We start from the raw sequence: 113,551 nt of genomic DNA on the forward strand, positions 1-113,551 counted from the left end.
CACGACGATGCGGCCGTGCTGGGCGACCAGATCGAGGACGCCGCGCACGCGCAGGCGCTCGCGGTCGAGCGGCTCGAGCGCGAGCTGCGTGGCGAGATCGTCGAGAACGCACGAGGCTCGCGCACCGAGCTTGCTGGCAGTTTCTCGCAGCTTCAGCAGACGCTCGCGACGCAGCTCACGAGCATCGCGACCGTGCAGAACAATCAGATCGAGGGCTTCGCGCAACAGCTGGGCAAGCTCGTCGCGGGCAACGCGCAGCAGTTCGACGCGATGCGCGAGAGCGTGCAGCGCCAGGCGCAGCAGGCGCGTGAAGAGCAGACGGTCGCGCTGCGGCTGTTCGGTGACACGCTGAACCGGCAGCTCACGCAACTGACCGAGGCCAACGATCGCCGGATCGGCGAAGTGCGTGCGACGCTCGAACAGCGGCTGAAGGAAATCGAGACGAACAATGCGGCGAAGCTCGAGGAGATGCGCCGCACCGTCGACGAGAAGCTGCATGCGACGCTCGAACAGCGGCTCGGCGAATCGTTCAAGCTCGTGTCGGACCGGCTCGAGCAGGTACACCGCGGGCTCGGCGAGATGCAGACCCTCGCGGCTGGCGTTGGGGATCTGAAGAAGGTGCTGACCAACGTGAAGACGCGCGGCACCTGGGGCGAGGTGCAGCTCGAGGCCTTGCTCGAGCAGATGCTCACGCCCGACCAGTACGCGAAGAACGTCGCGACGGTGCCGAAGAGCAGCGAACGCGTCGAGTTCGCGATCCGGCTGCCGGGGCGCGACGCCGGCACGCGCGACGCGCCGCCGGTGTGGCTGCCGATCGACGCGAAATTCCCGCGCGAGGACTACGAACGGCTGATCGACGCGCAGGAGCGTGCCGATTCGGCGGCGGTCGAGGACGCGGCCCGTGCGCTCGAGGCGCGCGTGCGGTTGGAAGCGCGCACGATCGCCGAGAAGTACGTCGCACCGCCGCATACGACCGATTTCGCGCTGCTGTTCCTGCCGACCGAGGGGCTCTATGCGGAGATCCTGCGCCGCCCGGGGCTGACCGACCTGCTGCAGCGCGACTATCGCGTGACGGTGGCCGGGCCGACGACGCTGACTGCGCTGCTGAACAGTCTGCAGATGGGCTTCCGCACGCTCGCGATCGAGCAGCGCTCGAGCGAAGTGTGGCAGGTGCTCGGTGCAGTGAAGACCGAATTCGGCAAGTTCGGCGATGTGCTCGCGCGCACGAAGGCGCAGCTTGAAACGGTCACGCGCTCGATCGAGTCCGCCGAGCAGCGCACCCGCGTGATGAACCGCAAGCTGAAGCAGGTCGAGGCGTTGCCAGGTGAGACGGCCGCCGGGCTGCTCGGCACGGAAGGCGCCGATGGAGCCGATGCGGACGATGCATGACGCATCACGCGTACAGCCGAAGCCGGCTGGAAAGAAAAACGGGCGCCGCGGCGCCCGTTTTCTTTTGCAGCACCGACCGGCGTGGCCGGCCCGCGTTCAACGTGCGGCGAGCGTGTTCAGTGCATCCCCGGCGACGCGCACGATGCGCCACTCGGGCAGCACGGTCGCGCCCATCTTCTGGTAGAAGTCGATCGCCGGCTGGTTCCAGTCGAGCACCGACCATTCGAAACGAGCACAGCGGCGCTCGACTGCGAGTGCTGCGAGGTGCTGCAGCATCGCGGTGCCGAGGCCCGTGCCGCGCTGCGACGGCTGCACGTACAGATCCTCGAGATAGAGGCCGCGACGGCCGAGGAACGTCGAATAGTTGTGAAAGAACAGCGCATACGCGACGATCGCGCCGTCGCCCTCGGCCACCAGCGCTTCGGCGGCGGGGCGCTCGCCGAACAGCGCGTCGGCCAGATCGGCGTCGCTCGCGACGAACAGGTGCGTGAGCTTCTCGAACTCGGCCAGCTCGCGCATCAGCGCGAGGATCGCGCCGACGTCGCGCGTTTCCGCCGTGCGGATCAGCGGCGTGCCGCTCACGCTTCCTCCGGCGGATCGGACAGCACGATCTCGATGCCGCCGAAGCGCGACGCGACCCAGTTGTACGCGTGGCAGGCGATCCACAGCAGCACGAAACCAAGGATCGCGTTCAGCAGCAGCGCGCTCAGGATCGTGCTCAGTTCGACCATCCCGTAGCGGATGTACGCGACCAGGATGCCGAGCAGCACGATCGGCACGCTGAACGTCAGGTAGACGAGGATCAGCGCCTTAGCGGTCTGCCCCGCGGCGATCGACGAGATTTGTTTCTTCATGTGCGGATTGCCCCGTAGAGATATACCGATTGGAATTCAGATCAAGCCGTCGAGCGGCAGGATGTCGACCGGGGCGCCCGCGTCGACTGCTGCGCAATCGTGGCCCAGGACGATGAAACAGTTGGCGGCCGCGAGGCCGCTCAGCGATGCGGAACTTTGCGAACCGGCCGGCTCGACAAGCCACTGGCCGTCGGCGTCGCGCGTCGCGATGGCGCGCAGATATTCGGTACGGCCCGGGCGCTTTTTCAGCGCCTGCGTGCTGCGTGCCGTATACAGCGCCGGCGGTGGCGCATGCGCGCCGGCCAGCGTCAGCAGCGCGGGGCGCACGATCGCATAGAACGTCACGGCGGAGGCGACGGGATTGCCGGGCAGCCCGAAGAACAACACGTGGCCGGCGCCGTCGCCCGCAGGTGCGAGCGTGCCGCACGCGAGCGGCCGGCCGGGCCGCAGCGCGAGGCTAGCGAAGGTCACGTCGCCAAGCCGCGCCATCACGTCGCGCGTGAAATCGGCTTCGCCGACCGACACGCCGCCTGACGTGATCACCGCGTCCGCCTGTGCGGCGGCGGCATCGCGCAGCGCGCGCTCGAGGGCCGCCGGATCGTCGCGGACGATCCCGAGGTCGAGCGCGTCGATGTGCAGCCTTTCGAGCATCGCGACCAGCATCCCGCGATTGCTGTCATACAGCGTGCCGCGGCCGAGCGGCTCGCCGGGTTCGCGCAGTTCGTCGCCGGTCGAGAACACGGCGACGCGCACGCGGCGGCGCACCGTGACTTCGCGCAACCCGAACGATGCGAGCAGGCCGAGATCGGACGGGCGCAGGATGCGGCCAGCGGCAAGCGCGCAGGCGCCGCGCGCGAGGTCCTCGCCGGCCCGGCGGCAGTTTGCTCCGCGCGTGACGTCGTGCGCGGCGAAGCGGATGACGTCGCCGTCGACGCGTACGCGTTCCTGCGGAATGACCGTGTCGCATCCGGCCGGCATCGGCGCGCCGGTCATGATGCGGATGCACGTACCGGGCGCCACGGCTCCATCGAACGGATGGCCGGCGAACGCCGTGCCGGCGACCGTCAATGCGATGTCGGGGGCCGATGCAGGCGTGTGTGCGCCGCAGTCGAATGCATAGCCGTCCATTGCCGAGTTGTCGTACGCGGGAACGTCGAACGGCGCATTGACGTCGGCCGCGAGCACGCGGTCGAGGGCGTCATGCAGCGGCACCGTGTCGCACGCGTCGACCGGCACCGCGAACCGGCACGCGAGCGCCTGCGCATCGGCGAGCGACAACGGGGCAGCGGAATCGGGTGCGGTTCGGGAGGCGGGCGAGGATTGCGTGATCATCAGTGTGACTGCGCCGCAAGGCGTATCGGGTTCGTGGCCGGTGGCGCGCGGAGGGCGCCGGAGCGCGAAGGCGCATGCGGCGGGCGGGAACGGATGCCGGTGCCGTCAGCGGCGGGCAAGCGCGGCAAGTTCCTGCCAGGAGTTGGCATTGTAAAACGCACGCTCGTCGCAAAACTCGACTTCGACCGTCTTGTGGCGTGCGTACCACGCACGCACCTTGCGCTCGCCGGCCGCGAGTCCGGCCGCGAGATCGTCGGCGAGCGACGTTCGCAGCAGCGCGAACGTCGGCTGCGGCGAACGTGCCTGTTGCGCGTCGACGGTCACCGCCATCGCGATGTCGGCTTGCTGCGCATCGAGCGCCGCGTGCAGTCGTGCGACGAGGTCGGTCGGCAGATAGGGTGTGTCGCACGGCGAGCACGCGACGAGCGGTGCGCGCGCCGCCCGCATGCCGGCCAGCAGACCCGCCAGCGGGCCGGGGAAATCGGGTGTTTCGTCCGGCACGATGCGCGCGTCGAACGGCGCACCGAGCTCGGCGTAGCGATCGGTGTTGCGATTTGCGCTGATCAGCGTCTCGTCGACCTGCGGCGAGAGCCGGCGCAGCACGTGCAGCGCAAGCGGCGTGCCGTCGAGCAGTTGCAGGCCCTTGTCGGCGCCGTCCATGCGCGTCGCGCGCCCGCCCGCGAGCAGCAGGCCGGTGACGGAAGGCGAGGTGGAAGCGGACATCGCGGGAAATCGGGGCGGCGGGCGCGCGTCAGCCGCCGATGTACGACATTTCTACGCGCTTGCCGGCACCGTGGGGTGCCGCGTCGGCGGCCGCGCTGCCGCGCAGCTGCGAATAGCGGTCGGTGCGGGCCTGCCAGATCCGGGCGATCGCGGTCGCGATCTCGGCGTCGCTGGCGCCACCGCGCACCAGGGCACGCAGGTCATGGCCAGTTGACGCGAACAGGCACAGGTACAGCTTGCCTTCGGTCGACAACCGCGCGCGCGTGCAGTCGCCGCAAAATGCCTGTGTGACGCTCGAGATCACGCCGATTTCACCGCTGCCGTCCGCATAGCCCCAGCGCTGCGCGGTTTCCGCCGCCGTGTGCGGCTCGAGCGGCACGAGCGGGAACTGTTCGGCGATCCGTGCGACGACGTCCGCGGACGGCAGCACTTCGGTCATGTTCCAGCCGTTCGACGTGCCGACGTCCATGTATTCGATGAAACGCAGGATCACGCCGGTGCCGCGGAAGCGCTCGGCCATCGGCAGGATCTCGCTGTCGTTGGTGCCGCGCTTCACGACCATGTTGACCTTGACCGGCGCGAGGCCCGCGGCCTGCGCGGCGAAGATGCCGTCGAGCACGTCGGCGCTCGCGAAGTCGGCGTCGTTCATGCGCTTGAACAACGTATCGTCGAGCGCGTCGAGGCTGACCGTCACGCGCGTGAGGCCGGCATCCTTCAGCGCGCGCGCCTTGCGCGCGAGCAGCGAGCCATTGGTGGTCAGCGTCAGGTCGAGCGGGCGGCCGTCATGGGTCGTCAGGTGCGCGAGGCGCTCGATCAGGAATTCGAGGTTCTTGCGCAGCAGTGGTTCGCCGCCGGTGATCCGGATCTTTTCGACGCCGTGTGCGACGAACAGCCGCGCCACGCGTTCGATCTCCTCGTGCGTGAGCAGCGCGCTGTGCGGCAGGAACGGGTAGTTCTTGTCGAACACGTCGCGCGGCATGCAGTACACGCAACGGAAGTTGCAACGGTCCGTCACCGAGATGCGCAGGTCGCGCAGCGGCCTGGCGAACGTGTCGGCCAAGGCGCCGTCAGGGGTATGCGCGACGCCGGAGATATCCGGCATCCCGCTGACGTCTGCGAGGGGAATGATGCGTCGGGACATGTCGAAAGAAGTGCGAGCCAAGCTTCTATTCTAGCCGCAAGCGCCTGGCCGGGCCGGTGGGCGGAAACCCTCGGCGCGGAAATGGAAAAGCCCGCCGGGGGCGGGCTTTTCCTGGTCGGGCGATGCGCCGCTTAATGTTGCGACGTTTCGACCTGCTGCATCGGGGTCGGGTCGACCGGCGGCAGCGCCTTGCGCTCGCGCGGAACGCGGACCGCGCGCGGCAGGCGCGACGCGGCTTCCTGAGCAGCGCGGAACTTGTCGGCGTCGGTGTTCACCCACACGAGACCGGCTTGTTCCAGCACGGCATCGAGGCTCGCCGAAGCTGGCGCAGCGGCCGGTTGCACGGGCGCCGGAGCTGGCGCAGCAACGGCTTCGACCGGTGCGGTTTCGACGCGGGCCGGTTCGACGCGAGCGGGTTCGAGGCGAGCCGGTTCGACGTGAGCCGGTTCGACAACGGCCGGAACCGCTTCGGCTGCGACGACCGGTGCCGGTGCGGCCTGCTCGACGGGCGCGGACTGCGGCGCTTCGACGGCAGCGGGCGCGGCCGGCACTTCGAACGCATCGGTCGGCGAAACCGCGACCGGAGCCGGGCCGGCTTCCGGAGCAGCGGCCGGCGCGACCGGTGCCGATTCGGCTGCCGGTGCGACGACGGCGGGCTCGAGCGGTGCGACCGGCGTTGCTTCGACGCGAACCGGTGCCGGTTGCGGCTCGACTACGACCGGTGCGACCGGTACGGCCGTATGAGCCGGCTCGTCCGCGCTCGAGGGTTCCGTCGTCACGGCCTGCATGGCGACTTCGCCGTCCGCGCCTTGCTCGGCGTGGTCGACGACTGCGCCTTCGTCCTCGCGCTCGCGACGACCGCCACGGCGACCGCGGCGGCGGCGGCGACGTTCCTCGCCGTCACGTGCGCTGGCTTCCGCGTCGGCTGCGACATCGGCGCCCGGCAGGGCGACGGCTGCGGCCTGGTCGGCATCCGCTTCCGGATGGTTTTCGCCACGGGTGACGGTTTCGAGCGTCGCCGCGTGTTGCATCGGCTTGCGGCGCTCTCCGCGCTCGCGACGTTCGCCGCGCTCCTGGCGCTCGCCGCGGCCGGCTGCCTCGACGGCTTCCGGCTGCTCGGTGCGCTCGCGCGGTTCGCGGTTCTCGCGCGGTTCACGCGGCTCGCGGCCTTCGCGCGGGCCACGGCCTTCGCGACTTTCTCGACCCTCACGGCTTTCGCGCGGCTCGCGACCTTCACGCGGCTCGCGGCTTTCGCGCGGTTCGCGGCCTTCACGCGGTTCGCGGCCTTCACGCGGTTCGCGACCCTCGCGCGGCTCGCGACCTTCCTTGCCTTCGCGTTCCAGGCGTTGCGACTGGCCACGGCCTGCCGCTGCCTGGTCGCGGCCACCCTGAGCCTGCTGGGCGCCGCCACGGCGGTTGCGGTTGCGATCGCCGCCGCGCTGCTCGGTCTTCTCGGTCCGCTCGCGGGCCGGACGGGTTGCCTGTTCCTTGGCCGGTGCCGGTGCGACCGGCGCGGGCGCCGGAGCCGGCGACATGCCGAACAGACCCTTCAGCCAGCCGATGAAACCGCCGCTCGCCGCGGCGACCGGTGCGGGCGCCGCAACCGCCGGCTCGACCGGGCGCTGCGGTGCCGGGCTCGGTGCCGGACGCTCGGGCGTGATGCCCTTGACCGCCGCTTCCTGCTTCGGCTTCACGTCGGCCGCACGCTTGCTGTAGCCGGTTTCCGACTCCAGTTCGCGGGCGGCTTCCTCTGCCATCTTCCAGGACGCACGCGGATCGTCGAGGCGCGCGTCGTCATGGCGCAGGCGCTCGAGCTTGTAGTGCGGCGTATCGAGGTGCTTGTTCGGGATCAGCACGATGCCGACCTTGAAGCGCGACTCGATCTTGTTGATTTCCTGACGCTTTTCGTTGAGCAGGAAGGCGGTCACCTCGACCGGCACCTGGCAGTGGATCGCCGCGGTGTTTTCCTTCATCGCTTCTTCCTGAATGATCCGCAGGACCTGCAGCGCGGACGATTCGGTATCGCGGATGTGGCCGGTGCCGTTGCAGCGCGGGCACGTCACGTGGCTGCCTTCCGACAGGGCCGGACGCAGGCGCTGACGCGACAGTTCCATCAGGCCGAAGCGGGAGATCTTGCCCATCTGCACGCGTGCACGGTCATGCTTGAGCGCGTCTTTCAGGCGCTGCTCGACTTCGCGTTGGCTCTTCGCCGACTCCATGTCGATGAAGTCGATCACGATCAGGCCGCCGAGGTCGCGCAGGCGGAGCTGGCGGGCCACTTCGTCGGCCGCTTCGAGGTTCGTGCGGGTCGCCGTTTCCTCGATGTCCGCACCCTTGGTCGCGCGCGCCGAGTTCACGTCGATCGCGACGAGCGCTTCGGTGTGGTCGATCACGATCGCGCCGCCCGACGGCAGCGGCACCGTGCGCGAGTAGGCCGTTTCGATCTGGTGCTCGATCTGGAAGCGGGAGAACAGCGGCACGTCGTCGTGGTAGCGCTTCACCTTCGACACGTTGTCCGGCATCACGATGTCCATGAACGCACGGGCCTGATCGTAGATCTCGGTCGTGTCGATCAGGATTTCGCCGATATCGGGCTGGAAATAGTCCCGGATCGCGCGGATCACGAGGCTCGATTCCAGGTAGATCAGCATCGGCTGGCCGGAGTTGCCGCTTTGCGACGCCGCTTCGATCGCGCGCCACAGTTGCAGCAGGTAGTTCAGGTCCCACTGCAGTTCCTCGGCGCTGCGGCCGATGCCCGCGGTACGGGCGATCATGCTCATGCCGTCCGGAATCTGCAGTTGCGACATCGTTTCGCGCAGTTCCTGGCGCTCGTCGCCCTCGATCCGGCGCGATACACCGCCGCCGCGCGGATTGTTCGGCATCAGCACCAGGTAGCGGCCGGCGAGCGAGATGAAGGTCGTGAGGGCGGCGCCCTTGTTGCCGCGCTCTTCCTTCTCGACCTGGACGATCAGCTCCTGGCCTTCGCGCAGGGCATCCTGGATGCGCGCGGAGCGCATGTCGATGCCTTCCTTGAAGTACTGGCGGGCGACTTCCTTGAACGGCAGGAAGCCGTGGCGATCTTCGCCGTAGTTGACGAAGCACGCTTCGAGCGACGGCTCGATGCGGGTGACGACACCTTTGTAGATATTGCCTTTGCGCTGTTCGCGCCCGGCTGTCTCGATGTCGATGTCGATGAGCTTTTGCCCATCAACGATGGCGACGCGCAGCTCCTCCTGCTGCGTCGCATTGAACAGCATGCGTTTCATGTACGACTCCAGGCGGCTCCGCAGCCGGCGCCTCGCGGTTGTCAGTCGCGAGGGCGGGAACGACGGCAGGCCGCACCTTGTTGTGTTGTCACAAGCACGCTGGAGCGGGAACGATGGCGGGGAGAATTGCCTGAAGAGGCGCTTGGGCCCGAAAGACGGGGCCGGCGGCCGTAGGGCACCTGCGAATACGGCTTCAAAGCACGGCGTTCACACACCGCACGCTGCAAAAAAGCGCGCTAAGCCTGAGTCCGCGCATTGCCACGGGCGCGCGCAATGCGTCGCGCGCGCCGACGGGCGGCAGATGCTGCGGCTTGGGCCGCAGCGGGGAGTATCGAATCCAGCCCGACTTTCCCGCTTGGGGTGTACTTCCCTGGTTTGACGTCGCCAAGCCCCGCACGCTTCGCGGGGCCAAATCGGGCGCAACGCCGTAATTTTCGCAACCGGCAGCCTGCGGACGCACTTCGCGCCGTCGGGCTGCCGATCAAATTCTTTTCAACCAACTTTCCGTTACCGCGGCGCCTTGCCGACCGAATCCGCCTGTGGGCGCGATCCTTGCCGACGGGCGGCGCCGTGCGTGCAACTTGCTGCATCTCTTTGATTAGGGGCGAGCAGCGGACCCCCGGCGCAAGTAAAATAATGGTTTCCGCTTGCACCTTGCCCGACTCGGTCGGGGCCGGCCGGTCAGGCCACCCTCAACGTCAGGCTGGGCAAAATTATATTCAGTATGAATGAGTTAGGCAAAATATCCCAGAATTCAGTCGCAAGCGGCCAGGTATCGATGATCGAGATCGACGAAAACTCGGCCGGTCAGCGGATCGACAACTTCCTGTTGCGCGTCTGTAAAGGCGTGCCGAAAAGCCATATTTACCGGATCCTGCGCAGCGGCGAGGTGCGCGTGAACAAGGGCCGGATCGATGCGCAGTACCGGCTCGCCCTCGGCGACATCGTGCGCGTACCGCCCGTGCGCGTGGCGGCGGCGGACCTCGCGCGCGCCGACACGCCGATCGTGCCGCCCGCGCAATTCGAGGTGCTGTACGAAGATGACGCCATGCTCGTCATCAACAAGCCGGCCGGCGTCGCCGTGCACGGCGGCAGCGGCGTTGCGTTCGGCGTGATCGAGCAGATGCGTCAGGCGCGTCCGCGCGCGAAGTTCCTCGAACTCGTGCATCGGCTCGACCGCGAGACGTCCGGGATCCTGATGCTCGCGAAGAAGCGCTCGGCGCTCGTCGGCCTGCACGAGCAGATTCGCGAGAACCGGATGGACAAGCGTTACTTCGCGTGCGGACATGGAGAATGGCAGGCCGACTGGGGCCGCCGCCGTGCGGTGAAGGCGCCGCTGTTCAAGTATTCGACCCCGGAAGGGGAGCGGAGGGTGCGCGTGCAGGACGACGGCCTGCCGTCGCACACGGTGTTCAACCTGATCGAGCGCTGGCCGGACTATGCGCTGGTCGAAGCGGAACTCAAAACGGGTCGGACCCATCAGATTCGTGTGCACCTCGCGCATCTCGGCCTGCCGATCGCCGGCGACGCCAAGTATGGCGACTTCGCACTGAACAAGGCGCTGGCGCGCGCGAATGCGCAGCCGTCGCTCAAGCGGATGTTCCTGCACGCGCACCGGCTGAAGCTCACCCATCCGTTGACCGGCGAGGCGCTGCAGTTCGACGCGCCGCTGCCGGACGAATGCCGGCGCTTCCTCGATCAACTCAGCGCTCTGCGCGATACCGCCTGACTCGCATGGCCCGACAGCAATTTGACCTGATCGTCTTCGACTGGGACGGCACACTGATGGATTCGACTGCGCACATCGCGCACAGCATCCAGGCCGCGTGCCGCGATCTCGGCCTGCCCACGCCGTCGGACGAGGCGTCCCGCTATGTGATCGGCCTCGGCCTGCGCGATGCGCTTCAGATTACTGCGCCGACCCTCGATCCGTCCGACTATCCGCGGCTGGCCGAACGTTATCGCCATCACTACTTGCTGGACGATCAGCGCATCGAGCTGTTCGCCGGCGTGCGCGAACTGCTCGCGGAATTGCGCGACATGGGTTACCTGCTCGCGGTCGCGACCGGCAAGGGCCGCGTCGGGCTGAACCGCGTGCTCGACCAGTCAAAGCTGACGAGCCTGTTCGATGCGACGCGCTGCGCGGACGAAACGTTCTCGAAGCCGCACCCGGCGATGCTTCACGAACTGTCGCGCGAATTGGGGCAGGATCTTGCGCGTACCGTGATGATCGGCGACACCACGCACGACCTGCAGATGGCCGCCAGTGCCGGGGCCGCCGGCATCGGTGTTTCGTATGGTGCGCACACGGCCGATGCGCTGGCCGCGCTGACGCCGCGCTTCGTCGCGCCGGACGTCGGCGCGCTGGCGGCGTGGCTGCGGGAGCACGCATGAGCACGGCGCCGGAAGTCGTGCGCGTGTGCGCATCGGACGCGCTGGCCGACGGCGGTGCCGGCGTGCGCGTCGACGCATCGCTGCGCGGCGAGCAGGCGGTCGTGTTCTTCGTGCGCTACGAAGGTCGTGCGTACGGCTACCTGAACCGCTGCGCGCACGTGCCGATGGAACTCGACTGGGCCGAAGGGCAGTTCTTCGAGTCGTCGGGCTTGTACCTGATGTGTGCGACGCACGGCGCGATCTACGCGCCGGATACCGGCAAGTGTGTCGGCGGCCCGTGCCGCGGCGGTCGCCTGCGACCGGTCGAAGTCGACGAGCGCGACACGCCGGACGGGCGTGCGGTATTCTGGGTGCCGGATGCCGACCTGGGCCCCGCCGCTCCGCCCCCTTCCGCCACGACCGACTGAAGACATTACTGCATGGCCGACCAACCGAACATCCCTGATTCCTCCTCCCGTCCCGACAGCCGCGAACCGAACTGGGAGCGTGCGGCGCTCGAGCGGATCGCGCTCGCGGCCGTCAAGGAACAGCGCGCGGCGCGGCGCTGGAAGATCTTCTTCCGCTTTGCGTTTCTCGGCGTATTCGTGCTGCTCGCGTTCGCGCTGATCGATTTCTCGAGCGACTCGAAGTTCTCGTCGAGCGGGCGCCACACGGCGCTCGTGACGATCGACGGCGAGATCGCGGCGGGCACCAACGCGAATGCCGACGACATCAATACGGCGCTGGATGCCGCTTTCGACGACAGCGGCACGGCCGGCGTCGTGCTGCGGATCAACAGCCCGGGCGGCAGCCCGGTGCAGGCAGGAATGGTCTATGACGAGATTCGCCGGCTCCGCACGAAGTATCCGGACAAGCCGTTGTACGTCGTCGTGACCGACATGTGCGCATCGGGTGGCTATTACATTGCGTCCGCCGCCGACAAGATCTTCGTCGACAAGGCGAGTATCGTCGGCTCGATCGGGGTGCTGATGGACGGGTTCGGTTTCACGGGCCTGATGGGCAAGCTGGGCGTCGATCGCCGCCTGCACACGGCGGGTGAAAACAAGGGCTTTTACGACCCGTTCTCGCCCGACACGCCGAAGATGGATGCCCATGCGCAGGCGCTGCTCGACCAGGTCCATGCGCAGTTCATCAAGGCCGTGAAGGATGGCCGCGGCAAGCGGCTGCACGAAACGCCTGACATGTTCTCGGGCCTGTTCTGGACCGGCGAGAAGAGCGTCGAGCTCGGGCTCGCCGACGGCTACGGCACGACCGACACGGTCGCCCGCGATGTGCTGAAGGCGCCGGATCTCGTCGACTACACGGTGAAGGAAAGCCTGACGAATCGTGTTGCGCGCAAGTTCGGCGCGGCGGTCGGCGGTGCCGCGATGAAGGCGCTGACCGCGGGCGGCACGTCGTTCAGCCTGCGCTGAGCGCCAGCCGGCCGGCGCCGCGCCGATTGGGGCGGGGCGCCCCGTGCCGCGAGGCTGTTGCCGGTGCCGATCTCAGTTCGCGAGCAGCAGGAAGATGGCAGGGCGCTTGTGCAGGTTCGGCGCCGGCGCCTTTTTCCAGTCGGCCACCGAACGGCTGGCGATCGTCTCGGTTTCGAGGGTCAAGTCGGCCGCGACGCAGATCTGCGTCGACGGCGCGCAGGTCGCGACGAGCGTATCGAGCATCGCATGGTTCCGGTACGGCGTCTCGATGAAGATCTGCGTCTGGCGCGCCTTGCGCGACAGCTGCTCGAGTTCACGCAGGCGTTTCGCGCGCGCGGCCGCATCGACCGGCAGATAGCCGTTGAACGCGAAACTCTGGCCGTTCAGGCCCGATGCCATCAGCGCTAGCAAGATCGAACTCGGCCCGACGAGCGGCACGACCTTCACGCCGCGCTCGTGCGCCCGGCGGACCAGCAGCGCGCCGGGATCGGCAACGGCGGGGCAGCCGGCCTCGGATACGAGCCCGGCGTCCGCGCCCGCCAGTACCGGTGCGAGCAGCCGGTCGATCTCGCCGGCCGGCGTATTGACGTTCAGTTCCCGAATCTCGATCTCCTGGATCGGCCGCGTCGTGCCGATCTTCTTCAGGAACGCGCGGGTCGTTTTCGCGTTTTCGCCGATGTAGTAGCCGAGCGTGCCGGCGCGCGCCTGCACGGCCGCGGGCAGCACGGCGGCGAGCATCGATGCGTCGCCTTCGCCGAGGGTGTTCGGGACGAGATAGAGCGTGCCGGCCGTCATGCGCGGTCTCCCTGGGTAGCGAACAATGGATAGCCCGCGGCGCGCAGCATCCGCGTGAGCGCGATCAGCGGCAGGCCGACGAGAGCCGTGGGGTCGTCGGAGTCGATGGCATCCAGCAGCGCGATGCCGAGCCCTTCTGACTTCGCGCTGCCGGCGACGTCGTACGGCGTTTCCGCGCGCAGGTAAGCGTCGAGTTCGGCTTCGGACAGCGAGCGGAAGCGCACGTGCGTGACGACGTCCTCGCTCCAGGTTTCACCCGTGCGGCTGTCGTACAGGCTGAGCGCACTGTGGAATTCGACGTCGCGGCCCTGCATCGACAGGAGCTGCGCGAGCGCGCGCTCGTGCGTGCCGGGCTTGCCGATCTGGCGGCCGTCGAACGTCGCGACCTGGTCCGACCCGATCACGAGCACGCCGTCCGGCGCGTCGATCGTCGCGGCGACCGCGCGCGCCTTCGCGCCGGCGAGGCGCAGTGCGGTCTCGGCCGGCGCTTCTCCTGCGAGCGGGGTTTCGTCGAGGTCGGGTGACATGACGTCGAACGGCATGCCGAGGCGCTCGAGGAGCGCGCGGCGGTAGCGGGAACTGGAGGCGAGAATCAGCCGCGGCGGGCGGCAAACGGTATCCGGCATGGTCGGTTGGGTCGATGAGTCGTCAGGTGTGGCGCGGTGTTGCGAGGGCGCAAGCATAAGTGATTGACCGAAAAAGGTAAAACAGGTATGCTTTCCCGCTTTTCATCGGCAGGCTTTCGCTGTGGTGGCGCCTGCCGGGTCGTCGGACGTAAAGTACGTAATCGTACGCGGCGTAGATCGCGCACGTGTGCGGCGCCAAATATGTGGCGCCAGCAAGTCGGGTCCCGCAAGTCAGCCTGTAGGCAGGAGCGCAACATGAACACTTCTTCTGGCAAACCTGCGGCGTCGCTTGATCCGCACGCGGTCGACCTGTTCGAATTGGCCCGCAGCGGGCGGCAAGCAGCGGGTGCCGTGCGTCTGTCGCAGCTGCCGCGCATGCTGAACGAAGTGCCGGCGGACGCGCCCGATCGCGACACGGTCTTCACGTGGCAGGCCGAAGGGTTCACCCAGAAAGAGTTGCAGGACGACGGCGCCGATGGGCAGCAGCCGTATCTGCGCCTCGCGGTGCATGGCCATGCGTGGCTCACGTGCCAGCGCTGCATGACCCCGTACGACCAGACGTTCGACGTCGACATGACGTACCGGGTCGTTGCGACCGAAGAAGAAGCTGAAGAATTTCCGCTCGACGACGATGAAGCCGATGTGATCGTGGGCTCACGCCAGTTCGATCTCGTCGACTTGATCGAAGAGGAGTTGCTGCTTTCGTTGCCGCTCGTGCCCAAGCACGAGGTTTGCCCGGCAGTTCACGAAAGCCTCGTGTCGGGTGCGAGCGGTCCTTCGGAAGACGCGGACGACGAGTCCGCCGAAGACGAGGACGAAGGCAAACGGCCGAATCCGTTCGCGGCGCTGGAAGCGCTGAAGAAGGACGGGGACGGCGGCAAGAAACACTAAGCAGTTGTGGCGCGGGAAGGCGTAAGGGCTTTGGGCCAGGGTAGTTAAGCGCCGGATCGGGCTGTGTTAGAATCCGGAAAATTATTTAGGAGTTAGTCATGGCAGTCCAGCAAAACAAGAAGTCGCCGTCGAAGCGCGGCATGCATCGTTCGCACGATTTCCTGACGGCAGCGCCGCTGGCAGTCGAGCCGAGCACGGGTGAAGTGCATCTGCGTCACCACGTCAGCCCGAACGGCTACTATCGCGGCAAGAAAGTCGTCAAGACGAAGAACGACTAAGCGTCAAGTCACGCGTTGCGCGCTACGTTCGCCGTTCGCGTGACAACTGGTTCGCTTGACACTTTCCTGGCTCAACAAAAAGGCGGCATTCAACTGCCGCTTTTTTGTGCCTGAAATTCGTCGCATTCCATGACCGTAAAGCTCACAATCGATTGCATGGGAGGCGACCACGGCCCGTCCGTGACCGTTCCCGCGGCAGTCAAGTTCGTCCGCGCGCATCCCGATGCGCACCTGATGCTCGTCGGCATCGAAAGCGCGATCCGCGCTCAGCTGAAAAAGCTGAAAGCCCTCGACGATCCCGCGCTGACCATCGTGCCCGCCACCGAAGTCGTGGCGATGGACGACCCTGTCGAAGTGGCGCTGCGCAAGAAGAAGGATTCTTCGATGCGTGTCGCGCTCAACCACGTCAAGGACGGCGCGGCCCAGGCCTGTATCTCCGCCGGCAATACCGGTGCGCTGATGGCCGTTTCCCGTTACGTGCTCAAGACGCTGCCCGGCATCGAGCGGCCCGCGATCGCGTTCGCGCTGCCGAACCCGACCGGCTACACGATGATGCTGGACCTCGGCGCGAACGTCGACTGCGAGCCGCAGCACCTGCTGCAGTTCGCGGAGATGGGGCACGCGCTCGTTGCCGCGCTCGAAGGCAAGGAGCGTCCGACGATCGGCCTGTTGAACATCGGCGAAGAGGTCATCAAGGGCAACGAGACGATCAAGCGCGCAGGGGAACTGCTGCGCGCCAGCACGCTGAATTTCCGCGGCAACGTCGAAGGCAACGACATCTATAAAGGCACGGTCGACGTGATCGTCTGCGACGGCTTCGTCGGCAACGTCGCGCTGAAGACGTCCGAAGGGCTCGCGCAGATGCTCTCCGACATCATCCGCGAGGAGTTCGGCCGTTCGCTGATGTCGAAGCTGATGGCGCTGCTTGCGCTGCCGGTGCTGATGCGTTTCAAGAAGCGCGTCGATCACCGCCAGTACAACGGCGCGGCGCTGCTGGGGCTGAAGAGCCTCGTGATCAAAAGCCACGGTTCGGCCGATGCCTATGCGTTTGAGTGGGCGATCAAACGCGGGTATGATGCCGTCAAAAACGGCGTGCTGGAGCGCCTCGCGCGCGCGATGGCGGACAATTCGGTGTCGCTCGGCGACGGCGAACACGACGCGGGCGGCGCGGGCCAGACGAGCCCGGCCGCAGGCCATCACGCCGAACCTTCCGCTGCGCAATCCTCTAAAGCATAAATGGCCCAATCGACTCTCTATTCCCGCGTGCTCGGCACGGGCAGCTATCTGCCGCCCGACCGCGTCACGAACCAGCAGCTCGCCGATCGACTCGCGAAGGAAGGCATCGAGACGAGCGATGAGTGGATCGTTGCGCGCACGGGCATCCATGCGCGTCACTTCGCCGCACCGGACGTCACGACGAGCGACCTCGCGCTCGAGGCGTCGCGTCGTGCGATCGAAATGGCCGGTATCGATCCGCAGTCGATCGACCTGATCATCGTCGCGACTTCGACCCCCGATTTCGTGTTTCCCAGCACGGCGTGCCTGCTGCAGAACAAGCTCGGCATCAAGAACGGCGGCGCGGCATTCGATGTGCAGGCCGTGTGCTCCGGCTTCGCCTATGCGATGGCGACGGCAGACAGCTTCATCCGCAGTGGCCAGCACCGCACGGCGCTCATCGTCGGCGCGGAGACGTTCTCGCGCATTCTCGATTTCAAGGACCGGACGACCTGCGTGCTGTTCGGCGACGGCGCGGGCGCGGTGATCCTGTCCGCATCGGAAGAGCCGGGCGTGCTCGGCAGCGCGCTGCACGCGGATGGCAGTTATTCGAACATCCTCTGCACACCGGGCAACGTCAATCGCGGCGTGATCGACGGCAGCGCGTTCCTGTACATGGACGGGCAGGCCGTGTTCAAGCTCGCGGTCAACGTGCTCGAAAAGGTCGCGATCGAGGCGCTCGCCAAGGCGAATCTCGCGCCGGAGCAGATCGACTGGCTGATTCCGCACCAGGCCAACATCCGCATCATGACCAGCACCTGCCGCAAGCTCGGCCTGCCGCAGGAGCGCATGGTCGTGACGGTCGACCAGCACGGCAACACGTCGGCTGCGTCGATCCCGCTGGCGCTCGACACCGCGGTGCGCGACGGCCGCATCCAGCGCGGTCAGCACGTGCTGATCGAAGGCGTCGGCGGTGGCTTCACGTGGGGCGCATCCGTCTTCCGCTACTGATCCGCGGCGCGCAATGGCTGCGCGCGGATCCCGAACCGGCGCGCCGTTCGCGCGCGCCGTCCGAATCGATTCAATTGGGGACGATATGAAATTTGCATTCGTTTTTCCGGGGCAGGGCTCGCAGTCGGTCGGCATGCTCAACGCATTCGCCGATCTGGCCGTCGTGCGCGAGACGCTTCAGGAAGCATCCGATGCACTCAATCAGGATCTCGGCAAGCTGATCGCCGAAGGTCCGGCCGAAGAACTGAATCTGACCACCAACACGCAGCCCGTGATGCTGACGGCCGCCTACGCGTGCTACCGCGCATGGCAGCAGGCCGGCGGCCCGGCCCCGTCGATCGTCGCGGGCCACAGCCTCGGCGAATACACGGCGCTCGTCGCCGCGGGCGCGATCGCGTTCAAGGACGCGGTGCCGCTCGTGCGCTTCCGGGCGCAGGCGATGCAGACGGCCGTGCCGGTCGGCGAGGGCGGCATGGCCGCGATCCTGGGTCTCGATGACGACACGGTGCGCGCGGTGTGTGTCGAAGCCGCGCAAGCGGGCGTCGTCGAAGCCGTGAACTTCAACGCTCCGGCGCAGGTCGTGATCGCGGGCGCGAAGGCGGCCGTCGAGAAGGCCTGCGAGATCGCGAAGGCGAAGGGCGCGAAGCGCGCGTTGCCGCTGCCCGTGTCGGCGCCGTTCCATTCGTCGCTGCTCAAGCCGGCGTCGGACCAGTTGCGCGACTATCTCGCGAACGTCGACGTGAAGGCGCCGCAGATTCCGGTCGTCAACAACATCGACGTCGCGGTGGCCAGCGATCCGGCCGCGATCAAGGACGCGCTGGTGCGCCAGGCCGCGGGCCCGGTGCGCTGGGTCGAATGCGTGCAGCACATCGCGGGCACGGGCGTCACGCACGTGATCGAATGCGGTCCGGGCAAGGTGCTGTCGGGCCTGACGAAGCGCATCGACGGCAACCTGGTCGGCGCATCGGTGTTCGATCCGGCTTCGCTCGACGAAGCACTGAAGCTGGCGACCGCCTGACGCGGCGCCTTTCCTCAAGAGACGGATATTCGATTCATGGAAAAGACTCTCGATAAACAGGTCGCGATCGTGACCGGCGCGTCTCGCGGCATCGGCCGGGCGATCGCGCTCGAACTCGCGCGCCTGGGCGCGACGGTGATCGGCACGGCGACGAGCGAATCGGGCGCCGCCGCGATTACCGCAGGGTTCGCGGAAGCGGGCGTGACGGGCCGCGGCGCGGTGCTGAACGTCAACGACGCGGCGGCGGCCGAAGCGCTGATCGACGCGACCGTGAAGGAATTCGGCGCGCTCCACGTGCTCGTCAACAACGCCGGGATCACGCAGGACCAGCTCGCGATGCGGATGAAGGACGAGGACTGGGACGCGGTGATCGACACCAACCTGAAGTCGGTGTTCCGCCTGTCGCGTGCAGTGCTGCGCCCGATGATGAAGGCTCGCGGCGGCCGTATCATCAACATCACGTCGGTGGTCGGTTCGGCCGGCAACCCGGGGCAGGTCAACTATGCTGCCGCGAAGGCCGGCGTCGCGGGCATGACCCGTGCGCTCGCGCGCGAGATCGGCAGCCGCGGCATCACGGTGAACTGCGTCGCGCCGGGCTTCATCGACACCGACATGACGAAGACGCTGCCGGAAGAACAGCAGACCGCGCTCAAGACCCAGATTCCGCTCGGCCGCCTCGGCAGCCCGGAAGACATCGCCCATGCCGTCGCGTTCCTCGCATCGCCGCAGGCCGGTTACATCACCGGCACGACGCTGCACGTGAACGGCGGCATGTACATGTCGTAACGGTTTTCGTTTACCATCCGCGCCGTATCCCGTTTTTCAGGCGGATAGGCGCTTGATCGACCATCAAGCCAACGCGCGTTTTGGCGTCAGCAAACCTGATAAAATGCGCGCACTTGTAAATCTGAACTTTCCCTCGGAGGGGTAATGGATAACATCGAACAACGTGTCAAGAAGATCGTCGCTGAGCAACTGGGCGTCGCAGAAGCCGAGATCAAGAACGAAGCATCGTTCGTGAACGACCTGGGCGCGGACTCGCTCGACACGGTCGAACTGGTGATGGCGCTCGAAGACGAGTTCGGCATGGAAATCCCGGACGAAGAAGCAGAGAAGATCACGACCGTTCAGCAAGCGATCGACTACGCTCGCGCAAACGTCAAGGCGTAAGCGCCTTTCGCGCTTGTCTGCCACGTCGCCGCGATCTTCGCGTTTGACGCGCCATCCTGCCGGCAACCGCGCCGGACGGACTAACAGCCACAGGGCTCGCAGGGCTGGTTCCTGTGGCCACTGTGGCTTTTGTTTTTGTCATCCAATGGAAAAGAGGTTACCGTGAGCCGCCGTCGTGTTGTCGTTACAGGCCTGGGGCTGATTTCGCCTGTTGGCAATAATGTTGCCGACGGCTGGGCCAATCTCGTCGCCGGCAGGTCCGGCATCGCCACCGTCACGAAGTTCGATCCGTCGAACCTTGCCGTGCATTTCGCGGGTGAGGTGAAGGGTTTCAGCGCCGAGGAGTACATTCCGGCGAAGGAAGCCCGCAACATGGATACGTTCATCCATTACGGCATCGCAGCCGGCGTCCAGGCAATCCGGGACAGCGGCCTCGAAGTGAACGAAGCCAATGCGGAACGCATCGGCGTGCTGGTCGGCTCCGGCATCGGCGGCCTGCCGATGATCGAAGACACGCACCAGACCTACGTCGATCGCGGCGCGCGCCGGATCTCGCCGTTCTTCGTGCCGGGTTCGATCATCAACATGATCTCGGGTCACCTGAGCATCATGTTCGGCCTGAAGGGCCCGAACCTCGCGGTCGTGACGGCCTGCACGACCGGTCTGCACAGCATCGGCCTCGCGGCGCGCCTGATCCAGGCCGGCGATGCCGACGTGATGGTCGCGGGCGGCGCCGAATCGACGGTGTCGCCGCTCGGCATCGGCGGCTTCGCGGCCGCGCGTGCGCTGTCGACCCGCAATGACGATCCGGCCACTGCGTCCCGTCCGTGGGACAAGGACCGCGACGGCTTCGTGCTGGGCGAGGGTGCAGGCGTCATGGTGCTCGAGGAATACGAGGCGGCGAAGGCGCGCGGCGCGAAGATCTATGCGGAAGTCTCGGGCTTCGGCATGACTGGCGATGCGTACCACATGACCGCGCCGAACATGGACGGTCCGCGCCGCTGCATGGTTGCGGCACTGCGCGACGCCGGCGTGAACGCGGACGAGGTTCAGTACCTGAACGCGCACGGCACGTCGACGCCGCTCGGCGACAAGAACGAGTCCGACGCGGTGAAGGCAGCCTTCGGCGAGCATGCGTACAAGCTCGTCGTGAACTCGACGAAGTCGATGACGGGCCACCTGCTTGGTGGCGCGGGCGGTCTCGAGTCGGTGTTCACGGTGCTGGCGCTGCACAACAACGTGTCGCCGCCGACCATCAACATCTTCAACCAGGACCCCGAGTGCGATCTCGATTACTGCGCGAATACCGCGCGTGACATGAAGATCGACGTTGCCGTGAAGAACAACTTCGGCTTCGGCGGTACCAACGGCACGCTGGTGTTCAAGCGCGTCTGACGCCGAATCGCTTGACGAGTCCATTCGATGCTCCGGCCGGGCGTCCGCAGCGCTTTGCGTTGCGGGCCTCGGCCGTGTCGTATGTCGTGCTGGCCGTGTTCGTCGCGGCGGCTGCCGCGTCCGCGTACCTGTTCTGGGCGCCGCGGGCCGGTGCTGCAGCCGGCGCGTGCGTGTCCGCGGCGACGGCTGCGCTGCTTGCCGTGTGTGCCGCGCGGGCCTGTGCCCGTCGGCTGCCGGCCGAGCTGCGGATCGATGCATTCGGGGAGATTGCGGCGTTTGGCCGCACCGGGCGCTTGCTGGCCCGGGGCCGCGTGACCGGCCATGCACACTGGAGCAGCCTGCTGCTCGTGCTGTCGGTCGGGCAGGGCGCCCGGCGCGCCCGGCCGCTGCTGATCCCGGCCGATGCGCTCGATGCCGCGTCGTTCAGCGCGCTGTCCGTGCTGGCGCGTACCGCGGGCACGGCGGGGCGGGCATGACGGTGGCGCAGTTACCGACCGTAACCAGCGCCCGGCGCCGGAACGCTACAATAACGCTCCGCGTTGCATCCCTAGTTAACGGATTTGTCAGGTGAGTGAAAAAGAAATCGATCAGGCTCTGGTCGAGCGCGTACAGAAAGGCGACAAGGCAGCGTTCGAACTCCTGGTCTCCAAATACCACCGCAAGATCATTCGGCTGATCTCGCGCCTCGTGCGGGATCCCGCCGAGGTCGAGGATGTGGCCCAGGACGCGTTCATCAAGGCGTATCGTGCGCTGCCGCAATTTCGCGGCGAGTCGGCGTTCTACACGTGGTTGTACCGGATTGCCGTCAATACGGCGAAGAACTACCTTGCGACGCAGGGCCGCCGGGCACCGACCTCCACCGAGGCCGATGCCGAGGAAGCGGAAACTTTCTCCGACGCAGACCAACTAAGGGATATCAACACGCCTGAGTCGATGTTGATGAGCAAGCAGATTGCCGAGACGGTCAACGCTGCAATGGCCGTCCTGCCCGAAGAACTGCGCCAGGCGATCACGCTGCGCGAGATCGAGGGCCTGAGCTACGAAGAGATCGCGGAAATGATGGATTGTCCGATCGGGACGGTCCGGTCGCGGATCTTCCGGGCGCGCGAGGCAATTGCTGCGAAATTGCGTCCGCTGCTCGATACGCCCGAAGGCAAGCGCTGGTAAGCGCGACGGGCGCAACGAAGCGGGTCGGGGTCTAGTTACGGATAGAGTCGTGAAGTCACGACGGGGTGTGTGCAAGATGGGGAGCATCATGGGGTCGGTCAATACGCAGTCGCAGGCGTGCTCGCGCGGCGAGCGCCTTTCCGCTCTGGTCGACGGTGAACTGTTCGACGGCCCGGATCACGGGCAGTTTCTGGCTGAGCTCGACCGCGCGGATCGCGCTGCGTGGGCCCATTACCACCTGATCGGCGATGCGCTGCGCTCGGACGAGCTCGCGCTGTCGCCCGCGCTGAGCGTTGCGTTCACCGCGCGCATGTCGGCCGCGCTCGAAAGCGAGCCGCACCTGCTCGCGCCGGCCGCCGCGCCGGTCGCGCGCAAACTGCTGTCGCTGCGCCGGCGAGTCGTGCCCGCGTTCGCGGTGGCCGCCGCGGCCGCCACGCTGACGTGGATCGTCGTCCCGCAGATGCAGACGGCCGGCGCGCCGGGCGCCGTCCAGGTCGCATCGACAGGCGCACCGCAGAACGGCAACCTGCAGCGCGTGACGGTTGCGCAGGCATCGGCGCAGCCGGGTCTGCAGGACGTCAACATCATCCGCGACGCAAGTCTCGACCAATACCTTGAAGCGCACCAGCAATTCGCGCAGCAGCCCGTCGTCACGGGCTCGATGCCGCTGATCCGCGCTGCCGTGACCACCACGCCAGGCCAATAAACCCGATGCGGACATTGCAGTTGAATCACGCCATCTCCGGATGGAAGCGGCTGCCGGCCCTCCTGCTTTGCGCAGCCGCCCTGTTGTCCGTCCAATCCCTCACAGCCAGCGCCCAGCAACCGGACGATCCCGTCGCGACCCGCAAGGGTGCGGCGGATTGGCTCGATCGCATCCAGCAGGCGGCGCAGCAGCAGAGCTACGAGGGTACGTTCGTCTACCAGCGCGGCGGCTATGTCCAGTCGTCGCGTATCGCGCATGTGGCGTCCCGCGACGGCGAGTTCGAGCGGATCGAATCGCTCGACGGCAAGCCGCGCAAGGTTTTGCGGCACAACGACGAGTTGTACACGTTCGTTCCCGAGCGCAAGTTGTGCGTGGTCGAGCGCCGCCAGACGCGCGATTCGTTCCCTGCATTGCTCGGCGCGGGCGGCGAGCACGTGATGTCCGTTTATGACGCGAAGCTGCTCGGCAAGGACCGTGTGGCCGGAGTCGACGCGCAAGTGGTCGAACTCGTACCGAAGGATGCGTACCGGTTCACGTACAAGCTGTGGGCCGACACCCGCACCGGGCTGCTGCTGCGTTCGCAGACGCTCGACGCGAGCGATCACGTGCTCGAGCAGGTCGCATTTTCGCAAGTGCAGACAGGCGGCACGGCCGGCGACAAATCCGCGATTGCGGCCGGCATGCGCAACCTGAGCGGCTGGACGGTCGTCCGCCCGCCGGTCGCGACGGTCGACATGGAAGCGCAGGGCTGGCAGATCGCACCGACCATCGCCGGATTCCGGAAGATTCGCGAGGTGCGCCGCCCGATGGCCGCGCGCGACGCCGGTGATCCGCCGATTCCGGTCGATCAGGCCGTCTTCACCGACGGCCTCGCGACGATCTCCGTCTTCATCGAACCGGCCGAAAAGAACACGCGCAAGGAAGGTGCGGGCAGCACCGGCGCGACCCACGTGCTCGTGAAGCGTCGCGGCGACTACTGGATCACCGTGCTCGGCGAAGTGCCGCCGGCCACGTTGCAGCAGTTCGCGTCTGCCATAGAATACAAGGCTTCCAAGTAACGCTACGGCTTTCGACATGACGAAACTCACGCTGCGCAAAGTGTTCGCGGCGGCGGTGCTGTTTGCCTGCCTGCCGCTTGCCTCGCATACCGCTGCCGCTGTCACGCCTCCTGCAGCCAGCCTTCCCGACTTCGCCGATCTGGTCGAGAAGGTCGGGCCGGCTGTCGTAAACATCCGGACCACCGCGAACGTGCCGACGCCCGGGCCGCGCGGCGTGCTCCCGCCGGGCTTCGACAACGGCGACATGTCGGAATTCTTCCGGCGCTTCTTCGGCATTCCGCTGCCGCAGGCGCCCGGTGGCGGCAACGGCAATGGCAACCCGAAAAACGCGCCGGCGCCAGACAATCCGCCCGACACCGAGCAGAACCGTGGCGTCGGTTCGGGCTTCATCGTGTCGGCGGACGGCTATGTGATGACCAACGCGCACGTCGTCGACGACGCTGACACCATCTACGTGACGTTGACCGACAAGCGCGAATTCAAGGCGAAACTGGTCGGCGTCGACGACCGCACGGACGTCGCGGTCGTCAAGATCCAGGCGTCGAATCTGCCGGTCGTCGCGATCGGCGATTCGAACAAGGTGCGCGTCGGCGAGTGGGTCGTCGCGATCGGCTCGCCGTTCGGCCTCGACAACACCGTGACGGCCGGCATCGTGAGTTCGAAGAGCCGCAACACGGGCGATTACCTGCCGTTCATCCAGACCGACGTCGCGGTGAACCCCGGCAACTCGGGCGGCCCGCTGATCAACATGCAGGGCGAGGTGATCGGCATCAACTCGCAGATCTACAGCCGCACCGGCGGTTTCATGGGCATTTCGTTCGCGATCCCGATCGACGAGGCGATGCGCGTGGCAGACCAGCTGAAGGCGACCGGCAAGGTCACGCGCGGTCGCATCGCGGTGGCGATCGGCGAAGTGACGAAGGACGTGGCCGACTCGATCGGGCTGCCGAAGGCGGAAGGCGCGCTCGTCAGCAGCGTCGAGCCGGGCGGTCCGGCCGACAAGGCGGGCATTCAGCCGGGTGACATCATCCTGAAGTTCAACGGCCGGCCGGTCGATGCGGCGTCGGATCTGCCGCGCATGGTCGGCGACACGAAGCCGGGCACCAAGGCGACCGTCAGCGTGTGGCGCAAGGGTCAGGCGCGTGATGTGCCGATCACGATCGCCGAGACGCCGGCGGAGACGACGGCGAAGGCCGAGCAGCGCAAGAATGTGCCGCAGAAGCCGCGCCAGGCCAATTCACTCGGCTTGACGGTCAGCGACCTTTCGGCTGACCAGCTGAAGTCGCTGAAGCTGAAGAATGGCGTGCAGATCGACGGCGTCGACGGTCCGGCGGCCCGTGCGGGCTTGCAGCGCGGCGACATCGTGCTGCGCGTCGGCGACACCGACATCACGAGCGCGAAGCAGTTCGCCGACGTGACCGCGCAGTTGGATCCGCAGAAGGCGGTCGCGGTGCTCGTGCGGCGCGGCGACAACACGCAGTTCGTGCCGGTGCGCCCGCGCCCGATCCAGAAGTAACGCGCCGATGTTCACGCTCTACGGCCGCGGCTGGTGCCATCTGTGCGACGACATGCGCGATGCGCTGGCGCCCGTGGCGGCCGAGTTCGGCGTTGCCGTCGACTACGTCGACATCGACGCCGATCCGGCGCTCGTCGCCCGTTACGACGAGGACGTGCCGGTGCTGTTGCTGGACGGCACGGAGGTGTGCCGCCACCGGTTCGACGAGGCGAGGGTGCGCGGCGCGCTAACGGCGCGGCGCTGAATCTGGCCCCGCCGCCGGCCGCGCCCTGCGCGGAGTTTCGGTGCGAGTCTACCCGCCAAGGCCTCCGGCAGGGTGCCCTGACCGGGCGTCCTCGACCAGACGTCCCAAATTACCGCCCGGCAAAGGCCTTTTCGGCTAAAATAAGCCGTTTTTTCACCGACTTACAAGGCGTGCTCCGCAGTCGTCGAGCGCGCCTTTTTCGCTTGATCGGCACTGAATGGATCATATTCGCAATTTCTCGATCATCGCGCACATCGACCATGGCAAGTCGACGCTCGCGGATCGCATCATCCAGGTATGCGGCGGCCTCGCCGACCGTGAAATGGAAGCGCAGGTGCTCGATTCGATGGATATCGAGCGCGAACGCGGCATCACGATCAAGGCGCAGACGGCGGCACTGTCCTATCGCGCCCGCGACGGCAAGGTCTACAACCTCAACCTGATCGATACGCCGGGGCACGTCGACTTCTCGTACGAGGTCAGCCGTTCGCTGTCCGCGTGCGAAGGTGCGCTGCTCGTGGTCGACGCGAGCCAGGGCGTCGAGGCGCAGACGGTCGCGAACTGCTACACGGCGATCGAGCTCGGCGTCGAGGTCGTGCCGGTGCTGAACAAGATCGACCTGCCGGCGGCGAACCCCGAGAACGCGATCGAGGAGATCGAGGACGTGATCGGCATCGACGCGACCGACGCGACGCGCTGCAGCGCGAAGACGGGGCTCGGCGTCGAGGACGTGCTCGAAGCGCTGATCGCGAAGGTGCCGCCGCCGAAGGGCGATCCGGCCGCGCCGCTGCAGGCGCTGATCATCGATTCGTGGTTCGACAACTACGTCGGCGTCGTGATGCTCGTGCGCATCGTCAACGGCACGCTGCGCCCGAAGGACAAGATCAAGATGATGGCGACCGGCGCGCAGTATCCGGTCGAGCACGTCGGTGTATTCACGCCGAAGTCGCGCAATCTCGAATCGCTGTCGGCCGGGCAGGTGGGCTTCATCATCGCCGGCATCAAGGAACTGACGGCCGCGAAGGTCGGTGATACCGTCACGCACGTGACCAAGGCCGCCACCGAGCCGCTGCCGGGTTTCAAGGAAGTGAAGCCGCAGGTGTTCGCGGGCCTCTATCCGGTCGAGGCGAACCAGTACGACGCGCTGCGCGAGTCGCTCGAGAAGCTGAAGCTCAACGACGCATCGCTGCAGTACGAGCCGGAAGTGTCGCAGGCGCTCGGCTTCGGTTTCCGCTGCGGCTTCCTCGGGCTGCTGCACATGGAAATCGTGCAGGAGCGGCTCGAGCGCGAATTCGACATGGATCTCATCACGACCGCGCCGACGGTCGTCTACGAGGTCGTGCAGAGCGACGGCTCGACGATCATGGTCGAGAACCCGGCAAAGATGCCGGAGCCCGGCCGCATCGCCGAAGTTCGCGAGCCGATCGTCACCGTGAACCTGTACATGCCGCAGGACTACGTCGGGTCCGTGATCACGTTGTGCGAGCAGAAGCGCGGCTCGCAGATCAACATGCAGTATCACGGCCGCCAGGTGCAGCTCACGTACGAAATCCCGATGGCCGAAATCGTGCTCGACTTCTTCGATCGGCTGAAGTCGGTGTCGCGCGGTTATGCGTCGATGGATTACGAGTTCAAGGAATACCGCACGTCGGACGTCGTGAAGGTCGACATGCTGATCAACGGCGACAAGGTCGATGCGCTGTCGATCATCGTGCACCGCTCGCAGTCGCAGTATCGCGGCCGTGAAGTGGCCGCGAAGATGCGCGAGATCATTCCGCGCCAGATGTACGACGTGGCGATCCAGGCCGCGATCGGTGCGCACATCGTCGCGCGCGAGAACATCAAGGCACTCCGCAAGAACGTGCTCGCGAAGTGCTACGGCGGCGACATCACGCGAAAGAAGAAACTGCTCGAGAAGCAGAAAGAAGGTAAGAAACGCATGAAGCAGGTGGGTTCGGTCGAGATCCCGCAGGAAGCGTTCCTCGCGATCTTGCGCGTCGAAGACAAATAACAGGACTGATCCTTTTATGAATTTTGCGCTGATTCTTTTTGTGCTCGTCGTCGTGACGGGCGTAGCGTGGGTGTTGGACAAACTGGTGTTCCTGCCGCGGCGACGCAAGGCGGCCGATGCGGCGATCGAGGAGTTCGATCGCCAGCAGTCGCGCATCGACAAGCGTTTCGCGGACGAAAACGCGGGGCAGACGCGTTCGAAGCTGCGCGACGAAAAGCTGCGTCAGCCGTGGTGGCTCGAGTACACCGCGAGCTTCTTCCCGGTGATCCTGGCCGTATTCGTCGTGCGTTCGTTCGTCGTCGAGCCGTTCAAGATCCCGTCGGGCTCGATGGTGCCGACGCTGCTGGTCGGCGACTTCATCCTCGTCAACAAGTTCGAATACGGCCTGCGCATGCCGATCACGAACACGAAGATCACGCAGGGCAGCCCGCTGTCGCGCGGCGACGTCGTCGTGTTCCGTTATCCGAAGGACGAGTCGGTCGACTACATCAAGCGCGTGATCGGCCTGCCGGGCGACACGGTCGCTTACCAGGACAAGCTACTGACGATCAACGGCCAGCCGGTGCCCGAAACGCCGTTGCCGGATTTCTTCGACGACGAGCGCCAGAACTACGCAAAGCAGTTCGAGGAAACGATCGGCAACAAGAAGAACGCGATCCTCAACAACCCGGCCGTGCCGCCGTTCGTGATGGGCGCCTACGATTATCCGTATCGCGACAACTGCACGTACAACAGCCGCGGCGTGATCTGCAAGGTGCCGCCGGGCCACTACTTCATGATGGGCGACAACCGCGACAACAGCGCCGACAGCCGCTACTGGGGTTTCGTGCCGGACAACAACATCGTCGGCCGCGCGTTCTTCATCTGGATGAACTTCGGCGACCTGAAGCGCATCGGTTCCTTCAACTGATCGCGTTCGACTCGCACGCAATACGCGACGCACGGGCCGCGTCGCGTATTGCCGATCTACTTTAAGAACCGGCGGTAACACCGCCTCGTCACGCCTTTTCGCGTCCGGCCGTGCCGTTTCGGCCCGACCGGCGCCCGCGTTATACTCCTGCACATGCCCCTATCCCAGTTGGAAAGCCGGCTGCGCTACGAATTTCGCAATGCGGAATTATTGCGCCAGGCTTTGACCCATCGCAGTCACAGTGCCACGCACAATGAACGGCTCGAGTTTCTCGGCGATTCCGTTCTGAATTGCGCGGTGGCCGCCCTTTTGTTCCAGCGTTTCAGCAAGCTGGACGAAGGCGACCTGTCGCGCGTGCGCGCCAACCTCGTCAAGCAGCAGTCGCTCTACGAAATTGCTCAGGCCCTGAATATTTCGGAAGGGCTGCGGCTGGGCGAGGGCGAATTGCGCAGCGGCGGCTTCCGTCGCCCGTCGATCCTCGCGGACGCGTTCGAAGCCATCATCGGGGCGGTATTCCTCGATGGCGGCTTCGAAGCCGCCCAAGGGGTCATCAAGCGCCTCTATATCCCGATTCTCGACCACATCGATCCGCGCACGCTCGGCAAGGATGCGAAGACGCTGCTGCAGGAGTACCTGCAGGGGCACAAGATCGCGCTACCGACCTATACGGTCGTCGCGACTCATGGTGCGGCGCACAATCAGCAGTTCGAGGTCGAGTGCACGGTGCCGAAGCTCGACGTGAAGGTGTCAGGCTCCGGCGCGAGCCGGCGGGCGGCCGAGCAGGCTGCCGCGAAGAAGGCGCTCGACGAGGTGCTGGCGGCCGCGCCGATGCTGGCCGCGAAGCCGAAGCGTTCGAAGAACGCACGCGGGTCGAAGCACGTCGAGCCTGAAATCGTGCCGGGCGTGAAGGGCGTGCAGGAAGCACTCGACCTGCGTTCGCCGGAACGAAAGGAGCGTGCGACGACGCGCGACGCGAAGGCGCCTGCTGCCGGGTCGGCAGCGACCGACGCCGGCGCACACACGACCGAGCGGCCGACGCAGGCGCCGATGGCCGCGATTCGCGCGGCGCATGTGGAAACGGCCACGGACAAGGCCGACCGGCCCCCGAAGCCGATGGCCGACAAGCCGGCCGACAAGGCGTCTGAGAAGCCGTCGGATCGCAACGAAGCCGGCTCGCGCGCGACGGACAAGCACGCGGAAGCCGCACCCCGTGCAGCCGACAAGCAGGCGGGCCAGGCGGCCGATCCGGCCGCGTCCACCGACAAGCCCGCTGCCGGTTCAGACGCCGCTTCGCGTGCAACGTCGCGTGCCCGCGACGCCGCGGCGCCCGGCACCGAGACGCCGCAGGGTGGCGCAAGCCTCGCTGCCGCGCAGGCGCGCGTGGCCGATGCCGACCACTGAATTGCCCCTCGATCGTGCCGCGCGCCGCGCGGCCGTTTCCGAACCTGTCTCCCAAACGATATGAACACTCCCGCTCCTACCGGTTTCCGTTGCGGCATGATCGCGATCGTGGGCCGCCCGAACGTCGGCAAGTCGACGTTGATGAACGCACTCGTCGGCCAGAAGATCAGCATCACGTCGCGCAAGGCGCAAACGACCCGCCATCGCATCACCGGCATCAACACGTTCGACGACGCGCAATTCGTGTTCGTCGACACGCCGGGCTTTCAGACCCGTCACAGCACCGCGCTGAACCGCTCGCTGAACCGCGCAGTCACGTCGACGCTCACGTCGGTCGACGTGATCCTGTTCGTGATCGAGGCCGGCCGCTTCGGGCCCGACGACCAGAAGGTGCTCGATCTGATCCCGCCCGGCATGCCGACGCTGCTGATCGCGAACAAGATCGATCGTGTGTCCGACAAGGCGACGTTGTTCCCGTTCATGCAGCAGATGAGCGGGCTGCGCGAATTCACCGAACTCGTGCCGCTGTCGGCACAGCGGCCGGAAGACATCAAGCGCCTGCTGGACACCATCAAGCCGTACCTGCCCGAAGGCGAGCCGATCTACGGCGAGGACGAACTGACCGACCGCAGTTCGCGCTTCCTTGCGGCCGAAATCCTGCGCGAGAAGGTGTTCCGCTGGACCGGCGACGAACTGCCCTACACGAGCACCGTGCTGATCGACAAGTTCGAGGAGGAAGGGCGCCTGAAGCGTATCTTCGCGACGATCCTCGTCGAGCGCGATTCGCACAAGGCGATGGTGATCGGCAAAAAGGGCGAGAAGCTCAAGCAGATCAGCACCGAGGCGCGGATGGACATGGAGAAGCTGTTCGACGGCCCCGTGTATCTCGAGACCTTCGTGAAGGTGAAGAGCGGGTGGGCCGACAACGAGGCGGGGCTGCGCGCCTATGGGTACGAATGACGCGCTGACGTCGACCGAAGACGCGGTGACCGCCGGCGCGAACGACGCGCCGTTGCCGGCACCGCCCGAACCGCCGCGTCGCAAGGCGCGGCGCGCGACGTCTCGCACGTCCGATTTCCGCGTCGCCGAGCAGCCGGCGTTCGTGCTGCACAGCTATCCGTATCGGGAAACGAGCCTGATCATCGACGTGCTCACGCGCGATCACGGCCGCCTCGCGCTCGTCGCGAAGGGCGCGAAGCGCCCGCACTCCGCGCTGCGCGGCGTGCTGCAGACGTTCCAGCCGCTGCTGCTGTGCTGGTCGGGCAAATCCGAAGTACGCACGCTGACGGGGGCCGAGTGGGTCGGCGGGATGCTCCCGCTCGGCGGCGACGGGCTGCTGTGCGGCTTCTACGCGAACGAGCTGCTCGTGAAATTCTGCGCGCGCGAGGATCCGCAGCCGCCGCTCTTCAATCACTACGTGCTGACCCTCACGCGCCTTGCGCACGGCGAGCCTGCGGTGCAGGTGCTGCGTTCGTTCGAGCGCGTGCTGCTGCGCGAGACCGGCTATGCGATGGCGCTGAACCGCACGGTCGCGCGCCGTGCGGTCGAGCCGGATCGCCGCTACGTGTTCGATCCCGAGCGCGGCGTGCGCAATGCGGACGACGACGTACCGTCGCACTGGCCGGTGATTACCGGACAGACGTTGCTCGACATGGAGCAGGACGATTACCATCGAGCCCAGACGGTCGCGCAAAGCAAGACGCTGATGCGCTTCCTGCTGAACACCTATCTCGGCGGTACGCCGCTTGCCACGCGTCAGATCCTGATCGACCTGCAAAACCTATGAGTTTCTTCCTGACAACGCCCACCGCCATCGACCTCGGCGTGAACATCGACCACGTCGCGACGCTGCGCAACGCGCGCGGCACGTCCTATCCCGATCCGATCCGCGCGGCGCTCGCCGCCGAAGAGGCCGGTGCGGACGCGATCACGCTGCATCTGCGCGAGGACCGCCGCCACATCGTCGACGCCGACGTGCGCACGCTGCGCCCTCTGCTGAAGACGCGGATGAACCTCGAATGCGCGGTGACGGCCGAGATGCTCGACATCGCATGCGAAGTGCGTCCGCACGACGCGTGCCTCGTGCCGGAGAAGCGCGAGGAACTGACGACCGAAGGCGGTCTCGACGTTGCCGGCCGCTTCGAGGCCGTGCGTGCGGCATGCAGGCAGCTCGCCGACGCCGGCGTGCGCGTGTCGCTGTTCATCGATCCGGACGAGACGCAGATCCGCGCCGCGCACGAAGCCGGCGCGCCGGTGGTCGAGCTGCATACCGGCCGCTACGCCGATGCGCACGACGAGGCCGAGCAGCAGCGCGAATACGAGCGCATCGTCGCCGGCGTGCAGGCCGGCGCGCAACTGGGTCTCAAGGTCAACGCCGGCCACGGGCTGCATTACACGAACGTGCAGCAGATCGCCGCGATCGACGGCATCGTCGAACTGAACATCGGCCACGCGATCGTCGCGCACGCGATCTTCGCAGGCTGGGACAACGCGGTGCGCGAGATGAAGGCGATCATGGTCGCCGCACGCGTCGCCGCGCTGCACGGCGGCGCGCGCTGACGATGCGTTGCGTGCGCGCGCGCTTCGCTCGCCGCCCGGCATCGTCCGCGCATCACGGCGGGCGTTGAGATGGCGATCTACGGCATCGGCACCGACATCGTCCAGGTGAGCCGCATCGCGGCCGTGCTCGAGCGCACGGGCGGCCGGTTCGCCGAGAAGGTGCTGGGCCCCGACGAGCTGCGCGTGTTCCAGGCTCGCCGTGCGCGCTCGGAGGCGCGCGGCATCGCGTTTCTCGCGACGCGCTTTTCCGCGAAGGAAGCGTTCTCGAAGGCGATCGGGCTCGGCATGCACTGGCCGATGACGTGGCGCGCGCTGCAGACGCTCAACCAGCGTAGCGGCGAGCCGTACGTAGTCGCTTCGGGCGAGCTGGCCGACTGGCTTGCCGCGCGTGGCATCACGGCGCGTGTGACGGTCAGCGACGAACGCGACTACGCGGTGTCGTTCGTGGTCGCCGAAACGGACGCCGCGCCTGGCACTGCACCTGCACCTGTTTCCCGAACCCCCTCCTGACGGAATTCCGATTCGATGAAAACGACTCCCGGCCCGGTCATGCTCGACGTCGTCGGCACGACCCTGTCGCGCGACGATGCGCGGCGCCTCGCGCATCCGAATACTGGCGGCGTGATCCTGTTCGCGCGGCACTTCCAGAATCGTGCGCAACTGACGGCGCTGACCGACTCGATCCGCGCGGTGCGCGAAGACATCCTGATCGCCGTCGATCACGAAGGCGGCCGCGTGCAGCGGTTCCGCACCGACGGCTTCACGGTGCTGCCCGCGATGCGCCGCCTCGGCGAACTGTGGGACCGCGACGTGCTGCTCGCGACGAAGGTCGCGACCGCCGTCGGCTACATCCTGGCCGCCGAACTGCGTGCCTGCGGGATCGACATGAGCTTTACGCCGGTGCTCGATCTCGACTACGGGCACTCGAAGGTGATCGGCGATCGCGCGTTCCATCGCGACCCGCGCGTCGTCACGCTGCTCGCGAAGAGCCTGAACCACGGTTTGTCGCTCGCGGGCATGGCGAACTGCGGCAAGCATTTCCCGGGGCACGGCTTCGCGGAAGCCGATTCGCACGTCGCACTGCCGACCGACGACCGGCCGCTCGACGCGATCCTCAAGCAGGACGTCGCCCCGTACGACTGGCTCGGCCTGTCACTCTCCGCGGTGATCCCCGCGCACGTGATCTACACGCAGGTCGACAAGCGGCCCGCGGGCTTCTCGCGCGTGTGGCTGCAGGACATCCTGCGCGGGCAGCTCGGCTTCACGGGCGCGATCTTCAGCGACGACCTGTCGATGGAGGCGGCACGCGAAGGCGGCACGCTCACGCAGGCCGCTGACGCAGCGCTCGCCGCCGGCTGCGACATGGTGCTCGTCTGCAACCAGCCGGACGCGGCCGAGGTCGTGCTGAACGGGCTGAAGGCCCAGGCGTCGGCCGAGTCGGTGCGGCGCATCAAGCGGATGCGGGCGCGCGGCAAGCCGCTCAAGTGGGACAAGCTGATCGCGCAACCCGAGTATCTGCAGGCGCAGGCGCTGCTGAGCAGCGCGCTGGTGTAAGCGGAGAAGGGCGGCGTGATGTCGTCTTTCCCGTTGTTGAAAGCAAAAAGCCGCGCAGAAGCGCGGCTTTTTGCTTTTCCATCGAGGCGGGGCGAGGCGCAAGGCGACATGGTCTTACGCAACTAACCGTCAACTCCCGACCGCGCCCCGAACAACTGCGGCGCGGTCAGTTGACCTTCATCCGCTGCAACTTGTTGTACAGCGTCTTGGGGCTGATGCCGAGCAGCGTCGCGGCCCGATGGCGCGTGCCGCCGACCGCGTCGAGCGTCGCGCGGATCAACAGGTCCTCGACGTCGGACAGCGGGGTGCCGACCTTGATCTGCACGCTGCTGCCGTTCAGCGCGGCGCCAGCCGCGAAGCTCGCTTCGCCCGCGCGCAGCGTTTCGATGAAATCGCCGGACGCGTCATAGGCGAAACGCACGCGCTCCTGCAATTCGCGCACGTTGCCGGGCCATTCGTAGGACAGGCATTCGCGCACGAAGCCCGGTGCCGCGCGCTTGTCGGTCGTGCTGCGACCGGTGGCGCTCGCTTCGCGGTTGAGTTCGTCGATAAGCGCGTCCGCGATGGCGAGCGCATCACCCTCGCGCTCGCGCAGCGGCGGCATCGTGATCGACGCCGCATCGAGACGCAGCCACAGATCCTCGCGCAGCGTGCCGTTCGCGACCGCCTCGCGGGCCGGGCGGCGCGTGGCCGCGATCAGCCGGAAGTCGCTCGCGATCGAGCTCGTGCCGCCGATCCGCATGAAGTTCTGCGAGTCGAGCGCATGCAGCAGCGCCTCCTGCAGCACGAGCGGCAGTGCGGTGATCTCGTCGAGGAACAGCGTGCCGCCGCCGGCCTGTTCGAACAGGCCCGATTCGCGCCGCTCGGCGCCGTCGAACGCGCCGCGTTCATGGCCGAACAGCACGCTGTCGAGCGACGCGCCGTGACGCCCGGCATGCGCGATCGTGCGGCAGTCGAACGACACGAACGGCCCCTTGCGGCGCCGGCTCAGTTCGTGCAGCGTGCGCGCGGTCAGCTTCTTGCCCGTGCCGGCTTCGCCGGTGAACAGCACGGCCGTTTCGGTGCCGGCGTTGTGCTCGATCATGTCGTACACGTGCTGCATCGCCTCGCTGCGGCCCACCAGCGCGCCGAAACGGCCCAGGTGGCGCAGCGACGCGCGCAGCGTTCGCACTTCGTCGATCAGTTCGTAGGGACGCGGAATCCGGGCCAGCAGGCTGCGCAGGCGCGGAATGTTGATCGGCTTCAGCAAGTAGTCCCAGATGCCGTGACGCAGGCCTTCGATCGCGCTCTCGACCGTCGCGTTGCCCGTCAGCACGATCACCGGCAGCGAACCGTTCGGCTGCTGCTGCGGCAGATGCTGGAGCAGGTCAAATCCGCTGCCGTCCGGCAGGTTCAGGTCGACCAGGACGACATCGGGAATCGAGCGGCCGAGCGCCGTGCGTGCCTCGGCGAGCGATGTGGCCGTGTCGACCGAGAAGCCGTCCGCGGCGAGCAGCGCGGTCAGGCCGGACAGACTGTTGGGATCGTCTTCGACAATCAGGGCGTGTGGCATGGTGGACGCGAGTCGAGTCAAGAGAGGCGGGCTGTCGGCTGTCGAGCCGGCCGCAGCCGCATGTCAGATTAAAAACTGATTTTATGCCCCGCTGAACGCCTGACGTACATTATTTCTTTGTCGCTATAAAACAGTTACCGATGATACAAATTGAATACCTTTAGTGCTGGATTTTGTATTATCGATGGTGCCGACGCACCGGTGCTGTTGGCGGCAGGCAAACAAAAAGCGCCCCGAAGGGCGCTTTGTTCGATCCGGAAATCGCGAGCGATTACGCGCGGCTGCGATATTCGTTCGTGCGCGTATCGATTTCGATCTTGTCGCCGGTACTGCAGAACAGCGGCACTTGCAGTTCGAAGCCCGTCGCGAGCTTGGCGTTCTTCAGCACCTTGCCCGACGACGTGTCGCCCTTGACGGCCGGTTCCGTGTAGGTGATCTCGCGAACCAGGATCGTCGGCAGTTCGACCGAGATCGCCTTCTCGTTGTAGAACACGACTTCGCAAGCCATGCCGTCTTCGAGGTAGTTCAGCGCTTCGCCCATCATTTCCGCTTCGACTTCGTACTGGTTGTAGTCGGCGTCCATGAACACGTACATCGGATCGGCGAAGTACGAGTACGTCACTTCCTTGCGGTCGAGCACGACGACGTCGAACTTGTCGTCAGCCTTGTAGACCGATTCCTGGCCTGCGTTCGTCAGCAGGTTCTTCATCTTCATCTTGACGACGGCGGCGTTACGGCCCGACTTGTTGTATTCCGTCTTTGCGATGACCCATGCGTCGCTGCCGATCTGCACGACGTTGCCTACGCGGAGTTCCTGTGCGGTCTTCATAAAAAACTGTCCTGATCCAATCAAATAAATAGGTGCCTGAGCGTTGCACAACGGCTGACGGCGCAAGCGGGGGCGTTCCGGTGGGTGCCAAGAGCCCCAAAACGCGAGCGCTTGCGTGGTCAGCCGTCGGATAACCGCTTATTTTAACTGAGATTTTGCGTATTCCGCCAGCTTTCCGGCGAGATCGCCGACGCCCGCCAGCGCGTCGGCCCAGCATGCCGCGTTGGCGTCCAGCGCGGCACGGTGTTGCAGCAAATCGGCCCAATCGGGCGTGCCGCCGCCGTTCCATGCGTGCCAGAAGCGCTCGAGCGCGGCGCGCGGCGCGTCGGCGAGGCCGGCCGACAGGTGCGCGAGCGCGGCGTCGAGCTTCGGCAGGTGCGCGTCGTCGGCCTGCGGGTAGATGTGCCACACGAACGGTTTGCGCGCCCATTGCGCGCGAACGAACGAGTCCTCGCCGCGCACGAAGTTGATGTCGGACACCCACAGCAGCGGGTCATAGTCCGCCTGCGGGACGAACGCAAGCCCGTAAGCGGTCAGGTTGCCGGCGGCCGCGCGCGCGCCGGCGCCGAACGATTCGACCCCGAAGAAACGCTCGACGGCCGGTGATACGCGGCCGGCAGGCACGAGCGCGACGACGTGCGACGGGCCGTCGCGCCACTGCGCGAGCAGCGCATCGACGGCCGGATTTTCATAGGCGAAGAGGCTGACGACGGTCGTACCCGGCGCCGGCGGCGCGTCGCCGGTCGCCTGCCGCCACCAGGCGGCGCGCGCTGCCGTGTCGGCTTCGAAGGCCGTGCGGCGCGCGTCGAGGTCGCGTTCCTTCAGCACGCCGCCCGTGCCGGCCGATAGTCCCGGGAAGAAGAACGTCTTCAGCAGCGGGTACCGCGGATGGGGCGACGGCCGCAGATGGAAATCGGCGACCCAGTCCTCGGCGCTCAGGTATTCGAGATTGATCCACACGGGGCGGCGAGCGCGGCGCGCCATCGCCGCGAGATACGCGCCGGGCAGCTCGCACGCGAACGCCTCGATCACGACGTCGGCGATCTCCAGCGCGTCGCCGGCTTCCGCATGCCAGTGTTCGATCACGATGGCGTCGAGCGTCTGTCGTCCGGCATCGGGATCGACCCCCGGCAGCAGACGCGCGAACGTGCGCAGATCGTCGACGAACAGGCGCACCTGCCAGCCGTGCTCGTGTGCGAGCTGGCGCGCGAGGCGCCAGCACACGCCGATGTCGCCGAAGTTGTCGATCACGGTGCAGAAGAGGTCGCACGCGATCGGTTCGTCGGGTGCGAGCGGCGCAGGGGAGGCGGGGGTGGTGCGGGGCATCGAAGCGGACCGGTGAATGCTCTAAACTGGCGATTCTAATGGACCCGTTCCGCGCCACAAGGCACCCGGATCACGAATGACATCCCCAGAAGCCGCCGACATCCCGTTCGAACCCAAGAAGATCCTCGCGCAGTTGCCGCACATGCCGGGCGTCTACCGCTACTACGACACGGCGGGCGCCGTACTTTACGTAGGCAAGGCGCGCGACCTGAAGAAGCGCGTATCCAGCTATTTCACGAAGACGCAGCTGTCGCCGCGCATCGCGATGATGGTCACGCGCATCGCACGCATCGAGACGACCGTCACGCGCTCGGAGGCGGAAGCGCTGCTGCTCGAGAACAATCTGATCAAGGCGCTCACGCCGCGCTACAACATCCTGTTTCGCGACGACAAGTCGTATCCGTACCTGAAGCTCACCGCGCACCGCTTTCCGCGCATGGCTTACTACCGCGGCTCGGTCGACAAGCAGAACCAGTACTTCGGGCCGTTCCCGAGCGCATGGGCCGTGCGCGAGAGCATCCAGATCCTGCAGCGTGTGTTCCAGCTGCGCACCTGCGAGGATTCGGTCTTCAACAACCGCACGCGGCCATGCCTGCTCCATCAGATCGGGCGCTGCACGGCGCCGTGCGTCGGCGCGATTTCCGAGGACGACTACGCGATCGACGTGTCGAATGCCGCGCGGTTTCTGCTCGGTCGGCAGTCGGAAGTGATGAAGGAGCTCGAGCAGAAGATGCATGCGTTCGCGGCCGAGCTGAAGTTCGAGCAGGCGGCCGCCGTGCGCAACCAGATGAGCTCGCTCGCGACGGTGCTGCACCAGCAGGCGATCGAGGTCGGCAGCGACAGCGACGTCGACATCCTGGCGGTCGTCGCGCAGGGCGGGCGCGTGTGCGTGAACCTGGCGATGGTGCGCGGCGGCCGGCATCTCGGCGACAAGGCGTATTTCCCGACGCACGTCGAAAGTGCGCTGACGCTTGCCGAAGGCGGGCTCGGCGACGAAGCCGAGGCGGCGGACGCAGCCGACGAAACTGCCGCGGCATTGCCCGAGGCGCCCGAGGAAGACGCTGCCGCCGCGCGTGACGCGGGGGCGTCGGTGGAGGCCGAGGTGCTCGATGCGTTCATCGCGCAGCACTATCTCGGCAATCGCGTGCCGCCCGTGCTGGTCGTGAGCCACGCGCCCGCGAGCCGCGACCTGCTCGACTTGCTGTCCGAGCAGGCCGGTCACAAGGTCTCGCTGGTGCGGCAGCCGCAGGGGCAGCGGCGCGCGTGGCTGTCGATGGCCGAGCAGAACGCGCAGATTGCGCTCGCACGGTTGCTGTCCGAGCAGGGCTCGCAGCAGGCCCGCACGCGCGCGCTCGCGGAGACGCTCAGCTTCGAAGGTGACGATCTCGCCACGCTGCGGATCGAATGTTTCGACATCAGCCACACGATGGGCGAGGCGACGCAGGCGTCGTGCGTCGTATATCACCATCACAAGATGCAATCGGGCGAGTACCGTCGCTACAACATCACCGGGATCACGCCGGGCGACGATTACGCGGCCATGCGGCAGGTGCTGACGCGCCGCTACGAGAAGATGGTCGAGCAGGCCGCGCAGGCGGCCGCCGCCGACGACGCGGCCGGCATCGACGGCGAATCGACGCGCAAGGCCGAGGCATCGAGCCTGCTGCCGAATATCGTGCTGATCGACGGCGGCAAGGGGCAGGTCGAGATTGCGCGACAGGTGTTCACCGAACTCGGGCTCGACACGTCAATGCTGGTCGGCGTCGCGAAGGGCGAAGGGCGCAAGGTCGGCCTCGAGACGCTCGTGTTCGCGGACGGCCGCGCGCCGCTCGAACTCGGCAAGGAGAGTGCCGCGCTGATGCTCGTCGCGCAGATCCGCGACGAGGCGCATCGTTTTGCGATCACCGGAATGCGCGCGAAGCGGGCGAAGGCGCGCCAGACCTCCCGGCTCGAGGAGCTCGAAGGGATCGGCGCGAAACGCCGGCAGCGGCTGCTCGCGCGGTTCGGCGGGCTGCGCGGCGTGGTCGCCGCGAGCGTCGAGGAACTGGCGAGCGTCGAAGGTATCTCGCACGCACTCGCCGAGCAGATCTACAAACAGCTTCACTGAAGCGGCCGTGCGGCCGGCGGCTCCTGCGCGCGATCTCGCGTTCTTGTGGCAGGCCGGTCGACACGGCACAATTGCAAATCCTTTACTGACCCGCCTGCCATGCCGTTCAATTTCCCGATTTTCCTGACGTGGGTACGGATCGTGCTGATCCCGCTCGTCGTCGGCGTGTTCTATCTGCCGGACACGGTGATGGGCGGCGCGCACCGCAACCTCGCGGCGGCGGCGATCTTCATTCTCGCCGCGCTGACCGACTGGTTCGACGGGTTTCTCGCCCGCAAGTGGAACCAGACGTCGTCGTTCGGCGCGTTCCTCGATCCGGTTGCTGACAAGCTGATGGTGACCGCCGCGCTGCTGATCCTCGTGCAGATTTCGCGGGTCGATGCGGCGATCGCGCTCGTGATCGTCGGCCGCGAGATCGCGATCTCGGCGCTACGCGAATGGATGGCACAGATCGGCGCGTCGAAGAGCGTCGCGGTCAACCAGCTCGGCAAGTTCAAGACCGCGTGCCAGATGGTCGCGATCCCGATGCTGCTGTACTACGGCCCGCTGCCGCTCGGCATCGCGACGATCGACACGCGCGTGTGGGGCGAGTGGCTGATGTATCTCGCCGCGGTGCTGACGATCTGGTCGATGCTGTACTACATGAAGCTTGCATGGCCGCAGATTCGCGAGCGAGGCGGCGCGTGATCGGCCCCGCATGGTCGGTTGCGCAGGTTTTTGGAAAAAGGGCTGGAAAAGCCCTTGACACACGAATGTGCCTTCGACATAATCTCGCTTCTCCGCTGCACGACGAAGTAAGTGTGTGACGGGGAAGCAGTAGCGTATCAATACGCGGGAGTAGCTCAGTTGGTAGAGCGCAACCTTGCCAAGGTTGAGGTCGCGAGTTCGAGACTCGTCTCCCGCTCCAGATTTTTTCTGGCAGCGTGTTGTACGGCAAAGCGCTGCAGATGCAGGATACATGCGGGAGTAGCTCAGTTGGTAGAGCGCAACCTTGCCAAGGTTGAGGTCGCGAGTTCGAGACTCGTCTCCCGCTCCAGATTTTTCTGGCAGCGTGTTGAATGGCAAAGCGCTGCAGGTGCAGGACAATGCGGGAGTAGCTCAGTTGGTAGAGCGCAACCTTGCCAAGGTTGAGGTCGCGAGTTCGAGACTCGTCTCCCGCTCCAAGTAATGGGGAAGCCACGCTTCCCTTTTTATTTGATGGACTGATGGTCATCGAATAAGAAATCTGTCGCTTGCCTCCACGGCATCCGGACAGTCCGCTTTTGGCGCGATAGCAAAGCGGTTATGCAGCGGCCTGCAAAGCCGTTTAGGCCGGTTCGACTCCGGCTCGCGCCTCCAGGTAAGAAGAGAAAAAGCCCCGCTTCGGCGGGGCTTTTCTTTTTTCCGCGCCTCATTCGCGCATCTATTCCGCCGGATACGTCAGCGTCACCAACTCGCACTTCGACGTGCTCTTGCCGTCGTAGTCGTAAATCGCGAGCAGATGCTGGCCCTTGCTGTTCAGTATCGGCAGCGTGATCGTCCGCCGATTCGGGTTGCCGCCGCCGGCGGGTTCGTCCGACACCTGTTTACGGATTTCCGATTCGAGGTCCGACGGCGTGTTGATGCCGTTCTCCGGCCCGCGGCTGCGCACCCGGCTGTAGAAATGAAAACCGTTGTCGGTCCAGCCGCGCGGCAGCATGTTGCGCCACTGGTTGTTGGTGACTTCCTTCCACAGCAGATCGGTGTTGCCGCTCAACGCGAACGGCGTCGGACACGCGCCGGCCGCGAAAGCTTGTCCGCAGAAAAGCGGGAGGGCGGCAAGCGACCACGCAACGCGTCGGGCAGCGCGGCGCGCGAGGCCGGCATCGCGCCGCGATCCGGCAAGGTGCGACAGGACAGGGGGCGTTTTCATACGGCATTCTCCGGGTGATGGATCGGTACGCGGCCGTGCTGCGACCGCTGGGGAATACCGTATCGCTACCGTTCTCGCAGAAGAATGCGGCGAACGTCACACGCGCGGTCACGGGGCAAAGGGGCGAGGCCTCGGCCCGGGAAGGCCCGGAGGAGGGGCGACAACGCGCTCCGGTGGGGAGGGGGCGATCGCGCGTTGTCGCGGGCGAAGCGATGGGCGTGCTGCGGGTCGTCTATACCGCCCGCGTCATCATGAGCATGCCGAACGTTCGGCGATGCCGGTCAGCCGTCGACCGGCCGTGCCGGCGTGTCGAGCCTCAGCTGATAGAACGCCGCATCGAGCCAGCGGCCGAACTTGAAGCCCGCTTCGGTGATCGTGCCCGAGTGTGCGAAGCCGAGCCGCGTATGCAGCGCGACGCTGCCGCTGTTGGTCGCGTCGATGCAGCCGACCAGCAAATGCACGTCAGCTTCGCGCGCACGCCGGATCAACTCGCGCAGCAGCAATTCGCCGAGCCCGCGGCCGCGATGGTCGCGGTGGACGTAGACGCTGTGCTCGACCGTGTACTTGAACGCCGGGAACGCGCGGAACGTGCCCCAGCTCGCGAAGCCGACCAGCGTGCCCGATTCGTCGACCGCGCCGACGACCGGAAACCCGCCGGCGCGCTTCGTCGCGAACCAGGTGACCATCGCTTCCGGTGGGCGAGGCTGGTAGTCGTACAGCGCGGTGGAGTTCAAGATCGCATCGTTCAGGATCTCGAGAATGGCCGCGGCATGCTCGGCCTCGTTGCAATCGATCAGGCGCACGTCGTCGCGCGGTGTCGGGGAATTCATACGGGCTCCTGCGCCTGTCGGCCTTGAACGGATGACACATTCCGCGCGCCGATGGCGGCGGGGGCATCGCAGATCGCGACGACATAGCGCGCGACGTGCGACGACGGGTTGCTGAAAACCAGCGGCTGATCGACGCACATGGCGAGACAGTCGCCTTCGTGTAGTTTGTGAAGCTGATCGCCGAATGTGACGTCGATGCACCCGCGGACGACCCACACCTGTTGATGCAGCGCGCTTTCGCGCCCGCCGGAGTCGTACGCGACGCGCGCGCCGGGCGGGAAATCGACCTCGACGAGCTGGATCGGCGACGGCCATCCGGGCGGCGACAGATTGCGCCGCACGTACCCGGATGCCGGATCGCGCCATTCCGCCTGCTGTGCGCGCCGCACCAGCGGCTGCGCGGGTGCGTCGTCGCGATCGCCGGCGAACAGCCCGGCCAGCGACACGCCCAGACCGGCCGCGAGCTTGTCGAGCACGACGGCCGTCGGGCTCGCCGACGCACGCTCGATGAGCGAGATCATCGAACGGCTGACGCCGGAACGCGCGGCGAGCGCATCCAGCGTGTAGCCTCGCAGCGTGCGCAGGTCGCGCACGCGCCGGGCAATGCGTTCGTTGATGCCGGTGTCGTCGGCGGGGGCAGCGGTTGATTCTTGCATGATGGATTTATTGTCCAGCAAGTTGGAATTTGATGTCAACGGGATTCCTGCTGTCGCGGGTCGACGATTCGCCGTCGGTCGCGTGCTTGCCCGACGACCCGGGCGAGCGTAATATACGAAACGGCTATATTTCGTTTAATTAGAGACATATGGGAATCATCAAGATATCCGAGCACATGCACGAACGGCTGCGCTCGACCAGCACCGCGCTGAGCCGTTCGATCAATGCACAGGCGGAGCACTGGCTGCGCGTCGGGATGCTGGCGGAGCTCAATCCGTCACTGTCCTACGGCGATATTTGCCGGATGCTGATCGAGACCGAAGCGCGCGGCGGCGATGCCCGACCGACAGAGTCGGTCGCCCACGGCATCGAGCAGGTGGCGTGATGGCGAGACGCGAAATCCCGATCCGCGGTGCCGCGGAAATCGCCAGGTCGCGCGAGGCCGCGAAGCTCGCGTCTCAGGTGCTGACGATGATCACCGAGCACGTGAAGCCGGGCGTCACCACCGACGAGCTGGATGCGCGCTGCCGCGAATACATCGTTGACGAACTCCGCGCGATCCCGGCGAACATTGGCTACCACGGGTATCCGAAAACCCTGTGCACGTCGGTCAATCACGTGGTCTGTCACGGCATTCCGTCGTCTCGGCCGATGCGCGACGGCGACATCGTGAATCTCGACATCGCGGTGATCAAGGACGGCTGGTTCGGCGACACGAGCCGCATGTACTTCGTCGGCGAGCCGGGCGAACTGGCGCGGCGCCTCGTCGCGACGACCTACGAGGCGATGCATGCGGGCATCCGCGCGGTTCGTCCGGGCGCGACGCTCGGCGACGTCGGCTACGCGATCCAGCAGGTCGCACATCGAGAAGGGTTCAGCGTGGTTCGCGAGTATTGCGGGCACGGGATCGGCGACGTATATCACGACGAGCCTCAGGTGCTGCACTACGGCCGCCCGGGCACCGGCGTGCCGCTGCGGCCGGGGATGATCTTCACGATCGAGCCGATGCTGAACGCGGGCAAGCGCGATACGCGCGTGCTGGCCGACGGCTGGACGGTCGTCACCAAGGACCATTCGCTATCCGCCCAATGGGAGCACATGGTCGTCGTGACGGAGCAGGGCTTCGAGATCCTGTCGGACGATGTGAGGCCGCCGGCGTTCGCGGCGCTGTCCGGCACGCACGCGGCCTGACGCGCGGCGTGCCGCACGCAGCGGCGCAATGAAAAAGGCCCCGTCATGGGGCCTTTTCATTTGGAGTCGCGCGGCGCGATCAGCAGAGGATCGTCTCCACCGCCGCGACCCGCAGCGCCACGCGGCTCAACCGGGGCTCAACCGCGCGCCTTCTGCCATGCGTGCTCGACGAATACGCGGCACAGCGCTTCCATTCCGTTGCGGTCCTCGTCATCGAAACGTGCGGCAACGGGGCTGTCGACGTCCCACACGCCGATCAGCGTGCCGTCGGCGGCCACCAGCGGCACGACGATTTCCGATTCCGACGCGGCATCGCAGGCGATATGGCCGGGGAATTCGTGCACGTCGCGCACGACCTGCGTCTCGCGGGTCTGCGCGGCCGTGCCGCACACGCCCTTGCCGAGCGCGATCCGCACGCACGCGGGCTTGCCCTGGAACGGGCCGACCACGAGTTCAGTCCCGTCGAAGAAATAGAAGCCGGCCCAGTTCAGGCGGTCGAGCGAGTGATAGACGAGCGCGGAGAAGTTCGCGGCGTTCGCGGTCAGGTCGCGTTCCGTTTCGACGAGCGCGCGTGCCTGCTCGACGAGCGTCGCATAGAGTTCGGCCTTGGAGGCGTGAGGGGCGGTGGACAGCGTGAACATGGCTGAAATGCGAAAAGGGTTGTGGGCAGCGGGGTTGTGAAAAGCGCGATGCGCGTCCCGCAGTCTACGGCACGCGCGGCTCGTTTGCAGCGTGTGGTTCGGGGGCGCCGTGGTGAACGCGCAGCGCCGTCGCTCAATCAGGTTCGAGCGCGGCGAACCGCTCGGCCAGGAAATCGAGCAGCGCGCGCACCGCGGGCAGCAGTCCGCGCCGCGACGCGAACACCGCGTGCACGATTTCGCGCCGCGGTGCCCAGTCCGGCAGCACGATCGCCAGTTCGCCGCGCGCGACTTCGTCACGCACCATCATCGTGGGTAACTGCACGATGCCGACGCCCGCGACGGCCGCCGCACGCAGTGCGAGCATGCCGCCCGTCACGAGCCGCGGCTGGTGATGGATTTCCGCCTGCGCGCCGTCGGGGCCGCGCAGCCGCCATACGTGCGCGGCCTGCGGCACGCCGTGATCGAGGCTCGGCAAGCGGGTCAGGTCTGCGGGGACGGCCGGCACGCCGCGCTCGCGCAGCAACGCGGGGCTCGCGACGAGACACTGCCCGCGCTCGGCCAGCACGCGCAATGCGAGATCGCTGTCCTCGAGCGGCGGCGGGCGCACGCGAATCGCGACGTCGATCCCTTCGCCGACGACGTCGACGCGCCGGTTGGTCGCTTCGAGATGAATCTCGACGCGCGGGCACGTGACCATGAACGCGGCGATCATCGCGCCGACCAGCGAATCGAGCAGCACGACCGGGCAACTGACCCGCACGATGCCGCGCGGCTCCTCGTGCAGCAGCGCGATCGCCTCGTCGGCGGCGTCCGCTTCGACGAGCATCGCGCGACAATGCGCGTAATAGGTCTGGCCGACGTCGGTGACAGTGAAGCGGCGTGTCGAGCGCTGGATCAGCCGCATTCCGAGCCGCGCTTCAAGCAGCGCGATGCGGCGGCTCAGCTTCGATTTCGGCATGTTCAGCGCGCGTCCTGCCGGCGCGAAGCCGCCGTGCTCGACCACCTGCACGAAGTAATAGAGATCGTTCAGATCCCGTTCGTTATCGTTCATGAAATAGAACGCTGAGTGCGATTTTGGCAGTCTACCGCATCGATCGTTCCACCTCTATATTCCTTCTCAGGATGCGAAACACGTGTTTCACCGCAATTCGGAGAAGGCAAATGAAGAAGATCCAGGGTGTGTACAGTGCGCCGCGCGGTCATTGGGTCGGCGACGGTTTCCCGGTGCGTTCGATGTTCAGCTATCAGTCTCACGGCGCACATCTGAGCCCGTTCCTGCTGCTCGACTACGCCGGTCCCGCGAACTTCGAGCCGGCTTCGGCGCCGCGCGGGGTGGGACAGCACCCGCACCGCGGATTCGAAACGGTGACGATCGTCTATGACGGCGAAGTCGCACACCGCGACTCGACCGGCGCGGGCGGCGTGATCGGCCCGGGCGACGTGCAGTGGATGACGGCCGCGAGCGGGATCCTGCACGAGGAATTTCACTCGGAAGCGTTCACGAAGCGTGGCGGCCCGCTCGAGATGGTGCAGCTGTGGGTGAACCTGCCCGCGGCCGACAAGATGGGTGCGCCCGGTTATCAGACGCTTCTGAACGCGGACATCCCGGTGGTCGAATTGCCGGACGGCGCAGGTCGCGCGCGGATCATCGCGGGCGAGTTCGACGGGCGGCGCGGCCCGGCCCGCACGCACACGCCGATCGATGTGTGGGACGTGCGGCTTGCAGCAGGCGGCCGTGCTCGGTTCCCGATCGCCGAAGGGCGGACGCTCGCGGTGGTCGTGCTGAGCGGGACATTGCTGGTGAACGGCGAGACGGTCGCCCGCGAAGCGCAGTTCGTGCAACTGAGCCGCGACGGCCGCGACGTCGAGATCGAAGCGAACGGCGATGCCAAGCTGCTGATTCTGAGCGGCGAGCCGATCGATGAGCCGGTCGTCGGTTACGGGCCGTTCGTGATGAACTCGCAAGAGGAAATCCGGACCGCGATCGACGATTTCAACAGCGGCCGCTTCGGCCAGATGCCGGTGTGACGGACAGGCCCCGCGCAATGCGGGGCTTTTTTTCATGCGCGGCGCGGCTGCACGCGTGCCGCGTGCGCTTCGAGGCATAATCATCGGTTGCTGCGCGCCGGCCGGCGCGCTTGATTCAGGACCGACCATGAACGCTTCCGCACCTGCCGCCTCCGTGCGCGCCGACGATCTCGACTGGCACTGGAAATCCTTCGACGCGCTGACGGCGCGTGAACTCTATTCGATCCTCGACGCGCGCAGCGCCGTGTTCGTTGTCGAGCAGAACTGCGTGTATCGCGACATCGACGGTGCGGATCAGGCCGCATGGCACCTGGCCGCGTACGACCCGGCGGGCCGCCTCGCCGGCTATCTGCGCGTGCTGCTGCCGGATGCGCAGCACACTGACGTGCGCATCGGCCGTGTGCTGACGACCGCGCCGTTTCGCGGCGCGGGCCTCGGCAACGCGTTGCTGTCGCGCGCGCTCGAGTTCATCCGCGCGCAGTGGCCGGATGCGCAGGTGAGCCTGCATGCGCAAGCCCATCTGCAGCGCTTCTATGGGGCATTCGGTTTCGCGCCGAGCTCGGACGTGCACGACGAGGACGGCATCCCGCACGTGTGGATGACCAGCGCGCGCGGCTGACGCGCCGCGCCGTCAGTGGGCGGCGCGAGTCACCTGCGAGTTTTGCGCGTGCCGGGTGGCCGCCCGTTCGTCGACCAAGCGGCCGCGCGCCGACAGTCGCAGCCAGTGCCGCAGCGCGATCAGCGCGCCGATCACGCTCATCATCGAACCCGGGATCCAAAGCAGCAGGCCGCCGATCTGCTGATCGCGCAGCGGGCTGAGCCATGTGAATGCGCGTCCGCAGATCGAGTAGATCGGATACAACTCGTGCGGCGTGAAGAAGATCAGCGCACCGAGCGCGATCTGCGGCGGGATCGCCGCGACGACGATCAGGATCCGGCGGCCCGGTGACAGCCGCGCGGGCGGCGCGGGACGCGGATCGACGACGAGCCACCAGAACAGCAGCCCGTCGATTACCATGCTCCAGTTCATCACGCGATACAGGCGCCAGTCGAGCATCGCGATGAAGTGGATCGGCGATAGCAGCCAGAAATAGATCAGCCCGACGAACAGCACGACCGCGACGACCGGATGGAACACCACGTCGAGCGTCGCGCGCATGGGCGCCCACGCGAGCGCGGGGCGCACGAAGCGCTGCCGCCAGCGAAACGGTATGCCCGCGCGGATCGCCGCGCCCGGGTAGGCCAGCGCGATGAAGAACGGCCCGAGGTGATGCAGCACGAGGTGCTGCGCACGGTGCATGAAGAATTCGTGCTCGAAGAAGTAGTCGAGCCGGGTATGGAGCGCGATGTAGAGCGCCGTCAGCCCGAGCCAGAACGAGAACTGTCGCAGGGGCGACACCTTCGCCTTCTTCACGCCGCGCGCGAACAGCACGGCGGCCGTCAGCACCGCGATGACCACGGTCGGCGACGGTTCCCACGGATCGAGCCAGTACAGGACGTTCATCGCGCGCGCATCACTTCGCCTGGGCCGGCGACTTCACGGCGAACGGCGTGTCGACCGTCTCGCCATCGGAGAACTTCAGGCGCAGGCGCACGGTGTCGCCCGGCTTGATCGTGTGCCTGGGTTCCTCGAGCATGAAGTGATAGCCGCCCGGCGTGATGTCGACCTTGCCGCGCGCGGGGATCGTCAGCTTGTCGACCATTTCCATCTTCTGCGTCGAGCCGTTCGACACGGTCTGGTGCAGCATCGCCATCCCGTAGTCGGGGCTGTCGACGTCGACGAGATCGACCGGCTTGTCGCCCGTGTTGACGAGCGTCACGTAGCCGCCCGCGGGCAGCTTGTTCGGCAGCCAGCGCACCCATGCGTTCTGCGCGATGATCGTGCCGGCGGCATACGCGTGCGCGCCGGTGCACAGCGCGGCGAGGAGGGCGAACGTCTTGAGGGGCGTCTTCATGTCGGAGTTCAGGTGGTGGAGGCGGTGTCGATGATCCGGCGCACATCGGCGGCGATGGCGTCGGGCGAATCGCGGTCGGTCGCGAGCAGGCGCGCGCGACCGTTCGCGTCGAAGATGTAGACGGCCGAGCTGTGCGTAACCTCGTAGCCGCCGGACGGATCGCGTTTTTCCATCTGGTACGCGACGCGATAGCGTTTCGCGAGCGATTCGATCTGGCTGTCGGTGCCGGTCAGGCCGCGCGCGTGCGCGGCGTCGAACGCGGCGACGTACGCCTGCATCGTCTGCGGCGTGTCGCGCGCGGGGTCGACCGAGACGAACAGGATGCGCACGTCGTTCGCCCGCGGGCCGAGCTTCGCGAGCACTTCCATCAGCCGTGCCATCGTTTCGGGGCAGACGTCCGGACAGTGCGTATAGCCGAAGTAGACGAGCGCGACGCGGCCGCGAAACGCGTTCGCGTCGACCGCGTGGCCGTCGCCGCCGGTGAGCGTGAACGACAGGTCGGGCAGGTGGCCTGTGACGTTGGTCAGGTGCCAGTTCGGCTCGTCGTGCGTGCATGCGGCGAGCGCGACGGCGGCGGTCAGCGTCGCGGCCGTGCGGACGAAGCGGGTCGGACTGAAGAGGCGCCGGTGCGGCGCGGGACGGGCAGACGACATCCTGGGGCTCGATCGGACGGAACGGTCGTCGGCCGGCGCGGCGCCATGCGTCGCGCGGCCGGCGGTTGCAGACTGTAGCGCAATTCCTGCGCCTGCGTCCTTTCGAAACCCGTACGGCATGGGCGAGCGGGGCAATATGTCGCAGTTGACGCGGATGGCTGCGCGAGGCTCGCCCGCCACCGGTTTCGCCCATCTCGCTACGCAGGCGCGGTAAGATGCGCACAATTCCATTCTCGCAGCGGCGGCCCGCGTTTGCAGGCCGCTCCTCAGACCATCGAATCGATGCAATCCGTTCCGGCTTCCCTGTCCCTGACCGATACCGCGTTCTTTTTCGACTTCGACGGCACGCTCGTCGAGCTGGCGCCGACGCCCGACAGCATTCACGTGCCACCGTCGCTGCTGACGCTGCTCGATGAACTGCGGCGTCGCACGCACGGCGCGGTCGCCGTCGTGTCGGGTCGCGGCATCGACAATCTCGACACGTTCCTGAACATGCCGGACCTGCCGATCGCAGGCCTGCACGGCGCCGAGCGTCGCGATGCGAACGGCGACACGCAGCGTATCGGCTTCAACGACGAACGGCTGCTGCGCATCGAGCGCGAGCTCGCGGCCGTCGTCGACCGTCATCCGGGCATGCTGCTCGAAATCAAGGGTGCGGCCGTCGCGCTGCATTACCGCAACGCACCCGAGCGCGAGCCGGCCGCGCGCGAGGCGGCCGAGCGCCTCGTCGCCGAATATGCGGATGCGTACGTGCTGCAACCCGGCAAGATGGTATTCGAGATCAAGCCGAAGGGCGTCGACAAGGGTCGCGCGCTGGCCGCGTTTCTCGACGAGCCGCCGTTCGCGGGCCGCATGCCGCTGTTCGCGGGCGACGACCTGACCGACGAGAAGGGCTTCGCGGTGGTCAACGCGCGCGGCGGCCTGTCGATCAAGGTCGGCGCGGGCGAGACGTCGGCCCGCACGCGGCTCGACTCGGTCGACGCGCTGCACGAGCAGATCGCCCGCTGGCTTGGCGCGGAGCAGCAGGGCGCATGAGTCGACTCATCATCGTTTCGAACCGCGTCGCCCCGATTTCGGAAGGCGAGCCGGCGGCGGGCGGCCTCGCGATCGGCGTGTACGACGCGCTGAAGGAGACGGGCGGCATGTGGTTCGGCTGGAGCGGCGAGGTGGTCGCGTCTGGTGCGCCGCAGATCCGGGTCGAGGAGCGCGGCCCCGTGACGTTCGCGACCGTCGGGCTGTCACGTCGCGATTACGACCAGTACTACCGAGGTTTCTCGAACGCGACGCTGTGGCCCGCGTTTCATTACCGCGCAGACTTGATCCAGTACGACCGCCACGAGTTCGAAGGCTACAGCCGAGTGAACGTCTGGCTCGCACAGCAGCTCGTGCCGCTGCTGCAGGACGACGACGTGATCTGGGTGCACGACTATCACCTGATCCCGTTCGCGCGTGCACTTCGGGCGGCCGGCGTGAAGAACCGCATCGGCTTTTTCCTGCACATTCCGTTTCCGGCCGCACAGGTGCTCGTCAACGTGCCGCCGCATCGCGAGCTCGTCGAGTCGCTGTGCGCGTTCGACCTGCTCGGCTTTCAGACCGAGCCGGACCTGCGCGCGTTCTGCGACTACATCGAGTTCGAGGCCGGCGGCGAAGTGGCGCGCGAGGGGCGCACGGTGCGCGTCAGCGCGTTCGGCAACACGCTGCGTGCGGCCGCCTATCCGATCGGCGTGTATCCGGACGAGATCGCGTCGCTCGCGCAGGCCGGCGAGAACGGCAAGGCGGCGCGCATGGCCATGTCGCTGCGCGGGCGCCAGCTGATCATGAGCGTCGACCGGCTGGATTATTCGAAGGGGCTCGTCGAGCGGTTCCGCGCGTTCGAGAAGCTGCTGGAGCACCAGGCGTCGATCCGCAACCGCGTGTCGTTCCTGCAGATCGCGCCGTCGACGCGCGCCGACCTGCGCGCGTACCAGGACATCCGCCTGCAGCTCGAAGCGGAGTCGGGGCGCATCAATGGCCGCTACGCGGAGCTCGACTGGGCGCCGATCCTCTACATTCACCGCCAGTACGACCGACAGGTGCTGGCCGCGCTGTATCGCCTCGCGCGCGTGGGCTTCGTGACGCCGCTGCGCGACGGCATGAACCTCGTCGCGAAGGAATACGTGTCCGCGCAGAATCCGGACGATCCGGGCGTGCTCGTGCTGTCGCGGTTCGCGGGCGCAGCGCGCGAGCTGACGGGCGCGCTGATCGTCAATCCGATCGACATCGACGGGATGGCCGATGCACTGTCGCAGGCGCTGACGATGCCGCTCGCCGAGCGGCGCGCGCGCTATGCGGACATGATCGCGCAGCTGCGCGAGAACAACGTGTCGGTGTGGCGCGACAACTTCCTCCGCGACCTGCAGCGCGTGTAACCCGCGCGCTGCACGGCAGAGGCCGCGCGATGCCATGAAAAAAGCCGCCGTGCTTCGCGCACGGCGGCTTTTTTTGTCGGCTGCGCTGAGCTGCGCTGCGCGGCGTCAGGCCACGCGTTCGCCGGTCGGTGCGGTGCCGTCGGGCGCGTGATGGCGGCCGTGCTGCTTCGCGAGCAGGTCGCGGTACAGGCCCGGACGGTTGCGCAGCACGTCGGGGCTGCCGTCGTCGATCACCTTGCCGTTGCTCATCACGATGATCCGGTCGAAGTTGCGCAGCGTCGACAGCCGGTGCGCGATCGCGATCACCGTGCGGCCGACCATCAGGCGGTCGAGCGCGCTCTGGATCGCTTCCTCGGATGCGCTGTCGAGTGCGGACGTCGCTTCGTCGAGCAGCAGGATCGGCGCATCCTTCAGGATCGCACGCGCGATCGCGATGCGCTGGCGCTGGCCGCCCGACAGCTTCACGCCGCGGTCGCCGACGATCGTGTCATAGCCTTCCGGCATCGCCTCGATGAACTCCGAGCAGCGGGCGTCGCGCGCGGCGGCGAGCACTTCCTCGCGGGTCGCCTCGGGGCGGCCGTATGCGATGTTGTCGTAGATGGTCCGGTGCAGCAGCGAGATGTCTTGCGGCACGAGCGCGATCGCGTGCCGCAGGCTGTCCTGCGTGATCGCCTTCACGTCCTGCCCGTCGACCTTCACGGCGCCGTCCTGCGTGTCGTAGAAGCGCTGCAGCAGCGCGAGCACGGTCGACTTGCCGGCGCCCGACTTGCCGATGAGGCCGACGCGCTGGCCCGGTTCGATATGGAGGTCGAAGTGGTCGAGGATCGCGCGGCGATGCGGATACGCGAACGTCACGCGTTCGAAATCGACGCGCCCACCCTTGGCCGACAGCGGTTGCGCGTCGGAGCGGTCCGGCATCCCGTGCGGCTCGAGCAGCGTCTTCACGGCTTCGGACAGGCGCGCCACATGCTGCGTGACGTCGACGAGCGCGACCGCCAGATCGCGCGTGCCGTGCAGGATCGTGAAGCCGAGCGAGCTGACGAGCACGATGTCGCCGGAGGTCGCGCGGCCTTGGTCCCACAGCCACAGCGCCCAGCCGAGCAGGCCGGCGGACAGCATCGCGGTGATCACCGCGTGCAGCAGGCGCAGCTTCTCGAGATAGAGCAGGCTTTGCTGGCGCGCGTCCATCTCGGCCTTCACCGTTGCGCCGAAGCGCTTCTGTTCGCGCAGCGTCATCCCGAACGCGCGCACGAGGCCCATGTTGCCGATCACGTCGACGAGCTCGCCGTCGACCGCCGCGGCCTTCGACGCGAACGCGTGATGGCGCGCGGAACCGCGCCCGGCAAGCTTGAACAACACGACCGAGAGCACGGCCGAACAGCCGAGCAGGCCGGCGGCCATCAGCGGGTTCACGACGATGATCATCAGGATCGCGCCCATCACCGCGATGCACGGCGGCAGCACGTTCCACGCCATCGTGTTCTCGGACGTATAGACGGCGTTCGACGTGGCGGTGATGCGGCTCGCGAGCGTGCCCGGCTGCTTTTCCGAGTAGTACGTCGGCGAATGGCCGATCAGGTACTGGAACAGGTCGCGCCGCAGGTCGCCGGTGACCGCGACGAACGTGTGCGCGGCGACCCAGCCGCCGACGCGCCACAGCAGGTTGTCGGCCGCGATCAGCCCGACGAGCAGCGCGAACGCACTCCACAGCGGGCCAGGATGATGACGCCCGGTCGCGAGCACGTCGATCAGGTGTTTGATCGCGTATTGCGAGCCGAGCGCGCAGCCGACGGCGGCCAGCACGCTGCAGAGCACGATCAGGTGCGCGACGGGATGCAGGCGGATGTAGCGGAACAGAAACGCGATCGGCCGATGCGCGTAGCTCGACAGCTTCGCGTTGTGGGCGTTGCGCTGGGCAGGGGTGAGAGATTCCAAAATATGCGTGCGGTGATTCGGTGATTGAGCGGATCGGTGGATCGCAGCCCACGGTCGCCCGGACTGAATAATCCGGCATTGTAAACAAGGCCGTGCATTGCGCTGCGCGAATCTTGCCTTGGTCAGGGGCGCGCGACCAATTTTGAGATAAAATTCGGCATCCGTCCTGCCGCATGCGCCGGAATCGCGATGCCGGCAGCGAGGGGACGACTCGGAACGCCAAAAGGGCCTTCCACTCTAGAACGGACGCCCAAGTCCGCGGGTTGCAAAGTGTTGCACCTTTGTAACAAAGTAAAGTGTTTGAAATGTTGTGCGCCGTATCGGGATTAACCCTAGATAATCGGCTCCGGGTTCGATTCCAGGTTTTTACGAACCCCTGTCAACGGGTCTTCGTTTCAAACGTTCTATGCCTGTCGCGTCGCCGACGCTCCTTGAGCAGCGCGGGTTCGACGCCCCCGGCAGGCTGATTCGTCCGATTTTCGGACGAAATGCATCCAGCCCGGACCGCCGGCAGGTTGCCGACCCATACCTGGTTTTTAGCCGATTTTTTAGGAGTTACGCATGCGAATCGCCCAAATCGCTCCGTTGCACGAAGCGGTGCCCCCGAAACTGTACGGTGGTACCGAGCGAGTGGTGTCCTACCTCACCGAAGCGCTTGTCGAGATGGGGCATGACGTCACGCTGTTCGCGAGCGGCGATTCGCAAACGTCGGCGAAGCTCGAAGCGTGCTGGCCGCAGGCGCTGCGCCTCGACCCGACGATCCGCGACGTGATGGCCCCGCACATGCTGCTCCTCGAGCAGGTGCGCCGCCGTGCGGAAGAGTTCGACGTCCTGCACTGCCACATCGACTACTACCCGTTCTCGCTGTTCTCGCGCCAGCCGGTCCCGCATCTGACGACGATGCACGGCCGTCTCGACCTGCCGGAACTGCAGCCGATCTTCAACGCGTTCAGCGACGTGCCGGTCGTGTCGATCTCCGACAACCAGCGCATCCCGCTGCCGCAGGCGAACTGGCTGTCGACCGTGTATCACGGCCTGCCGGAAAACCTGCTGACGCCGATCCCGAACGTGAAGCCGAGCTACCTCGCGTTCCTCGGCCGCATCTCGCCGGAGAAGCGCGTCGACACCGCGATTCGCATCGCCGAGCAGGCCGGCCTGCCGATCAAGATCGCCGCGAAGCTCGACAAGGCCGACCGCGCGTACTACGAAGAGAAGATCAAGCCGCTGTTCGCGCTGCCGCACGTCGAGTACATCGGTGAAATCAGCGAGTCGGAAAAGACCGAATTCCTTGGCAACGCGCACGCGCTGCTGTTCCCGATCGACTGGCCGGAGCCGTTCGGCCTGGTGATGATCGAGGCGATGGCCTGCGGCACGCCGGTGATCGCATTCAAGCGCGGTTCGGTGCCGGAAGTGATCGAAAACGGCGTGTCGGGCTTCGTCGTCGAAGACGAACTGTCGGCCGTCGCGGCGCTCAAGCGTCTCGATACGTTGCCGCGCGAGAAGGTGCGCGCCGCGTTCGAAGCACGTTTCTCGTCGAAGGTGATGGCGCAGAACTACGTGAAGGGCTACGAGGAACTGCTGCGCCAGAAGCACCGCACGGTGCTGCGCGAAGTCAACGCAGGCTGATGCCGGCGCGTCGGCCGCACTGCGGCTGAGGCCGTCATTGACGCCCCGTCCGGGTCCCCGGCGGGGCGTTGTCACATCTGCGGCGCCGATCTGTTGTATTCTCGCCGCGCCCGGCGCCGCGAACGGTCCCGGAAGCGCCCCGGCACGCCATCCGGTCGTCTGTCCAGACGGTAATGTCCCTATAATGGCCGTGCCGCGAAATCCGGCCCCGCACGCACATCGAGAGGAGAGCAGTCTTGGCGAGATCGAAAACCACGCGCGCAGCGCCGGCCCCCGGCGCCGGCGTGATCTTCGCGTTGCGCGCGATCGGTCTCGTGCTGCTCGCGCGCTGGCTGTTCTCGATGTCGCAGATGGGCTATCGCGCGTCGCTGTCGGCGATGGTGTCGTCGCCGTGGGCGTTCGTCTATCTCGTGCTGATTTTCCTGCTGCTCGCGCTGCCGGGCGCCGTCGCGCGCGCCGAGCGGCCGTTCCATCCGCTGCCGCAGTGGCTGCGCCAGGCGCTGCGGGTCTTCGCGCTGATCGGTTTCCTGTTTGCCGTGTGGTCGATCGGCGCGTTCGCGTGGGCGGCCGGCTGGCGCCGTGCGCTGCACGCGGTGACGGCGACCAACGGCTGGCTCATCGCCGCGCCGGCGCTGTATGCGGCGATCGTGTGGATGTGTCGCCCGCGGCCGCTGTGGCGCACCAACGTGGCCGCGCGACGCTTCGCGGTCGGCCGCTACGCGATCTCGCTCGATACGCTCACGCGTACCGCGATCGTCTGGATGGAGAGCCGTAAGGTAGGCCAGTACGACGCGCGCGAACTGTCGGTGCGCTGGCCCGGCCAGGGCGCGTCCGCCGCGGCCGAGCAGGGTGCGCAGGCGGCCGCCGTGCCGCCGCGTCGCGGCAGCCTGTTTCGGCGGCCGAAGGTGGAACTGCTGTGGGATTCTCCGGCGGCCGTCGGCCATAACCGGCAGATCGTGATGCGCGCGCCGCTCGCGACCGAGGGCGACCGCGTTGCGGTGCTCGCGCTCGACGCCGCGCTCAAGCAGATCGTCTGACAAGGCCTGCGCGGCGCGCGGGCGACAAGGAGGCGCAATGATTGTTCGCTGGTTGCTGGCAGCCGTTCACCTCATGGCGTTCGGCGTCGCGTTCGCCGCGATCGCGGGGCGCAACCGCGCGCTGCGCCGGGTCATCGCGTCGGCGCAGGCCGCCGACCTGCCCGGCGTGTTCAAGGCCGACGCGGCCTGGGGATTGTCCGCGCTGGTGCTGATCGCGACGGGGCTCGCACGCGCGTTCGGCGGCTTCGAGAAGGGCGCCGCGTATTACCTTCACGCGCCGCTCTTTCACCTCAAGATGACCGCGCTCGTGCTGATCCTGCTGCTCGAGATCGCGCCGATGCTCGGGCTGATCCGCTGGCGCATCGCCGCGCGGCAACAGCAGATGCCCGATCTGGGCCGCGCACGGACCTATGTGCGCATCGGCCATTGGCAGGCCGCGCTCGTGATGGTCATCGTGTTCGCCGCGTCGGGAATGGCGCGGGGGATCGGGGCGGCCGGTTAGGCCTTCCGGCCGGGCGGACCAGCCGCCCGGCTCGTCCTGCGCTCAGCGCACGAGGCAGGGGCGCTTGTTGTTGAACGTCCAGCCCGGAATCAGATACTGCATCGCGGCTGCATCGTCGCGCGCGCCGAGCCCGTGCTGCTTGTACAACTCGTGTGCGACCGCGACCGCATCCATGTCGATGTCGATGCCGAGACCCGGACGCTTCGGCACTTCCACGAGCCCGTTCTCGATCTTCAGCGGCTCGCGCGTCAGCCGTTCGCCGTCCTGCCAGATCCAGTGCGTATCGATCGCGGTGACTCGACCGGGTGCGGCGGCCGCGACGTGCGTGAACATCGCGAGCGACACGTCGAAGTGGTTGTTCGAATGCGAGCCCCACGTGAGGCCCCAGTCGCGGCACATCTGCGCGACGCGCACCGAGCCCTGCATCGTCCAGAAGTGCGGGTCGGCGAGCGGGATGTCGACCGCCTGCAACTGCACCGCATGGCCCATCTGCCGCCAGTCGGTCGCGATCATGTTGGTCGCCGTCGGCAGCCCGGTCGAGCGGCGGAATTCGGCCATCACCTCGCGGCCCGAGTAGCCGTTTTCCGCACCGCACGGATCTTCCGCATAGGCGAGCACGTGATGCAGGTCGCGGCACAGCCGCACGGCCTCGTCGAGCGACCACGCGCCGTTCGGATCGAGCGTCACGCGCGCGTCGGGGAAGCGCTCGGCGAGCGCCGTCACGGCTTCGATCTCGCGCGCGCCTTCGAACACGCCGCCCTTCAGCTTGAAGTCGTTGAACCCGTAGCGCGCATGCGCGGCTTCGGCGAGGCGCACGACCGCCTCGGGCGTCAGCGCGGCCTCGTCGCGCACGCGCGTCCAGTCGTCGGTCGCGCCACGGCCGTCGCGATAGGGCAGCGCGGTTTGCGTCCGGTCGCCGACGTAGAACAGGTAGCCGAGCATCTCGACGCGCTCGCGCTGCTGTCCCTCGCCGAGCAGGGCGGCCACGGGCACGCCGAGATGCTGGCCGAGCAGGTCGAGCAGCGCGGCTTCGAGCGCGGTGACCGCGTGGATCGTGGTGCGCAGGTCGAAGGTCTGCAGGCCGCGGCCGCTCGCGTCGCGGTCGGCAAAGGTGCGCCGCACGTCGTTGAGCACCGCATGGTAGTTGCCGACCGGCTGACCGACGACGAGCGCGCGCGCATCCTCGAGCGTGCGGCGGATGCTTTCGCCGCCCGGCACCTCGCCGACGCCGGTGCGGCCCGCGCTGTCCTTCAGGATCAGGAGGTTGCGGGTGAAGAACGGGCCGTGCGCACCGCTCAGGTTGAGCAGCATGCTGTCGTGGCCGGCGACCGGGATGGCTTGCAGGTCGACGATGCGCGGCGTGTCGTGGGAAGGCGAGGCAGTGACGGCGTTCATGGCGGCGATGGCGAAAGAGTGGGCAATGCCGTGCGGCAAAAGCTTTGCCGCGCGCGGCGGGAGGTGCGATCATTCGACAACCGACGTGCGCGGCGCGCAAGCCCCGCATGTCGACAGCAACCCGAAAGGGTGAGGGCGACCCGCTTGATGCCGGTGTCGCGGCGGACCGGAGCCAAGCGCGAATGCGCGCTTCGGTGTCGACCGTGAAACCGGGCGCCGGCAGCCGCGCACAAGCGCGCATGCTGGCCGATCGCGAACCACGGGACCCGGCAGGTGCTTGTACACCAGCCTTGGTCAACAGGAGATCCGTATCGCGATCATCAGTCGTCGGATGACTTGTGACGCAGTATAATGAATCATCGGCGTTCGCTCAAACCCCGCGTAAACCCTCGGCTCACATTACGATCATTCAAAAAGGAACCGGCCTCATGTCCGTGCCCACGCTTCCCGCAGCGCCGCGCCGTCGCGCACGCAGCCTCGCACAAGATGTCGTCGACGCGCTGACCGCGCAGATCGAAAACGGCACGCTGCGTCCCGGCGACAAGCTGCCGACCGAAACCGAAGTCATGGCGGCGCAGGGCGTCAGCCGCACGGTCGTGCGCGAAGCGATCTCGCGGATGCAGGCGAGCGGCCTCGTCGAGACGCGCCACGGCATCGGCAGCTTTGTGCTCGAACCGACGCGCCGCCAGGCACTCGGCATCGATCCCGCGACCATCACGACGCTGCGCGACGTACTAGCCGTGCTCGAGCTGCGCATCAGCCTCGAAAGCGAATGCGCGAGCCTCGCCGCGCAGCGCGCGAACGATACCGACCTCGCCGCGCTGCGGCGGGCGCTCGACGCAATCGCGTCGGGGGCGGGCGGCGGCCGTGACACGGCGCAGCTCGATTTCCAGTTCCACCTGCAGATCGCGCAGTCCACCGGCAACCGCTACTTCGTCGACATCATGACGCAACTCGGCGCGTCGATCATTCCGCGCACGCGCGTGAATTCGGCGCGCTTCGCCGGTGACGACCTCGAGCGCTATGTCGGCCGGCTCAATCACGAGCATGAAGACATTTACGAGGCGATCGCGCGTCACGACCCGGAGGCCGCGCGTGCCGCAATGCGCACGCACCTGACCAACAGCCGCGAGCGGCTGCGCCGTGCGCACGAGGCGGCCGAGGCGGAACGCGACACGCAGGCCAGCTGACGAGACGGCCCGCACAATGCCGCGGGTCACGTCGAATATCGCCGCAACATCAGTCATCGTATAAGATCGGTGCGATTGCGCCGATCGTTTTATTGCTGGCGACGCATCCGTCGGCACGCGCATCGTGCGAGAGAAGGCGGGGCGGCGTTTCCGCCGTGGCCCGCCCCCAGGCCGCCTGGCTATCCAGGCAGCCGATCCTGCTCGATCAGCCTCCCTTCGTCACGATGGTCTTCCACGTACCGCTCTTCACCTGATACAGCGTCGACATCCCGCTCTTCAGCGAGCCGTCGCTCGCGAACGAGATGCGGCCGGTGACACCTTCGAAATCGACTTTCTTCAACGCCGGGCGATAGACCTTCGGATCGGTCGAGTTGACCGCCTGCATCGCCTTGATCGCCGCCCACGCCGCGTCGTAGCCGAACTGCGCATACGACAGCACGTCGACACCGAAGCGCTTCTTGAACCGCTGCTCGAAATCCTTGCCCTGCGGCAGCTCGTCGAGCGGCCGTCCGTATTCCCACGCCATCGCGCCTTCCGCGGCCGGGCCGGCGATCTTGATGAACTCGTTGTCCTTCACGCCGCCGCCGCCGACGAACTGCGCGTTCAGCCCGAGCTGGCGCATCTGCTTGATGAAGTTCGCGGCGAGCGAGTCGAGACCGCCGAAGAAGATCAGGTCGGGATTCTTGCCCTTCAGGCTCGTGATCTGCGCGCGGAAGTCGACCGCCTGGTTGCTGGTGAACTCGCGGCCGATGATGTTGCCGCCGGCCGCCTTCACGGCCTTCTCGAACTCGTCGGCCTCGCCCTGGCCGAACGCGGTGCGGTCGTCGATGATCGCGATGCGCTTCGCCTTGGTCACGTCCACGGCGTACTTGCCCGCGTTGCCGGCGTTCTGGCCGTCGGTCGCGATCACCATGAACATGTTCGCGAGCCCGCGCGACGTGAGCGTCGGGTTGGTCGCGGCCGGGTCGATCACCGGGATGCCGGCCTTGTCGTAGACCACCGACGCCGGAATCGTCGTGCCCGAGTTGAAGTGGCCGACCACCACCGACACGTTCTGGTCGACGAGCGCCTGGGCGGCCTGCACGCCGATGCGCGGGTCGGCCTGGTCGTCCTGCACGACGAGGTTGAAGTGCGCGGGCTTGCCGGCGATCTGGATCTTCTGCGCGGCCGCATCGTCGAGCGCGAGCTGTACGCCGTTCTGGAGATCCTTCCCGTAACCGGCGTTCACGCCGGTGAGCGGCGCGGCGAAGCCGACCTTCACGTCGGTTGAGTCGGCCGCCTGAGCAGCCTGTTGCGAGAGGAGAGCTACCGCGGATACGACCGATACCGACAACAGGGAATGACGGAATTTCATGTTCGTTCCTCTTGTTCTTACACCAGCGGGTGGGTACCGCACGCAGCCGGCGGGCCGGGCGCGTGCGACGGGCGGGCGGTTCGACCGCTTCTCGGAATCGGGCGGGGAGGTTGGCATGCTGATGCTTCCCGGAAGAATCTCCCGTCAGGCTCTGCGAGGAGCCCCGATCGCTTCGATATATAGGTCGCCGATATGCGCGGGTCTTGGCAATTTGCTGCGCATTCGGTGCGGATTTGCGCATAGCTTCTACGCGAGCGTGGGCGGCCGGTATCGGGAGTTTCCCGTCGCGAGCGCAACGGGTCGGAAGGCGAGCGGCGGTGGGGGGCAGACACGGCGCGGCCCGCCGGGGCCGCGCCGCGTCATGCGAACCGTCAGTCGGACAGCGCGTCCGATGCGGCTTCGGCGTCGTCGTGCGCCGCGGTCGTGCGGATCAGCGGGTCGCTGGTGCTCGGGCGGCCGGTCTCGACGTGGCCCGCGAAGCGGCGCTGGAATCCGAGCGGCTTGCCGTCGCTGATGGTCAGGTCATACCAGCCGTTGCTGCCGCGCAGGTCCCAGTAGTCGTCGACGTGCGTACCCGGCTTGAGGTCGAACTCACGTGCATGGCCGTGGCCGTATGCGTTCGTCACCTTGAGCCGCACGGTTTTGTGGCCGCGGTTCATCAGGCGCAGCGTGATGTTGCCGTTCGCGACGTCGTAGCCGTAGATCACCTCGGGGTTGACGCTCGCGGGGCCGACCGCCGACGCGGCGGGGCTGCGGAAGTGGCAATAGAAGCCGTTCGGGCCGTACACGTCGAGGTCGTACAGGCCGAGCGACGGCGCCGGGCTCCACGTGTCGGAGAGCCGCTTGCCGGCGTCGACCGTGTAGGTCCACGGGCCGTCGACGCGGTTGCGTGCCTGAACCTGGAACGCCGCGCCCGCCGCGCCGGTGTTCGCGAAGGTCAGCCGGAACTGGCCGCTCGCGTTGTCGATCCGTCCGTGCACGAACAGTTCGTACGGCAGCGCGCGCGCCGGACGCAGGCCGGCCTCCTGCTTCGGCAGATGCTGGACGACCGGCGGCACCGGGATGTAGTCGGGGTGACGGTTGCGGTCGGGCGGCGCGTAGCCGCTCGTGTCCGGGAGCTGTGGCCAGCTTGCGTCGGGCGTTGCGAAGTCGAACGCGGACGTCAGGTTGCCGCACACCGTACGGCGCCACGGCGACACGTTCGCCGCGGTGACCGCGTACTGCGCGCCGAAGCGCGCTTCGATGAATTGCAGCAGCGACGTGTGATCGAAGGTCTGCGAACAGACCCAGCCGCCCTTGGTCCACGGCGACACCACCAGCATCGGCACGCGCGGTCCGAGCCCGTACGGGCCGGCCATGTGCGACGCATCGCCGGCGAACACCTCGTTGGTCGTCGCGACCGTTGACAGCCCGTTGTCGCGCGACTGCGGCGCGAACGGCGGCTGCACGTGATCGAAGAAGCCGTCGTTCTCGTCGTAGGTGATGAAGAGCGCGGTCTTGCTCCACACGTCCGGATTCGACACGAGCGCCTTCAGCACCTGCTCGATGTACCACGCGCCGTAGTTCGCCGGCCAGTTCGGGTGCTCCGAGTACGCTTCCGGCGCGCAAATCCACGACACCTGCGGCAGCGTGCCGTTCTTCACGTCCTGCTGCAGCACGTCGAACAGCGTGCCGCCGGCGCTGATGTTGGTGCCGGTGCGCGCCTTGTCGTACAGCGGCGTGCCGGGCAGCGCGCTGCGGTACTGGTTGAAGTAGAGCAGCGCGTTGTCGCCGTAGTTGCCGATGTACGGGTTCTGCGTCCAGCCCCACGAGCCGTTCGCGTCGAGCCCCGTGCCGATGTCCTGGTAGATCTTCCACGACACGCCGGCCTGCTCGAGCACTTCCGGATAGGTCGTCCAGCCGTAGCCCTTTTCCTCGTTGCCGAGCACCGGGCCACCGCCCGTGCCGTCATTGCCGACGTAGCCGGTCCACATGTAGTAGCGGTTCGGGTCGGTCGAGCTCGGGATCGCGCAGTGGTACGCGTCGCAGATCGTGAACGCGTCGGCGAGCTGGTAGTGGAACGGAATGTCGTCGCGCTTCAGGTACGCCATCGTCGTGGTGCCCTTGTTCGGCACCCACTGGTCGTAGCGGCCCTTGTTCCACGCGGCGTGCATGTCCTGCCAGCCGTGCGGCAGGTCCTGCAGGAACTGCAAACCGAGCTTGTCGGCGCCCGGGTGGAACGGCAGCAGCTCGGCCGGGCCGACCGGCTGGTGAAACACCGACTTGCCGTTCGCGAGGCGCAGCGGGCGCGGGTCGCCGAAGCCGCGGACGCCGCGCATCGTGCCGAAGTAATGGTCGAACGAGCGATTCTCCTGCATCAGAATCACGATGTGTTCGATGTCGCGGATCGTGCCGGTACGGCGGTTCGCGGGAATGGCGAGCGCATCGCGGATCACGGGCGGGAACAGGTTCAGCGCGGCGGCGCCGGCGGTGCCGGCGGCGACGCGCAGGAAGTCACGACGGTTCGATCGGGTCATGGTCGTTATCGTGCGTTAAAGGGGGAGCCGGTTGGCGGGACATGCGGGAAATAACGGGCGCGTCTGCGGCGCAGGATGCGGCTGCACCGGTCGTGCCGCCGCGAGCATAGCGAGTATTCGGTGTCATTCATGTGAAGTCCGGAAACGTTTGCAGGCGCGGCGTTGAACGGACAACGGCCGGCGGTCGTGGTGCAAGGGAAACGGGGACGCGGACAGCGGGAAGGCGGGACAGCAGGACAGCGGGACAGCAGAGGGCGCGCGCCGGCGACGCGGATGCGGCGGCGTCAGGCGTCCGTCACCCACGCACCGAACCATTCGCTCGGGCGGGCGATTTCATCCTGCGCGGCGACGAGTTCGAGCTCGTAGCGGCGCGCGTCGTAGGTCGCCTTCACGACCGCGTGCACGGCCGCGAGCGTGTGCTCGAACGCGGCGCGCACCGAGTCGCCGCGCAGCCGGCGTGCGACGAAGATGGCGCTGGTGAGGTCGCCGACGCCGACCGGATGGCGCGGAAACGCATACAGCGGGCGCTGGCCGATCCACGCCTCGGTCTCGGTGACGGCGAGCATGTTGAAGCGGTCGGCCGGGCTGTTGCGGTCGTGCAGGTGCTTGACGAGGATGATCTTCGGGCCGCGGCGGATCAGCGCGCGGCAGGCATCGACGGCTTCGGCGACGGTCTCGATGCGCCGCCCGGCGAGCTTCTGCAGCTCGGTGTGGTTCGGCGACATGCCGTCCGCGAGCGCTGGCATCTCCTGGACGATGAATTCCTCGACGCCGGGTTCGGGGCGGATGCCGCCCGTCTGGCCCAGCGCCGGATCGCAGAAGTACCACGCGTTCGGGTTCATCGCCTTCACCGTGCGCACGATTTCGACCGTCGCGCGCGCCTGCGCGGGCGAGCCGACGAAGCCGGACAGCACCGCGTCGCAGCGCTTGAGCGCGCCGATCGCGGCGACGCCGTCGACGAGCTGCTCCATCTTCGCGGCATCGATCGCGCTGCCGGCCCAGTGGCCGTACTGCATGTGATTCGACAGCTGGACGGTGTTGAGCGGCCAGACGTTGACGCCGAGGCGCTGCATCGGGAACACGGCCGCGCTGTTGCCGGCGTGTCCGTAGATGACGTGCGACTGAATGCTGAGGACGTTTTTCATGAGCGTTCGCCTGCAGGCGTTTCAGGGTCACGTCACACGATACCCGAGATCGTCGCGTGCGCGGAAGCCGCGCAGTCATCGAGTGTTGCGCGCCGTCGTCAGCCCGACCGCGTAGAATCGCGGTGCGCGGGGCCGCCTGGTTGCCCGCGTGCATTTCCCATTACCGTGATCGCCATGCCCTCGATTTGCAAGATGTTGTCCCTCGCGCGTGCCGCCGTGCTCGGCGCGGGTGTCGCTGCCGCATGCGCGACGCCAGCCGCGGCCGCCGTCCCGGCGCCTGCCGGTAACGACGGGCCCGCGTATGGCCCCCGCCTGGAAGGCTTCGCCTATCCGGAGCCGGTGCACCGCTACGCGTTCGTGTCCCAGCGCGAAACCCTCGAGATGATGTACATGGACGTGCGGCCGGCGCACCCGAACGGCCGCACCGTCGTGCTGCTGCACGGGAAGAACTTCTGCGCGGCGACGTGGGAGGACACGATCGGCGTGCTGAGCCGCGCCGGCTATCGCGTGATCGCGCCGGACCAGATCGGCTTCTGCAAATCGTCGAAGCCCGAGCGCTACCAGTTCAGCTTCCAGCAGCTCGCGCGCAACACGCATGCGCTGCTCGAGTCGATCGGCGTGAAGTCGGCGACGATCGTCGGACATTCGACGGGCGGGATGCTCGCGATGCGCTACGCGCTGACGTACCCGAAGGCGACCGAGCAGCTCGTGCTGGTGAACCCGATCGGCCTCGAGGACTGGAAGGCGCTCGGCGTGCCGCCGCTGTCGGTCGACTACTGGTATGCACGCGAGCAGAAGACGACGGCGGACGGCATCCGCCGCTACGAGCAGGCGACCTACTACGCGGGCAAGTGGGCACCGTCCTACGAGCGCTGGGTGCAGATGCTCGCCGGCATGTATCGCGGCCCGGGCCGCGACGCGGTCGCGTGGAACTCCGCGCTGATCTACGACATGATCCTCACGCAGCCGGTGGTCTACGAACTCGGCGCGATCCGCGTGCCGACGCTGCTGCTGATCGGCGACAAGGACACGACCGCGATCGGCAAGGACGTGGCGCCGCCCGACGTGCACGCGAAGCTCGGTCGTTACCCGGAACTCGCGAAACGCACGCAGGCGGCGATTCCCGGCGCGCAGCTCGTCGAATTCCCGGCGCTCGGGCACGCGCCGCAGATCCAGGACCCGGACGCCTTCCACAAGGCGCTGCTCGAAGGGATGGAGGCGGTGCACCCGCCGCAATGACGCGTGCGCGGGCGCACCCGCCCGGTCAGCAGGTTTCGTTCGCGAGTTCGTCGCGGATCTGTGCCGCCAGTTCGAACGAGCGCACCCGTGCGGCGTGATCGTAGATCTGCGCGGTGATGATGACCTCGTCCGCGCCCGTCTGCGCGATCCGGTCGCGCAGCTTGTCGCGCACCGTGTCGCGCGAGCCGACGGCCGCGAACGACAGCGCGTGCGCGACGTTCGCGAGTTCGAACTCGCTCGCCTCGAGCGCGTCGACGGGCGGCGGCAGCTTGCCCGGCGTGCCGCGGCGCAGGTTGATGAACTGCTGCTGCAGCGACGTGAAGAGGCGCCGGGCCTCGTCATCGGTATCGGCCGCGAACACGTTGACCCCGACCATCGCATGCGGCTTCGGCCATGCGGCCGACGGCCGGTACTGCCCGCGATACAGCTCGAGCGCACGCATCAGATAGTCCGGCGCGAAGTGCGACGCGAACGCGAACGGCAGCCCGAGCATCGCGGCGAGCTGCGCGCTGAAGAGGCTCGAACCCAGCAGCCACACGGGCACGTCCAGCCCCGCGCCGGGCACCGCGCGCACGCGCTGGCCGGGCACCGGCTCCGCGAAGTAGCGCTGCAGCTCGGCGACGTCGTCCGGAAACGAGTCGGCGCTGCCGATCAGGTCGCGGCGCAGCGCGCGCGACGTGGTCTGGTCGGTGCCGGGCGCGCGGCCGAGCCCGAGGTCGATGCGCCCCGGATACAGCGACGCGAGCGTGCCGAACTGCTCGGCGATCACGAGCGGCGCATGGTTCGGCAGCATGATCCCGCCCGAGCCGACACGGATCGTCTTCGTCGCGCCCGCCACGTGACCGATCACGACGGCGGTCGCCGCGCTCGCGATTCCGGGCATGTTGTGATGTTCGGCGAGCCAGTAGCGCCGATAACCGAGGCGCTCCGCGTGCTGTGCGAGATCGACGGTGTTGCGGAACGCCTGGGCAGCGTCTGCGCCGGCGGGAATGGGAGCGAGATCGAGTACGGAAAACGGAATCATCGGGTGGCCTTCGAAAGGGAGGGGCGCGGTGATGCGCATGCGCAACAGATGGCGACGATTTTGCCAAAGGGTTCCGGAACGCGCTGGCGACGCGCGGATACCCATGCGCCTTTCAGGGGTGCAAGGTAAGGTCTGGTGATTGTTGCAAAAATGGACCCAATCACCAAATAATTACCGATCTTTACCGCGATTGCGCGTGTCTTCGCATCGACGTACAAATTTCCACGAAACGTTTGATTTTCAAGACTGCAATATGCCTGCAAAGCGCTTACGCTAACGTGAACGGGGTGGCACCAGAATGGTTCCCCCGTCGCACAGCTTTGCCGAAATCGCACCAGTCCGTTACGCGAGGCGTCCGAGCGCACGTCGGCGCGGGCTGATAAAATCCGGCGCTTGCCCATGTTGTGCCGATGGTAGCCATTCGAATCTTCCCGCATCCCGTCCGGGCATCGCGCGAGGATGTGCCACGCGAAGCCGGGCATGGCCGCCTTCGGGGAATGGGCCGTGCCTCCCCATTACACAGACGCTGCTGGAACAAGGAGTCGGGTCGTGCCCGCGTTCGTTGCTGTCGGAATATCCAATCACGTTCAACCCGGTTCGATCGTTCGGCAGGGCGCGCGCGTTGCCGGAGGGCATCGCGCATGACGCCGGCCGTCACGCTGCTGGACTGGCTCCTGACCGTGTTCACGCTGGCCGCGGCTGGCTACGCGCTCGTCGCCGCGTTCGCGCCGCAGCCGCGCACGCCGCGCACCGCCGCGCGCGACGGCTTCGAGCCAGTCAGTGTGCTCAAACCGCTGTGCGGCGCGGAGCCGCACCTGTACGAGAACCTCGCGACGTTCTGCGAGCAGCGCCACCCGCGCCATGAAGTGCTGTTCGGGGTCGCTTCGGCGGCTGATCCGGCCATCGCCGTGGTGGAGCGGCTGCGCGCCGATTATCCGGAATGCGACATCACGCTCGTGATTGACGCGCGCGTGCACGGCAAGAACCTGAAGGTCAGCAATCTGATCAATCTGGCCGAGCGGGCGAAGTACGGCCGCATCGTGATCGCGGACAGCGACATCGCGGTGAAGCCGGATTATCTGGAGCGCGTGACGGCGCCGCTCGCCGACGCGTCGGTCGGGGTCGTCACGTGCCTGTATCATGCGCGCAGCGTCGGCGGGTTCTGGACGCGGATCGGCGCGCAGTTCGTCGATGCCTGGTTCGCGCCGTCGGTACGGATCACGCACCTCGGCCGCTCGAGCCGCTTCGGCTTCGGCGCGACGCTCGCGCTGACGCGCGACACGCTCGCCCGGATCGGCGGCTTCATCGCGTTGAAGGACGAACTGGCCGACGATTTCTGGCTTGCCGAGCTGCCGCGTCGCCTCGGGCGGCGCACCGTGCTGTCCGAGGTCGAGGTCGCGACCGACGTGATCGAGCCGTCGTTCGGGCCGCTCTGGCACCGCGAGACGCGCTGGCTGCGCACGATCCGTTCGCTGAATCCGGCCGGCTTCGCGTTCCTGTTCATCACGTTTACCGCGCCGTGGCTCGCGATCGGCGCGGCACTGGCACTGCGCCTCGACGGCACCGTCGCCGGGACGCTGGCGGGTGGCGCGGCCGTCGTCGGTGCGTTCGGGCGGCTCGTGCTGCACGCGCGCGGCGAGGACGGCTGGTGCGCCTTCTGGCGCGATCTCCCGCTCGTCGCGGTGCGCGACACGCTGCTCGCGCTCGAATGGCTCGCGGCCGCGTTCGGCACGCACGTCGTATGGCGTGGCGCGAGGATGACGGTCGTCGGCGGCGAACGCGCGACGGCGGCAGTGGAAGGTGGGGACGGCCGCTGAGGTGCGTTCCCCGAGGGAGCCGGCCATGCGTGCGGTCCCGATCGAATCCGGCCCGAAGGCCGAGACGCGCCGCGCGGCAACGCCCGCGCGACGCGACATGACAGAGAGGCGGGCGCCGGCAGGGCGGCCCGCGGTTGATTGACTGAATCGTTGAAAACGAATCGAACTATGCAGGCTACCGGAGCATTCATGAAAACGCTGTTCTTGCAGGCCCCTTCGTATGACGGCTTCGACGGCGGAGCCGGTTCGCGCTACCAGGCGAAGCGCGAAATCCGTTCCTTCTGGTACCCGACGTGGCTCGCGCAGCCGGCGGCGCTCGTGCCGGGCAGCCGCGTCGTCGACGCGCCGGCCGACGGCCTGTCGGTCGAAGAGACGCTGAAGATCGCCAACGACTACGATCTCGTGATCATCCACACGAGCACGCCGTCCTTCCCGACCGACGCGATGTTCGCGCAGGATCTGAAGAAGATGAAGCCGTCGATGCTGGTCGGCATGGTGGGCGCGAAGGTGATGGTCGATCCGCACAATTCGCTCACGGCGAGCGAGGCGATCGACTTCGTGTGCCGCGAGGAATTCGACTACACCTGCAAGGAAATCGCCGAAGGCAAGCCGTTCCCCGAGATCAAGGGCTTGAGCTGGCGCGCGAAGGACGGCTCGATCGAGCACAACGAAGCGCGTCCGATCCTCGAGAACATGGACGAACTGCCGTTCGTCGCGCCCGTCTACAAGCGCGACCTGAAGATCGACAACTACTTCATCGGCTACCTGAACTACCCGTACGTGTCGATCTATACGGGCCGCGGCTGCAAGTCGCGCTGCACGTTCTGCCTGTGGCCGCAGACGGTCAGCGGCCATCGCTACCGCACGCGCTCGGTCGAGAACGTGCTCGCCGAAGCGAAGTGGATCCGCGACAACATGCCGGAAGTGAAGGAACTGATGTTCGACGACGACACCTTCACCGACGACCTGCCGCGCGCCGAAGCCATCGCTATCGGTCTGGGCAAGCTCGGCATGACGTGGTCGTGCAACGCGAAGGCGAACGTGCCGTACAAGACGCTCAAGGTCATGAAGGAAAACGGCCTGCGCCTGCTGCTGGTCGGCTTCGAATCCGGCGACGACCAGATCCTCGTGAACATCAAGAAGGGCGTGCGCACCGATTTCGCGCGCCGCTTCAGCGCGGACTGCAAGAAGCTCGGCATCAAGATCCACGGCACCTTCATTCTCGGCCTGCCGGGCGAGACTCAGGAAACCATCAAGAAGACGATCGAGTACGCGAAGGAAATCAATCCGCATACGATCCAGGTATCGCTCGCCGCGCCGTATCCGGGCACGACGCTCTACAAGCAGGCCGTGGAGAACGGCTGGATGGAAGAGAACAAGACCATCAACCTGGTGAGCAAGGAGGGCGTGCAGCTGGCGGCGATCGGCTATGCGCACCTGTCGCGCGACGAGATCTATCACCACCTCGAGCAGTTCTATCGCCAGTTCTACTTCCGTCCGTCGAAGATCTGGGAGATCGTCCGCGAAATGCTGACGAGCTGGGACATGATGAAGCGCCGGCTGCGCGAAGGCGTCGAGTTCTTCCGCTTCCTGCGCGCGCACGAGGCCTGATTCGTGACGACGCAGCGGGCGGCGCGGGCGCTGATCTTCACCGCGGACGACTTCGGGCTGCACCCGCGCGTCAACGCGGCGGTCGAGCGCGCGCATCGCGACGGCGTGCTGAACGCCGCGAGCCTGATGGTCGGTGCGCCCGCGGCGCAGGATGCGATCGAACGCGCGCGGCGCCTGCCGTCGCTCGCGGTCGGCCTGCATCTGGTCCTCGCGGACGGGCCGGCCACGCTGCCCGCGCATGAGATCCCCGCGCTCGTCGGCCCCGACGGGCGGTTCGGCGACGCGATGGCGAAGGACGGCTGCCGCTTCTTCTTCCTGCCGCACGTGCGTGCGCAGCTGCGCCGCGAGATTCGCGCGCAGTTCGAAGTTTTTGCGGCGAGCGGCCTGCCGCTCGACCACGTGAACGCGCACAAGCATTTCCACCTGCATCCGACCGTGCTGTCGATGATCATCGAGATCGGCCGCGACTACGGGCTGCGCGCGGTGCGGCTGCCGTACGAAACGAGCGCGCCCGCGCTGCTCAAGCCGTGGATCGCGCTGGTGCGCGCGCGGCTCGACCGCGCGGGGCTCGCACATAACGACTATGTGGTCGGGATCGAGCATACGGGCGCGATGGACGAAGCCGTGCTGCTCGACGCGCTGGCCAAGCTGCCGCCCGGAGTCGGCGAGATCTACTGTCATCCGGCGGAAGCGGGCGACGGCCCGATCACGCCGACGATGGCCGATTACCGTCCGGTCGACGAACTGGACGCGCTGCTGTCTCCGCGCGTCGCGGCCGCGCTGAAGGCTGCGGGCGTCGCGACCGGCGGTTTTGCCGACGTATTCGGCCAGCCCGCGGTGCGGCGCGGCGCGCAATCGTCGCGCGCACCGGGAGCGCAGCCGTCATGACCAAGTGGATCAAATGGCTCGGCTGGCCGCTCGGCATCGGCATCCTCCTCGCGCTCGGGTTGCACGAAGGCATCGGCGACGTGACCCAGATGCTCGAGCGCGCCGGTTTCGCGCTGCTGTGGCTCGTGCCGTTCCACGCGCTGCCGCTGCTGCTCGACGCGTATGCGTGGCACCAGCTGCTCGACCGGCGCGCGCCGCTGTCGTTCCTCTGGTGGGTCGCGACCGTGCGCGAAGCCGTGAACCGGCTGCTGCCGGTGGTCGGGATCGGCGGCGAGCTGGTCGGGATCCGGATGGCGCGCTGGCAGGTGCCCGATGCGAGCCGCGTGACCGCGTCGGTGATCGTCGAGGTGCTGGTGACGATCGTCGTCCAGTATGCGTTCGCCGCGCTCGGCCTCGTGCTGCTGCTCGCGACGACGCACGACATGGGCGGCGGCACGATCGGCCTCGCGCTGCTGCTGACGCTGCCGCTGCCGGTGCTCGGCGTCGTGCTGATGCGGCGCGGCGGAATCTTCCACGCGATCGAGCGATTCGCGGGGCGTCTGCTCGGCGATTCGCACCGGTTGCTGCAGGGCGTCGACGGCAAGCGGCTCGATGCCGACATCGATGGCCTGATGTCGCGCACCGGCCTGCTGTTCAGCGCGTTTTTCTGGCAGCTGTCCGGCTATGTGCTTGGCGCGCTCGAAATTTACTGGGCGCTCGCGCTGCTCGGCCATCCGGTATCGATCGGCGGCGCGATCGCCATCGAGGCGATGACGCAGGCCGTGCGGCATGCGGCGTTCATGGTGCCGGGCGGTCTCGGCGTGCAGGAGGCGACTGTCGTGCTGCTCGCGCAGATGTTCGGCGTCGATCGCGAGACGGCGCTGTCGCTCGCGCTGGTCAAGCGCGGCCGCGAGGTGCTGTTCGGCTGCCTGGCGCTCGGTTCGTGGCAGCTGGCCGAACTGGTGCGCACGCGCCGCCGGATCAACGCCGCGCCGGCCGGGGCGCGCGCGGCGCAGGCGAGCCGCGAGGCCGAGGTGGAAACCGAAACGATGCATTGAACACGAGACGGGCCGCGCGCCCGTCTCGCGCTTTTGGCGTCGCGCGGGTATCCTTGCCGCGTGTTTTCTCGACGCGCATTTCTTCTGATGATTTTCCGTTTCCGGCTTCTTCCCGTGACGATGCTGGCCGCCGCGCTGGCGCTGACCGGCTGCGACGACAAGCAAGGCAATTTCGACGTGCAACGCATCAGGGACTTTTTCAACGCGATCAAGCCGGCACCGTTGCTGCTCAAGGGGCTGAAGGCCGGCGTATCGACCGAAGCCGACGTGCGCGCCACGATGGGCAAGCCCGAGACCGAGCGCGCCTTCACCGACGGCTCGAAGCGCCTCGAATATCCGCGCGGCCCGATGGGCAACCAGACCTGGTTCGTCGACCTCGACGCGAGCGGGCACTACACGGGCGCGACGCAGGTGCTGACCGCCGAGAATTTCGCGAAGGTGCGTCCCGGGATGACCGAGGACGAGGTGCGGCGCCTGCTCGGCAAGCCGGGCGACATCGCGCAATACCCGCTGAAGCCCGAGACGGTGTGGAGCTGGCGCTGGCTCGAGGACGGCGTGAACACCGACGCATTCTTTAACGTTCATTTCGGCCCGGACGGGCTTGTCTATACGACTTCGCGCTCCGACATCCTGAAGGGGCGGTGAAACCGGCTGCGGCGCTATATCGAAAAAGCGACCGGAAAATTGCAAAAAGTCCGCTTCCCTGCGTGTCATCCGACTGTCAGGAAGCGGCTTTTTTCCTTTTGAAACAGTAGCGTAGGCCGTGCCCGCAAATGGTGGGACGAATTGCTGCGGCGCAGCAATCGCGTGCACGGTGATTTGAGGCAATCAATTTCGCTTGCGACTATCCGCGTCAGCCCGGCGCGGAAAGGTATGCGCGCCGGTGTTCATATCAACACTGGAGACGCGCGTGTTCCTTTACGGCTTTGGTCCTGTTCTATGGGCCGGCACCGTGCAGACCATCGAACTGTCGGTGCTGTCGCTCGCCGCCGCGGTGGCGCTGGGGCTGATCGGCGCGGTGGCGAAGCTGTCGCACAACCGGGTGCTGCGAGCGATCGCGACCGGTTATACGACGCTCATCCGCTCGGTGCCCGATCTCGTCCTGATGCTGCTGCTGTTCTACAGCATCCAGATCTGGCTGAACCAGTTCACCGACCTCGTCGGCTGGGACCAGATCGACATCGACCCGTTCGTCGCCGGCGTGCTGACGCTCGGCTTCATCTACGGCGCGTACTTCACCGAGACGTTCCGCGGTGCGTTCCTGTCGGTGCCGCGCGGCCAGCTCGAGGCCGGCGCGGCGTACGGGATGAGCGGCATGCGCGTGTTCGTGCGGATCATGTTTCCGCAGATGATGCGTTTCGCGTTGCCGGGCATCGGCAACAACTGGCAGGTGCTTGTGAAGGCGACCGCGCTGGTGTCGATCATCGGTCTCGCGGACGTCGTGAAGGCCGCGCAGGACGCCGGCAAGAGCACGTTCAACATGTTCTTCTTCATCCTCGTCGCGGCGCTGATCTACCTCGCGATCACGACCGTTTCCAACCTCGTGCTGATCCAGCTCGAGAAGCGTTATTCCATGGGCGTGCGGCACGCAGAACTATGATCGAGATTCTCCAGGAATTCGGCCAGGCGTTCCTTTACTGGGACGGCCAGCGCCTCTCCGGCCTTGCGGTGACGTTGTGGCTGCTCGTCGCGTCGATTTCGCTCGGCTTCGTGTGCGCAGTGCCGCTCGCGGTCGCGCGCGTATCGAAGAAGAAGTGGCTTTCGATGCCGGTGCGGTTTTACACGTACGTGTTCCGCGGCACGCCGCTCTACGTGCAACTGCTGCTGATGTACACGGGCATGTACAGCCTCGAGTTCGTGCGGTCGCACTCGCTGCTCGACGCGTTTTTCCGCAGCGGCTTCAATTGCGCGATCCTCGCGTTCGCGCTGAACACCTGCGCGTACACGACCGAGATCTTCGCCGGCGCGATTCGCGCGATTCCGCACGGCGAGGTCGAGGCAGCGCGTGCTTACGGGATGTCCCCGTTCACGATGTACCGCCGGGTGATCCTGCCGTCGGCGCTGCGCCGCGCGCTGCCGCTGTACAGCAACGAGGTGATCCTGATGCTGCACGCGACCACCGTCGCGTTCACGGCGACCGTGCCCGACATCCTGAAGGTCGCGCGCGACGCCAATTCCGCGACCTACATGGCGTTCCAGTCGTTCGGAATCGCCGCGCTGATCTATCTTGCGGTATCGTTCGCACTCGTCGCGGCATTTCGCCGGGCGGAGCGCCACTGGCTCGCGTATCTCGCGGCCGGCCGTCATTGATTTCACTTCGAGGAGAGCCAGTTGGCCGAGATCACTCAAACGAGCGCGTCCGCTTCCGTCAAGCTTGCAGCGGTCGACATTCACAAGCGCTACGGCGACAACGAGGTGCTCAAGGGCGTGTCGTTGAACGCGAAGGCGGGCGACGTCATCAGCATCATCGGTGCGAGCGGTTCGGGCAAGAGCACGTTCCTGCGCTGCATCAATTTTCTCGAGCGGCCGAATGCGGGGCAGATCGTCGTCGACGGCGAGGCAGTGCGCACGAAGACCGACCGCGCCGGCGCGCTCGAGGTTGCCGATCACAAGCAATTGCAGCGCATCCGCACGAAGCTCGCGATGGTGTTCCAGCACTTCAATCTGTGGGCGCACATGAACGTGCTCGAGAACGTGATGGAAGCGCCGGTGCACGTGCTCGGCATTTCGAAGAAGGAAGCCGAGGAGCGTGCGCGCGAGTATCTGGAGAAAGTCGGCCTCGCGCCGCGCGTCGAGAAGCAGTATCCGTCGCATTTGTCGGGCGGCCAGCAGCAGCGTGTCGCGATCGCGCGTGCGCTGGCGATGCATCCCGACGTGATGCTGTTCGACGAGCCGACCTCGGCGCTCGACCCGGAACTGGTCGGCGAAGTGCTGAAGGTGATGCAGAAGCTGGCCGAGGAAGGCCGCACGATGATCGTCGTCACGCACGAGATGGGTTTCGCGCGCAACGTGTCGAACCACGTGATGTTCCTGCATCAGGGGCGGACCGAGGAAGAGGGTGATCCGAAGGAGGTGCTGGTGCGTCCGCAGAGCGAGCGTCTGAAGCAGTTCCTGTCGGGCAGTCTCAAGTAACGCGAAGGGCGGGTTTCATACGTGGTACCGGTGTCTCGTCCCGCAGGCGCCACCCGCACGACGCAGGTGGTGATCGTTGCATTGCCGCCCGTGTCGATGTCGGGCGTGGGTCCGATCGTCGATGCGTTGCATCTCGCGAACGAGATCGACGGGCGCTTGCTGTATCGCTGGCAGGTGTGTTCGTGGGACGGGCGGCCGGTGCCGCTCGTCGGCGGGGCGCAGTGGCATGCCGATGCGGCGTTCAACGATGCGATCGCGTGCGACTGGCTGATCGTCGTGTCGGAGCGGTTTCAGCAGTTTGCCGACTACCGGTTGTTTCTCGCGAGTCTCGCGCGGGTCGGGCAGCGGACGCCGGTCGTGACCGGCATTCATCACGGTGTGTGGTGGCTTGCGATGGCCGGACAGCTTTCCGGATATCGCGTGAGCGTGAACTGGGAGACGTATCAGCAGTTCGCCGAGCAGTTCGAGAGGTCGATCGTCACGCAGCAGATCTTCGAGATCGATCGGGACCGCGCGACGTGCGCGGGTGGGCAGGCTACCGTGGATTTCATGCTGGCCATGATCGGCCGGGAACATGGGCCCGATCTCGGTGAGCGGATTGCCGATGCACTCGGGGCCGGCACGCTGCGCAGCGGCGAGGAGCGGCAGCGGATTCCTTTCGTAACTGCGCCGGGCGAGCGGCATCCTCGGCTGAACGATGCGTTGCTTTTGATGGAAGCCAATGTCGAGGATCCCTTGACGACCGACGAGATCGCCGGGCTCGTGGGCGTGTCGCGGCGGCAGCTCGAAAGGCTCTTTCGGCAGTATCTCGGGGCGATGCCCTCCAAGTATTACCTCAATCTCCGGTTGCTCAAGGCAAGGACGCAGTTGCAGCGCACGAGCAAATCGGTCGTGCAGGTCAGTCTCGCTTGTGGGTTTTCTTCTGCCGCGCATTTTTCCAATGCCTATCGGGAGCGGTTCGGCGTGACGCCACGCGAGGACCGGCGAGCCTGGCTCGAAAAGCAAACCGGGAGCGAGCCTCGCGGGGGCGCGTTGGTCGAGCGTGGGGGGAAGGATTGATTCTCGTGGGTTGCTCGCCGTTCTTCGTGAAGCACCTGTGATCGTGTCGGTCTATTGGCGTCGCCCCTGCGCGGGGCGGCGGTTACTTTTCTTTGTCTTGCCAAAGAAAAGTAACCAAAAGAAAGGCGCTGTGAAAACGCATGACCTCCCGGTGCCGTGGTCAACAAAGTGGCCCTCGCCTAAGTGTCCGCGCCAGTCAGGAAACCGGAGTGGTTCGAGCAATGGTTCTGACTCGTCGCACCACCCGACGGAGCGGTATACCGCCCGCGAGCTCCATCCTCGCTTCGCTCGGCTGCAAGGTGCTTCAAGTCGCAAGATGAGGGTGCTTGCTGTGGCCTTGCCAGGAGGCGTGCGACAAATGGACGACGACGGCGCACATCTGATCCCCAAGAGCAGCGATAGGGGTTAGTCGGCAAGACCTAAGTAGGGTGCGACGTATGGCTTGCAATAGAACAGCGCGGCGAGCAACGTTACAACGAAAAATGCTCCTCCCCAACGACGTCCCGACCATCGTTTATATGCTACCGCGTTTAATATCGCGCATGTGACAGCGGGCCATAACAGCATGGCGAACATGCCCCACAGGAACTTCGCATGCGATGTGCAGTGTTCCATGTCGTTGCAACCCGCTGTATGTGACTTCACCGCAGGCCAACGGATGTGATTGAGGGCGTAGATGGTCACCCATGTGACGAGCAAGCCCCACGCGAACCCTAGTATAGCGAGCGCCATACGTTTCATTTCACTTCCCAGAATAGGATTTCTTTGGAATTGGCCAGGTCGGAGAACCAACTGTTGTTTGTCAGTGGGTTTCGGAATTGCGACATGCCAATGCGGAAGCGTAAGAAACTCACGACGGATGGGGTAAGTGTGTCCTTGTTCCACAGGTCGATATGACCGCCGCTGAGTGTGTCGGCGGAATCGCCATCCTGTCGCCAGTAGCCGAAAAAGTAGATGATACCGGTTCGGTTTCTTATCTTGGTTTGCCAATCTGGACCAGTGATGTTGTCAGGTTTGCCAAGCCCAAGGAACGGGCGAAGCTTTAACCATTCAGCCAGCTCGTACGCGCGTGTCGCTGTCGCTTTGCCACCAAGCATCAGACGGCCTAGCATCTTCTTTCCCGGCATCGGCTTCAACACATTTTGTGAAAACGACTTCATGTCGCTTCCGATGCTGTGAAACGTGACGCTCATGCGAATGGCGCATTGATTCTCATATTCGCCAGTGGGGTCGTCGTAGGGGTCTTTCTTCGGGTACGCGTTCCAAAGCTCTTGAAAGGACAGCACTCGAAGCTGTACAGATTTCTTCGATTTTGGCGTGTCGTTCGTGCGGACCTTCGTAGATGGATTAGGCATAGCTCACCCCGTTGTGTCTTTTTGCAATTGCTTCGTCTTCCCAGTAGACGGTGTAGTCTCGGGGTCCGTCGCCGGTGTGGACGCGCGGTGGCTCGCCGTTTGCATCGAGCACGCCGGAATGGATGCGGCCGTCTGCCGTCTCGATGTAATAGGGGTAACCCGTGGGCCCCTGGGCAGTACTGCCGCTACACTTCGCCTCGACCTGCTCATCAAATTCGCCTTGCTTGATCGACACGACGCGGCCCGTTGTCGTTCGGCCCGAAGCGACCTCCCCGAGACCCTTTAGCCGATCATCACGCCGTGCTTCACCGGCAAGCAAAGCAACGATGCTCGGCGGAGTCGAACAGCCGCACAGGACAATATCGCGGTCTAGTGCGACTTCTCCCTGAAACTTGAGTCGATATGGCCCGCCGGCCTTTGCGATGACGCCGGTGCTTTGACATGCAGTGCAGAACGCACTGCCGCCAATCAAGGCTGCTTGATGCCCGTGGACTAGGAATGGTGGCCCGCTGTATGGGCTAATTGTTCCTCCGCTTGAAAGGCTGTCACCCACAACCGCAATTCTTCTATTCATCGTTTGGCCGTCTCGGAAAGTCACAATGGTAGCCGCACGGCGTAAGGCTATATCTCGATATTGTTCGAAGTACTTGAGAAGGCGTGATCACGCTGGCTGCACTACTTGTCGAACGGTGCTCATTTACCCTTTGCGCTATCAAGCAATGTGCCGACTGCGTCATTCCGTGTTCGCCAGCGGCGTTATTCTCAAGGGCCGTGAGGATGACGAGGTGCTTGTGGGTGGGATTCGAGGCGTCATTTACATGCCGTGGCCCCCGGGACCATTCGACCAACTGTGCTGCTTGAGGGATGTGTCCCCGTCAGCCGAGCGAAGAGAGGATGGAACTGGCGGGCGGTATACCGCTCTGTTGGGTAGTGAGTGGTGTCAGAACCATTGCTCGAACCACTCCGGTTTCCTGACTGGCGCGGACACTCAGGCGGAGGCCACTTTGTTGACCACGGCACCGGGAGGTCATGCGTTTTCACAGCGCCTTTCTTTTGGTTACTTTTCTTTGGCAAGGCAAAGAAAAGTAACCGCCGCCCCGCGCAGGGGCGACGCTAATAGACCGCCACGATCACAGGTGCTTCGCGAAGAACGCGGGCGCACCACCCGAGAAGCCCCCCAAAAAAAACACCGCCACCCTCGAACCCCCCGCCGGGAAGGGCAAAATAGACCGAAGAAAAGCGCTTCCGATAGAACCCGTCGCAAATCCGCAAGACGCTTGCGTCACCCTTACCTAAACTTGATCCTGTTGAACCCTCTTACGAAACCGAAAGGAACGACCATGACGACCTCGACCGTGACCCGCCAGACATTCGATGAAGTGATGGTGCCGGTATTCTCCCCCGCGCCGTTCGTGCCGGACCGTGCAGAGGGCTCGCGCGTGTGGGACACGGCCGGCCGCGAGTATGTGGATTTCGCCTGCGGCATCGCAGTGACGTCGCTGGGCCACGGCCACCCGGAACTGCTGAAGGTCCTGGACGAACAAGGCCGCAAGCTCTGGCACATCGGCAACGGCTACACGAACGAGCCGGTGCTGCGCCTCGCCAAGCGCCTCGAATCGCTGACCTTCGCCGACCGCGCGTTCTTCGCGAACTCGGGCGCGGAAGCGAACGAAGCCGCGCTGAAACTCGCACGCCGCGTCGCATTCGACCGCCATGGCGCCGACAAATACGAAATCGTGTCGTTCGTCCAGTCGTTCCACGGCCGCACGTTCTTCACGGTCAGCGTCGGCGGCCAGCCGAAATACTCGGAAGGCTTCGGCCCGGTGCCGGCCGGCATCAAGCACCTGCCGTTCAACGACATCGAAGCCGCGAAGGCCGCGATCGGCCCGCAAACCTGCGCGGTGATCGTCGAGCCGGTGCAGGGCGAAGGCGGGGTGATCCCGGCCGATCCGGCCTTCCTGAAGGCACTGCGCGAAGCATGCGACGCGAACGACGCACTGCTGATCTTCGACGAAGTGCAAACGGGCGTCGGCCGCACGGGCCAGTTCTACGCGTACATGGACACGGGCGTCACGCCGGATATCCTCACGACCGCGAAAGCGCTCGGCAATGGCTTCCCGATCGGCGCGATGCTGACGACGAACGAACTGGCCGCACACTTCAAGGTCGGCGTGCACGGCACGACGTACGGCGGCAACCCGCTCGCGTCGGCGATCGCGGACAAGGTCGTCGAACTGATCGGCGACCCTGCATTGCTCGAAGGCGTGCGCGAACGCAGCGTCCGGCTGAAGGGCGCGCTGGAACGCATCAACGCACGCTTTGGCATCTTCAAGGACATCCGCGGCAAGGGCCTGCTGGTCGGCGCGGAACTCACCGCCGCATTCGACGGCCGCGCGAAGGACTTCGTCGCCGCCGCAGCCGAGAACGGCCTGATCATGCTGATCGCGGGCCCGAACGTGCTGCGCTTCGTCCCGTCGCTCGTGATCCCGTTCGACCTGCTCGACGAAGGCGTGAAGCGCTTCGAGAAGGCAGTCGAGCAGGTGCTCGCGGCCCAGGAAGCCACCGCGCGCTGATCGGCGCACCCATCGCAGACAGGAACGACGATGCTATTTGTTCGCCCCGGCAAACTCACGGATCTCGATGCGCTCGCGCACATGGCGCGCACCGCGCAGCCGGTCCTGCACTCGCTGCCGCACGACCGCGCGGCGCTCGAAGCGCGCGTGGCGCTCTCCGAGGATTCGTTTCGCGCGGACGTCGATTTCGCCGGCGAAGAGTTCTATCTCTTCGTGCTCGAGGATTCGTCGACGGGCAAGCTGCTCGGCACGGCGAGCATCGTGGCCGCGGCCGGCTACTCGGAACCGTTCTACGCGTTCCGCAACGACGCACTGATCCACGCGTCGCGCGAGCTGCACGTGAACCGCAAGATCCACGCGCTCACGATGTCGCATGAGCTGACCGGCAAGAGCCGGCTGGCGGGCTTCTACGTCGATCCGTCGCTGCGCGGCGACGCGGCCGCCCACCTGATTTCGCGTGCGCGGATGATGTACATCGCCGCCAACCGCCGCCGCTTCACGCCAGAAGTGTTCACGCTGCTGCTCGGCGTGAGCGACGACACGGGTGCATCGCCGTTCTGGGAAGCGGTGGGCCGCAAGTTCTTCGGCCGCAACTTCACCGACGTCGACATCGCGTCGGGCGGACGCAGCCGCACGTTCATCGCGGAAGTGATGCCGGCGTATCCGCTCTACGTGCCGCTGCTGCCGGAAGCGGCGCAGCGCGTGCTCGGCGAGCCGAACGAAACGGCACTGCTCGCCTACGACATCCATCTCGAGGAAGGTTTCGAGCCGGACCGCTTCGTCGACATCTTCGACGCGGGCCCGGTGCTGACCGCGCAGGTCGACCGCACCGCATGCGTGAAGCACGGCGCGGAGCGCACCGTGCGCGAAGCGGCGCGTCAGCAGGGCGATGTCGCGTACATGGTGTCGACGGGCAGCGGCGAATCGTTCCGCTGCGTGCTGGCCGACCTGCCGGGCGACACGGCCGACGCGCCGCTGGCCGGCGACGTGCGCGCGGCGCTCGATGTGAAGGATGGTGATGTCGTGCGCTGCGTGCCGCTGCATCGCCGCGACGATGAAGAGATGAAGGGAGACGCAGCATGATCGTCGTTCGGGTCGTACAAACGGGCGACGTCGACGCGCTCGTGTCGCTCGCGAAGGAAACCGGGCCGGGCCTGACCACGTTCAAGCCCGACCGCGACGCGCTCGCCGCGCGCATCGAACGTACGCGTCGCACGCTCGACGGCGAGGCCGCGCCGGGCGAAGCCGGCTACTTCTTCGTGATGGAAGATTCGAAGACGGGCGACATCGCGGGCGTGTGCGGGATCGAGTCGCAGGTCGGCCTCGAACAGCCGTTCTACAACTATCGCGTGAGCACGGTCGTGCATGCGAGCCAGGAGCTCGGCGTGTGGACGCGGATGCACGCGCTGAACATCTCGCACGACCTGACTGGCTACGCGGAAGTGTGCTCGCTGTTCCTGAGCCCGCGCTATCGCACGGGCGGTGTCGGCGGCCTGCTGTCGCGCTCGCGCTTCATGTTCATCGCGCAGTTCCGCGACCGCTTTCCGGAACGCATCTGCGCGGAGCTGCGCGGCCACTTCGACGAGGACGGCACGTCGCCGTTCTGGCGCGCGGTCGGTTCGCACTTCTACCAGATCGATTTCAACGCGGCCGACTACCTGAGCTCGCACGGCCGCAAGTCGTTCCTCGCGGAACTGATGCCGCGCTATCCGGTGTACGTCGACCTGCTGCCGCAGGACGCGCAGGACGCGGTCGGCCTCACGCACCGCGACACGCTGCCGGCCCGCAAGATGCTCGAAGCGGAAGGGCTGCGCTACCAGAATCATGTCGACATCTTCGACGCGGGCCCGGTGCTCGAATGCCACGTCAACGACCTGCGCACGGTGCGCGAAAGCGTCGTCGTGCCGGTCGCGATCGGCGAGCCGGACGTGCGCGAGGACGTGCAGGGCGGCCATCCGCCGAAGTCACTCGTGTCGAATACGTCGCTCGGCGATTTCCGCGTCGGCGTCGCGCCGGGCGTGGTCGCGAATGGCACGTTCGTGCTGTCGGCCGACGATGCCGCCGCGCTCGACGTGAAGGCCGGCGATCCGGTCCGCGTGCTGCCGCTCAAAGTCAAACAGGGATAAACGAATCATGACGGAACTCTTCATCGACGGCGCCTGGGTCGCAGGCTCGGGCCCCGTCTTCGCTTCGCGCAACCCGGGCACCGACGCGATCGCATGGCAGGGCGAGAGCGCATCGGCGGCCGACGTCGACCGTGCGGTCGCGAGCGCGCGTCGCGCATTCGCCGGCTGGTCGGCACTCGACTTCGAATCGCGCTGCGCGATCGCCAAGCGCTTCGCGGCGCTGCTCACCGAGCGCAAGGAAGCGATCGCCACCGCGATCGGCCGCGAGACGGGCAAGCCGCTGTGGGAAGCGCGCACCGAAGTCGTGGCGATGGCCGCGAAGGTCGGCATCTCGATCCAGGCGTACCAGGAACGCACCGGCGAGAAGCGCCAGGACATGGCCGACGGCGTCGCGGTGCTGCGCCATCGTCCGCACGGCGTCGTCGCGGTGTTCGGCCCGTACAACTTCCCCGGCCACTTGCCGAACGGCCATATCGTGCCGGCGCTGATCGCGGGCAACACGGTCGTGTTCAAGCCGTCGGAGCTCGCGCCGGGCGTCGCGCGCGCGACGGTCGAGGTGTGGCAGGAAGCCGGGCTGCCGGCCGGCGTGCTGAACCTCGTGCAGGGCGAGAAGGACACGGGCATCGCGCTCGCGAATCATCGGCAGATCGACGGGCTGTTCTTCACCGGCAGCTCGGACACCGGCACGCTGCTGCACAAGCAGTTCGGCGGCCGTCCGGAAATCGTGCTCGCGCTCGAGATGGGCGGCAACAACCCGCTCGTGATCGGCGAAGTCGAAGACATCGACGCGGCCGTGCATCACACGATCCAGTCGGCGTTCCTGTCGGCCGGCCAGCGCTGCACGTGCGCACGCCGCATCTTCGTGCCGCAAGGCGCGTTCGGCGACCGCTTCCTCGCACGTTTCGCCGACGTCACGTCGAAGATCACGGCCGACGTGTTCGACGCCGATCCGCAGCCGTTCATGGGCGCGGTGATCTCGGCACGCGCGGCCGCGAAGCTCGTCGACGCGCAGTCGCGTCTGATCGAGCAGGGCGCGAAGCCGATCATCGCGATGACGCAGCGCGATCCGCGCCTCGGTTTCGTGAACGCGTCGATCATCGACGTGACCGGCGTGGCGAACCTGCCCGACGAAGAGCATTTCGGCCCGCTCGCGCAGATCGTCCGCTACGCGACGTTCGACGAAGCGATCGAGCGCGCGAACGACACGGCGTTCGGCCTGTCCGCCGGCTTGCTGGCCGACGACGCGACGGCATGGGACCACTTTCGCCGCACGATCCGGGCGGGGATCGTCAACTGGAACCGCCCGACCAACGGCGCATCGTCCGCCGCACCGTTCGGCGGCACGGGCCGCTCGGGCAATCATCGGCCGAGCGCGTACTACGCGGCCGACTATTGCGCGTATCCGATGGCGTCGGTGGAAAGCACCGAACTGACCTTGCCCGCGAGCCTGTCGCCGGGCCTGCATTTCTGATCGAGGGAACGACGATGAACGCACAAGAAGCCAATTTCGACGGACTCGTCGGCCCGACCCACAACTACGCCGGGCTGTCGTTCGGTAACGTGGCGTCGCTCAACAACGAGAAGTCGGCCGCGAACCCGAAGGCCGCCGCGAAGCAGGGGCTGCGCAAGATGAAGCAGCTCGCGGATCTCGGCTTCGCGCAAGGCGTGCTGCCGCCGCAAGAGCGCCCGTCGCTGCGCCTGTTGCGCGAGCTCGGCTTCTCCGGCAAGGACGCGGACGTGATCGCGAAGGCCGCGAAGCAGGCGCCCGAATTGCTCGCCGCGGCGAGCTCGGCGTCGGCAATGTGGACCGCGAACGCGGCCACCGTCAGCCCGTCGGCCGACACGAGCGACGGTCGCGTGCACTTCACGCCGGCCAACCTGTGCAGCAAGCTGCATCGCGCGATCGAGCACGAAGCGACGCGCCGCACGCTGTCGACGCTGTTCGCCGATCCCGCGCACTTCGCGGTGCACGAGGCGCTGACGGGCACGCCGGCACTCGGCGACGAGGGGGCCGCGAACCATACGCGCTTTTGCGCGGAATACAGCCAGCCGGGCGTCGAGTTCTTCGTGTACGGCCGCGCGGAATATCGCCGCGGCCCGGAGCCGAAGCGCTTCCCGGCGCGCCAGACCTTCGAGGCGAGTCGCGCGGTCGCGCATCGCCACGGTCTCGCCGAGACGGCGACGGTCTATGCGCAGCAGGATCCGGACGTGATCGATGCAGGTGTGTTCCACAACGACGTGATCTCGGTCGGCAACCGCGACACGCTGTTCACGCACGAGCGCGCGTTCGTCAACAAGCAGGCGATCTACGACACGCTGACCGCCGCGCTCGACGCGCGCGGCGCACGGCTGAACGTGATCGAGGTGCCCGATGCGGCCGTGAGCGTGAACGACGCTGTCACGTCGTATCTGTTCAACAGCCAGCTGCTGTCGCGCGCGGACGGCTCGCAGGTGCTCGTCGTGCCGCAGGAGTGCCGCGAGAACGCGAACGTCGCCGCCTATCTGGACCAGCTCGCGGCCGGCAACGGGCCGATCCGGGACGTGCTGGTGTTCGACCTGCGCGAAAGCATGAAGAACGGCGGCGGCCCCGCGTGCCTGCGCCTGCGCGTCGTGCTGAACGAGGCCGAGCGCGCGGCCGTCACGTCGAACGTGTGGATCAACGACACGCTGTTCGCGTCGCTCGACGCGTGGATCGAAAAGCACTACCGCGACCGTCTCGCACCGGAAGACCTCGCCGATCCGACGCTGCTCGACGAATCGCGCACGGCGCTCGACGAACTCACGCAGATCCTGCGCGTCGGGTCGCTGTATGACTTCCAGCGCTGAGTCCCGCATGCCGGGCGCCGCGCTGCTCGACGATTTTCTCGCGTTCACGCTCGCGGGCGACGCGCCGCCCGTGAAGGACGGCACGTGCGCGGACGGTGCGGTGCGCTGGCAATGGCTCGGCGACGGGCTGCTCCAACTCGCGCCGGCTTCGGCCGAAGGGGCCGGCGACGCGGCGAGCGTGCTCGTGTCGGCCGGCGTGCATGGCGACGAGACTGCGCCGATCGAGCTGCTGTCGATGCTCGTGCGCGATCTCGCGGCAGGCACGCTGCGGCTCGCGTGCCGATTGCTCGTCGTGCTCGGCAACGTGCCGGCGATGCGCGCGGGCGAACGCTATCTCGACGACGACCTGAACCGCCTGTTCAGCGGCCGTCACGCGCAAGTGCCCGCGAGCCGCGAAGCGCCGCGCGCGGTGCAACTCGAAGCGGCGGCCGCCGCGTTCTTCGCGGCCGCGCCGGCGGGCGGTGCGCGCTGGCACATCGACATGCACACGGCGATCCGCGCATCGGTGTTCGAGCAGTTCGCGCTGCTGCCGCACACGGGCACGCCGCCGACCCGCGCGATGGTCGAATGGCTCGGCGATGCGCGCATCGCGGCCGTGCTGCTGCATAGCGCGAAGGGCAATACGTATTCGCATTACACGGCCGAGCATTGCGGCGCGCACGCGTGCACGCTCGAACTCGGCAAGGTGCGGCCGTTCGGCCAGAACGATCTGTCGCGCTTCGCGTCGGCCGATCATGCGGTGCGCAACCTCGTCTCGGGCGCGCCGCGCGACGTCGACCCTCCGCCGTTGCCGCGCGTGTTCACGGTGATCGACCAGATCACGAAGCAGAGCGACGCGCTCGAGCTGTTCGTCGCGGCCGACGTCGCGAACTTCACCGCGTTCGCGCGCGGCACCGTGCTCGCGCAGGACGGCGACTACCGCTACACGGTGCAGCACGACGAGGAGCGCATCGTGTTTCCGAATCCGACCGTGAAGCCGGGTTTGCGCGCGGGCCTGCTCGTCGTCGACACCACGCGCGAGACGCTCGCCGCACTCGTCTGACGGAAGACCGGTGGTGCGCGGCTACGGCGATCCGTCGCCCGCGCATCGTCCGGCAGCATCCCCGAAGTGCGTCGACGCCCGCATGCCATGCAGAAGGCCCGCGCGTCGCGCCTTGCGTATTTGCGACATCGTCTTGCAAGTTCGACGGCGCATCCGGTCGTCATCGCGCATGCAGTGCAGCATCGTGTGCCGGCGGCCGCTTTGCCGTATCGGGCCGCGCGGATTGGTACAATCGCGGCCTTGCGGCTGTTGCGCCGCATCAAGGCGCGGCATCGGCATTGTGGTTGTCATCCGACCCTGCAATGATGCATGCGCCCGTAGTTCCGGAACATTCGAGTATCGAGGAGAACACCTGATGAAGTTGGATTGGCGTAAAGTGGCCGCGCACGCGGTAGTGGCGGCATCGGCCGTGGCGGCAGGCAGCGCGATGGCTGCGGATCCGAAGGAGATCCGGTTCGGCGTCGAGGCCTCGTACGCGCCGTTCGAATACAAGACGCCCGACGGCAAGCTGACCGGCTTCGACATCGACATCGGCAACGCGGTGTGCGCGAAGCTGAAGACGAAGTGCGTGTGGGTCGAGAACGACTTCGACGGCCTGATCCCCGCGCTGCAGGCGCGCAAGTTCGACGCGATCAACTCGGACATGACGATCACCGACCAGCGCAAGCACGCGATCGCGTTCACCGATCCGATCTACACGATCCCGAACCAGCTGATCGCGAAGCAGGGCAGCGGCCTGCTGCCGACCCCGCAAGCGCTGAAGGGCAAGCGCGTCGGCGTGCTGCAGGGCACGATCCAGGAAGCGTACGCGAAGAAGAAGTGGGCGCCGGCCGGCGTCGACGTCGTGCCTTACCAGACGCAGGACCTGGCCTACGCCGACCTGAAGTCCGGCCGTCTCGACGCGACGTTCCAGGATTCGGAGGCGGGCTCGAAGGGCTTCCTGTCGAAGCCGCAAGGCCAGGGCTTCGGCTTCGCCGGCGGCACGGTCAGCGATGCGGAGATCCTCGGCTCGGGCGTCGGTTTCGGTCTGCGCAAGAACGACGCGGCGCTGAAGACGGCGCTCGATCAGGCGCTGAAGGAACTGAAGGCCGACGGCACGATCGACAACCTCGCGAAGAAGTACTTCAGCGTGCCGGTCACGCTCAAGTAAGCGTTTCGATCCGTCGCACGATGCAGCCGGCCGCTTTCGCGGCCGGTTTGCTTTTGGGGCGCCCCTTGCGTTACGCGGGGAAGAACCGCCCCAGTTCCCGCGCGAGCTCGTTCAGCACGCTCATCTCCTGCTGCGTGATCTTGCGCGCCGGCTGCGCACCGGCCCAGTCGCCGTACAGCAGGCCGACGGTCTTCGTGCCGACGCGTACCGGCAGCAGCACGAACGCGCGCGTGCCGGGAAGCGCATTGAGATACCACGCGGGCAGGCGCTTCACCATCTTCGGGTCCTGCGCCTGCTCGATGAAGATGCCGACCGAGTTCGTGATCGCGAGATGGAACACGTCCGGCTCGAACCGCTCGTCGAAGCACAGCCGGTCGAGCGCCGCGTCGACGTCCTGGCCGAAGCCGAGCCGCGCGGCGAACGCGCCGTCTTCACGGCGCACGAACATCACGGTGCGCGTGAACGCGAGGCCCGCGAGCAGGCTTTCCGACGCGAGTGCGAGCACCGGCGTCAGCACGTGTTCGGACGGCAGCGCGCGCAGGTCGGCGAGGCCGGCCTCGAGGCATGCCTCGGGATCGGGCTGCGCCCGCGCGATCGCGTCGGCGTTCGCGCGCAGCTCGACGATCTCGCGCATCACGGTGTCGCTCGCTTCCTCGCGTGCGAGCCGGTCGGCGATTTCCACCAGCGCGTCGGCGTCGATATCCACCTGCGCGTAGTGCTGCGCGAGCGCCGCGATATGCGCATCGCGCTGCGGGCCAGCAGGCATTGCGAGCGCACCGGCGACGTCGGTCGAGCAGCGGCTCACCGCGCGCAGCCAGCGCACGCGCTCGGGGCTGTCGTCGGCGCAGGCGTCGCGGGGCCGCTGGCGGTCTTCGTCGATGTCGTCCTCGTCGAGGCCGGCGGCGTGTGCGCTACCGCCGTCGCCGTCGGCCATGCCGGCGCGGATCACGTCGGGCAGTCGCCAGCTCGCGGCGGCCTCGAGACCGATCTCGTCGAAGCCGACGCCCAGGACGTCGACACACGCCGCCGCTTCGTCGCCGTTCAGCTCGGCGGCGCGGCGCCGGATCCGGTCCCACTCGCTGTCGAGATAGCACACCACCAGCAGCTTGCCGACCTGACGCATCAGCGTGCAGACGACGGCTTCCTCGCCGCCGCGCAACTCGGCATGCTCGGTCAGCTTGCGGGCGACGCAACCGGACAGCAGTGCGCGGTTCAGCTCGAGCTTCGCGTCGATGCGGCGCGGCGTGCTTTGGTGGAAATGGTCGACGAGCTTGAGCCCGACGACGAGATGGCCGACGGTGTCCATGCCGAGCACCATCAGCGCCCGCGTGACGGTCGTGATGTTGCCGCCGAACGCCATGTACATCGCGGAATTGGCGAGCCGCAGGACTTTCTGCGTGAGCGCGAAATCCGACAGCACGACGCTCACGAGCGCGGTGAAGTCGAGATCGTCGTTCTTCATCGCGGCCATCGTCGCGCGTAGCGACTCCGACAGCAGCGGGAAGTCGCCCCGTTCGTTCATCCGGGCCCACAGCTTGTCGAGCAGCGCCGTGCGGGGCAGGTGTGCGGTGATTGACATACGGATGTATCCGGTTCGCCGCGCGCGTCAGGCGGCGTGCAGGCGCAACTGCTGCGCCTCGAAGCGCCGCGCGAGCTCCTCGGACGGCAGCGCCTGACAGACGAGCCAGCCCTGGATGTGGTTGCAGCCCATCTCGGTCAGCAGCTCGCGCTGCGCCTCGGTCTCGACGCCTTCCGCGACGAGCTCGAGATCGAGCGTTTGCGCGAGGCCGACCACCGCCGACACGATCGCGCGGTCGTTGCGCGACGTCAGCAGGTTCTCGACGAAGCTGCGGTCGATCTTCAGCTTCGCGAGCGGGAAGCGCTGCAGGTACGCAAGGCTCGAATAGCCGGTACCGAAATCGTCGATCGCGAAGCGGATGCCGAGCGCGGTCAGCTCCTCGAGCAGCCCCTTCGCCTGGACGGGATCGTGCATCAGCAGGCTTTCGGTGATTTCCAGCACGATGCGGCGCGGGTCGATGCCCGTCAACGCGATCGCCTCGCGCACGCTTTGCGTGAAGCGCGGGTCGCGGAACTGCTGCGGCGACACGTTGACCGCCACGTACTGCAGCGCGAGCCCCTGGCGATCCCAGGCGACGAGCTGCATGCACGCGGCCTTGAGCACCCAGTTGCCGAGATAGTTGATGAGGCCGATCGATTCGGCGAGCGGAATGAAGGTTGCCGGCGGCACGAGGCCGTGCACGGGATGACGCCAGCGGATCAGCGCCTCGACGCCGTCCACCGCACCCGACTGGCTGCGCGTGATCGGCTGGAAGTGCAGCGAGAACTCGCCGTTGCGCACGCCGTCGTACAGGTCGGCCTCGAGCTTCAGTCGTTCCGCGTCGGCCGGATCGTCGACCGGCTCATGGAACGCGAGCGCATTGCCGCCGGCCGCCTTTGCCTGCGCGAGCGCATGGTCGGCGCGGCGCAGCAGCGGGCTGTGATGCTGCGCGCGATGGTGTGCGGCGCGTTCGTCCGGGTACAGCGCGATGCCGATGCTCGCGGACAGGTGGACGGTCTGCCCCTGGTAGGCGTAAGGCTCACGCACCGCGGCCTGCAGCCGGCGCGCGAGCGCGTCGGCGGCATCGCTTGCCCGCGCGCGGTCCGGCGCGGTGAACACGATCGCGAACTTGTCGCTCGCGACGCGCGCGAGCTGCTCGCCGGGCGCGACGAGCGCCTGCAGCCGCTGCGCGGTGTCGCGCAGCAGCGTGTCGCCGGCGTCGTAGCCGAGCGCGCGGTTGATGCGCTGGTAGTCGTCGAGGTCGAGCAGCAGCAGCGCCGCGCAGGTGCCGCTTTCGTCGGCGGCCTGCTGCGCGCGCATCAGCGCGGGCACGAGCGCGGACAGATTGTCGAGCCCCGTCATCGGGTCGTGGTGCATTTCGTACGTCAGGCGCGCCTCGAGCGCACGCCAGGCCGACACGTCGAACGCCGCGATCGCGAAGCCATCGACGCCGTGGTGGCGGCTCTTGAACGCGCGGATCTCGACGTCGAGCGGATAGGTGAGCGACTTGACGATGCACATCGTCGCCTTCTCGACCTGGCCGGAACGCGCGGCGCGCGCAAGCAGACCTTCGAGCGCCGCGGTATCCTGTTCCGCGATCAGGTCGCGCAGCGTCAGCGTGTGCAGGTAGTCGCGGTGATAACCGATGAAGCGCAGGCTTGCGTCGGACACGTACAGAAAGCGCAGCTCGCGGTCGACATGGGCGAGGAAATCCACCGTGCCGACCGTCTGTTCCAGCCAGTTGCGCACGGTGTCGTCGCGGCGCGGCGTGCCGGCGCGTGCAGGCATCAGCGCGCCGCCCGACCAGGCGAAGCGGCGCAGCGTATGCAAGGCGTTGCGCCAGGAGCCCTTGCGTGGCGTCTGTTTCCTGTTGGCTTCCATGTATCTCGCTGACGTGAAGGGCTGGAACCGGCTGTCCGGAAGGAATAACGGCAGACCAGGCGGAATCTTTAACCGGTCGGCCGCGGCTGGCGTTGCCGCCGGACCGGGTCATGCACACTGGCGTTCGACAGGCGAACGCCAGTATGGCCTACATCGAGGCTGACTTTATAAGAAATGAGGACGCAGATGAAGCGAAAACTGTTGGTGGGCGCCGCGGCGGCGCTGATGGTGGCCGGCCATGCGCTGGTTGCGCAGGCGCAACTGAAGCCGGGCGACACGGCGCCCGACTTCACGACGCAGGCGTCGCTGGGCGGCAAGACCTACGCGTACTCGCTGGCCGATGCGCTGAAGTACGGGCCGGTCGTGCTGTACTTCTACCCGGCGGCGTTCACGAAGGGTTGCACCATCGAGGCACATGCGTTCGCGGACGCGGTCGATCGTTACAAGGCTTACGGCGCGACGGTAATCGGCGTATCTGCGGACAACATCGACACGCTGACGAAGTTTTCGGTGAGCGAGTGCCGCAGCAAGTTCCCGGTCGCGGCCGATCCGGACGCGAAGATCATCCGCGAATACGACGCGAAGCTGCCCGCGCTCGATCGTGCGAACCGCGTGTCCTACGTGATTTCACCGGAGCGGAAGGTGCTGTACGAATACACGAGCCTGTCGCCCGACAAGCACGTCGAGAACACGCTCGGCGCGGTGAAGGCGTGGGCCGACGCGCATCCGAAGCAGTAAGCCGGAGGCGGCAAGCGCGCAGTCGAGCGGCCCGCATCGCGGGCTGCCGGCACGACGAAATGCGCCGCCCCGTGGCGGCCCGGGCGTGTGTTACGCGCGCAACGCCTGTTCGATCGGCACGCTGCCGCCGACGAAGCCGACCACCTTGCGTGAAATGCCGAGCTTGATCGCCTCGATCGCGGCCCATGCGACATCCTGGCGCGACACCGGCGGCGCCGAGTCGAGCGGTTCCTCGGTCAGCGCGATCTTGCCGACGCCTGGCCCGTCCGCGAGCGGGCCGGGGCGCAGGATCACGTAATCGATGCCCGACGCGATCACGCGCTCGTCGCCTTCGCGCTTCATCTGCGAGTAGTGGCGCAGCGCGTCGCCGCTGCGCTCCGGCCAGTAGGCGCTCAGCGAACTGATCACGACCAGCTTCTGCACGTTGTAGGCGAGCGCATGCTCGGCCGTGCGCGCGACCGCGTCGCGGTCGATCTGCTCCTCTTCGGCGGCGCCTTCCGATTCCGCCGAGCCGGCCGCGTAGATCACGTGCGAGATGCCCTGGAACGCGTGCGAGAAATCGCCCGTCAGATCGGCCTCGACGACCTTCGCGCCCGGCAGCGCATAGCCATGCCGGCGCACCAGCGCAGTCACCTCGAATTCCGGCTGCTCGAGCAGCAGATCCGCGCAGGCCCGACCCGTGCGGCCGGTCGCGCCAATCAGCAATACCTTCGTCGTCATGAAACCGCTCCTTGCGCGATGCGTCATCCTCCCAGATAGGGACGGACGACCGATACTCAAGTGTATGTCGATTTGGGGCGGCGGCGCGCGGGTAATTGGGGCTGTACCACTCCGTAACGGCCGGCGCCGCAACCCGTTATCCGCGCGGTCGCGCGCATGGATGGCGGAATCGACCCGCCGACCGGCTATCATGTGCGCGATGCATTCTTCGCCGCTACGCAATACAACGCGGCGACCAACCGGTTGGAGTACACATGGCATTACCCCTGGACAACGTCAGCATGGCCGTGTTCTGCGACTTCGAGAACGTCGCGCTCGGCGTGCGCGACGCGAAGTACGAGAAATTCGACATCAAGCCCGTGCTGGAGCGGCTGCTGCTGAAAGGCAGCATCGTCGTGAAGAAGGCGTATTGCGACTGGGAGCGCTACAAGGGCTTCAAGGCGTCGATGCACGAGGCGAGCTTCGAACTGATCGAGATTCCGCACGTGCGCCAGTCGGGCAAGAATTCGGCCGACATCCGGCTCGTCGTGGACGCGCTCGACCTCTGCTACACGAAGTCGCATGTCGATACGTTCGTGATCATCAGCGGCGACTCGGATTTCTCGCCGCTCGTGTCGAAGCTGCGCGAGAACGCGAAGAAGGTGATCGGGGTCGGCGTGAAGAAGTCGACGTCGGACCTGCTGGTCGCGAACTGCGACGAATTCATTTTCTACGACGACCTGGTGCGCGAGCAGCAGCGCGCGCTGGCGAAGCGCGAACAGCAGCGCACGGGCAACGGCGGCGCGAAGCGGCCCGACGAGCCGTCGCGCAAGCCGGAGCTGGAAGCGCGCCGCAGCGAGGCGATCGCGCTCGCGGTCGAGACCTTCGATGCGCTGGCATCGGAGCGCGACGACGTCGGCAAGATCTGGGCGTCGGTGCTCAAGAGCGCGATCAAGCGCCGCAAGCCGGACTTCAACGAGTCGTATTACGGCTTCCGCGCGTTTGGCAACCTGCTCGACGAAGCGCAGGCGCGCGGCCTGCTCGAAGTGGGCCGCGACGACAAGTCGGGCGCGTTCGTGTCGCGGCCGCGTCAGCCGGCCGTGGCCGAACCGGTGATGGCGCACCGCGATACGGGCGGCGCGCACCACGGTCACGGCGGACGCCACGCGGCGCCGGCACCGGCCGAGCGCGGGTCGCGACGTCGCGGGCAGCGCGCGGAAGCGGCCTCGCCTGAACGCGAGCAGGTCGACGTGGAGGAGGTGATCGTCGACGTGACGAGCGAGGCGGCGAGCGTGCCGGCCGAAGCAGCCGAAGTGACCGAAGCGGTCGAGACGCACGGCGACGCGAAGGACAGCCGCAAGCGCGCGCGCAAGAGCCCGGCGAAGAAGGCCGGTGCGAAGAAGGGCGCCGGCGCGAAGCACGGCGGCGACGCGCGCGCGGACGGCAAGCACGCCGAAGCGGCACATCGCGACGCGGAGCATGGCGACGATCGTCACGTTGCGGCGCAGCATGCGGCGCCGACGGCTGGCGACTACGTCGCGGGGGCACCCGCCGCGCAGCCGTCGCACGACGCAGCACCGGCCGTACCGGCGGCCGAGCCGGCTGGGGAAGCGGTTGGTGAAGGGGCTGGTGAAGCAGCCACCGGCACCAAGCCGAAGAAGCCGGCTCGCAAGACGGCGACCCGCGCGCGTCGTCCGCGCAAGACGGCGGCTGCCGCCGAGTAACGGCGGCAGGGCGGGGGCCGCTGTCCGACGCGACGGCGCTACCCCCACCCTCGGCCGGGCGCCGGGTGCCCGTCGCTCGTGCCGTCACGTCGGCCGGCGCAACGCCGGCCGATGCGTTCCGTTATCCGTTCAGCACATACGGCTGGGTCATCACTTCGAGGAAGTGACCGTCAGGATCGTCGAAATACACGCCGCGGCCGCCGTTATGGCGGTAGATGTCATCGGGCTGCCGCTTGGCCGGATCGGCCCAGTGCGGCAGCCCTCGCTCGCGAATGCGCGCATACACGCGATCGAAGCCGGCTTCGTCGGTCAGAAATGCATAGTGCTGCGCCGTGATGTCTCCCGCCTTCTCGTAGAAATCGAGCGACACACCGTTGTCGAGCTGGACGACCAGCATCGCGCCGAATGGCGTCGGCGCCGGCAGTTCGAGAAGCTCGGTGAGAAAGCCGCTCGACGCGTGCTTGTCGCGGCACCAGACGATCGTATGGTTCAGCTGGACGTTCATGACGGGTCCCCGGAACGGGGCGCGAGGATGGGCATGGACACACGATAGCCGATTGCGGCCGGTGTGCAAGCCCGTCGCTCGTGCCGTTACCCGCTTACTCGCCCGCCACCGCCGGTCCGCCCGAATTGCCGCGCCGGTTGCGGCGCTTCTCGCCCCACACGCGGAACCGATCCATGTACAGGTAGACCACCGGCGTCGTATAGAGCGTCAGCACCTGCGACATGATCAGGCCGCCGGCGATCGCGATCCCGAGCGGCGCGCGCAGCTCCGCGCCGTCGCCGTGGCCGAACGCGAGCGGCAGCGCGCCGAGGAGCGCCGCCATCGTCGTCATCATGATCGGCCGGAAGCGCAGCAGGCACGCCTCGTGGATCGCATCGAACGACGACTTGTTGCCGTTGCGCGTCTGGTCGATCGCGAAGTCGACCATCATGATCGCGTTCTTCTTCACGATACCGATCAGCAGGATCACGCCGATCAGCGCGATGATGCTGAACTCGGTCTTGAACAGCAGCAGCGCGAGCAGGGCGCCCACGCCGGCCGACGGCAGTGTCGACAGGATCGTGATCGGGTGGATGTAGCTCTCGTACAGGATCCCGAGCACGATGTAGACGGCCAGGAGTGCCGCGAGAATCAGGATCGGCTGGTTGTTCAGCGACTGCTGGAACGCCTGCGCGGTGCCCTGGAAGCTGCCGACGATCGTCGGCGGCACGCCGATCTGCGCCATCGTCTGGTAGATCACCTGGGTCGCTTGCGACAGCGACACGCCCGGCGGCAGGTTGAACGAGATCGTCGTCGCGACGAACAGCCCCTGGTGGTTGACCGACAGCGGCGTCGTGCTCGGGCCGAAGGTCGCGATCGCGGAAAGCGGAATCATCGTCGACTTCGACGTCGACACCGCCGCGCCCGACGACGCGCTCGACTTGCCGCTCGACGCGATCGAGTTCAGCGCCTGGTTGCGCGCCGAATCGGACGCGATCGCCGCGGCGCTGGTGGCGGCCGTCCCGGCGCTCGACGTGCCGGCCGAGGTCGCGACGAAGGTGCCGGCCGCGGCGTTGGTCGTCTGCGAGCCGTTCGCGCTGCCTCCCGACGTGCTGATCCACACCTGGTTCAGCATCTCCGGGCTCTGCCAGTATTTCGGCGCGACTTCCATCACGACGTGGTACTGGTTCAGCGGGTTGTAGATCGTCGAGACCTGGCGTTGGCCGAACGCGTCGTACAGCGTGTTGTCGATCTGTGCGGGCTTGATGCCGAGCCGCGCGGCAGTTGCGCGGTCGATCGTCACCATCGCTTCGAGACCGCCTTGCTGCTGGTCGGAGTTCACGTCGGTCAGCTCGGCGCGCTTCTGCAGCGCCTCGGTCAGCAGCGGCCCCCACTTGTACAGCTCGGCGCTCGAATCGCCGAGCAGCGTGAACTGGTACTGCGCATTGCTCTGCCGGCCGCCGACGCGGATGTCCTGCGCGGCCTGCAGGAACGTGCGCGCACCCGCGACGTCAGCGAGCGGCTTGCGCAGCTGCTGGATCACCTGGTCGGCCGACAGCTTGCGCTCGGTGCGGTCCTTCAGCGTGACGAACATGAAGCCCGAGTTGGTCTGCGTGCCGCCGGTGAAGCCCGCAACGCTCTTCACGTTCGGGTTCGCCTGCACGATCCGCATCATCTCGGAGAACTTCAGCTTCATCGCCTGGAACGACGTCGACTGGTCGGCCTGGATGCCGCCGATCATCAGCCCGGTGTCCTGCTGCGGAAAGAAGCCCTTCGGCACGACGATGTACAGGTAGATGTTCAGGCCGATCGTCGCGAACAGGATCAGCAGGACCAGCAGCGGACGGCGCAGCGCCCACGACAGCGTGCGCTCGTAGCCGCGCTGCATCCGCGTGAAGAAGCGCTCGAGGAACCGGCCGAGGCGGCCTTCCTCCTGCACCTCGTGCGACTCGCGCAGCAGCCGCGCGCACATCATCGGCGTGACGGTCAGCGAAACGGCGAGCGACACGCCGATCGCGAGCGACAGCGTCAACGCGAATTCGCGGAACAGGCGCCCGACGATGCCGCCCATCAGCAGGATCGGCAGGAACACCGCGACGAGCGAAATGCTCATTGACAGCACGGTGAAGCCGACCTCGCGCGCGCCGTCGAACGCAGCCTGCAGCCGCGGCTTGCCGTTCTCGATGTGACGCGTGATGTTCTCGAGCACGACGATCGCATCGTCGACGACGAAGCCGGTCGCGACGATCAGTGCCATCAGCGACAGGTTGTCGATCGAGAAGCCGAGCAGGTACATCGCGCCGAACGTGCCGATGATCGAGATCGGCACCGCGACGCTCGGAATCAGCGTCGCGCGCCAGTTGCGCAGGAACAGGAACACGACCATCACGACGAGGCTCACCGCGATCAGCAGCGTGTGTTCGGTGTCCTTCAGCGACGCGCGGATCGTCGTCGAACGGTCGAGCACCGGCGTCACCGTGATGTCGGCCGGCAGCGACGCGGTGAGCTGCGGCAGCGCCGCGCGCACGCGGTCGATCGTCTCGATGATATTCGCGCCGGGCGAGCGGTAGAGGATCACGAGCACCGCGCGCTTGCCGTTCGACAGGCCCAGGTTGCGGAGGTCCTCGACGCCGTCGACGACCTCGGACAGGTCGGACAGCCGCACGGCCGCGCCGTTGCGGTAGGCGACGACCAGGTCGCTGTACTGCGACGCCTGCGAGGCCTGGTCGTTCGTATAGAGCTGGTAGTGCTTCGGGCCGAATTCGATCGCGCCCTTCGGGCTGTTCGCGTTCGCGGATGCGAGCGCGGCCCGCACGTCCTCGAGGCCGATTCCATAGTGGAACAGCGCGTGAGGTTCGAGCTCGACACGCACGGCCGGGTTCGCGGAGCCGCTCACCGACACCTGGCCGACCCCGTCGATCTGCGACAGCGACTGCTGCAGCACCGTCGACGCGGCGTCGTACAGCTTCGCGGGCGACGACGTTTCCGATGTCAGCGACACGACCATGATCGGCGAATCGGCCGGGTTGACCTTGCGGTACGTCGGGTTGCTCTTCAGTGATGCGGGCAGGTCGGCGCGCGCCGCGTTGATTGCGGCCTGCACGTCGCGCGCGGCGCCGTCGATGTCGCGGTTCAGCCCGAACTGCAGGATGATCCGTGCGTTGCCGACGGTGCTGGTCGACGTCATTTCGCTGACGTCGGCGATCGAGCCGAGGTGCCGCTCGAGCGGGCTCGTCACGCTGGTCGCGACCGTCTCGGGACTCGCGCCGGGCAGCGACGCCTGCACCGAGATGGTCGGGAAGTCGACCTGCGGCAGCGGCGACACCGGCAGCTTGATGAATGCGAACAGGCCCGCGAGCGCGACGCCGAGCGCGAGCAGCGTCGTCGCGACCGGGCGGGTGATGAAGGGACGCGACAGGTTCATCGCTTATGCGCCCGTGTGCTTGCCGGTGTCGCGGCCGGGGCCGTGCCGTTCGAACCAGTCGCGCACGCGCCGTGCGAGGCTGTCGAAGCCGAGGTAGATCACCGGCGTCGTGAACAGCGTCAGCACCTGCGACACGATCAGGCCGCCCGCGATCGCGATCCCGAGCGGCTGGCGCAGCTCGGAGCCCGCGCCGGCGCCGACGATCAGCGGCACCGCGCCGAGCAGCGCGGCGAGCGTCGTCATCAGGATCGGCCGGAAGCGTAGCAGGCACGCCTGGTAGATCGCCTCACGCGGCGGTTTGCCTTCGACGCGCTCGGCCTCGAGCGCGAAGTCGATCATCATGATCGCGTTCTTCTTCACGATGCCGATCAGCAGCACGATCCCGATGATCCCGATGATGTCGAGGTCGTGCCCGGTGATCATCAGCGCGAGCAGCGCGCCGACGCCGGCCGACGGCAGCGTCGACAGGATCGTGATCGGGTGGATGTAGCTCTCGTATAGCACGCCGAGCACGATGTACATCGTGACGATCGCCGCGAGGATCAGGAACAGCTGGTTCGACAGCGACGCCTGGAACGCGAGCGCCGCGCCCTGGAAGCGCGTCTGGAACGAGCCGGGCAGGCCGATGTCCTTCTCGGCGGCGTCGATCGCCTTCACGGCCTCGCCGAGCGATGCGCCCGGTGCGAGGTTGAACGAGACCGTCGTCGACGGGAACTGCGACAGGTGTGCGACGAGCAGCGGCGACGGCCGTTCATGGAACGACGCGATCGACGACAGCGGCACCTGGCCGCCGCCCGCTGACGGCAGGTAGATGTCGTTAAGCGATTCGGCGTAATGCTGCTCCTTCGGCTCCGACTCGAGAATCACGCGGTACTGGTTCGACTGCGTGAAGATGGTCGACACGATGCGCTGGCCGAACGCGTCGTACAGCGCGTTGTCGACGGTCGCCGGCGTGATGCCGAAGCGCGCGGCGCTCGCGCGGTCGATCTCGATGTAGACCGACTGGCCGTTGCTCTGCAGATCGGTCGCGACGTCGGCGAGCGACGGCTCCTGCTGCAGCCGCGTGACGAGCTTCGGCACCCAGGTCGCGAACTCGTCCGGGTTCGGGCTCGTCAGCATGAACTGGTACTGCGTCGGGCTCACGGTCGAGTCGATCGTCAGGTCCTGCACCGACTGCATGAAGAGCGTGATGCCGGTCACGTTCGCGACACGCTGCTGCAGGTTGCGGATGATCTGCGCGGCCGACTCGGCGCGCTCGTCGCGCGCCTTCAGGTTGATCAGCATCCGGCCGCTGTTCAGCGTGATGTTGCTGCCGTCGACGCCGATGAACGACGTGAGGCTTTCGACGTTCGGATCCTTCAGGATCTCGGCCGCGAGCGCCTGCTGGCGTTCGGCCATCGCGCCGTACGAGATCGACTGTGGCGCCTGCGTGATCGCCTGGATCACGCCGGTATCCTGCGCGGGGAAGAAGCCTTTCGGCACGTACACGTAGAGCAGGGCGGTGAGCCCGAGCGTCAGCAGCGCGACGACGAGCGTCGAGCGCTGGCGGTTCAGCACCCATTCGAGCGCGACCGCGTAGCGCGCGATCACCCAGTCGATCGCGCGGTGCACGCGCGCCTCGAAGCGGTGGCTTTCGGGCGGCGGCGAGTGGCGCAGCAGCTTCGCGCACATCATCGGCACGAGCGTGAGCGACACGATCGCCGAGATCACGATCGTCACTGCGAGTGTGATCGCGAACTCGTGAAACAGCCGGCCGACCACGTCGCCCATGAACAGCAGCGGGATCAGCACCGCGATCAGCGACACCGTCAACGATATGATCGTGAAGCCGATCTGCCGCGAGCCCTTCAGCGCGGCCTCGAGCCCCGAATCGCCTTCCTCGACGTAGCGCGCGATGTTCTCGATCATCACGATCGCGTCGTCGACGACGAAGCCGGTCGCGATGGTGAGCGCCATCAGCGACAGGTTGTTCAGCGAGAAGCCGGCCATGTACATCACCGCGAGCGTGCCGATCAGCGACAGCGGCACCGACAGGCTCGGGATGATCGTCGCGTAGACGTTCGCGAGGAACAGGTACATCACCAGTACGACGAGCCCGACCGCGAGCAGCAGCTCGAACTGCACGTCGCGCACGGCGGCGCGGATCATCGTCGTGCGGTCGGTGACGATCTGCACGTCGAGCGCGGCGGGCAGCGTCTCCTGCAGCTTCGGCAGTTGCGCCTTGATCGCGTCGACGGTCGCGATCACGTTCGCGCCCGGCTGGCGCTGCACGTTCAGGATGATCGCGGGCTCCGAGTTCACCCACGCGCCGAGCTTGGTGTTCTCCGAGCCGGCGACGACCTTCGCGACGTCGGTCAGCATCACCGGACGGCCGCTCTTGTAGGCGACGACCGCGTCGTTGTATTGATCGGCGCTGGTGAGCTGGTCGTTCGCGTTGATCGTGTACGCGCGCGTCGGGCCGTCGAAGTTGCCTTTCGGCGTGTTCACGTTCAGGTTCGAGATCGTCGTGCGCAGGTCGTCGAGGTTCATCCCGTACTGCGCGAGCGCGGTCGGGTTCGCCTGGATCCGCACGGCCGGCCGGTTGCCGCCCGACAGGCTGACGAGGCCGACACCCGCGATCTGCGAGATCTTCATCGCGAGGCGCGTGTCGGTCAGGTCCTGCACCTGCGTGAGCGGCAAGGTCTTCGACGTGATGGCCAGCGTCAGCACCGGCGCGTCGGCCGGGTTGACCTTCGCGTAGATCGGCGGGGCGGGCAGATCGGACGGCAGCAGGTTGCCGGCCGCGTTGATCGCGGCCTGCACTTCCTGTTCGGCGATGTCGAGCGGCAGGTCGAGCGAGAACTGCAGCGTGATCACCGACGCGCCGGCCGAGCTTTGCGACGACATCTGGTTCAGCGACGGCATCTGGCCGAACTGCCGCTCCAGCGGCGCGGTGACCGACGACGTCATGACCTCCGGGCTCGCGCCGGGATAGAAGGTCTGGACCTGGATCGTCGGGTAGTCGACTTCGGGCAGCGCGGCGAGCGGCAGGAAGCGCAGCGCGACGAGGCCGGCCAGCATGATCGCCGCCATCAGGAGGGCGGTGCCGACAGGCCGGAGAATGAAGAGGCGGGACGGATTCATCGAGCGGCCCGCGCGTTACTGGGCCGCGGGGGCCGCAGCCTGCGACGCGTCGTGCTTGTGTCCGCCTCGGTGGGCGGCCGCACCCGATGCGCCGGACGCCGCGCCGGCGCCATGCGCGCCCGATGCGCCTTTCGGCTTGTCGGCCGGGATCGTGATCTTCGCGCCTTCGCGCAGGCGGTCGGAGCCGTCGGTGACCACGCGCTCGCCGATCGCGACGCCGCTGACGATGCTGGTGCGCTCGCCGTCGACCGGGCCGACCTTGACCTTGCGCACCGTCACCGTGTTGTCGGGTTTCACGATGTACACGAACTGGCCGATCGAGCCCGTCAGCACGGCGGCCGTCGGCACGATCGTCGCATTGCGTATCACGTCGACCAGCAGCCGCGTGTTCACGAACTGATTCGGAAACAGCAGGCCTTCCTTGTTGTCGAAGGTCGCGCGCAGCTTGACCGTGCCGGTGCTCGTGTCGATCTGGTTGTCGAGCGTTTCGAGCGAACCCGTCTCGAGCGGCACGGTGTTGTTGCGATTGTAAGCGGTGACCGACAGTTTCTGGCCCGCGTTCACCTGCTTGACGATCTGCGGCAGGTTGTCCTCCGAGGTCGTGAAGATCACGCTCATCGGCTGCAGTTGCGTGATCACGACGATCCCGTTCGTGTCGCCCGCAGTCACGTAGTTGCCGGGGTCGACCTGGCGCAGGCCGACGCGGCCCGACACGGGCGCCGTGATGCGCGCGTACGTGAGGTTCAGTTTCGCGGAGTCGATCGCTGCCTGGTCGGTCTTCACCGTTCCTTCGTATTGCTTGACGAGTGACGCCTGGGTGTCGACCGTCTGCGACGCGATCGAGTCCTGCGACAGCAGCGTCTGGTAGCGCTTCAGGTCGATGCGGGCCGTCGCGAGCAGCGCCGAGTCGCGCGCGTGCGTGCCTTCGGCATTTTCGAGCGCGACTTGGTAGGGGCGCGGGTCGATCTGCGCGAGCAGGTCGCCTTTCTTGACGATCTGGCCTTCCCGGAACGCGACCGACTGCAGATAACCCGACAGCTGCGTCTTGACAGTCACGCTCGCGAGCGGTGTCACGGTGCCGAGCGCGGACAGCACGATCGGCATCTCGCCCTGCGTCGCGGTCGCGACAGATACGGGCTGCGGAACGTTCGCCATGGCGGCGGGGCCGCCGCGGCCGCGATGGCCGCCACTGCCGCCGGCGCTCGCGCCGGAGGCCGCGTTGCCTGCCGCCGATGCGTCCGCCTGCGTACGGCTCCACGGGTGCCACCACAGCAAGCCGCCGATGACGACGACCGCGAGCGTCCCGATCACCAGCGTGCGGCGCGGGCGGCGCGCGGCGGGGGAGGCGGGATCCTTCGAAGGGGGCGTGGGCTTTTGTTGGTTGTCCATCGTGTTCTGTCAGGAAGACGGCGCGGCGGGCCGGGAGACGGGCCTGGGGGGGCGCGTGGGCATGCGGTGCCGGAGGGCCGGCTCGGTCCGGGCCCTTCCGGTCCGCGCGGGAAAAAGAAAAGAGCGGTGCGCGCCGCGGATGCGGCGCGACGATGGGCATGATGCTACGTCCCGTCCCCGTTACAGTCCAGTCGTCTATCTTTCAACGGGTTACGGTCGTTACATAAGGCGACAGGACGATGACGGACCGGTTACACGGCGCTGCGCCGGGCTGGCGCGCCGCCGATCTCGCGGGTGATTTTCGCGATGCATTCGTGCAACGCGGGCACCACGTGTTCCTGCAGCCATTCGGGCGGGCACTGACTGGATGCGCCGCCGCAGTTCACCGAATAGTGCTGGCCCGACGGGCCGACGAAACCGGCCGCGACCGCGTTCAGCCCTTCACGCCATTCGCCGATCGCGATCGCATGGCCCGCGCGCATTGCGTCCTCGAGACCGGGGGTCAGGCGCGCCGATACGTGCGGCCAGTCATCGCCTGCCGTCGCGCGCAGCGCGTCGAGCAGTACGCGGCGCTCGTCGTCCTCCAGTGCCGCGAGATACGCGCGGCCGACCGCGGTGCGTGCGATGTCCATCCGCGAGCCGATCTCGAGGCGCGTGACGAGCACGGCCGAGCGCGGCCGGATCACGTCGATCGCGACCATGTCGAGCCGGTCGCGCACCGCGAGGTGCACCGACAGCGACGTGCGCTCGGCGAGTTCGATCATGAACGGTCGCGAGCGCGCGCGGATGTCGAAGTTGCGCAGGAAGCCGTGGCTCAGCTCCAGGACCGACGCGGTCAGCACGAAGCGCTCGCTGTCGGGCAACTGGAACAGGAAGCCGGCGCTGACGAGCGTCGCCGTGATGCGTGACACGGTCGGCTTCGGGATGCCCGTCAATTCGGTGAGCTCGCGGTTGCTGACCGGGGCGTCGGCTGCCGCGATGCGCCGCAGCACGGCGAGGCCGCGCGCGAGCGCGGTGATCTCGTCCGGCGACGATTCGCGGTCTCGGGGCGCGGGAGGCGTTACAGGTGTCGACACGAGGGATTCTCTCTATTTCCGAAACTCGATTTCAATTTTGTTGGTATTGTAGGATGATTGTCAAAAGATGCATGTTCCATGGGTGAATCGTTCATCGGATGAGATTTTACGGGTTCACCCTTGGTTTATTAGGAAAGCGCTCAAATGAGCATTGCCGGAAAGCGAGCAGACCGGTGCAAATACCGCTTGACTTGTCGGGCGGAAACGGAAAGAATGTCTCACGTTTTCGAAACATCGTTTCAGGAGTTTAACCGGCAACGGTGTTTCGCGCAGTCTCTCAGGTTCTAGCACGGCCCTCGGAATGGCTAGAACTTTTTTAGCGCCACGGTCTCCGTGGCGCTTTTTTTTGCCCGTCCGCCGGACGCGTCAGGTCCGTATTATCCCCCGATCGCTGAAATCGCCCGTTCGACCGGGCTCGTGCGCACTCGCGTGCGCGTGGCGTGCGCAAAAAAAAGCGCGATGCCCGCAATGGGCATCGCGCGTAAACCGGCGTGGAGCGCCGACGAATGAACGGTGATGAAGAAAGGGACGCCCGGTCAGGGACGCCCAGTCAGGGACGCCCGGTCAGGGACGCCCGGTCAGGGGCGGCCTGCCAGGGGCGCTGCCCCCCCTCGTGCGAAGCGGTCAGGCCTTCGCGAGCTTGATGCTGGTCGGCTCGGCCGTCAGGTAGCCGACGCTGGCGCCGAAGCGGTCCTTGAAGTTCGCGCGCACGAGCGGATCGAGCGTCGGCTTGACCTTGTCGTGCAGCGGTGACTCCCAGTCGCCCGCGTGCTGGAAGTTGCTCATGATGTAGGTCCAGCCGTTGATCTCGTCGACCGCGTGCAGGCCCGTCGATTCGGCGCCGGCCGGGCACGACAGCACGCGCGCGAGCGACTTCGTGTCGACGTTGTACGCCCACAGGAAGTTGTTGACGTGCATGCCCGAGTCTTCGCCGATGAAGAGCGTGCGCAGCTTCTCGGAGAACTTCAGGTTGTCGGGGTTCGCGATCTTGTCCGGGTTCGCCAGGTTGCCGAGCGCATCGGCCGCGGCGAGGTCCTCGCCGACGAGCGCGGCCGGCGCGCCCATGTCGACCGGCACCCACTCGCTGTCGATCGCGCCGCCCGTCGTGTCGCGCTGGCCGGCCTTCAGGTTCAGCGCGTAGACCGCGCCCGAGGCGATCTTCTTGTCGACCGCGACGTCGCGCGACGCCGCGTTGCCCTGGACCATCGACGTCTCGATCCGCGACATCGCCGTGTAGACGATCTTGTCCTTCGCGTTCACGGTCGTGCCTTCGAGCTTCGTGAACGCCATGCTGCCGCCGAGCAGCGCCGCGTAGCGGTGCGTCTCGAGGAACGCGGCTGCTTTTTCCATGCCCGGCTTCACGCGAATCCAGTTGAACTTGCCGCCGAAATGGATCTTCGTGTAGCTCGCATCGTTCGGGTCGGTGGTCACCAGGTCCATGATGTCCGACGCCTTCAGCGTGTTCGCGAGCGTTTCGATCTCGCCGCTGGTCGCATGGCCGATCCTGATCCACGTGAGCGTCGCGGTGCCGGCGCCGGCCGACGACGTCTGCGTCCACTTCGCGACGTACAGCGTGCCGGCCGACAGGTCGGCCGCCTTGTCGGCGACGAACATGAACAGGCCGCCGTTGGTGGCGTCGTCGCCCATCATCACGGTGCGCTGGTCCGGCATCACCTGGATCAGCTCGTGCGAGATGCGGCCGAGGCAGTAGTGCTTCTTCACGGTGCCGGTGCCGTCCGGATTCACGGTGATCTCGGGCAGGTGGCCGTAGTGGTAGGGGTTCGCCTTCGTCTCGTCGCCGAACGTGTTCTTGCTGAACGCCTTGAACTGCGCGTCGGTCGCGGCCTTCGTCGCGTCCGGCTCGTATTCCTCGCTCGACAGGTGCGTGCCCCACGGCGACAGGCTCGCGCCGCAGGTGATCCACAGGCCGTGCGCCTTCGACGTGTCGACGTTGTGGTACTTCACGACCTTCAGCGCGCCGGTGGACGGATCCTGGTCGAGCGTGAGCACGGCGATCGGCGACGGCAGCTGGCCGTACTGCGACGCGCTCGCCTGGTCGCGCGTCGTGTATTCGAACTGCACGACCGCGAACACCGTGTTGCCCTTCACGCCGGGCACGTTCGCATTTTTCAGCGTCAGCAGCGAGCTGCCGTCCGGGCAGTCGGAATAGAACTGGCGCTCCTTGCCGGCCACCGAGCGATCGATGATCGGCTGGTTGTTGATGTCGTAGTAGCCGCCCGCGAGCGTCGTGCCGCCCTTGCCGTCCGGCACCATGTCGCCCGTCACGAAGAACGGCCGGTACGCGAGCTTGAAGTTGCGCGACGAGCCGTCCGAGAAGGACACCGACAGCGTCGAACCGACCGTCGTCGTGGCCATCGCGGCCGCGTTGTCGAGCGTGGGCGCGGCCATCGCCGAGAACGCCGCCGACGTGTACGCGGCGGCGGCCGGCGTCGCCGCCGGATTGTCGTCGCCGCCGCAACCTGTCAGCAGGGCCGGCAGCGCGAGGCCGGAGAGGGGCAGCATGGGTGCGCCGGCGAGGATCTTCAGGGCCTGACGACGGGAAGCATTGGGCAACGCGGGCATGTGGAGTCCAGTTTCGAATGTTGGAAGAATCGCCTTTCGCGCAGCAGGCGATCAGCAAGCATTGCGAAGGCAAGTTGAAAACTGGACCGAAGTTTAGGGGCGCTCGATGAAAGTTTTTTGAATTGAAAACGTAATGATGCGTTTGGGCGTCCGTCAGGCGGGCTGCCGGACGCCGATCGGACGCGTATTCGCGCTCAGTCGCGCTCGGGCGTCGCCGAGATGCGATGGATCGACAGGTCGGCGCCGTCGAATTCGGCTTCGCGCTCGAGGCGCAGCCCGACGGTCGCCTTCAGCGCGCCGTACACGAGCGTGCCGCCCGCGGTGGCGATCGCGATGCCGCCGAGCGTGCCGATGAGTTGCGACATGAACGACACGCCGCCGAGGCCGCCGAACGCGGGTTGCCCGAACACGCCGGCCGCAATGCCGCCGAGCGCGCCGCACATTCCGTGCAGCGGCCACACGCCGAGCACGTCGTCGATGCGCCACTTGTTCTGCACGCAGGTGAACATTGCGACGAACAGAGCGCCGGCTGCGGCGCCGGTGACGAGCGCACCGATCGGGTGCATCACGTCGGAACCCGCGCAGACCGCGACGAGGCCCGCGAGCGGGCCGTTGTACGTGAAGCCCGGATCGTTGCGGCCGGCCATCCACGCGGCGAGCGTGCCGCCGACCATCGCCATCAGCGAGTTCACGGCGACCAGGCCGCTGATCTTGTCGAGCGTCTGCGCACTCATCACGTTGAAGCCGAACCAGCCGACCGCGAGCACCCACGCGCCGAGTGCGAGAAACGGAATGTTCGACGGCGGGTGCGCGGCGATCCGGCCGTCCTTCGCATAGCGGCCGTGGCGTGCGCCGAGCAGCAGCACGGCCGGCAGCGCGACCCAGCCGCCGAACGCATGCACGACGACCGAGCCCGCGAAATCGTGGAACGGCGCGCCGAAGGCATGCGTGAGCCAGCCCTGCACGCCGAAGCGTTCATTCCATGCGATCCCTTCGAAGAACGGATAGATGAAGCCGACGATGATCAGCGTCGCGACGAGCTGAGGATTGAATTTCGCGCGTTCGGCGATGCCGCCGGACACGATCGCGGGTATGGCCGCCGCGAACGTCAGCAGGAAGAAGAAGCGCACGAGCGCGTAGCCGCTGTGCTGCGACAGCGTGCCGATATCGTCGAAGAACTCGACGCCGTACGCGATCGTATAGCCGATGAAGAAATACGCGAGCGTCGACACCGAGAAGTCGACCAGGATCTTCACGAGCGCGTTGACCTGGTTCTTCTTGCGGACCGTGCCGAGCTCGAGAAATGCGAAGCCCGCGTGCATCGCGAGCACCATGACGGCACCGATCAAGAGGAACAGTGTATCGACGCCGGATTTCAGACCATCCATGCCGTGGCTTCCTTGCGCAAAAAACGGGCAAGGAATGCAAATATCGAGCCAACTTGGTGAACGCGTGCGTCCAAGTGGTGCGGAAGGCCGTGCGATGCGGCACGCCGGCGATGCGTGCACGGTAGCGGGGCAGGCTGCGTGTGGGCCCGGAGCCGCAGTGGGTGCACGCGCGTGGTGCGATGAGGGCTCAAATGGTGCGCGCGATGCGTGGCGTGGTGCGCCGCGATGCACCGGTCTGGCGCGTCAGCGGCGGGCGAACAGCACGCGTGAGCGCCGCAGCCGCAATGCGCAGGCACACCAGTAGGCGGCGACGGTGGTGAGCCCGAGTGCGGCAAATGCGAGCGCCGCGAAGCCGGCGTGCGACTGGCCGTCGCCGTCGGGGCCAAGGATGCCCTGCGCGACGATCAGCGCGGCCGTCCAGAAACCGATCACAGCCTGAACGAGCAGGCGAGCGCACGCCACGCGGCGCGGGCGCCCGGCTGCACGCAGGCGCGGCGCGGACGGTGAACGAAGGCACAGGAACAAGGTGGTGGCGAGCGCGGCGGCCAGCGCGATGAACCAGTCGATGAGGAAAGCCATGAAGAAACGGGAAGCAGACGGAGCGGATTGAAGCCTGCCCACTTTAGTCTCGGCACGCCTGCAATTGAATCAGACAAATCCGAAATTGAAAGGCATTTTTAATCACGAGTCGTCATTGGCCCTGTTCCACAGGCGGTATCATCGACGCTGGTCCAACCATTCAGGCCGTGCGGCGCACGGCCGGAGATCGCTGATGAAGATGAAGACTTGGCCGGCGCGTCGCGTGCCCGGGTCCGTGCTGGCGGCCGCGGCCGTCGGTGCGGTGCTGTTGCTCGCAGGCTGCGAGAAGTCCGGCACGCCGGCCACGCAATCCGATACGGCCGCCAGCGCGGCCGCCGATGCCGCGAACAACGCGGCCAAGGCGCTCGACCAGGTGGCGAGCACCGTCAACCAGCAGATCAATGCCGCGAAGGCCGGCATTGCGAGCGCGGCCTCGGCCGTGCCGCCGCTGTCGGCGAGCGGCCTTGCGTCCGCCGCGCAGGCGCAGATCGATGCGGCCGCTTCCGCCGTCGTCGCTCACGCGGCATCGGAAGCGGGCGCGAAGATGGCGGAGGCCGGCAAGAAGCTCCAGCAGTGGAGCCAGCAGAACGCCTCGGGTGCGAAGCCGGCCAGCGGCGAGTGAAGGGCCCTTGCGGAATCTTCAATATGTAATTATCATGGTTACACATCGTCGCCGGCTGCCGTTCGAGCCGGCGTCACCGAGAGAGTGAGGAATGAATACCAGCAGCCGGTTCGCGTTTGCCGTTCATGTGCTTGCGTTGCTGTCGATGCAGGAAGGTGCGCCGCTGTCGTCCGACATCATCGCGGGTAGCGTGAACACGAATCCGGCGCTGATTCGCCGTCTGCTGTCGATGCTGGCGGCCGCGGGGCTGACCACGTCGCAGCTCGGCGCGGGCGGCGGCGCGCTGCTGGCGCGCGAGCCCGGCGAGATTACGTTGCTCGACGTGTACCGCGCGGTCGACGATGCGCAGCTGTTCGCGCTGCATCGTGAGGCGCCGAATCCCGCGTGTCTCGTCGGGCGGCACATCCAGGGCGTGCTGCTCGACTATATCGGCGACGCGCAGCGCGCGATGGAAGCATCGCTTGCCACACGCACGCTCGCGGACGTCACGGCCGACGTGCTCGAATCGGAGCAGCGCAGCCGGCCGGCGGGAAGCGCCGGCGGGTGATCGCGGGCAATGGATGATGCCGGGCAGGAGGCCGGGTGACGCGCATGCGCGGCGACCGGCACGACGGAGTGTTGCTCCGTTTTTTTTCGGTCTTATATGTAATCATTGTAGTTACTTTTATTTCTGGAGAATCGACATGACGCAACGTACCTTGAACATCGCACTGTTCGGCGCCACCGGGATGATCGGCTCGCGCATCGCCGCGGAAGCCGTGCGCCGCGGCCATCGCGTGACCGCGCTGTCGCGCCACCCGGGCGCGGCCGGCGACGGCATCACCGCGAAGGCCGCCGACCTGTTCGATGCGGCCAGCATCGCGGCCGCGCTGCCGGGCCACGACGTCGTCGCGAGCGCGTACAGCCCGAAGCAGGACGATCCCGCGAAGATCGTCGCCGCGGCGAAGGCGCTGGTGGAAAGCACGCGCCAGGCGGGCCTGAAGCGGCTCGTGGTGGTGGGGGGCGCCGGTTCGCTCGAAGTTGCGCCGGGCAAGCAGCTGGTCGACACCGAAGGTTTCCCGGACGCGTACAAGGCGGTCGCGCTCGCGCACCGCGATGCGCTCGATTATCTTGAAACGGTCGGCGATCTCGACTGGACGTTCTTCGCGCCGGCGGCCCTGATCGCGCCGGGCGAGCGCACCGGCACGTTCCGCACGGGCGTGGGCAAGCTGCTCGTGGACGCAGAGGGCAACAGCAGGATCTCGGCCGAAGACTATGCAGTCGCGTTCGTCGATGCGCTCGAGCAACACGGCTTCGTGCGCGAGATCGCGACGGTCGCGTATTGAGCGATCTCACGGCGAGGCGGCGCGCAGGTGCCGTATTCGCCGTGAGCGGCTGGCCAGGCAGCGCAGCCGCAGTGACTTCAGGCGATTCCACCTCGATGGGTGGAATCGCCTGTTTCGTCTGGTGTGCCGATGATCGATGGACCGCTGCGCACGGGATCGTGCGTGATGCGGATTCTTCCCGGCCTGATTGGTATTTATCCCGGTCGACGCCGCGCAGCGGTTTCCATATTGTTCCCCGTCATGCAGGATGCATAGAAAAAATTTCTATCTACGAGGGACTGGGTAAATGGATGCCATCGATCGCAAACTGCTTGAGCTGTTGCAGGCAGATGCCACCTTGCCGATCGCGGAGCTCGCGCAGCGCGTGAACCTGTCGCAGACGCCGTGCTGGAAGCGCGTGCAGCGGCTCAAGGAAACCGGCGCGATCCGTGCGCAGGTCGCGCTGTGCGATCCGCGCAAGCTCGGTGTCGGCACGACCGTGTTCGTCGCGATCCGCACGAACCAGCACACCGAGGAGTGGGCGCAGCGCTTCACGCAGGCCGTGCGCGACATGCCGGAAGTCGTCGAGGTCTATCGGATGAGCGGCGAGACCGACTATCTGCTGCGGGTCGTGGTGGCCGGCATCGACGATTACGATCGCGTGTACAAGCAACTGATCCGCGCGGTGCCGCTGTTCGACGTGAGCTCGTCGTTCGCGATGGAGCAGATCAAGTATTCGACCGCGCTGCCGGTGCGCGATCTGTCCGAGCCGGCATAGCGCGCGGGACGGCAACGGATCGCGTCGGTGCGCATGGATGTTACGTGTGTGCGCCGCCAATACGCGCCATTGTCGCCCGGTCAGCGGCCGCGCGACAGCGCGCGTGCGCGTTCGTCCGCCAGCGCGTCGCGGCGCACGAACTCCGCGACGAACGGACTGGCCGGATGGTGGTGCAGCGCGTACGGCGTGTCCCATTGCGCGAGCTGGCCATCCTTCATCACGCCGATCCGGTCGGCGATCGCGAATGCTTCCGCCTGATTGTGCGTGACGAGGATCGCGGTGTGACCCGTGCGCTTCAGGATGTCGCGCAACTCGAACGCGAGCCGCTCGCGTGTATCGACGTCGAGATTCGAGAATGGCTCGTCGAGCAGCAGCAGCTCCGGTGACGGCGCGAGCGCACGGGCGAGGGCGACGCGCTGCTGCTGGCCGCCCGACAGTTCGTGTGGATACGCGTCGCCGGAAGCGGCGAGCCCGACCAGTTCGAGCATGTCCGCGACGCGCGCGCGCCGCTCGGCCTTCGGCATGCGCCGCAGGCCGAACGCGACGTTGTCGGCCGCACTCAGGTGCGGGAACAGCGCGTAGTCCTGGAACATCATCCCGATGCGCCGCCGCTCGGGCGGCACGTCGAGCGACGGCGCCGCGACGGGCGTGCCGTCCAGCACGATGCGTCCCATGCGTACGGGCTCGAAGCCCGCGATCGCGCGCAGCACGGTGGTCTTGCCGCAGCCCGATGCGCCGAGCAGGCAGCCGATATCGCCGCGCGGCAGCGCGAGGCTCAGCCCGTCGACCACCGCGCGGCGGCCGTGCGGCGTGTCATAGGCGACGCAGAGGTCGTCGAGTTCGAGCAGATTCACGGTGTCAGGCTCCGATCTTGTGACGGGTGCGCGCGAGCAGGATCACGGGCACGAGCCCGGCCAGCACGATTGCGAGCGCGGCGACCGCGCCTTCCTCATAGGTGCCGCGCGCGGCCTCCGCGTACAGCCAGGTCGCGAGCGTGTCGAAATTCAGCGGGCGCAGCAGCAGTGTCGCGGGCAGCTCTTTCATCGCGTCGACGAAGACGAGCAGTGCGCTCGTCGTGAGCGCGGGCCGCAGCAGCGGCAGGTGCACGCGGCGCAGCGTGCCGCCGGCCGTCTCGCCGAGCGAGCGCGCGGCGTGTTCGAGCGACGGCGGAATGCGCGCGAGGCCGGCTTCGATGCTGCCGGCCGAGATCGCGAGAAAGCGGACGGTGTAGGCGATCACGAGGGCGGCCGCCGACCCCATCAGCAGTAGCCCGTCACGGCCGAGCGCCGCGCCGAGCAGCCGGTCGGCCGCCGCGAACGGGATCAGCAGGCCGATCGCGAGCACGGTGCCCGGCACCGCGTAGCCGAGGCTCGCGATGCGCGCACACACGCGGGCCGGGCCCGCACGCGCGCTGTCGCGCTGCGCGCGCGCCGCCCACGAGACGACGAGCCCGCATGCGAGTGTCGCGACGGTTGCGGCGGCGGCGATCGTCAGCGTGTTCGCGAGCCCGGTCATCAATTGAGCGGATACGCCGCCGACGAGATGCAGCCGCTTGCCGGTCTCGACCGCGAGGTATGCGGCCGGCGCGCCGAAGCCGAGCAGCACCGGCAGCCAGCCGAGCGCGGCGGCGCTCCACGCGGCCGCGCCCGTCAGCTTGCGCGGTGCGACCGGACGCATGCGTCGGCCGTGCGCGTAGCGCTGGCGACGGCGCCCGTAACGTTCGAGCACGATCATGCCGACGACGATCGCGAGCATCGCGAGCGCGATCTGCGCGGCGCCGGCGAGATCGGAGCGCGTGATCCACGTCGTGTAGACCGACACGGTGAGCGTCTGCACACCGAGGAATTCCGACGCGCCGATGTCGTTCAGCGTTTCGAGCAGCGCAAGGCTCACGCCGACGGCGATGGCGGGCCGGGCGAGCGGCACGACGACGCGCCAGAACGTCGCGATGCGTCCCGCGCCGAGCGTGCGCGCGGCTTCGAGAAGACTCGCGGACTGCGTGACGAACATTGCGCGCGTGCTCAGGTACACGTACGGATACAGCACGAAGCCGAGCACGAAGATCGCACCGGGCAGCGAGCGCAGGTCGGGCAGACGGAACTGGCGGGGGCTGTCGAAGCCGAGCAGCCAGCGGATCGCGCCCTGCACGGGGCCGATCGGGTGGAGCAGGTCGAGATAGGCGAATGCGACGATATAGGTGGGCACCGCGAGCGGCAGCAGCAGCGCCCAGGTCAGCATCCGGCGGCCGGGAAAATCGTACGCGGTGACGAGCCACGCGCAGCCGGTGCCGACCACCGTGACGATCGCGCCGACGCCCGCGAGCAACAGCAGCGTGTTGACCAGCGCCTGCGGCAGCACGAACTCGGCGAGATGCTTCCAGTGCGCGAGATCGGCGCCGAACGCGGCGGCGACCAGCACCGCGAGCGGCGCCGCGACCGCCGCTGCGATCGCGACGGCCGCGCCCAGCCAGAGGCCGCCCGCGCGCGAACGGAGCGGCCGGCGGCGCGTGCGGGCGAAC

At 66.8% G+C, this 113,551-nt stretch carries 102 protein-coding genes and 4 tRNA genes (2 of these 106 only partly in view); 66 read left to right on the forward strand and 40 right to left on the reverse strand.

The genetic code is table 11. From position 1 onward, the window contains the following. A protein-coding gene (locus ACT2FV_RS22245) for a DNA recombination protein RmuC (RefSeq protein WP_124623345.1) crosses the window boundary here: on the forward strand, window positions 1-1,389 show its 3' portion. It extends 90 nt beyond the left edge of the window; 1,389 of the gene's 1,479 nt are visible here — the last part of the coding sequence; its start codon lies off the left edge, out of view; it ends in the stop codon at window positions 1,387-1,389. A gap of 96 nt (window positions 1,390-1,485) precedes the next feature. Here the strand turns inward: ACT2FV_RS22245 and ACT2FV_RS22250 are convergent, their stop codons facing one another. The 6 genes from ACT2FV_RS22250 to ACT2FV_RS22275 all read right to left on the reverse strand — a co-directional run bounded on the left by ACT2FV_RS22250 (window position 1,486) and on the right by ACT2FV_RS22275 (window position 8,705). Continuing rightward, window positions 1,486-1,971 (reverse strand): GNAT family N-acetyltransferase, encoded by a 486-nt coding sequence (locus ACT2FV_RS22250; RefSeq protein ID WP_444504811.1) that lies wholly within the window; start codon window positions 1,969-1,971, stop codon window positions 1,486-1,488. Then, window positions 1,968-2,243, reverse strand: coding sequence for a hypothetical protein (locus tag ACT2FV_RS22255; RefSeq protein WP_006476519.1), 276 nt, complete (start codon window positions 2,241-2,243; stop codon window positions 1,968-1,970). The genes ACT2FV_RS22250 and ACT2FV_RS22255 overlap by 4 nt, the downstream gene beginning before the upstream one ends. Window positions 2,244-2,279: 36 nt before the next feature. Further along, complete coding sequence (gene moeA / locus ACT2FV_RS22260; protein WP_444504812.1) at window positions 2,280-3,575, reverse strand: molybdopterin molybdotransferase MoeA; 1,296 nt, start codon at window positions 3,573-3,575, stop codon at window positions 2,280-2,282. A gap of 105 nt (window positions 3,576-3,680) precedes the next feature. Beyond that, the gene (gene mobA / locus ACT2FV_RS22265; protein WP_124623341.1) at window positions 3,681-4,298 is read right to left on the reverse strand and encodes a molybdenum cofactor guanylyltransferase MobA; all 618 of its coding nucleotides are present in this window, start codon (window positions 4,296-4,298) and stop codon (window positions 3,681-3,683) included. A 28-nt stretch (window positions 4,299-4,326) separates the two neighbouring features. After that, window positions 4,327-5,439, reverse strand: coding sequence for a GTP 3',8-cyclase MoaA (moaA, locus tag ACT2FV_RS22270; protein ID WP_444504813.1), 1,113 nt, complete (start codon window positions 5,437-5,439; stop codon window positions 4,327-4,329). 131 nt (window positions 5,440-5,570) lie between these two features. After that, entirely contained in the window at window positions 5,571-8,705 is a 3,135-nt protein-coding gene (locus ACT2FV_RS22275; protein WP_444504814.1) for an Rne/Rng family ribonuclease, read from the reverse strand. Window positions 8,706-9,429: 724 nt separating this feature from the next. Here ACT2FV_RS22275 and ACT2FV_RS22280 point away from each other — a divergent pair. The 4 genes from ACT2FV_RS22280 to ACT2FV_RS22295 are packed head-to-tail and all read left to right on the forward strand — an operon-like array spanning window position 9,430 to window position 12,511. Continuing rightward, window positions 9,430-10,434, forward strand: coding sequence for an RluA family pseudouridine synthase (locus ACT2FV_RS22280; RefSeq protein ID WP_059607020.1), 1,005 nt, complete (start codon window positions 9,430-9,432; stop codon window positions 10,432-10,434). Window positions 10,435-10,439: 5 nt separating this feature from the next. Beyond that, window positions 10,440-11,099 carry an HAD-IA family hydrolase gene (locus tag ACT2FV_RS22285; RefSeq protein WP_059607022.1) on the forward strand — a complete coding sequence of 220 codons (660 nt, stop codon included), beginning with the start codon at window positions 10,440-10,442 and terminating at the stop codon, window positions 11,097-11,099. Then, window positions 11,096-11,506, forward strand: coding sequence for a Rieske (2Fe-2S) protein (locus ACT2FV_RS22290; protein WP_059607024.1), 411 nt, complete (start codon window positions 11,096-11,098; stop codon window positions 11,504-11,506). The genes ACT2FV_RS22285 and ACT2FV_RS22290 overlap by 4 nt, the downstream gene beginning before the upstream one ends. Window positions 11,507-11,518: 12 nt before the next feature. Beyond that, on the forward strand, window positions 11,519-12,511 hold the full coding sequence (locus ACT2FV_RS22295) for a S49 family peptidase (RefSeq protein WP_124623335.1): 993 nt from the start codon (window positions 11,519-11,521) through the stop codon (window positions 12,509-12,511). Window positions 12,512-12,583: 72 nt separating this feature from the next. On the opposite strand, the gene ACT2FV_RS22300 is transcribed toward ACT2FV_RS22295, so the two are convergent. Together ACT2FV_RS22300 and ACT2FV_RS22305 are read right to left on the reverse strand one after the other, a co-directional pair. Next, on the reverse strand, window positions 12,584-13,306 hold the full coding sequence (locus ACT2FV_RS22300) for an SAM-dependent methyltransferase (protein ID WP_059447957.1): 723 nt from the start codon (window positions 13,304-13,306) through the stop codon (window positions 12,584-12,586). After that, a complete protein-coding gene (locus tag ACT2FV_RS22305) occupies window positions 13,303-13,932 on the reverse strand; it encodes a Maf-like protein (RefSeq protein WP_124902111.1) in 630 nt (209 codons plus the stop codon). The genes ACT2FV_RS22300 and ACT2FV_RS22305 overlap by 4 nt, the downstream gene beginning before the upstream one ends. A gap of 255 nt (window positions 13,933-14,187) precedes the next feature. Here ACT2FV_RS22305 and ACT2FV_RS22310 point away from each other — a divergent pair, with 255 nt between their 5' ends. From ACT2FV_RS22310 to nagZ, 22 genes are all read left to right on the forward strand, one after another. Beyond that, window positions 14,188-14,823, forward strand: coding sequence for a YceD family protein (locus tag ACT2FV_RS22310; protein WP_444505441.1), 636 nt, complete (start codon window positions 14,188-14,190; stop codon window positions 14,821-14,823). A gap of 98 nt (window positions 14,824-14,921) precedes the next feature. After that, the gene (gene rpmF / locus ACT2FV_RS22315; protein WP_006051932.1) at window positions 14,922-15,101 is read left to right on the forward strand and encodes a 50S ribosomal protein L32; all 180 of its coding nucleotides are present in this window, start codon (window positions 14,922-14,924) and stop codon (window positions 15,099-15,101) included. Between the two features lie 129 nt (window positions 15,102-15,230). Further along, the gene (plsX, locus tag ACT2FV_RS22320) at window positions 15,231-16,337 is read left to right on the forward strand and encodes a phosphate acyltransferase PlsX (RefSeq protein WP_059607035.1); all 1,107 of its coding nucleotides are present in this window, start codon (window positions 15,231-15,233) and stop codon (window positions 16,335-16,337) included. Beyond that, a complete protein-coding gene (locus tag ACT2FV_RS22325; RefSeq protein ID WP_059607037.1) occupies window positions 16,338-17,327 on the forward strand; it encodes a beta-ketoacyl-ACP synthase III in 990 nt (329 codons plus the stop codon). Window positions 17,328-17,412: 85 nt separating this feature from the next. Continuing rightward, window positions 17,413-18,345 (forward strand): ACP S-malonyltransferase, encoded by a 933-nt coding sequence (fabD, locus tag ACT2FV_RS22330; protein WP_444504815.1) that lies wholly within the window; start codon window positions 17,413-17,415, stop codon window positions 18,343-18,345. 36 nt (window positions 18,346-18,381) lie between these two features. Continuing rightward, complete coding sequence (fabG, locus tag ACT2FV_RS22335) at window positions 18,382-19,131, forward strand: 3-oxoacyl-ACP reductase FabG (RefSeq protein ID WP_059607041.1); 750 nt, start codon at window positions 18,382-18,384, stop codon at window positions 19,129-19,131. Window positions 19,132-19,275: 144 nt separating this feature from the next. Further along, window positions 19,276-19,515, forward strand: coding sequence for an acyl carrier protein (acpP, locus tag ACT2FV_RS22340; protein WP_004197638.1), 240 nt, complete (start codon window positions 19,276-19,278; stop codon window positions 19,513-19,515). 162 nt (window positions 19,516-19,677) lie between these two features. After that, window positions 19,678-20,910, forward strand: a complete 1,233-nt coding sequence (fabF, locus tag ACT2FV_RS22345) for a beta-ketoacyl-ACP synthase II (protein WP_059607043.1) — start codon at window positions 19,678-19,680, stop codon at window positions 20,908-20,910. An 11-nt stretch (window positions 20,911-20,921) separates the two neighbouring features. Next, window positions 20,922-21,386, forward strand: coding sequence for a protein YgfX (locus ACT2FV_RS22350; protein WP_124623327.1), 465 nt, complete (start codon window positions 20,922-20,924; stop codon window positions 21,384-21,386). A gap of 91 nt (window positions 21,387-21,477) precedes the next feature. Further along, window positions 21,478-22,077 (forward strand): RNA polymerase sigma factor RpoE, encoded by a 600-nt coding sequence (gene rpoE, locus ACT2FV_RS22355; protein ID WP_006752490.1) that lies wholly within the window; start codon window positions 21,478-21,480, stop codon window positions 22,075-22,077. A gap of 88 nt (window positions 22,078-22,165) precedes the next feature. Further along, window positions 22,166-22,783: a sigma-E factor negative regulatory protein gene (locus ACT2FV_RS22360; protein ID WP_059523722.1), complete on the forward strand. Its 618-nt coding sequence runs from the start codon at window positions 22,166-22,168 to the stop codon at window positions 22,781-22,783. A 5-nt stretch (window positions 22,784-22,788) separates the two neighbouring features. After that, complete coding sequence (locus tag ACT2FV_RS22365) at window positions 22,789-23,841, forward strand: MucB/RseB C-terminal domain-containing protein (protein WP_059607047.1); 1,053 nt, start codon at window positions 22,789-22,791, stop codon at window positions 23,839-23,841. Window positions 23,842-23,857: 16 nt separating this feature from the next. Further along, window positions 23,858-25,357 (forward strand): DegQ family serine endoprotease, encoded by a 1,500-nt coding sequence (locus ACT2FV_RS22370; RefSeq protein WP_226113944.1) that lies wholly within the window; start codon window positions 23,858-23,860, stop codon window positions 25,355-25,357. A 7-nt stretch (window positions 25,358-25,364) separates the two neighbouring features. After that, on the forward strand, window positions 25,365-25,601 hold the full coding sequence (locus ACT2FV_RS22375) for a glutaredoxin family protein (protein ID WP_174906976.1): 237 nt from the start codon (window positions 25,365-25,367) through the stop codon (window positions 25,599-25,601). A gap of 217 nt (window positions 25,602-25,818) precedes the next feature. Continuing rightward, window positions 25,819-27,612 (forward strand): translation elongation factor 4, encoded by a 1,794-nt coding sequence (gene lepA / locus ACT2FV_RS22380; protein WP_059607053.1) that lies wholly within the window; start codon window positions 25,819-25,821, stop codon window positions 27,610-27,612. A gap of 16 nt (window positions 27,613-27,628) precedes the next feature. After that, window positions 27,629-28,522, forward strand: a complete 894-nt coding sequence (gene lepB / locus ACT2FV_RS22385; protein WP_444504816.1) for a signal peptidase I — start codon at window positions 27,629-27,631, stop codon at window positions 28,520-28,522. A 153-nt stretch (window positions 28,523-28,675) separates the two neighbouring features. Beyond that, window positions 28,676-29,923, forward strand: a complete 1,248-nt coding sequence (gene rnc / locus ACT2FV_RS22390; protein ID WP_151048374.1) for a ribonuclease III — start codon at window positions 28,676-28,678, stop codon at window positions 29,921-29,923. 60 nt (window positions 29,924-29,983) lie between these two features. Further along, window positions 29,984-30,883, forward strand: a complete 900-nt coding sequence (era, locus tag ACT2FV_RS22395; protein WP_059607060.1) for a GTPase Era — start codon at window positions 29,984-29,986, stop codon at window positions 30,881-30,883. Then, a complete protein-coding gene (gene recO, locus ACT2FV_RS22400) occupies window positions 30,870-31,709 on the forward strand; it encodes a DNA repair protein RecO (protein WP_444504817.1) in 840 nt (279 codons plus the stop codon). Before era ends, recO begins: the two co-directional genes overlap by 14 nt. Further along, the gene (pdxJ, locus tag ACT2FV_RS22405) at window positions 31,706-32,482 is read left to right on the forward strand and encodes a pyridoxine 5'-phosphate synthase (protein WP_059607063.1); all 777 of its coding nucleotides are present in this window, start codon (window positions 31,706-31,708) and stop codon (window positions 32,480-32,482) included. The genes recO and pdxJ overlap by 4 nt, the downstream gene beginning before the upstream one ends. A 69-nt stretch (window positions 32,483-32,551) precedes the next feature. Continuing rightward, window positions 32,552-32,992: a holo-ACP synthase gene (gene acpS / locus ACT2FV_RS22410; RefSeq protein ID WP_124902108.1), complete on the forward strand. Its 441-nt coding sequence runs from the start codon at window positions 32,552-32,554 to the stop codon at window positions 32,990-32,992. A 15-nt stretch (window positions 32,993-33,007) separates the two neighbouring features. Continuing rightward, entirely contained in the window at window positions 33,008-34,036 is a 1,029-nt protein-coding gene (nagZ, locus tag ACT2FV_RS22415) for a beta-N-acetylhexosaminidase (RefSeq protein WP_444504818.1), read from the forward strand. 166 nt (window positions 34,037-34,202) lie between these two features. On the opposite strand, the gene ACT2FV_RS22420 is transcribed toward nagZ, so the two are convergent. The 3 genes from ACT2FV_RS22420 to earP form a co-directional block, all read right to left on the reverse strand. After that, window positions 34,203-35,588 carry a sigma-54-dependent transcriptional regulator gene (locus ACT2FV_RS22420; RefSeq protein WP_124623316.1) on the reverse strand — a complete coding sequence of 462 codons (1,386 nt, stop codon included), beginning with the start codon at window positions 35,586-35,588 and terminating at the stop codon, window positions 34,203-34,205. A 271-nt stretch (window positions 35,589-35,859) separates the two neighbouring features. Further along, window positions 35,860-36,417 carry an elongation factor P gene (gene efp, locus ACT2FV_RS22425; RefSeq protein ID WP_059607070.1) on the reverse strand — a complete coding sequence of 186 codons (558 nt, stop codon included), beginning with the start codon at window positions 36,415-36,417 and terminating at the stop codon, window positions 35,860-35,862. A gap of 138 nt (window positions 36,418-36,555) precedes the next feature. Next, window positions 36,556-37,743, reverse strand: coding sequence for an elongation factor P maturation arginine rhamnosyltransferase EarP (gene earP / locus ACT2FV_RS22430; protein ID WP_444504819.1), 1,188 nt, complete (start codon window positions 37,741-37,743; stop codon window positions 36,556-36,558). A 76-nt stretch (window positions 37,744-37,819) separates the two neighbouring features. On the opposite strand from earP, the gene uvrC reads away from it, so the two are divergent. The 6 genes from uvrC to ACT2FV_RS22460 all read left to right on the forward strand — a co-directional run bounded on the left by uvrC (window position 37,820) and on the right by ACT2FV_RS22460 (window position 41,188). After that, window positions 37,820-39,850 (forward strand): excinuclease ABC subunit UvrC, encoded by a 2,031-nt coding sequence (gene uvrC, locus ACT2FV_RS22435; RefSeq protein WP_151048377.1) that lies wholly within the window; start codon window positions 37,820-37,822, stop codon window positions 39,848-39,850. Between the two features lie 99 nt (window positions 39,851-39,949). Then, window positions 39,950-40,537 (forward strand): CDP-diacylglycerol--glycerol-3-phosphate 3-phosphatidyltransferase, encoded by a 588-nt coding sequence (pgsA, locus tag ACT2FV_RS22440; protein WP_006757520.1) that lies wholly within the window; start codon window positions 39,950-39,952, stop codon window positions 40,535-40,537. A gap of 144 nt (window positions 40,538-40,681) precedes the next feature. Next, window positions 40,682-40,757, forward strand: a tRNA-Gly gene (locus ACT2FV_RS22445). A 53-nt stretch (window positions 40,758-40,810) separates the two neighbouring features. Further along, window positions 40,811-40,886, forward strand: a tRNA-Gly gene (locus ACT2FV_RS22450). Window positions 40,887-40,937: 51 nt separating this feature from the next. Next, a tRNA-Gly gene (locus tag ACT2FV_RS22455) sits at window positions 40,938-41,013 on the forward strand. 101 nt (window positions 41,014-41,114) lie between these two features. Next, a tRNA-Cys gene (locus ACT2FV_RS22460) sits at window positions 41,115-41,188 on the forward strand. A 64-nt stretch (window positions 41,189-41,252) separates the two neighbouring features. On the opposite strand, the gene ACT2FV_RS22465 is transcribed toward ACT2FV_RS22460, so the two are convergent. The 3 genes from ACT2FV_RS22465 to ACT2FV_RS22475 form a co-directional block, all read right to left on the reverse strand. After that, on the reverse strand, window positions 41,253-41,741 hold the full coding sequence (locus ACT2FV_RS22465) for a hypothetical protein (RefSeq protein WP_124623310.1): 489 nt from the start codon (window positions 41,739-41,741) through the stop codon (window positions 41,253-41,255). A 281-nt stretch (window positions 41,742-42,022) separates the two neighbouring features. Further along, entirely contained in the window at window positions 42,023-42,571 is a 549-nt protein-coding gene (locus ACT2FV_RS22470) for a GNAT family N-acetyltransferase (protein ID WP_059678706.1), read from the reverse strand. Further along, entirely contained in the window at window positions 42,568-43,227 is a 660-nt protein-coding gene (locus ACT2FV_RS22475; RefSeq protein WP_444504820.1) for a helix-turn-helix domain-containing protein, read from the reverse strand. The genes ACT2FV_RS22470 and ACT2FV_RS22475 overlap by 4 nt, the downstream gene beginning before the upstream one ends. A gap of 149 nt (window positions 43,228-43,376) precedes the next feature. Between ACT2FV_RS22475 and ACT2FV_RS22480 the strand changes: the two genes are divergently transcribed. Next, window positions 43,377-43,613, forward strand: coding sequence for a ParD-like family protein (locus ACT2FV_RS22480; RefSeq protein ID WP_059607081.1), 237 nt, complete (start codon window positions 43,377-43,379; stop codon window positions 43,611-43,613). Continuing rightward, window positions 43,613-44,419 (forward strand): type I methionyl aminopeptidase, encoded by an 807-nt coding sequence (gene map / locus ACT2FV_RS22485; protein WP_151048381.1) that lies wholly within the window; start codon window positions 43,613-43,615, stop codon window positions 44,417-44,419. The genes ACT2FV_RS22480 and map overlap by 1 nt, the downstream gene beginning before the upstream one ends. Before the next feature lie 137 nt (window positions 44,420-44,556). Here map and ACT2FV_RS22490 read toward each other — a convergent pair whose 3' ends face one another. Both ACT2FV_RS22490 and ACT2FV_RS22495 read right to left on the reverse strand, forming a co-directional pair. After that, a complete protein-coding gene (locus ACT2FV_RS22490; protein WP_124623302.1) occupies window positions 44,557-45,060 on the reverse strand; it encodes a GAF domain-containing protein in 504 nt (167 codons plus the stop codon). Between the two features lie 133 nt (window positions 45,061-45,193). Beyond that, a complete protein-coding gene (locus ACT2FV_RS22495) occupies window positions 45,194-46,111 on the reverse strand; it encodes a LysR family transcriptional regulator (protein WP_444504821.1) in 918 nt (305 codons plus the stop codon). Window positions 46,112-46,221: 110 nt separating this feature from the next. Between ACT2FV_RS22495 and ACT2FV_RS22500 the strand changes: the two genes are divergently transcribed. Both ACT2FV_RS22500 and ACT2FV_RS22505 read left to right on the forward strand, forming a co-directional pair. Next, entirely contained in the window at window positions 46,222-47,088 is an 867-nt protein-coding gene (locus ACT2FV_RS22500; RefSeq protein WP_124902100.1) for a pirin family protein, read from the forward strand. 127 nt (window positions 47,089-47,215) lie between these two features. Continuing rightward, the gene (locus ACT2FV_RS22505; RefSeq protein WP_124623298.1) at window positions 47,216-47,707 is read left to right on the forward strand and encodes a GNAT family N-acetyltransferase; all 492 of its coding nucleotides are present in this window, start codon (window positions 47,216-47,218) and stop codon (window positions 47,705-47,707) included. A gap of 12 nt (window positions 47,708-47,719) precedes the next feature. Here ACT2FV_RS22505 and ACT2FV_RS22510 read toward each other — a convergent pair whose 3' ends face one another. The 3 genes from ACT2FV_RS22510 to ACT2FV_RS22520 are packed head-to-tail and all read right to left on the reverse strand — an operon-like array spanning window position 47,720 to window position 49,696. Next, window positions 47,720-48,592 (reverse strand): cytochrome c oxidase assembly protein, encoded by an 873-nt coding sequence (locus ACT2FV_RS22510; RefSeq protein ID WP_444504822.1) that lies wholly within the window; start codon window positions 48,590-48,592, stop codon window positions 47,720-47,722. A 10-nt stretch (window positions 48,593-48,602) separates the two neighbouring features. After that, window positions 48,603-49,043: a copper chaperone PCu(A)C gene (locus ACT2FV_RS22515; protein ID WP_444504823.1), complete on the reverse strand. Its 441-nt coding sequence runs from the start codon at window positions 49,041-49,043 to the stop codon at window positions 48,603-48,605. A gap of 8 nt (window positions 49,044-49,051) precedes the next feature. After that, a complete protein-coding gene (locus ACT2FV_RS22520) occupies window positions 49,052-49,696 on the reverse strand; it encodes an SCO family protein (protein ID WP_444504824.1) in 645 nt (214 codons plus the stop codon). 282 nt (window positions 49,697-49,978) lie between these two features. Between ACT2FV_RS22520 and otsB the strand changes: the two genes are divergently transcribed. Continuing rightward, a complete protein-coding gene (gene otsB, locus ACT2FV_RS22525; protein ID WP_124902098.1) occupies window positions 49,979-50,731 on the forward strand; it encodes a trehalose-phosphatase in 753 nt (250 codons plus the stop codon). Continuing rightward, a complete protein-coding gene (otsA, locus tag ACT2FV_RS22530) occupies window positions 50,728-52,104 on the forward strand; it encodes an alpha,alpha-trehalose-phosphate synthase (UDP-forming) (protein WP_059607101.1) in 1,377 nt (458 codons plus the stop codon). Before otsB ends, otsA begins: the two co-directional genes overlap by 4 nt. A 105-nt stretch (window positions 52,105-52,209) precedes the next feature. Here the strand turns inward: otsA and ACT2FV_RS22535 are convergent, their stop codons facing one another. After that, the gene (locus ACT2FV_RS22535) at window positions 52,210-54,039 is read right to left on the reverse strand and encodes an ABC transporter ATP-binding protein (RefSeq protein ID WP_124623290.1); all 1,830 of its coding nucleotides are present in this window, start codon (window positions 54,037-54,039) and stop codon (window positions 52,210-52,212) included. A 561-nt stretch (window positions 54,040-54,600) separates the two neighbouring features. On the opposite strand from ACT2FV_RS22535, the gene ACT2FV_RS22540 reads away from it, so the two are divergent. The 3 genes from ACT2FV_RS22540 to ACT2FV_RS22550 all read left to right on the forward strand — a co-directional run bounded on the left by ACT2FV_RS22540 (window position 54,601) and on the right by ACT2FV_RS22550 (window position 57,204). Continuing rightward, window positions 54,601-55,665, forward strand: a complete 1,065-nt coding sequence (locus ACT2FV_RS22540) for a glycosyltransferase family 4 protein (protein ID WP_059599136.1) — start codon at window positions 54,601-54,603, stop codon at window positions 55,663-55,665. A 236-nt stretch (window positions 55,666-55,901) separates the two neighbouring features. Further along, window positions 55,902-56,702, forward strand: coding sequence for a hypothetical protein (locus tag ACT2FV_RS22545; RefSeq protein WP_444504825.1), 801 nt, complete (start codon window positions 55,902-55,904; stop codon window positions 56,700-56,702). 37 nt (window positions 56,703-56,739) lie between these two features. Next, window positions 56,740-57,204: a DUF2214 family protein gene (locus tag ACT2FV_RS22550; protein ID WP_444504826.1), complete on the forward strand. Its 465-nt coding sequence runs from the start codon at window positions 56,740-56,742 to the stop codon at window positions 57,202-57,204. 42 nt (window positions 57,205-57,246) lie between these two features. Here ACT2FV_RS22550 and gudD read toward each other — a convergent pair whose 3' ends face one another. Then, complete coding sequence (gene gudD / locus ACT2FV_RS22555; RefSeq protein WP_124623282.1) at window positions 57,247-58,599, reverse strand: glucarate dehydratase; 1,353 nt, start codon at window positions 58,597-58,599, stop codon at window positions 57,247-57,249. Window positions 58,600-59,027: 428 nt separating this feature from the next. Here gudD and ACT2FV_RS22560 point away from each other — a divergent pair, with 428 nt between their 5' ends. Then, window positions 59,028-59,789, forward strand: coding sequence for a FadR/GntR family transcriptional regulator (locus ACT2FV_RS22560; RefSeq protein WP_059599140.1), 762 nt, complete (start codon window positions 59,028-59,030; stop codon window positions 59,787-59,789). A gap of 205 nt (window positions 59,790-59,994) precedes the next feature. Here the strand turns inward: ACT2FV_RS22560 and ACT2FV_RS22565 are convergent, their stop codons facing one another. The 3 genes from ACT2FV_RS22565 to pdxY form a co-directional block, all read right to left on the reverse strand. Next, window positions 59,995-61,143 (reverse strand): branched-chain amino acid ABC transporter substrate-binding protein, encoded by a 1,149-nt coding sequence (locus ACT2FV_RS22565; protein WP_124902092.1) that lies wholly within the window; start codon window positions 61,141-61,143, stop codon window positions 59,995-59,997. Between the two features lie 371 nt (window positions 61,144-61,514). Continuing rightward, complete coding sequence (locus tag ACT2FV_RS22570; protein ID WP_124623275.1) at window positions 61,515-63,659, reverse strand: phosphocholine-specific phospholipase C; 2,145 nt, start codon at window positions 63,657-63,659, stop codon at window positions 61,515-61,517. A gap of 284 nt (window positions 63,660-63,943) precedes the next feature. Next, on the reverse strand, window positions 63,944-64,804 hold the full coding sequence (gene pdxY, locus ACT2FV_RS22575; protein ID WP_059523664.1) for a pyridoxal kinase PdxY: 861 nt from the start codon (window positions 64,802-64,804) through the stop codon (window positions 63,944-63,946). Window positions 64,805-64,978: 174 nt separating this feature from the next. Here pdxY and ACT2FV_RS22580 point away from each other — a divergent pair, with 174 nt between their 5' ends. Beyond that, window positions 64,979-66,043 carry an alpha/beta fold hydrolase gene (locus tag ACT2FV_RS22580; protein ID WP_124623273.1) on the forward strand — a complete coding sequence of 355 codons (1,065 nt, stop codon included), beginning with the start codon at window positions 64,979-64,981 and terminating at the stop codon, window positions 66,041-66,043. 25 nt (window positions 66,044-66,068) lie between these two features. On the opposite strand, the gene ACT2FV_RS22585 is transcribed toward ACT2FV_RS22580, so the two are convergent. Further along, on the reverse strand, window positions 66,069-67,067 hold the full coding sequence (locus ACT2FV_RS22585) for an LLM class flavin-dependent oxidoreductase (protein WP_124623271.1): 999 nt from the start codon (window positions 67,065-67,067) through the stop codon (window positions 66,069-66,071). A gap of 641 nt (window positions 67,068-67,708) precedes the next feature. On the opposite strand from ACT2FV_RS22585, the gene hpnI reads away from it, so the two are divergent. The 9 genes from hpnI (at window position 67,709) to ACT2FV_RS22630 (ending at window position 76,611) form a co-directional block, all read left to right on the forward strand. Then, window positions 67,709-68,884, forward strand: a complete 1,176-nt coding sequence (gene hpnI / locus ACT2FV_RS22590; RefSeq protein WP_059599145.1) for a bacteriohopanetetrol glucosamine biosynthesis glycosyltransferase HpnI — start codon at window positions 67,709-67,711, stop codon at window positions 68,882-68,884. A gap of 168 nt (window positions 68,885-69,052) precedes the next feature. Continuing rightward, window positions 69,053-70,495 (forward strand): hopanoid biosynthesis associated radical SAM protein HpnJ, encoded by a 1,443-nt coding sequence (gene hpnJ, locus ACT2FV_RS22595; protein WP_306426965.1) that lies wholly within the window; start codon window positions 69,053-69,055, stop codon window positions 70,493-70,495. Between the two features lie 3 nt (window positions 70,496-70,498). Next, window positions 70,499-71,383 (forward strand): hopanoid biosynthesis-associated protein HpnK, encoded by an 885-nt coding sequence (gene hpnK, locus ACT2FV_RS22600; protein WP_059599146.1) that lies wholly within the window; start codon window positions 70,499-70,501, stop codon window positions 71,381-71,383. Next, a complete protein-coding gene (locus tag ACT2FV_RS22605; RefSeq protein ID WP_444504827.1) occupies window positions 71,380-72,420 on the forward strand; it encodes a lysylphosphatidylglycerol synthase domain-containing protein in 1,041 nt (346 codons plus the stop codon). Before hpnK ends, ACT2FV_RS22605 begins: the two co-directional genes overlap by 4 nt. Window positions 72,421-72,507: 87 nt before the next feature. Further along, window positions 72,508-73,065: a hypothetical protein gene (locus ACT2FV_RS22610; RefSeq protein WP_059599148.1), complete on the forward strand. Its 558-nt coding sequence runs from the start codon at window positions 72,508-72,510 to the stop codon at window positions 73,063-73,065. Between the two features lie 265 nt (window positions 73,066-73,330). Then, window positions 73,331-74,020 carry an ABC transporter permease gene (locus ACT2FV_RS22615; protein WP_059523652.1) on the forward strand — a complete coding sequence of 230 codons (690 nt, stop codon included), beginning with the start codon at window positions 73,331-73,333 and terminating at the stop codon, window positions 74,018-74,020. Continuing rightward, window positions 74,017-74,730 (forward strand): ABC transporter permease, encoded by a 714-nt coding sequence (locus ACT2FV_RS22620; protein ID WP_059447650.1) that lies wholly within the window; start codon window positions 74,017-74,019, stop codon window positions 74,728-74,730. Before ACT2FV_RS22615 ends, ACT2FV_RS22620 begins: the two co-directional genes overlap by 4 nt. 21 nt (window positions 74,731-74,751) lie before the next feature. Beyond that, window positions 74,752-75,552, forward strand: coding sequence for an ABC transporter ATP-binding protein (locus tag ACT2FV_RS22625; RefSeq protein WP_124611256.1), 801 nt, complete (start codon window positions 74,752-74,754; stop codon window positions 75,550-75,552). A 21-nt stretch (window positions 75,553-75,573) separates the two neighbouring features. Continuing rightward, window positions 75,574-76,611 (forward strand): GlxA family transcriptional regulator, encoded by a 1,038-nt coding sequence (locus ACT2FV_RS22630; protein WP_124623265.1) that lies wholly within the window; start codon window positions 75,574-75,576, stop codon window positions 76,609-76,611. A 737-nt stretch (window positions 76,612-77,348) separates the two neighbouring features. On the opposite strand, the gene ACT2FV_RS22635 is transcribed toward ACT2FV_RS22630, so the two are convergent. Both ACT2FV_RS22635 and ACT2FV_RS22640 read right to left on the reverse strand, forming a co-directional pair. Continuing rightward, a complete protein-coding gene (locus ACT2FV_RS22635) occupies window positions 77,349-77,966 on the reverse strand; it encodes a type VI secretion system amidase effector protein Tae4 (RefSeq protein WP_151048766.1) in 618 nt (205 codons plus the stop codon). Further along, window positions 77,959-78,540, reverse strand: a complete 582-nt coding sequence (locus ACT2FV_RS22640) for a PAAR domain-containing protein (protein ID WP_151048765.1) — start codon at window positions 78,538-78,540, stop codon at window positions 77,959-77,961. The genes ACT2FV_RS22635 and ACT2FV_RS22640 overlap by 8 nt, the downstream gene beginning before the upstream one ends. A gap of 766 nt (window positions 78,541-79,306) precedes the next feature. On the opposite strand from ACT2FV_RS22640, the gene ACT2FV_RS22645 reads away from it, so the two are divergent. The 7 genes from ACT2FV_RS22645 to ACT2FV_RS22675 all read left to right on the forward strand — a co-directional run bounded on the left by ACT2FV_RS22645 (window position 79,307) and on the right by ACT2FV_RS22675 (window position 87,683). Next, window positions 79,307-80,539 carry an aspartate aminotransferase family protein gene (locus ACT2FV_RS22645; RefSeq protein WP_059683013.1) on the forward strand — a complete coding sequence of 411 codons (1,233 nt, stop codon included), beginning with the start codon at window positions 79,307-79,309 and terminating at the stop codon, window positions 80,537-80,539. A 30-nt stretch (window positions 80,540-80,569) separates the two neighbouring features. After that, window positions 80,570-81,622: an arginine/ornithine succinyltransferase subunit alpha gene (gene aruF / locus ACT2FV_RS22650; RefSeq protein WP_124623257.1), complete on the forward strand. Its 1,053-nt coding sequence runs from the start codon at window positions 80,570-80,572 to the stop codon at window positions 81,620-81,622. Continuing rightward, complete coding sequence (gene astA / locus ACT2FV_RS22655) at window positions 81,619-82,665, forward strand: arginine N-succinyltransferase (protein ID WP_444504828.1); 1,047 nt, start codon at window positions 81,619-81,621, stop codon at window positions 82,663-82,665. Before aruF ends, astA begins: the two co-directional genes overlap by 4 nt. A 7-nt stretch (window positions 82,666-82,672) precedes the next feature. Beyond that, complete coding sequence (astD, locus tag ACT2FV_RS22660; protein ID WP_444504829.1) at window positions 82,673-84,136, forward strand: succinylglutamate-semialdehyde dehydrogenase; 1,464 nt, start codon at window positions 82,673-82,675, stop codon at window positions 84,134-84,136. 14 nt (window positions 84,137-84,150) lie between these two features. Next, window positions 84,151-85,491 carry an N-succinylarginine dihydrolase gene (astB, locus tag ACT2FV_RS22665; protein ID WP_444504830.1) on the forward strand — a complete coding sequence of 447 codons (1,341 nt, stop codon included), beginning with the start codon at window positions 84,151-84,153 and terminating at the stop codon, window positions 85,489-85,491. Between the two features lie 7 nt (window positions 85,492-85,498). Beyond that, the gene (astE, locus tag ACT2FV_RS22670) at window positions 85,499-86,533 is read left to right on the forward strand and encodes a succinylglutamate desuccinylase (protein ID WP_444505442.1); all 1,035 of its coding nucleotides are present in this window, start codon (window positions 85,499-85,501) and stop codon (window positions 86,531-86,533) included. A gap of 355 nt (window positions 86,534-86,888) precedes the next feature. Next, complete coding sequence (locus ACT2FV_RS22675; RefSeq protein ID WP_151048761.1) at window positions 86,889-87,683, forward strand: ABC transporter substrate-binding protein; 795 nt, start codon at window positions 86,889-86,891, stop codon at window positions 87,681-87,683. Between the two features lie 70 nt (window positions 87,684-87,753). Here ACT2FV_RS22675 and ACT2FV_RS22680 read toward each other — a convergent pair whose 3' ends face one another. Next, complete coding sequence (locus ACT2FV_RS22680; protein WP_444504831.1) at window positions 87,754-89,262, reverse strand: HDOD domain-containing protein; 1,509 nt, start codon at window positions 89,260-89,262, stop codon at window positions 87,754-87,756. Window positions 89,263-89,289: 27 nt separating this feature from the next. Beyond that, window positions 89,290-91,029: a putative bifunctional diguanylate cyclase/phosphodiesterase gene (gene cdpA, locus ACT2FV_RS22685; protein WP_203249527.1), complete on the reverse strand. Its 1,740-nt coding sequence runs from the start codon at window positions 91,027-91,029 to the stop codon at window positions 89,290-89,292. A 279-nt stretch (window positions 91,030-91,308) separates the two neighbouring features. On the opposite strand from cdpA, the gene ACT2FV_RS22690 reads away from it, so the two are divergent. Beyond that, complete coding sequence (locus ACT2FV_RS22690) at window positions 91,309-91,860, forward strand: peroxiredoxin (RefSeq protein WP_444504832.1); 552 nt, start codon at window positions 91,309-91,311, stop codon at window positions 91,858-91,860. 90 nt (window positions 91,861-91,950) lie between these two features. On the opposite strand, the gene ACT2FV_RS22695 is transcribed toward ACT2FV_RS22690, so the two are convergent. Next, a complete protein-coding gene (locus ACT2FV_RS22695; protein WP_124623243.1) occupies window positions 91,951-92,580 on the reverse strand; it encodes an NAD(P)H-binding protein in 630 nt (209 codons plus the stop codon). A gap of 254 nt (window positions 92,581-92,834) precedes the next feature. Here ACT2FV_RS22695 and ACT2FV_RS22700 point away from each other — a divergent pair, with 254 nt between their 5' ends. Then, the gene (locus ACT2FV_RS22700) at window positions 92,835-94,283 is read left to right on the forward strand and encodes an NYN domain-containing protein (RefSeq protein WP_444504833.1); all 1,449 of its coding nucleotides are present in this window, start codon (window positions 92,835-92,837) and stop codon (window positions 94,281-94,283) included. Between the two features lie 121 nt (window positions 94,284-94,404). Here ACT2FV_RS22700 and ACT2FV_RS22705 read toward each other — a convergent pair whose 3' ends face one another. The 8 genes from ACT2FV_RS22705 to ACT2FV_RS22740 all read right to left on the reverse strand — a co-directional run bounded on the left by ACT2FV_RS22705 (window position 94,405) and on the right by ACT2FV_RS22740 (window position 108,329). Next, window positions 94,405-94,788 (reverse strand): VOC family protein, encoded by a 384-nt coding sequence (locus ACT2FV_RS22705; RefSeq protein WP_444504834.1) that lies wholly within the window; start codon window positions 94,786-94,788, stop codon window positions 94,405-94,407. Between the two features lie 94 nt (window positions 94,789-94,882). Continuing rightward, a complete protein-coding gene (locus ACT2FV_RS22710; protein ID WP_444504835.1) occupies window positions 94,883-98,191 on the reverse strand; it encodes an efflux RND transporter permease subunit in 3,309 nt (1,102 codons plus the stop codon). 3 nt (window positions 98,192-98,194) lie between these two features. Then, window positions 98,195-101,314 (reverse strand): MdtB/MuxB family multidrug efflux RND transporter permease subunit, encoded by a 3,120-nt coding sequence (locus ACT2FV_RS22715; protein ID WP_444504836.1) that lies wholly within the window; start codon window positions 101,312-101,314, stop codon window positions 98,195-98,197. 15 nt (window positions 101,315-101,329) lie between these two features. Further along, window positions 101,330-102,703 (reverse strand): MdtA/MuxA family multidrug efflux RND transporter periplasmic adaptor subunit, encoded by a 1,374-nt coding sequence (locus ACT2FV_RS22720; RefSeq protein ID WP_444504837.1) that lies wholly within the window; start codon window positions 102,701-102,703, stop codon window positions 101,330-101,332. A gap of 251 nt (window positions 102,704-102,954) precedes the next feature. Next, window positions 102,955-103,779, reverse strand: a complete 825-nt coding sequence (locus tag ACT2FV_RS22725; protein ID WP_124902078.1) for an IclR family transcriptional regulator — start codon at window positions 103,777-103,779, stop codon at window positions 102,955-102,957. A 624-nt stretch (window positions 103,780-104,403) separates the two neighbouring features. Further along, window positions 104,404-106,362 (reverse strand): PhoX family protein, encoded by a 1,959-nt coding sequence (locus tag ACT2FV_RS22730; RefSeq protein ID WP_151050587.1) that lies wholly within the window; start codon window positions 106,360-106,362, stop codon window positions 104,404-104,406. A 194-nt stretch (window positions 106,363-106,556) separates the two neighbouring features. Then, window positions 106,557-107,750, reverse strand: coding sequence for an ammonium transporter (locus tag ACT2FV_RS22735; protein ID WP_124623226.1), 1,194 nt, complete (start codon window positions 107,748-107,750; stop codon window positions 106,557-106,559). 243 nt (window positions 107,751-107,993) lie between these two features. After that, the gene (locus ACT2FV_RS22740; protein ID WP_124623224.1) at window positions 107,994-108,329 is read right to left on the reverse strand and encodes a hypothetical protein; all 336 of its coding nucleotides are present in this window, start codon (window positions 108,327-108,329) and stop codon (window positions 107,994-107,996) included. Between the two features lie 193 nt (window positions 108,330-108,522). Here ACT2FV_RS22740 and ACT2FV_RS22745 point away from each other — a divergent pair, with 193 nt between their 5' ends. The 4 genes from ACT2FV_RS22745 to ACT2FV_RS22760 all read left to right on the forward strand — a co-directional run bounded on the left by ACT2FV_RS22745 (window position 108,523) and on the right by ACT2FV_RS22760 (window position 111,033). Further along, complete coding sequence (locus ACT2FV_RS22745) at window positions 108,523-108,951, forward strand: hypothetical protein (protein ID WP_444504838.1); 429 nt, start codon at window positions 108,523-108,525, stop codon at window positions 108,949-108,951. Window positions 108,952-109,042: 91 nt separating this feature from the next. After that, window positions 109,043-109,498 carry an Rrf2 family transcriptional regulator gene (locus tag ACT2FV_RS22750; RefSeq protein ID WP_151050591.1) on the forward strand — a complete coding sequence of 152 codons (456 nt, stop codon included), beginning with the start codon at window positions 109,043-109,045 and terminating at the stop codon, window positions 109,496-109,498. A gap of 136 nt (window positions 109,499-109,634) precedes the next feature. Beyond that, on the forward strand, window positions 109,635-110,276 hold the full coding sequence (locus ACT2FV_RS22755) for an NAD(P)-dependent oxidoreductase (RefSeq protein WP_444504839.1): 642 nt from the start codon (window positions 109,635-109,637) through the stop codon (window positions 110,274-110,276). Between the two features lie 286 nt (window positions 110,277-110,562). Then, window positions 110,563-111,033: an Lrp/AsnC family transcriptional regulator gene (locus ACT2FV_RS22760; RefSeq protein ID WP_006754321.1), complete on the forward strand. Its 471-nt coding sequence runs from the start codon at window positions 110,563-110,565 to the stop codon at window positions 111,031-111,033. Window positions 111,034-111,113: 80 nt separating this feature from the next. On the opposite strand, the gene ACT2FV_RS22765 is transcribed toward ACT2FV_RS22760, so the two are convergent. Beyond that, window positions 111,114-111,887: an ABC transporter ATP-binding protein gene (locus ACT2FV_RS22765; RefSeq protein WP_151050593.1), complete on the reverse strand. Its 774-nt coding sequence runs from the start codon at window positions 111,885-111,887 to the stop codon at window positions 111,114-111,116. 4 nt (window positions 111,888-111,891) lie between these two features. After that, on the reverse strand, window positions 111,892-113,551 hold the 3' portion of the coding sequence (locus tag ACT2FV_RS22770; protein WP_174919686.1) for an ABC transporter permease. Its footprint extends 17 nt past the window's final position; 1,660 of the gene's 1,677 nt are visible here — the last part of the coding sequence; the start codon falls outside the window, past its right edge; its stop codon occupies window positions 111,892-111,894.

The organism is Burkholderia sp. PR2, assembly GCF_052372875.1.
Taxonomy (GTDB): domain Bacteria; phylum Pseudomonadota; class Gammaproteobacteria; order Burkholderiales; family Burkholderiaceae; genus Burkholderia; species Burkholderia diffusa.

Coding starts and splice junctions, on each gene's coding strand:
- recO (WP_444504817.1), top strand. CDS start 30,870: ATGGGTACGAATGACGCGCTGACGTCGACCGAAGACGCGGTGACCGCC.
- map (WP_151048381.1), top strand. CDS start 43,613: ATGGCGAGACGCGAAATCCCGATCCGCGGTGCCGCGGAAATCGCCAGG.
- ACT2FV_RS22295 (WP_124623335.1), top strand. CDS start 11,519: ATGGCCGACCAACCGAACATCCCTGATTCCTCCTCCCGTCCCGACAGC.
- ACT2FV_RS22515 (WP_444504823.1), bottom strand. CDS start 49,043: ATGAAGACGCCCCTCAAGACGTTCGCCCTCCTCGCCGCGCTGTGCACC.
- ACT2FV_RS22735 (WP_124623226.1), bottom strand. CDS start 107,750: ATGGATGGTCTGAAATCCGGCGTCGATACACTGTTCCTCTTGATCGGT.
- hpnI (WP_059599145.1), top strand. CDS start 67,709: ATGACGCCGGCCGTCACGCTGCTGGACTGGCTCCTGACCGTGTTCACG.
- ACT2FV_RS22705 (WP_444504834.1), bottom strand. CDS start 94,788: ATGAACGTCCAGCTGAACCATACGATCGTCTGGTGCCGCGACAAGCAC.
- ACT2FV_RS22645 (WP_059683013.1), top strand. CDS start 79,307: ATGACGACCTCGACCGTGACCCGCCAGACATTCGATGAAGTGATGGTG.
- pdxY (WP_059523664.1), bottom strand. CDS start 64,804: ATGAAAAACGTCCTCAGCATTCAGTCGCACGTCATCTACGGACACGCC.
- ACT2FV_RS22715 (WP_444504836.1), bottom strand. CDS start 101,314: ATGAATCCGTCCCGCCTCTTCATTCTCCGGCCTGTCGGCACCGCCCTC.
- ACT2FV_RS22520 (WP_444504824.1), bottom strand. CDS start 49,696: ATGTCGTCTGCCCGTCCCGCGCCGCACCGGCGCCTCTTCAGTCCGACC.
- ACT2FV_RS22290 (WP_059607024.1), top strand. CDS start 11,096: ATGAGCACGGCGCCGGAAGTCGTGCGCGTGTGCGCATCGGACGCGCTG.
- ACT2FV_RS22570 (WP_124623275.1), bottom strand. CDS start 63,659: ATGACCCGATCGAACCGTCGTGACTTCCTGCGCGTCGCCGCCGGCACC.
- astA (WP_444504828.1), top strand. CDS start 81,619: ATGATCGTCGTTCGGGTCGTACAAACGGGCGACGTCGACGCGCTCGTG.
- ACT2FV_RS22740 (WP_124623224.1), bottom strand. CDS start 108,329: ATGGCTTTCCTCATCGACTGGTTCATCGCGCTGGCCGCCGCGCTCGCC.
- ACT2FV_RS22495 (WP_444504821.1), bottom strand. CDS start 46,111: ATGAACGATAACGAACGGGATCTGAACGATCTCTATTACTTCGTGCAG.
- plsX (WP_059607035.1), top strand. CDS start 15,231: ATGACCGTAAAGCTCACAATCGATTGCATGGGAGGCGACCACGGCCCG.
- ACT2FV_RS22280 (WP_059607020.1), top strand. CDS start 9,430: ATGAATGAGTTAGGCAAAATATCCCAGAATTCAGTCGCAAGCGGCCAG.
- astE (WP_444505442.1), top strand. CDS start 85,499: ATGCCGGGCGCCGCGCTGCTCGACGATTTTCTCGCGTTCACGCTCGCG.
- ACT2FV_RS22605 (WP_444504827.1), top strand. CDS start 71,380: ATGACCAAGTGGATCAAATGGCTCGGCTGGCCGCTCGGCATCGGCATC.
- ACT2FV_RS22370 (WP_226113944.1), top strand. CDS start 23,858: ATGACGAAACTCACGCTGCGCAAAGTGTTCGCGGCGGCGGTGCTGTTT.
- ACT2FV_RS22325 (WP_059607037.1), top strand. CDS start 16,338: ATGGCCCAATCGACTCTCTATTCCCGCGTGCTCGGCACGGGCAGCTAT.
- acpS (WP_124902108.1), top strand. CDS start 32,552: ATGGCGATCTACGGCATCGGCACCGACATCGTCCAGGTGAGCCGCATC.
- ACT2FV_RS22500 (WP_124902100.1), top strand. CDS start 46,222: ATGAAGAAGATCCAGGGTGTGTACAGTGCGCCGCGCGGTCATTGGGTC.
- ACT2FV_RS22610 (WP_059599148.1), top strand. CDS start 72,508: ATGATTTTCCGTTTCCGGCTTCTTCCCGTGACGATGCTGGCCGCCGCG.
- pdxJ (WP_059607063.1), top strand. CDS start 31,706: ATGAGTTTCTTCCTGACAACGCCCACCGCCATCGACCTCGGCGTGAAC.
- ACT2FV_RS22305 (WP_124902111.1), bottom strand. CDS start 13,932: ATGCCGGATACCGTTTGCCGCCCGCCGCGGCTGATTCTCGCCTCCAGT.
- moeA (WP_444504812.1), bottom strand. CDS start 3,575: ATGATCACGCAATCCTCGCCCGCCTCCCGAACCGCACCCGATTCCGCT.
- rpmF (WP_006051932.1), top strand. CDS start 14,922: ATGGCAGTCCAGCAAAACAAGAAGTCGCCGTCGAAGCGCGGCATGCAT.
- ACT2FV_RS22475 (WP_444504820.1), bottom strand. CDS start 43,227: ATGCAAGAATCAACCGCTGCCCCCGCCGACGACACCGGCATCAACGAA.
- ACT2FV_RS22490 (WP_124623302.1), bottom strand. CDS start 45,060: ATGTTCACGCTGTCCACCGCCCCTCACGCCTCCAAGGCCGAACTCTAT.
- ACT2FV_RS22640 (WP_151048765.1), bottom strand. CDS start 78,540: ATGAATAGAAGAATTGCGGTTGTGGGTGACAGCCTTTCAAGCGGAGGA.
- ACT2FV_RS22510 (WP_444504822.1), bottom strand. CDS start 48,592: ATGAACGTCCTGTACTGGCTCGATCCGTGGGAACCGTCGCCGACCGTG.
- pgsA (WP_006757520.1), top strand. CDS start 39,950: ATGCCGTTCAATTTCCCGATTTTCCTGACGTGGGTACGGATCGTGCTG.
- ACT2FV_RS22620 (WP_059447650.1), top strand. CDS start 74,017: ATGATCGAGATTCTCCAGGAATTCGGCCAGGCGTTCCTTTACTGGGAC.
- ACT2FV_RS22635 (WP_151048766.1), bottom strand. CDS start 77,966: ATGCCTAATCCATCTACGAAGGTCCGCACGAACGACACGCCAAAATCG.
- era (WP_059607060.1), top strand. CDS start 29,984: ATGAACACTCCCGCTCCTACCGGTTTCCGTTGCGGCATGATCGCGATC.
- ACT2FV_RS22300 (WP_059447957.1), bottom strand. CDS start 13,306: ATGACGGCCGGCACGCTCTATCTCGTCCCGAACACCCTCGGCGAAGGC.
- mobA (WP_124623341.1), bottom strand. CDS start 4,298: ATGTCCGCTTCCACCTCGCCTTCCGTCACCGGCCTGCTGCTCGCGGGC.
- fabG (WP_059607041.1), top strand. CDS start 18,382: ATGGAAAAGACTCTCGATAAACAGGTCGCGATCGTGACCGGCGCGTCT.
- ACT2FV_RS22375 (WP_174906976.1), top strand. CDS start 25,365: ATGTTCACGCTCTACGGCCGCGGCTGGTGCCATCTGTGCGACGACATG.
- earP (WP_444504819.1), bottom strand. CDS start 37,743: ATGCCCCGCACCACCCCCGCCTCCCCTGCGCCGCTCGCACCCGACGAA.
- rnc (WP_151048374.1), top strand. CDS start 28,676: ATGCCCCTATCCCAGTTGGAAAGCCGGCTGCGCTACGAATTTCGCAAT.
- gudD (WP_124623282.1), bottom strand. CDS start 58,599: ATGAACGCCGTCACTGCCTCGCCTTCCCACGACACGCCGCGCATCGTC.
- aruF (WP_124623257.1), top strand. CDS start 80,570: ATGCTATTTGTTCGCCCCGGCAAACTCACGGATCTCGATGCGCTCGCG.
- ACT2FV_RS22710 (WP_444504835.1), bottom strand. CDS start 98,191: ATGAACCTGTCGCGTCCCTTCATCACCCGCCCGGTCGCGACGACGCTG.
- ACT2FV_RS22675 (WP_151048761.1), top strand. CDS start 86,889: ATGAAGTTGGATTGGCGTAAAGTGGCCGCGCACGCGGTAGTGGCGGCA.
- moaA (WP_444504813.1), bottom strand. CDS start 5,439: ATGTCCCGACGCATCATTCCCCTCGCAGACGTCAGCGGGATGCCGGAT.
- ACT2FV_RS22365 (WP_059607047.1), top strand. CDS start 22,789: ATGCGGACATTGCAGTTGAATCACGCCATCTCCGGATGGAAGCGGCTG.
- lepA (WP_059607053.1), top strand. CDS start 25,819: ATGGATCATATTCGCAATTTCTCGATCATCGCGCACATCGACCATGGC.
- ACT2FV_RS22585 (WP_124623271.1), bottom strand. CDS start 67,067: ATGATTCCGTTTTCCGTACTCGATCTCGCTCCCATTCCCGCCGGCGCA.
- nagZ (WP_444504818.1), top strand. CDS start 33,008: ATGAAAACGACTCCCGGCCCGGTCATGCTCGACGTCGTCGGCACGACC.
- ACT2FV_RS22285 (WP_059607022.1), top strand. CDS start 10,440: ATGGCCCGACAGCAATTTGACCTGATCGTCTTCGACTGGGACGGCACA.
- otsB (WP_124902098.1), top strand. CDS start 49,979: ATGCAATCCGTTCCGGCTTCCCTGTCCCTGACCGATACCGCGTTCTTT.
- ACT2FV_RS22750 (WP_151050591.1), top strand. CDS start 109,043: ATGAATACCAGCAGCCGGTTCGCGTTTGCCGTTCATGTGCTTGCGTTG.
- astD (WP_444504829.1), top strand. CDS start 82,673: ATGACGGAACTCTTCATCGACGGCGCCTGGGTCGCAGGCTCGGGCCCC.
- ACT2FV_RS22760 (WP_006754321.1), top strand. CDS start 110,563: ATGGATGCCATCGATCGCAAACTGCTTGAGCTGTTGCAGGCAGATGCC.
- ACT2FV_RS22565 (WP_124902092.1), bottom strand. CDS start 61,143: ATGAAATTCCGTCATTCCCTGTTGTCGGTATCGGTCGTATCCGCGGTA.
- astB (WP_444504830.1), top strand. CDS start 84,151: ATGAACGCACAAGAAGCCAATTTCGACGGACTCGTCGGCCCGACCCAC.
- ACT2FV_RS22465 (WP_124623310.1), bottom strand. CDS start 41,741: ATGAAAACGCCCCCTGTCCTGTCGCACCTTGCCGGATCGCGGCGCGAT.
- ACT2FV_RS22275 (WP_444504814.1), bottom strand. CDS start 8,705: ATGAAACGCATGCTGTTCAATGCGACGCAGCAGGAGGAGCTGCGCGTC.
- ACT2FV_RS22720 (WP_444504837.1), bottom strand. CDS start 102,703: ATGGACAACCAACAAAAGCCCACGCCCCCTTCGAAGGATCCCGCCTCC.
- uvrC (WP_151048377.1), top strand. CDS start 37,820: ATGACATCCCCAGAAGCCGCCGACATCCCGTTCGAACCCAAGAAGATC.
- cdpA (WP_203249527.1), bottom strand. CDS start 91,029: ATGCCTGCACGCGCCGGCACGCCGCGCCGCGACGACACCGTGCGCAAC.
- ACT2FV_RS22540 (WP_059599136.1), top strand. CDS start 54,601: ATGCGAATCGCCCAAATCGCTCCGTTGCACGAAGCGGTGCCCCCGAAA.
- ACT2FV_RS22255 (WP_006476519.1), bottom strand. CDS start 2,243: ATGAAGAAACAAATCTCGTCGATCGCCGCGGGGCAGACCGCTAAGGCG.
- acpP (WP_004197638.1), top strand. CDS start 19,276: ATGGATAACATCGAACAACGTGTCAAGAAGATCGTCGCTGAGCAACTG.
- ACT2FV_RS22360 (WP_059523722.1), top strand. CDS start 22,166: ATGGGGTCGGTCAATACGCAGTCGCAGGCGTGCTCGCGCGGCGAGCGC.
- ACT2FV_RS22695 (WP_124623243.1), bottom strand. CDS start 92,580: ATGACGACGAAGGTATTGCTGATTGGCGCGACCGGCCGCACGGGTCGG.
- ACT2FV_RS22550 (WP_444504826.1), top strand. CDS start 56,740: ATGATTGTTCGCTGGTTGCTGGCAGCCGTTCACCTCATGGCGTTCGGC.
- efp (WP_059607070.1), bottom strand. CDS start 36,417: ATGAAGACCGCACAGGAACTCCGCGTAGGCAACGTCGTGCAGATCGGC.
- lepB (WP_444504816.1), top strand. CDS start 27,629: ATGAATTTTGCGCTGATTCTTTTTGTGCTCGTCGTCGTGACGGGCGTA.
- ACT2FV_RS22730 (WP_151050587.1), bottom strand. CDS start 106,362: ATGCCCGCGTTGCCCAATGCTTCCCGTCGTCAGGCCCTGAAGATCCTC.
- fabD (WP_444504815.1), top strand. CDS start 17,413: ATGAAATTTGCATTCGTTTTTCCGGGGCAGGGCTCGCAGTCGGTCGGC.
- ACT2FV_RS22745 (WP_444504838.1), top strand. CDS start 108,523: ATGAAGATGAAGACTTGGCCGGCGCGTCGCGTGCCCGGGTCCGTGCTG.
- ACT2FV_RS22420 (WP_124623316.1), bottom strand. CDS start 35,588: ATGCCACACGCCCTGATTGTCGAAGACGATCCCAACAGTCTGTCCGGC.
- ACT2FV_RS22560 (WP_059599140.1), top strand. CDS start 59,028: ATGTCCGTGCCCACGCTTCCCGCAGCGCCGCGCCGTCGCGCACGCAGC.
- otsA (WP_059607101.1), top strand. CDS start 50,728: ATGAGTCGACTCATCATCGTTTCGAACCGCGTCGCCCCGATTTCGGAA.
- ACT2FV_RS22505 (WP_124623298.1), top strand. CDS start 47,216: ATGAACGCTTCCGCACCTGCCGCCTCCGTGCGCGCCGACGATCTCGAC.
- ACT2FV_RS22310 (WP_444505441.1), top strand. CDS start 14,188: ATGAACACTTCTTCTGGCAAACCTGCGGCGTCGCTTGATCCGCACGCG.
- ACT2FV_RS22470 (WP_059678706.1), bottom strand. CDS start 42,571: ATGAATTCCCCGACACCGCGCGACGACGTGCGCCTGATCGATTGCAAC.
- ACT2FV_RS22580 (WP_124623273.1), top strand. CDS start 64,979: ATGCCCTCGATTTGCAAGATGTTGTCCCTCGCGCGTGCCGCCGTGCTC.
- ACT2FV_RS22690 (WP_444504832.1), top strand. CDS start 91,309: ATGAAGCGAAAACTGTTGGTGGGCGCCGCGGCGGCGCTGATGGTGGCC.
- hpnJ (WP_306426965.1), top strand. CDS start 69,053: ATGCAGGCTACCGGAGCATTCATGAAAACGCTGTTCTTGCAGGCCCCT.
- ACT2FV_RS22680 (WP_444504831.1), bottom strand. CDS start 89,262: ATGTCAATCACCGCACACCTGCCCCGCACGGCGCTGCTCGACAAGCTG.
- ACT2FV_RS22700 (WP_444504833.1), top strand. CDS start 92,835: ATGGCATTACCCCTGGACAACGTCAGCATGGCCGTGTTCTGCGACTTC.
- ACT2FV_RS22480 (WP_059607081.1), top strand. CDS start 43,377: ATGGGAATCATCAAGATATCCGAGCACATGCACGAACGGCTGCGCTCG.
- ACT2FV_RS22755 (WP_444504839.1), top strand. CDS start 109,635: ATGACGCAACGTACCTTGAACATCGCACTGTTCGGCGCCACCGGGATG.